General features: G+C 55.3%; 107 protein-coding genes, 1 tRNA gene and 1 pseudogene. 65 read left to right on the forward strand and 44 right to left on the reverse strand.

Annotated features, from left to right (window positions below; all coding sequences use genetic code 11):
• Positions 1-209 precede the first annotated feature (209 nt).
• A complete protein-coding gene (locus QMN93_RS17465) occupies positions 210-887 on the reverse strand; it encodes an isochorismatase family protein (protein ID WP_033145175.1) in 678 nt (225 codons plus the stop codon).
• Positions 888-907: 20 nt separating this feature from the next.
• Entirely contained in the window at positions 908-1768 is an 861-nt protein-coding gene (locus QMN93_RS17470) for a pirin family protein (protein ID WP_182383303.1), read from the reverse strand.
• A 109-nt stretch (positions 1769-1877) separates the two neighbouring features.
• On the opposite strand from QMN93_RS17470, the gene QMN93_RS17475 reads away from it, so the two are divergent.
• Positions 1878-2783: a LysR family transcriptional regulator gene (locus tag QMN93_RS17475; RefSeq protein WP_182383304.1), complete on the forward strand. Its 906-nt coding sequence runs from the start codon at positions 1878-1880 to the stop codon at positions 2781-2783.
• A 147-nt stretch (positions 2784-2930) separates the two neighbouring features.
• Here the strand turns inward: QMN93_RS17475 and QMN93_RS17480 are convergent.
• Positions 2931-3018 (reverse strand) — tRNA-Ser (locus tag QMN93_RS17480).
• Between the two features lie 232 nt (positions 3019-3250).
• On the opposite strand from QMN93_RS17480, the gene ghrA reads away from it, so the two are divergent.
• From ghrA to QMN93_RS17500, 4 genes are all read left to right on the forward strand, one after another.
• A complete protein-coding gene (ghrA, locus tag QMN93_RS17485; protein WP_182383305.1) occupies positions 3251-4189 on the forward strand; it encodes a glyoxylate/hydroxypyruvate reductase GhrA in 939 nt (312 codons plus the stop codon).
• Positions 4190-4273: 84 nt separating this feature from the next.
• A complete protein-coding gene (locus QMN93_RS17490) occupies positions 4274-5011 on the forward strand; it encodes a phosphatase (protein ID WP_182383306.1) in 738 nt (245 codons plus the stop codon).
• A 21-nt stretch (positions 5012-5032) separates the two neighbouring features.
• Complete coding sequence (locus QMN93_RS17495; RefSeq protein WP_182072970.1) at positions 5033-5587, forward strand: molecular chaperone; 555 nt, start codon at positions 5033-5035, stop codon at positions 5585-5587.
• Positions 5588-5683: 96 nt separating this feature from the next.
• Complete coding sequence (locus tag QMN93_RS17500; protein ID WP_072196684.1) at positions 5684-6166, forward strand: DUF1097 domain-containing protein; 483 nt, start codon at positions 5684-5686, stop codon at positions 6164-6166.
• Between the two features lie 43 nt (positions 6167-6209).
• Here QMN93_RS17500 and csgG read toward each other — a convergent pair whose 3' ends face one another.
• From csgG to csgD, 4 genes are read right to left on the reverse strand one after another with little or no spacing between them, the layout of a single operon-like run.
• Complete coding sequence (csgG, locus tag QMN93_RS17505) at positions 6210-7043, reverse strand: curli production assembly/transport protein CsgG (RefSeq protein ID WP_025755858.1); 834 nt, start codon at positions 7041-7043, stop codon at positions 6210-6212.
• A 26-nt stretch (positions 7044-7069) separates the two neighbouring features.
• Positions 7070-7483 (reverse strand): curli production assembly/transport protein CsgF, encoded by a 414-nt coding sequence (gene csgF / locus QMN93_RS17510; protein ID WP_008500846.1) that lies wholly within the window; start codon positions 7481-7483, stop codon positions 7070-7072.
• A 23-nt stretch (positions 7484-7506) separates the two neighbouring features.
• Positions 7507-7896, reverse strand: a complete 390-nt coding sequence (gene csgE, locus QMN93_RS17515) for a curli production assembly/transport protein CsgE (RefSeq protein WP_033145182.1) — start codon at positions 7894-7896, stop codon at positions 7507-7509.
• A 4-nt stretch (positions 7897-7900) separates the two neighbouring features.
• Positions 7901-8551 (reverse strand): biofilm master transcriptional regulator CsgD, encoded by a 651-nt coding sequence (gene csgD / locus QMN93_RS17520; RefSeq protein WP_021240790.1) that lies wholly within the window; start codon positions 8549-8551, stop codon positions 7901-7903.
• A gap of 764 nt (positions 8552-9315) precedes the next feature.
• On the opposite strand from csgD, the gene csgB reads away from it, so the two are divergent.
• From csgB to ymdB, 5 genes are all read left to right on the forward strand, one after another.
• Positions 9316-9771, forward strand: a complete 456-nt coding sequence (gene csgB / locus QMN93_RS17525) for a curli minor subunit CsgB (RefSeq protein WP_033145183.1) — start codon at positions 9316-9318, stop codon at positions 9769-9771.
• 41 nt (positions 9772-9812) lie between these two features.
• The gene (gene csgA / locus QMN93_RS17530) at positions 9813-10265 is read left to right on the forward strand and encodes a curli major subunit CsgA (protein WP_039261729.1); all 453 of its coding nucleotides are present in this window, start codon (positions 9813-9815) and stop codon (positions 10263-10265) included.
• A 61-nt stretch (positions 10266-10326) separates the two neighbouring features.
• Positions 10327-10659, forward strand: coding sequence for a curli assembly chaperone CsgC (gene csgC / locus QMN93_RS17535; RefSeq protein ID WP_064672267.1), 333 nt, complete (start codon positions 10327-10329; stop codon positions 10657-10659).
• 164 nt (positions 10660-10823) lie between these two features.
• On the forward strand, positions 10824-11144 hold the full coding sequence (locus tag QMN93_RS17540; RefSeq protein ID WP_033145186.1) for a type 1 fimbrial protein: 321 nt from the start codon (positions 10824-10826) through the stop codon (positions 11142-11144).
• Positions 11145-11250: 106 nt separating this feature from the next.
• Positions 11251-11793 carry an O-acetyl-ADP-ribose deacetylase gene (gene ymdB, locus QMN93_RS17545; protein WP_023311113.1) on the forward strand — a complete coding sequence of 181 codons (543 nt, stop codon included), beginning with the start codon at positions 11251-11253 and terminating at the stop codon, positions 11791-11793.
• Positions 11794-11826: 33 nt separating this feature from the next.
• On the opposite strand, the gene mdoC is transcribed toward ymdB, so the two are convergent.
• Entirely contained in the window at positions 11827-12966 is a 1140-nt protein-coding gene (gene mdoC / locus QMN93_RS17550) for a glucans biosynthesis protein MdoC (protein ID WP_064672268.1), read from the reverse strand.
• 254 nt (positions 12967-13220) lie between these two features.
• Here mdoC and mdoG point away from each other — a divergent pair, with 254 nt between their 5' ends.
• The 3 genes from mdoG (at position 13221) to QMN93_RS17565 (ending at position 17607) form a co-directional block, all read left to right on the forward strand.
• Positions 13221-14774, forward strand: coding sequence for a glucans biosynthesis protein MdoG (mdoG, locus tag QMN93_RS17555; protein ID WP_021240787.1), 1554 nt, complete (start codon positions 13221-13223; stop codon positions 14772-14774).
• Positions 14767-17295, forward strand: a complete 2529-nt coding sequence (gene mdoH, locus QMN93_RS17560; RefSeq protein ID WP_096151206.1) for a glucans biosynthesis glucosyltransferase MdoH — start codon at positions 14767-14769, stop codon at positions 17293-17295. The genes mdoG and mdoH overlap by 8 nt, the downstream gene beginning before the upstream one ends.
• An 84-nt stretch (positions 17296-17379) precedes the next feature.
• Positions 17380-17607, forward strand: a complete 228-nt coding sequence (locus QMN93_RS17565; protein WP_024908995.1) for a YceK/YidQ family lipoprotein — start codon at positions 17380-17382, stop codon at positions 17605-17607.
• A gap of 6 nt (positions 17608-17613) precedes the next feature.
• Here the strand turns inward: QMN93_RS17565 and QMN93_RS17570 are convergent, their stop codons facing one another.
• The 3 genes from QMN93_RS17570 to QMN93_RS17580 all read right to left on the reverse strand — a co-directional run bounded on the left by QMN93_RS17570 (position 17614) and on the right by QMN93_RS17580 (position 20370).
• Positions 17614-17988 carry a MysB family protein gene (locus tag QMN93_RS17570; RefSeq protein ID WP_023311118.1) on the reverse strand — a complete coding sequence of 125 codons (375 nt, stop codon included), beginning with the start codon at positions 17986-17988 and terminating at the stop codon, positions 17614-17616.
• 97 nt (positions 17989-18085) lie between these two features.
• On the reverse strand, positions 18086-19303 hold the full coding sequence (gene mdtG, locus QMN93_RS17575; protein ID WP_182383309.1) for a multidrug efflux MFS transporter MdtG: 1218 nt from the start codon (positions 19301-19303) through the stop codon (positions 18086-18088).
• A 140-nt stretch (positions 19304-19443) separates the two neighbouring features.
• Positions 19444-20370 carry a Kdo(2)-lipid IV(A) acyltransferase gene (locus QMN93_RS17580; protein ID WP_182383310.1) on the reverse strand — a complete coding sequence of 309 codons (927 nt, stop codon included), beginning with the start codon at positions 20368-20370 and terminating at the stop codon, positions 19444-19446.
• A 221-nt stretch (positions 20371-20591) separates the two neighbouring features.
• On the opposite strand from QMN93_RS17580, the gene QMN93_RS17585 reads away from it, so the two are divergent.
• A complete protein-coding gene (locus tag QMN93_RS17585; protein ID WP_033145192.1) occupies positions 20592-21641 on the forward strand; it encodes a rhodanese-related sulfurtransferase in 1050 nt (349 codons plus the stop codon).
• Positions 21642-21682: 41 nt separating this feature from the next.
• On the opposite strand, the gene QMN93_RS17590 is transcribed toward QMN93_RS17585, so the two are convergent.
• The 9 genes from QMN93_RS17590 to mdtH all read right to left on the reverse strand — a co-directional run bounded on the left by QMN93_RS17590 (position 21683) and on the right by mdtH (position 28359).
• Positions 21683-22261, reverse strand: a complete 579-nt coding sequence (locus tag QMN93_RS17590) for a YceI family protein (protein WP_033145193.1) — start codon at positions 22259-22261, stop codon at positions 21683-21685.
• Between the two features lies 1 nt (position 22262).
• The gene (locus QMN93_RS17595) at positions 22263-22829 is read right to left on the reverse strand and encodes a cytochrome b (RefSeq protein WP_033145194.1); all 567 of its coding nucleotides are present in this window, start codon (positions 22827-22829) and stop codon (positions 22263-22265) included.
• Positions 22830-23036: 207 nt separating this feature from the next.
• Positions 23037-23150 (reverse strand): YceO family protein, encoded by a 114-nt coding sequence (locus QMN93_RS17600; protein WP_064672270.1) that lies wholly within the window; start codon positions 23148-23150, stop codon positions 23037-23039.
• Between the two features lie 59 nt (positions 23151-23209).
• Positions 23210-24328 (reverse strand): N-methyl-L-tryptophan oxidase, encoded by a 1119-nt coding sequence (gene solA, locus QMN93_RS17605; RefSeq protein WP_193139020.1) that lies wholly within the window; start codon positions 24326-24328, stop codon positions 23210-23212.
• Positions 24329-24444: 116 nt separating this feature from the next.
• The gene (gene bssS / locus QMN93_RS17610; protein ID WP_008500827.1) at positions 24445-24699 is read right to left on the reverse strand and encodes a biofilm formation regulator BssS; all 255 of its coding nucleotides are present in this window, start codon (positions 24697-24699) and stop codon (positions 24445-24447) included.
• A 274-nt stretch (positions 24700-24973) separates the two neighbouring features.
• Positions 24974-25219, reverse strand: a complete 246-nt coding sequence (dinI, locus tag QMN93_RS17615; protein WP_008500826.1) for a DNA damage-inducible protein I — start codon at positions 25217-25219, stop codon at positions 24974-24976.
• 74 nt (positions 25220-25293) lie between these two features.
• A complete protein-coding gene (gene pyrC / locus QMN93_RS17620; RefSeq protein ID WP_193139022.1) occupies positions 25294-26340 on the reverse strand; it encodes a dihydroorotase in 1047 nt (348 codons plus the stop codon).
• A 126-nt stretch (positions 26341-26466) separates the two neighbouring features.
• On the reverse strand, positions 26467-27027 hold the full coding sequence (locus tag QMN93_RS17625) for a lipoprotein (RefSeq protein WP_193139024.1): 561 nt from the start codon (positions 27025-27027) through the stop codon (positions 26467-26469).
• Between the two features lie 123 nt (positions 27028-27150).
• A complete protein-coding gene (gene mdtH, locus QMN93_RS17630; RefSeq protein WP_064672272.1) occupies positions 27151-28359 on the reverse strand; it encodes a multidrug efflux MFS transporter MdtH in 1209 nt (402 codons plus the stop codon).
• Positions 28360-28595: 236 nt separating this feature from the next.
• Between mdtH and rimJ the strand changes: the two genes are divergently transcribed.
• The 4 genes from rimJ (at position 28596) to murJ (ending at position 32437) form a co-directional block, all read left to right on the forward strand.
• Positions 28596-29180, forward strand: coding sequence for a ribosomal protein S5-alanine N-acetyltransferase (rimJ, locus tag QMN93_RS17635; protein WP_008500822.1), 585 nt, complete (start codon positions 28596-28598; stop codon positions 29178-29180).
• A 9-nt stretch (positions 29181-29189) separates the two neighbouring features.
• Complete coding sequence (locus tag QMN93_RS17640; RefSeq protein WP_193139027.1) at positions 29190-29846, forward strand: YceH family protein; 657 nt, start codon at positions 29190-29192, stop codon at positions 29844-29846.
• A 2-nt stretch (positions 29847-29848) separates the two neighbouring features.
• Positions 29849-30772 carry a Gfo/Idh/MocA family protein gene (locus tag QMN93_RS17645; protein WP_064672273.1) on the forward strand — a complete coding sequence of 308 codons (924 nt, stop codon included), beginning with the start codon at positions 29849-29851 and terminating at the stop codon, positions 30770-30772.
• A 129-nt stretch (positions 30773-30901) separates the two neighbouring features.
• On the forward strand, positions 30902-32437 hold the full coding sequence (gene murJ, locus QMN93_RS17650) for a murein biosynthesis integral membrane protein MurJ (RefSeq protein ID WP_023311131.1): 1536 nt from the start codon (positions 30902-30904) through the stop codon (positions 32435-32437).
• 59 nt (positions 32438-32496) lie between these two features.
• On the opposite strand, the gene flgN is transcribed toward murJ, so the two are convergent.
• From flgN to flgA, 3 genes are all read right to left on the reverse strand, one after another.
• Positions 32497-32922, reverse strand: a complete 426-nt coding sequence (gene flgN / locus QMN93_RS17655) for a flagella biosynthesis chaperone FlgN (RefSeq protein ID WP_008500818.1) — start codon at positions 32920-32922, stop codon at positions 32497-32499.
• Positions 32923-32926: 4 nt separating this feature from the next.
• Positions 32927-33220: a flagellar biosynthesis anti-sigma factor FlgM gene (flgM, locus tag QMN93_RS17660; RefSeq protein WP_023311133.1), complete on the reverse strand. Its 294-nt coding sequence runs from the start codon at positions 33218-33220 to the stop codon at positions 32927-32929.
• Positions 33221-33313: 93 nt separating this feature from the next.
• Complete coding sequence (flgA, locus tag QMN93_RS17665) at positions 33314-33973, reverse strand: flagellar basal body P-ring formation chaperone FlgA (protein ID WP_023311134.1); 660 nt, start codon at positions 33971-33973, stop codon at positions 33314-33316.
• A 157-nt stretch (positions 33974-34130) separates the two neighbouring features.
• On the opposite strand from flgA, the gene flgB reads away from it, so the two are divergent.
• The 11 genes from flgB (at position 34131) to flgL (ending at position 44027) form a co-directional block, all read left to right on the forward strand.
• A complete protein-coding gene (flgB, locus tag QMN93_RS17670; RefSeq protein WP_023311135.1) occupies positions 34131-34547 on the forward strand; it encodes a flagellar basal body rod protein FlgB in 417 nt (138 codons plus the stop codon).
• 3 nt (positions 34548-34550) lie between these two features.
• The gene (gene flgC / locus QMN93_RS17675) at positions 34551-34955 is read left to right on the forward strand and encodes a flagellar basal body rod protein FlgC (RefSeq protein WP_008500814.1); all 405 of its coding nucleotides are present in this window, start codon (positions 34551-34553) and stop codon (positions 34953-34955) included.
• Between the two features lie 11 nt (positions 34956-34966).
• Complete coding sequence (gene flgD / locus QMN93_RS17680) at positions 34967-35677, forward strand: flagellar hook assembly protein FlgD (RefSeq protein ID WP_029740349.1); 711 nt, start codon at positions 34967-34969, stop codon at positions 35675-35677.
• Between the two features lie 26 nt (positions 35678-35703).
• A complete protein-coding gene (flgE, locus tag QMN93_RS17685; protein ID WP_064672275.1) occupies positions 35704-36954 on the forward strand; it encodes a flagellar hook protein FlgE in 1251 nt (416 codons plus the stop codon).
• Positions 36955-36974: 20 nt separating this feature from the next.
• Positions 36975-37730 (forward strand): flagellar basal body rod protein FlgF, encoded by a 756-nt coding sequence (locus tag QMN93_RS17690; protein ID WP_033145205.1) that lies wholly within the window; start codon positions 36975-36977, stop codon positions 37728-37730.
• A gap of 11 nt (positions 37731-37741) precedes the next feature.
• The gene (flgG, locus tag QMN93_RS17695) at positions 37742-38524 is read left to right on the forward strand and encodes a flagellar basal-body rod protein FlgG (RefSeq protein WP_008500810.1); all 783 of its coding nucleotides are present in this window, start codon (positions 37742-37744) and stop codon (positions 38522-38524) included.
• A gap of 57 nt (positions 38525-38581) precedes the next feature.
• A complete protein-coding gene (gene flgH / locus QMN93_RS17700; protein ID WP_024909015.1) occupies positions 38582-39280 on the forward strand; it encodes a flagellar basal body L-ring protein FlgH in 699 nt (232 codons plus the stop codon).
• 12 nt (positions 39281-39292) lie between these two features.
• The gene (locus QMN93_RS17705) at positions 39293-40390 is read left to right on the forward strand and encodes a flagellar basal body P-ring protein FlgI (RefSeq protein WP_029740346.1); all 1098 of its coding nucleotides are present in this window, start codon (positions 39293-39295) and stop codon (positions 40388-40390) included.
• Positions 40390-41343, forward strand: a complete 954-nt coding sequence (gene flgJ / locus QMN93_RS17710; protein WP_033145206.1) for a flagellar assembly peptidoglycan hydrolase FlgJ — start codon at positions 40390-40392, stop codon at positions 41341-41343. Before QMN93_RS17705 ends, flgJ begins: the two co-directional genes overlap by 1 nt.
• A 75-nt stretch (positions 41344-41418) precedes the next feature.
• Positions 41419-43059: a flagellar hook-associated protein FlgK gene (flgK, locus tag QMN93_RS17715; protein ID WP_182383313.1), complete on the forward strand. Its 1641-nt coding sequence runs from the start codon at positions 41419-41421 to the stop codon at positions 43057-43059.
• 14 nt (positions 43060-43073) lie between these two features.
• Complete coding sequence (gene flgL, locus QMN93_RS17720) at positions 43074-44027, forward strand: flagellar hook-associated protein FlgL (RefSeq protein ID WP_033145208.1); 954 nt, start codon at positions 43074-43076, stop codon at positions 44025-44027.
• Positions 44028-44102: 75 nt separating this feature from the next.
• Here the strand turns inward: flgL and QMN93_RS17725 are convergent, their stop codons facing one another.
• The gene (locus tag QMN93_RS17725) at positions 44103-45317 is read right to left on the reverse strand and encodes an MFS transporter (RefSeq protein WP_069302639.1); all 1215 of its coding nucleotides are present in this window, start codon (positions 45315-45317) and stop codon (positions 44103-44105) included.
• Positions 45318-45426: 109 nt separating this feature from the next.
• On the opposite strand from QMN93_RS17725, the gene QMN93_RS17730 reads away from it, so the two are divergent.
• Positions 45427-46365 (forward strand): LysR family transcriptional regulator, encoded by a 939-nt coding sequence (locus QMN93_RS17730; protein ID WP_193139029.1) that lies wholly within the window; start codon positions 45427-45429, stop codon positions 46363-46365.
• Positions 46366-46406: 41 nt separating this feature from the next.
• On the opposite strand, the gene rne is transcribed toward QMN93_RS17730, so the two are convergent.
• Positions 46407-49541: a ribonuclease E gene (gene rne / locus QMN93_RS17735; protein WP_193139031.1), complete on the reverse strand. Its 3135-nt coding sequence runs from the start codon at positions 49539-49541 to the stop codon at positions 46407-46409.
• Between the two features lie 572 nt (positions 49542-50113).
• On the opposite strand from rne, the gene rluC reads away from it, so the two are divergent.
• Positions 50114-51061: a 23S rRNA pseudouridine(955/2504/2580) synthase RluC gene (gene rluC / locus QMN93_RS17740; RefSeq protein WP_021240761.1), complete on the forward strand. Its 948-nt coding sequence runs from the start codon at positions 50114-50116 to the stop codon at positions 51059-51061.
• A 132-nt stretch (positions 51062-51193) separates the two neighbouring features.
• Here the strand turns inward: rluC and QMN93_RS17745 are convergent, their stop codons facing one another.
• The gene (locus QMN93_RS17745) at positions 51194-51778 is read right to left on the reverse strand and encodes a nucleoside triphosphate pyrophosphatase (protein WP_039261893.1); all 585 of its coding nucleotides are present in this window, start codon (positions 51776-51778) and stop codon (positions 51194-51196) included.
• 140 nt (positions 51779-51918) lie between these two features.
• Between QMN93_RS17745 and yceD the strand changes: the two genes are divergently transcribed.
• The 22 genes from yceD (at position 51919) to QMN93_RS17855 (ending at position 70703) form a co-directional block, all read left to right on the forward strand.
• The gene (yceD, locus tag QMN93_RS17750) at positions 51919-52440 is read left to right on the forward strand and encodes a 23S rRNA accumulation protein YceD (protein WP_193139033.1); all 522 of its coding nucleotides are present in this window, start codon (positions 51919-51921) and stop codon (positions 52438-52440) included.
• Positions 52441-52456: 16 nt separating this feature from the next.
• Complete coding sequence (gene rpmF / locus QMN93_RS17755) at positions 52457-52630, forward strand: 50S ribosomal protein L32 (RefSeq protein WP_003857964.1); 174 nt, start codon at positions 52457-52459, stop codon at positions 52628-52630.
• Positions 52631-52710: 80 nt separating this feature from the next.
• Positions 52711-53745 (forward strand): phosphate acyltransferase PlsX, encoded by a 1035-nt coding sequence (gene plsX, locus QMN93_RS17760; protein WP_060568787.1) that lies wholly within the window; start codon positions 52711-52713, stop codon positions 53743-53745.
• A gap of 6 nt (positions 53746-53751) precedes the next feature.
• On the forward strand, positions 53752-54705 hold the full coding sequence (locus tag QMN93_RS17765) for a beta-ketoacyl-ACP synthase III (protein WP_023311150.1): 954 nt from the start codon (positions 53752-53754) through the stop codon (positions 54703-54705).
• 15 nt (positions 54706-54720) lie between these two features.
• The gene (gene fabD, locus QMN93_RS17770; RefSeq protein ID WP_033145214.1) at positions 54721-55650 is read left to right on the forward strand and encodes an ACP S-malonyltransferase; all 930 of its coding nucleotides are present in this window, start codon (positions 54721-54723) and stop codon (positions 55648-55650) included.
• Positions 55651-55662: 12 nt separating this feature from the next.
• Positions 55663-56397 (forward strand): 3-oxoacyl-ACP reductase FabG, encoded by a 735-nt coding sequence (gene fabG, locus QMN93_RS17775; protein ID WP_008500795.1) that lies wholly within the window; start codon positions 55663-55665, stop codon positions 56395-56397.
• Between the two features lie 277 nt (positions 56398-56674).
• The gene (gene acpP / locus QMN93_RS17780) at positions 56675-56911 is read left to right on the forward strand and encodes an acyl carrier protein (RefSeq protein ID WP_003857954.1); all 237 of its coding nucleotides are present in this window, start codon (positions 56675-56677) and stop codon (positions 56909-56911) included.
• 91 nt (positions 56912-57002) lie between these two features.
• Positions 57003-58244 carry a beta-ketoacyl-ACP synthase II gene (fabF, locus tag QMN93_RS17785; RefSeq protein WP_024909028.1) on the forward strand — a complete coding sequence of 414 codons (1242 nt, stop codon included), beginning with the start codon at positions 57003-57005 and terminating at the stop codon, positions 58242-58244.
• A gap of 120 nt (positions 58245-58364) precedes the next feature.
• The gene (pabC, locus tag QMN93_RS17790; RefSeq protein WP_182383318.1) at positions 58365-59174 is read left to right on the forward strand and encodes an aminodeoxychorismate lyase; all 810 of its coding nucleotides are present in this window, start codon (positions 58365-58367) and stop codon (positions 59172-59174) included.
• Between the two features lie 2 nt (positions 59175-59176).
• A complete protein-coding gene (yceG, locus tag QMN93_RS17795) occupies positions 59177-60199 on the forward strand; it encodes a cell division protein YceG (protein ID WP_182383319.1) in 1023 nt (340 codons plus the stop codon).
• The gene (tmk, locus tag QMN93_RS17800; protein ID WP_023311155.1) at positions 60189-60830 is read left to right on the forward strand and encodes a dTMP kinase; all 642 of its coding nucleotides are present in this window, start codon (positions 60189-60191) and stop codon (positions 60828-60830) included. The genes yceG and tmk overlap by 11 nt, the downstream gene beginning before the upstream one ends.
• On the forward strand, positions 60827-61831 hold the full coding sequence (gene holB / locus QMN93_RS17805; RefSeq protein ID WP_193139035.1) for a DNA polymerase III subunit delta': 1005 nt from the start codon (positions 60827-60829) through the stop codon (positions 61829-61831). Before tmk ends, holB begins: the two co-directional genes overlap by 4 nt.
• Positions 61832-61841: 10 nt before the next feature.
• Positions 61842-62636: a metal-dependent hydrolase gene (locus QMN93_RS17810; RefSeq protein ID WP_064672284.1), complete on the forward strand. Its 795-nt coding sequence runs from the start codon at positions 61842-61844 to the stop codon at positions 62634-62636.
• A 297-nt stretch (positions 62637-62933) separates the two neighbouring features.
• Complete coding sequence (gene ptsG, locus QMN93_RS17815; RefSeq protein ID WP_023311158.1) at positions 62934-64367, forward strand: PTS glucose transporter subunit IIBC; 1434 nt, start codon at positions 62934-62936, stop codon at positions 64365-64367.
• A gap of 247 nt (positions 64368-64614) precedes the next feature.
• On the forward strand, positions 64615-64974 hold the full coding sequence (hinT, locus tag QMN93_RS17820; RefSeq protein ID WP_033145218.1) for a purine nucleoside phosphoramidase: 360 nt from the start codon (positions 64615-64617) through the stop codon (positions 64972-64974).
• A gap of 1 nt (position 64975) precedes the next feature.
• On the forward strand, positions 64976-65350 hold the full coding sequence (locus tag QMN93_RS17825; RefSeq protein ID WP_023311159.1) for a YcfL family protein: 375 nt from the start codon (positions 64976-64978) through the stop codon (positions 65348-65350).
• 10 nt (positions 65351-65360) lie between these two features.
• Complete coding sequence (lpoB, locus tag QMN93_RS17830; RefSeq protein ID WP_023311160.1) at positions 65361-66008, forward strand: penicillin-binding protein activator LpoB; 648 nt, start codon at positions 65361-65363, stop codon at positions 66006-66008.
• Positions 65989-66813: a thiamine kinase gene (gene thiK, locus QMN93_RS17835; protein WP_047061578.1), complete on the forward strand. Its 825-nt coding sequence runs from the start codon at positions 65989-65991 to the stop codon at positions 66811-66813. Before lpoB ends, thiK begins: the two co-directional genes overlap by 20 nt.
• Positions 66814-66824: 11 nt before the next feature.
• Positions 66825-67850, forward strand: coding sequence for a beta-N-acetylhexosaminidase (nagZ, locus tag QMN93_RS17840; protein ID WP_023311162.1), 1026 nt, complete (start codon positions 66825-66827; stop codon positions 67848-67850).
• 34 nt (positions 67851-67884) lie between these two features.
• On the forward strand, positions 67885-68427 hold the full coding sequence (gene ycfP, locus QMN93_RS17845; protein WP_008500781.1) for an alpha/beta hydrolase YcfP: 543 nt from the start codon (positions 67885-67887) through the stop codon (positions 68425-68427).
• 238 nt (positions 68428-68665) lie between these two features.
• Positions 68666-69970 (forward strand): NAD(P)/FAD-dependent oxidoreductase, encoded by a 1305-nt coding sequence (locus QMN93_RS17850; protein WP_023335290.1) that lies wholly within the window; start codon positions 68666-68668, stop codon positions 69968-69970.
• Positions 69971-70163: 193 nt separating this feature from the next.
• Entirely contained in the window at positions 70164-70703 is a 540-nt protein-coding gene (locus tag QMN93_RS17855) for a glycine zipper 2TM domain-containing protein (RefSeq protein ID WP_008500779.1), read from the forward strand.
• Positions 70704-70763: 60 nt separating this feature from the next.
• Here QMN93_RS17855 and QMN93_RS17860 read toward each other — a convergent pair whose 3' ends face one another.
• Entirely contained in the window at positions 70764-71399 is a 636-nt protein-coding gene (locus tag QMN93_RS17860; RefSeq protein WP_029739866.1) for a TetR/AcrR family transcriptional regulator, read from the reverse strand.
• A gap of 244 nt (positions 71400-71643) precedes the next feature.
• Between QMN93_RS17860 and bhsA the strand changes: the two genes are divergently transcribed.
• On the forward strand, positions 71644-71901 hold the full coding sequence (gene bhsA, locus QMN93_RS17865) for a multiple stress resistance protein BhsA (protein ID WP_023616599.1): 258 nt from the start codon (positions 71644-71646) through the stop codon (positions 71899-71901).
• 75 nt (positions 71902-71976) lie between these two features.
• On the opposite strand, the gene QMN93_RS17870 is transcribed toward bhsA, so the two are convergent.
• From QMN93_RS17870 to QMN93_RS17880, 3 genes are all read right to left on the reverse strand, one after another.
• Positions 71977-72942, reverse strand: coding sequence for a L,D-transpeptidase family protein (locus QMN93_RS17870; RefSeq protein WP_033145220.1), 966 nt, complete (start codon positions 72940-72942; stop codon positions 71977-71979).
• A gap of 659 nt (positions 72943-73601) precedes the next feature.
• Positions 73602-77048, reverse strand: coding sequence for a transcription-repair coupling factor (gene mfd, locus QMN93_RS17875; protein WP_193139037.1), 3447 nt, complete (start codon positions 77046-77048; stop codon positions 73602-73604).
• Between the two features lie 149 nt (positions 77049-77197).
• On the reverse strand, positions 77198-78271 hold the full coding sequence (locus QMN93_RS17880) for an acyltransferase family protein (RefSeq protein WP_193139038.1): 1074 nt from the start codon (positions 78269-78271) through the stop codon (positions 77198-77200).
• Positions 78272-78527: 256 nt separating this feature from the next.
• Between QMN93_RS17880 and lolC the strand changes: the two genes are divergently transcribed.
• Genes lolC through cobB form a run of 5 tightly spaced genes read left to right on the forward strand, consistent with a single transcriptional unit; the run spans position 78528 to position 83466 of the window.
• On the forward strand, positions 78528-79727 hold the full coding sequence (lolC, locus tag QMN93_RS17885; protein WP_032668182.1) for a lipoprotein-releasing ABC transporter permease subunit LolC: 1200 nt from the start codon (positions 78528-78530) through the stop codon (positions 79725-79727).
• The gene (gene lolD, locus QMN93_RS17890; protein ID WP_047061583.1) at positions 79720-80421 is read left to right on the forward strand and encodes a lipoprotein-releasing ABC transporter ATP-binding protein LolD; all 702 of its coding nucleotides are present in this window, start codon (positions 79720-79722) and stop codon (positions 80419-80421) included. The genes lolC and lolD overlap by 8 nt, the downstream gene beginning before the upstream one ends.
• Positions 80421-81665 (forward strand): lipoprotein-releasing ABC transporter permease subunit LolE, encoded by a 1245-nt coding sequence (gene lolE / locus QMN93_RS17895; protein WP_096151218.1) that lies wholly within the window; start codon positions 80421-80423, stop codon positions 81663-81665. Before lolD ends, lolE begins: the two co-directional genes overlap by 1 nt.
• A 53-nt stretch (positions 81666-81718) precedes the next feature.
• A complete protein-coding gene (nagK, locus tag QMN93_RS17900; RefSeq protein ID WP_193139040.1) occupies positions 81719-82630 on the forward strand; it encodes an N-acetylglucosamine kinase in 912 nt (303 codons plus the stop codon).
• 14 nt (positions 82631-82644) lie between these two features.
• On the forward strand, positions 82645-83466 hold the full coding sequence (gene cobB, locus QMN93_RS17905) for a Sir2 family NAD+-dependent deacetylase (protein WP_045888802.1): 822 nt from the start codon (positions 82645-82647) through the stop codon (positions 83464-83466).
• Positions 83467-83511: 45 nt separating this feature from the next.
• Here cobB and QMN93_RS17910 read toward each other — a convergent pair whose 3' ends face one another.
• Positions 83512-85443, reverse strand: coding sequence for a methyl-accepting chemotaxis protein (locus QMN93_RS17910; protein WP_264884888.1), 1932 nt, complete (start codon positions 85441-85443; stop codon positions 83512-83514).
• A 236-nt stretch (positions 85444-85679) separates the two neighbouring features.
• Here QMN93_RS17910 and QMN93_RS17915 point away from each other — a divergent pair, with 236 nt between their 5' ends.
• On the forward strand, positions 85680-86909 hold the full coding sequence (locus tag QMN93_RS17915; RefSeq protein WP_193139042.1) for an EAL and HDOD domain-containing protein: 1230 nt from the start codon (positions 85680-85682) through the stop codon (positions 86907-86909).
• A 46-nt stretch (positions 86910-86955) separates the two neighbouring features.
• Here the strand turns inward: QMN93_RS17915 and potD are convergent, their stop codons facing one another.
• The 4 genes from potD to potA are packed head-to-tail and all read right to left on the reverse strand — an operon-like array spanning position 86956 to position 90764.
• Entirely contained in the window at positions 86956-87990 is a 1035-nt protein-coding gene (potD, locus tag QMN93_RS17920) for a spermidine/putrescine ABC transporter substrate-binding protein PotD (protein ID WP_193139044.1), read from the reverse strand.
• Positions 87987-88778, reverse strand: coding sequence for a spermidine/putrescine ABC transporter permease PotC (gene potC / locus QMN93_RS17925; protein ID WP_047061589.1), 792 nt, complete (start codon positions 88776-88778; stop codon positions 87987-87989). The genes potD and potC overlap by 4 nt, the downstream gene beginning before the upstream one ends.
• On the reverse strand, positions 88775-89632 hold the full coding sequence (gene potB / locus QMN93_RS17930) for a spermidine/putrescine ABC transporter permease PotB (protein ID WP_096151223.1): 858 nt from the start codon (positions 89630-89632) through the stop codon (positions 88775-88777). Before potB ends, potC begins: the two co-directional genes overlap by 4 nt.
• A complete protein-coding gene (gene potA / locus QMN93_RS17935; protein WP_193139968.1) occupies positions 89616-90764 on the reverse strand; it encodes a spermidine/putrescine ABC transporter ATP-binding protein PotA in 1149 nt (382 codons plus the stop codon). The genes potB and potA overlap by 17 nt, the downstream gene beginning before the upstream one ends.
• Before the next feature lie 237 nt (positions 90765-91001).
• Between potA and pepT the strand changes: the two genes are divergently transcribed.
• Positions 91002-92225, forward strand: coding sequence for a peptidase T (gene pepT / locus QMN93_RS17940; RefSeq protein ID WP_032665021.1), 1224 nt, complete (start codon positions 91002-91004; stop codon positions 92223-92225).
• Between the two features lie 95 nt (positions 92226-92320).
• Positions 92321-92812, forward strand: coding sequence for a transposase (locus tag QMN93_RS17945; protein WP_193139046.1), 492 nt, complete (start codon positions 92321-92323; stop codon positions 92810-92812).
• 92 nt (positions 92813-92904) lie between these two features.
• On the opposite strand, the gene QMN93_RS17950 is transcribed toward QMN93_RS17945, so the two are convergent.
• The 8 genes from QMN93_RS17950 to rluE form a co-directional block, all read right to left on the reverse strand.
• Positions 92905-94026, reverse strand: coding sequence for a cupin domain-containing protein (locus QMN93_RS17950; RefSeq protein ID WP_023311180.1), 1122 nt, complete (start codon positions 94024-94026; stop codon positions 92905-92907).
• 92 nt (positions 94027-94118) lie between these two features.
• Complete coding sequence (phoQ, locus tag QMN93_RS17955) at positions 94119-95582, reverse strand: two-component system sensor histidine kinase PhoQ (protein WP_033145232.1); 1464 nt, start codon at positions 95580-95582, stop codon at positions 94119-94121.
• Positions 95583-96254 (reverse strand): two-component system response regulator PhoP, encoded by a 672-nt coding sequence (gene phoP, locus QMN93_RS17960; protein ID WP_033146521.1) that lies wholly within the window; start codon positions 96252-96254, stop codon positions 95583-95585.
• A gap of 123 nt (positions 96255-96377) precedes the next feature.
• A complete protein-coding gene (purB, locus tag QMN93_RS17965; RefSeq protein WP_008500757.1) occupies positions 96378-97748 on the reverse strand; it encodes an adenylosuccinate lyase in 1371 nt (456 codons plus the stop codon).
• Between the two features lie 19 nt (positions 97749-97767).
• Entirely contained in the window at positions 97768-98397 is a 630-nt protein-coding gene (hflD, locus tag QMN93_RS17970; protein WP_023311236.1) for a high frequency lysogenization protein HflD, read from the reverse strand.
• A 26-nt stretch (positions 98398-98423) separates the two neighbouring features.
• The gene (mnmA, locus tag QMN93_RS17975) at positions 98424-99536 is read right to left on the reverse strand and encodes a tRNA 2-thiouridine(34) synthase MnmA (protein WP_193139048.1); all 1113 of its coding nucleotides are present in this window, start codon (positions 99534-99536) and stop codon (positions 98424-98426) included.
• A gap of 40 nt (positions 99537-99576) precedes the next feature.
• Positions 99577-100050, reverse strand: coding sequence for an NUDIX hydrolase (locus QMN93_RS17980; protein WP_054829927.1), 474 nt, complete (start codon positions 100048-100050; stop codon positions 99577-99579).
• A gap of 9 nt (positions 100051-100059) precedes the next feature.
• Positions 100060-100713, reverse strand: coding sequence for a 23S rRNA pseudouridine(2457) synthase RluE (gene rluE / locus QMN93_RS17985; RefSeq protein WP_023311239.1), 654 nt, complete (start codon positions 100711-100713; stop codon positions 100060-100062).
• A 117-nt stretch (positions 100714-100830) separates the two neighbouring features.
• On the opposite strand from rluE, the gene icd reads away from it, so the two are divergent.
• The 3 genes from icd to QMN93_RS18000 all read left to right on the forward strand — a co-directional run bounded on the left by icd (position 100831) and on the right by QMN93_RS18000 (position 102826).
• Entirely contained in the window at positions 100831-102081 is a 1251-nt protein-coding gene (gene icd / locus QMN93_RS17990) for an NADP-dependent isocitrate dehydrogenase (RefSeq protein WP_032657958.1), read from the forward strand.
• 77 nt (positions 102082-102158) lie between these two features.
• Entirely contained in the window at positions 102159-102506 is a 348-nt protein-coding gene (locus tag QMN93_RS17995) for a DUF1304 domain-containing protein (protein WP_047061595.1), read from the forward strand.
• 74 nt (positions 102507-102580) lie between these two features.
• Positions 102581-102826, forward strand: a complete 246-nt coding sequence (locus QMN93_RS18000) for a YmjA family protein (protein WP_069302655.1) — start codon at positions 102581-102583, stop codon at positions 102824-102826.
• Positions 102827-103115: 289 nt separating this feature from the next.
• Here QMN93_RS18000 and QMN93_RS18005 read toward each other — a convergent pair.
• Positions 103116-103898, reverse strand: a pseudogene (locus QMN93_RS18005) (EAL domain-containing protein); the annotation flags it as partial.
• Between the last annotated feature and the right edge of the window lie 74 nt (positions 103899-103972).

Here is a 103972-nt window from a genome sequence, read left to right on the forward strand (position 1 = left end):
ATTCGAACCCCCGATACGTTGCCGTATACACACTTTCCAGGCGTGCTCCTTCAGCCACTCGGACACCTCACCATATTTTTTTGCTGCCTGACCGCTTGGGGGGCAACGGGGCGCTACTATAGGGAGTTGCGCTAACACGGTCAAGCAGATTTTCTGTATTCGTGCTCGTTCGGTTAAGCCTTAATCAGCTCTTGTCGCAGCACGGGTAATTAACGCTGTGAATCGAGCACTTCGCTGTTTTTAACTACTTCCTGTGCTTTGCCGTAGCTTTCGATCAGCAGCTGGTAAGCCGGGAAGATGTGGGTATACACCTCAGCCCACTCGGCTGCGTCCTCACGGTTCCAGGTTCTCTGGATCTCAGAGGCCACCGCCGCCGTATCCATCGGAACCACACCGGCCTGCACCACGCGCGCCAGGGTGATCTCCTGCGCCATTTTGCTGTAGGTGCCGGAGGCATCAATCACCGCAAACACCTTATAGCCGTCCGCCACCGCGCTGATTGACGGGAAGGCCATGCAGACGCTGGTGATAGTGCCCGCGATAATCAGCGTCTTGCGCCCGGTCGCTTTCACCGCAGCAACGAAATCCGGGTTATCCCAGGCGTTGATCTCGCCTTTACGGGCAACATACTGCGCATGCGGCGCGTTGGCGTGGATCTCCGGGATAAGCGGTCCGTTCGGTCCCTGCGGGACGGACGCGGTGGTGATCACAGGGATCTTCGCCAGAGTCGCGATTTTTGCCAGCGCAGCCGCACGGGCGCGCAGTTCCGGCATTGGCATATCCCCAACGGTCTGGAACAGACCGCTCTGGTGATCGATAAGCAACATCACCGCATCGTTCACATCAATAACCGGACGTGCGCCATTAAAATTCGCAGGTGTAGACATTATCTTCTCCTTTATTAATTTCAGATCTGGCCGAAGCGGCCGGAGTTAAAATCACGAATGGCTTCGTTGATTTCGCTTTTACTGTTCATCACAAACGGGCCATAGCCCACGATGGGTTCATTCAGCGGCTCGCCCGCCATCAGCAGCACTTTGGCATCGCTGTTCGCCTCCAGGTGCAGTTTGTCGCCTTCCTGACTCAAAACGACCAGCTGGGCTTCACCCGCCTGCGTTGTACCGTTCACCGTAATGTTGCCTTCAAGCACGACCAGCGCGGTGCTCCAGCCTTCGGGCTGATTGAGCGTCAGATGGCTTCCCAGGTTCAGCGCGATGTCCCAGACGTTGAGCGGTGAGAAGGTGTGCGCCGGGCCGGTTACAGCCTCGTAGCGACCGGCAATAACCCGCAGCGAACCGCTGTTATCCGGTAGCGTCACGACCGGGATCGCATCCTTCGTCATGCTCTGGTAGCCCGGTGCCGCCATCTTGTCTTTGGCCGGCAGGTTGACCCAAAGCTGCATCATTTTCAGTTCTCCGCCTTTCTGCGAGAACGCGCTGGAGTGGAATTCCTCGTGCAAAATGCCTGCACCTGCCGTCATCCACTGCACGTCGCCGGGGCCAATGACGCCGCCTTTGCCCGTGGAGTCGCGATGCTCCACTTCACCGGAATAGACGATGGTGACCGTTTCAAAACCCCGGTGAGGGTGTTGGCCTACGCCGCGTTTCGCCCCATCTGCCGGAAAGCTGTACGGGCCCGCGTAGTCCAGCAGCAGGAACGGGCTCAGCGGCTCGCCGCGGGTTTGGTAAGAAAACATCGAACGGACCGGGAAACCATCGCCAACCCAGTGCTGGCGGGGCGCGGTATAAACGCCTGTTACGTTTTTCATGATTAACTCCTGATGTTCTGTTGATGTAATTAGCTTATATTCAGAGTTAATACTCCGGTAGATAGTGAAATTGGCATTCACTGTTCTGAAAATGGAACGATGAGGATTTATGCAGGATCTCAATGACTTCGTCTGGTTTGTGAAGGTGGTGGACTACGGCGGCTTTGCGGCGGCGGGAAGGGCGCTTGATCTGCCAAAGTCCAGGCTAAGCCGCCGGATAGCGCAGCTGGAAGAACGCCTTGGCGTGCGGCTTATCCACCGAACAACCCGACAGTTTACGGTGACCGAGGTCGGGCAGACCTTCTACCAGCACTGTAAAGCGATGATGGTGGAGGCCGAGGCCGCGGAGGAAGCCGTTGCTGCACTGCAGGCTGAACCGCGCGGTGTTGTCAGGATTACGTGCCCGATAACTCTGTTGCATGTCCACGTGGGTCCGATGCTGGCCAGATTTATGGCGCGCTACCCCGGGATTAATCTTCAGCTTGAGGCGACCAACCGGCAGGTAGACCTGGTGGGAGAGGGGGTTGATATCGCGATCCGCGTTCGCCCGCGTCCCTTTGATGACAGCGATCTGGTATTAAGGGTGCTGGCTGACAGGGGACATTGTCTGGTCGCGGGTCCGGCGTTGATTCAACGCATGGGAGAACCCGTCGTGCCGTCTGAACTCAGTGCCTGGCCCGGGTTAAGCATGAACGAGGGGAAACATATTCATAAATGGGAGCTGTCCGGTCCCGGAGGTGCCAAAGCGGAGATCCATTACCATCCTCGATTGATCACCACCGACATGCTGGCGCTACGTGAAGCTGCCATGGCAGGCATCGGCGTGGTGCAGCTGCCGATTTTGATGGTTAAGGACCAGCTGGCGACGGGGGAACTGGTACGGGTGCTGGATGCGTGGGAACCCCGACGCGAAGTGATTCACACGGTTTATCCTTCGCGGCGCGGCCTGCTGCCGTCCGTCAGGACGCTGGTGGATTTTCTGACCGAAGAGTATGCGCGGATGGTGGAAGAGTAACACTTCCCTCCCCCCTGGGGAGAGGGGCAGGGTGAGGGGCTCAGGCCGCACCGAGCTGCATATAGCACCGGGGGTTCTCATCCCCCCCTTTACGGAGAATATAAAAGAAAAAAGCCCGTACTTTCGTACGAGCTCTCATCTTAAATATGGCGGTGAGGGGGGGATTCGAACCCCCGATACGTTGCCGTATACACACTTTCCAGGCGTGCTCCTTCAGCCACTCGGACACCTCACCATATTGTCATCCCGTTGTTGCCGGGACGGGCGCTAATGTAAGGAAAAGCCGAACTGCCGTCAACTCACTTTTTCAGTAATTTAGCGCGTTTAGACAAACTTCAGGCAACATGATTCTTAAATGTGCTGAAAGCGTCTTTTTTATCAGCAACACAGTCGCGCTATAAATTTGTTATGCTGACCGTCCAGTGAAAAAGCAAAATAAATCAGCGCAATAAAAGGCAGGAATGACTATGGATATACTTTTCTATCACCCAACGTTTGATACGGCATACTGGATCAAGGCGCTTTCGTCGGCGTTACCCGGCGCACGCGTTCGCGAGTGGAAGCGTGGCGATAATGAACATGCCGACTATGCGCTGGTCTGGCATCCTCCGGTTGAGATGCTCCAGGGCCGCAAGCTGAAGGCCGTTTTTGCCCTGGGAGCCGGCGTGGATTCCATTCTGAGCAAACTGAAGGCACACCCTGAAATGCTGCCGGAAGATATCCCCCTTTTCCGCCTGGAAGATACCGGAATGGGCCAGCAAATGCAGGAATATGCCGTGAGCCAGGTACTGCATTGGTTCCGCCGCTTTGATGATTATCAGGCCTTTAAACAGCGAGCCCACTGGGAGCCGCTGCCGGAGTACCATCGCGAAGACTTTACGATCGGCATACTCGGTGCGGGCGTGCTGGGCTCAAAAGTGGCCGAAGCGCTTGCCCCGTGGGGATTCCCGCTGCGCTGCTGGAGCCGCAGCCGCAAGGATTATCCGGGCGTTGAGAGTTTTGCCGGAACGGATGAGCTTCCTGCATTCCTGAAAGGGACACGCGTGCTTATTAACCTGCTGCCAAACACGGCGGAAACGGTAGGGATCATCAATGAAGCCCTACTCAATCAGCTCGTCGATCAGAGCTACCTGATGAACCTGGCGCGCGGGGTCCATGTCGTGGAAGGCGATCTGCTGAAGGCGCTGGACAGCGGAAAGCTAAAAGGCGCCATGCTGGATGTCTATAGCCGTGAGCCGCTGCCCGCGGAAAGCCCGCTGTGGGCGCACCCGCGCGTGGCGATGACCCCGCACGTGGCTGCCGTGACGCGTCCGGCAGAAGCGGTGGCGTATATCTCCCATACCATCAGCGAAATGGAAAAGGGTAACGCGGTCACCGGTCAGGTCGACAGACAGCGCGGCTACTGAGAGAAACCCGGCGTTCGCCGGGTTTTTGCTAATATTCGCCGCTGATAACTGCTATCCTTTGGAAAAACCGCAGAGGAGAGAGAGATGTATCCCGTTGACCTGCATATGCACACCGTCGCCAGCACCCACGCGTATAGCAACCTCCATGATTATATCGCCCAGGCGAAGCTTAAAGGCATCAAGCTGTTCGCGATCACCGATCATGGCCCGGACATGGCGGATGCGCCGCACTACTGGCATTTTGTGAATATGCGGATCTGGCCACGTCTGGTGGACGGCATTGGGATACTGCGCGGCATTGAGGCGAACATCAAAAATACCGACGGTGAGATCGACTGCACCGGCCCGATGCTGACGTCTCTTGACCTTATCCTCGCCGGTTTTCATGAGCCGGTTTTCCCGCCTCAGGATAAAGACACCAACACCGCGGCGATGATTGCCACCATTGCCAGCGGCAATGTGCACATTATCAGCCACCCCGGTAACCCGATGTATCCGATTGATATTCAGGCTGTCGCGCAGGCGGCAGCGAAGCACCGCGTGGCGCTGGAGATTAACAACTCCTCCTTTGTGCACTCGCGTAAGGGCAGTGAAGCCAACTGCCGCGAAGTGGCTGCCGCCGTGCGTGACGCAGGTGGCATGGTGGCGCTGGGCTCAGATTCTCATACCGCGTTTACGCTGGGCGATTTCAGCGAGTGCCTGAAAGTGCTGAATGATGTTAACTTCCCGGAAGCGCAAATCCTGAACGTGACCCCACGCCGCATGCTCGATTTCCTCGAGTCGCGCGGAATGGAACCGATAGCCGAATTTGCCGATCTTTAATTGTGTAATGGAATCATAAAAATGAACGAGTTTTCCATCCTCTGCCGCGTGCTGGGTACGCTCTATTATCGCCAGCCGCAAGACCCGCTGTTGGTTCCGCTCTTTACGTTAATTCGTGAAGGCAAACTGGCGCAGAACTGGCCGCTGGAACAGGATGATTTACTGGAACGTCTGCAAAAAAGCTGCGACATGCAGCAGATCGCGACGGACTACAATGCGCTGTTCGTTGGCGATGAGTGCCGCGTTTCGCCATACCGTTCAGCCTGGCAGGAAGGTGCAACGGAAGCGGAAGTCCGCGCGTTCCTCTCCACGCGCGGTATGCCGCTGAGCGATACGCCAGCCGATCATATCGGTACGCTGCTGCTGGCGGCGTCCTGGATCGAAGACAACGCCGGTGATGATGAGAATGAAGCCATCGAAACCTTGTTCGAAACGTACCTGCTGCCGTGGGTCGGGACATTCCTGGGTAAAGTCGAAGCGCATGCCACCTCGCCGTTCTGGAGAACGCTGGCCCCGCTGACCCGCGACGCTATTGCGGCAATGTGGGATGAGCTGGAAGAAGAGAACAAAGAGTGATTTAGATCACATAAATTCTGCAACTCAACATTTCAACTTGCACGTAATGTGCTTCTGATCTCATTTATATGGTGCGCATCTGCTAAGATGCGCGCCATGAATATATTACTTTGTATCGCACTAACGACAGGTATTCTCTCCGGACTCTGGGGATGGGTAGCCGTGTCTCTCGGATTGCTCAGCTGGGCCGGGTTCCTCGGCTGCACCGCCTATTTCGCCTGTCCGCAGGGGGGCGTCAAAGGGCTCTTTATCTCTGGCTGCACGCTGATGAGCGGTGTTATCTGGGCGCTGGTGATCATGAAGGGCAGCGCGCTGGCGCCGCATATGGAGATGCTGGGGTACGTCATGACGGGTGTCGTTGCCTTTTTAATGTGCATCCAGGCTAAGCATCTGCTGCTTTCATTTGTGCCGGGGACCTTTATGGGGGCGTGCGCGACCTTTGCAGGGCAGGGTGACTGGAAGCTGGTGGTTCCCTCCCTGGCGCTGGGGTTGCTGTTTGGCTATGCCATGAAAAACAGCGGTCTTTGGCTGGCGTCGCGACGGGGAAAAGCGCAAAACATCACTGCGGTGAGCGAATAAAAAAAGGCGAGATAATCATCTCGCCTTTTTTATGCGCTTCCTGTCAGGATTCCGGAGGGACTGACATATCGCGGTATTTCACCAATATCGGGTTCTGCACGTCTGCTTTGTTTTGCAGATCCCACAGCCCGCGGTCAATACCGTCGTTGATTAAGAAGATCACGCCGGTTTCAATGGCTGACATCAGGCACATCATGACCGGCTCGTTAGAGGTGTAGCCAATTTCACCTTCCAGCAAACGCTGGTAATCGATGAAGCGGAATACCCCAGCCTGCACTTCATAAGACAGAATGGTTTTGCTGGTGTTCACCGAAGAGAGCACTTCGCCTGTACTGACGTTAACCACACGCAGGTTCACGGCGATTTGGTCAAGCTGGTACTGGGTATCCGCACCGATACCGAAGTAACGAGCTCCTGCACCACCCGACTTAACGTTACTTTCGTAGCCAATAATCGATCCTTCGATCATCACGTTCGCTGCCGCCAAAGATTGCAGAGGCATGCGGTTATTGTCCGCGACGGTGCCATTTTCCTGAGCGGCACGAATGATTTTGCGTTCATTCAACAGGTTCTGGAGCCCCTGACGTTCCAGCGGAATAAACCAGTGCGAATCCTTGAGCGCGGTAACCAGCATGGCGGTGGCGCTTTGCGGCACAGCCGTGGAGAAGTTACTTGCCGGGTAAGGTTTAAATTGCCCGGTTTCATCCTGAATGTTGTATACGGAGACAAATATTTTCCCCGTAGGTGAAGGTAAATGCGTTAAATCGCGATAACTCTGGGCCCGAGGCATTAATGTCGGTTTTGCAGCTTCTTTAGGTGGAGCAGTTAAACAACCGCTCAATAAGCACACTGCAACAAATATCAGGAAGCGCTGCATGATCGTTGTCCTTATTTAGCTATTGTTTAAAAGTCAGTTGAATTACTTTGTAGACCGGAAACCTGAATGGTGGAGATTCTTCCGGTTTTACGATCGGTCACGTTCAACTGAAGCTGTCCGTCAGTATTGGCGATATCAACGATAAAGTCGTTGGTCACCATGCGGCCGGGTTTACCGGTATTAATGTTGGTCAGTAACCCCCCTAAAATCTGCGACTGAATAGCTTGAGTGAAGTTGTCCAGTGCGGACGGGGTATCAACGCTAAAATCCTTTAAGCTGGGATCCTTATAGGAGTTTTGCGCCTGGGCTTCGTTCAGCAGGAACGCGCCGTTATTAGGGTTACCGCCAAAGTTAGGGTTACGGAACTGAAACGTCATGTTTCCGGCCCAGCTTATGGGTGTTATCAGCATTATCGAAACAACTGCATATGCAATACGCATGACAGCCTCCGCATATCGGTTCGCTAGAACTCGTCTTTTGCTAAATCGCTGGTGCTTAATAGGGCTTTATCTATTTGCAGGCGATTAATAGCGTCTTCTGATTGTGCCAGTGCTAAGGCTACGTTTTTATCGAAGTCTATTTTGGTCGGGAATAAAAACGTTTGATAAATAACGTACTGATTAGCCGTTATTGTTATCCAACTTCCCCATCGTGCACTGGGCCGCTCGTTGATTGTTATATTTCCGGTGTAGGTACTGTCCCATTTGTCACTGAAGGCGCGGTAAAAACTGTGCCCGACCGATGAGACAGTGTGGTCTGTTAACAATCCGGGAACTTCGACCTCGACGGCCTTCAGATTCCCGGCAGCGAGCAGGAAACTCGCTGCGGCGATCCAACTCAACGTGCGCTTCATGTGATTAACGCCTGAGGTTATCGTTTGCCCACGAAACAGCCTGAGTTCGGTTTTTAACAGCTATCTTCTTGAAAAGATTATAAAGGTGCGTCTTTACCGTATTTTCGCTGATAAATAACGAACGGGCGATTTCAATATTTGAAGCACCAATGCGTAACTTGTTCAGGATCTCTTTCTCACGGTGCGTGAGCAGCGCGGACTCTGAACTGTTATAGCGATAATTTCCGGAGTGCGTGATGAGATAGCTGGCAAGCTTTTGCGAAAAATAACACTCTCCGCGCAATATCCCTTGCAGCCCCTCTACCACCCGGTCTTCTTCTTCCGTGACGTAGAACACGCCATTGATATGCGGCCAGCTTTCAATATCTCTGAAAGGATATTCATCAGGAGTATTCAACAATAGCACGCGGATATTATTGTTTTTCCTGCTTAAAATATCTTGCCAGTAATGGATAAGCTTTTTATCAGCTTCCATCATATCGAAAAGAATGATGCTGCCAGGTGCAATATCATCAAAAGAACGTTGAATATTATGCAATTTCCCGTTCAGTGATAAAGATTGCTTTAAATGTTGTAATAACGCTGTCGCTTGCAAAGAAGGTTTTGTGATCAACAGTAATGTATGACCATGTAAACTATGGACTTCATTATACATGATGAAACCCCACTTTTTTTTGGCACCTGGCAGCTGTCCTCCTGTTTATTAGAGGACACCAGAAGTACTGACAGATGTTGCACTGCTGTGTGTAGAATCAGACCATAACCTCCACAGGGAGGTAAATATAAAACCAATTTCGTACATCTAATTTCAATCTAGCTTTTACGAAGTTTAAAGCAAGTGTTAAACGTGTAACAGAATGTAAAAATCAATATTAATTTGTGAAAACTGCTTGTTGTTAATGGTAATAATTGATGAAAAAGTTGTACATATAAATAGATGTGCACAGATTTTAAAAATCATACAAATATATTTATGTGATTGATTTTTTAGATTATTTGTTATTTTTGCGCAACAGTAATTAAGTATGAGTTTCAGATTATTTCTAAGCCCATGAATGGGCTACTGCCTGGCTTAAGAAAACAGGCGTCGTGTCACGCACTGAGAAAAATGATCTCCAGCCGTTACGTTTAAACAACGCGGGATGACGCCTGGACAGCCTTCATCCCGTTGTACAACCCGATCGCAAGACCTGCTTAATAAAAAATATAAGCTGACCTGATTAAAGTGATTTTTGATGTAAATTACGACTTTGTGGTGAGCCGATAAATAAAAATAAGCCGCGCGGGTGAGATATTTAAAATGTTTCAGCGGACATACTCTTCACCGTAACGACGCGTTAACACAATACGAGTCGTTTTAACAAGTAGCATTGTTATAGGGTTATGGCGTGATTAAATAGCCAGGTCCAGGGTGACAACATGAAAAACACATCGTTAATTATGATGTTTACATTACTGGGTGCGCCTGGATTTGTAACCGCAGCGAATTCAGATTTGGCAAATGCTGAATATAACTTTGCGGTTAACGAATTAAGTCTTTCATCACTCAATCAGGCAGCCATTATTGGTCAACGGGGCGTTTTCAATAACGCTGAGGTTAGCCAGGACGGTTCAAGACTCTTATCCATTGTATCTCAGGATGGGGCGGGTAACAGAGCGAGAGTTGATCAATCAGGGAGTTACAATTTAGCCTGGATCGATCAGAGCGGTAACGGGAATGATGCAGGTATTACGCAAGATGGATACGGTAATAGCGCGAAAATTATCCAGAAAGGGTCGGGTAATAGAGCAAATATTACGCAGTACGGTACGCAGAAAACCGCAGTTGTAGTGCAGAAACAGTCGCAAATGGCGATTAACGTTATTCAACATTAGCGCGTTCGCGACGACTTTAATCAATCCGATGGGGGTTTACCATGAAATTTATCAAAGTGGCAGCACTTGCAGCAATCGTAGTTTCTGGTAGTGCTATGGCGGGTTCTATTAATCAGGGCGGATGGGGTCATGGACATGGTCATGGTGGATATAGTGGCCCAAATTCAACCCTGAATATTTATCAGAACGGTGGCGGTAACTCCGCGGTTGCCCTGCAGACAGACGCCAGAAATTCCGTCCTGAATATTAGCCAGACCGGCGGCTTTAACGGTGCTGACGTTGGTCAGGGCTCTGATGACAGTAAAATCAACCTGACCCAGAAAGGTTTTGGCAACAGTGCGACACTTGATCAGTGGAACAGTAAAAAATCCGTTATGAACGTTAGCCAGTCCGGCGGCTTTAACGGTGCACTCGTAGACCAGACTGCGTCCAACTCGACTGTTAACGTTACCCAGATCGGTTTTGGTAACCACGCGTCAGCTCATCAGTACTGATACTGAAATCTGTGCTACAAAAAAACAGGGCATCAGCCCTGTTTTTTTTCGGGAGTTCATCATGAATACCTTAATTCTACTCGCCGCGCTTTCCAGCCAGATAACCTTCAAAACGTCACAGCAGGAAAATATGACCACCATTGTTCCTCAGGTCACTCTGGCGCAGTCGTGTGATTGTCAGGTTCAGATTGTTTCTGTGCGAGAAGGGCAGGGGGGACAAAGTTCTTCCCGGCAGCAAAACACACTTTTTATACCCGCTAATCAGACGATTGATTTAATGCGCCTGAGTTTAAATATTAATACGGGAGACACGGTAAAAATCGTTGTCACCGTTTCAGACGGTAAATCGCTGCATTTATCACAACAGTGGTCGCCAGCGGAACGCTCGCTCTAAACGTTCATAAAATCAATAGGTTGAGAATGTGGCGGGTCTGTGCCGTTGAGCTATGCTGATATCAGGGACCAGGTCGTTATGTTCCGTAACGTGAAACTTCGTTTGCAATAATAAATGAAGCGCGTTTACCCCTCATGGACGATTTTCATTGAGGAGTACCTATAATGAACAACTATTTTGCTCGACTCATGGCAGGTCTGGGTCTGGTCGTTTCTGCTTTGAGTATCCCGGCTTATTCGGCCACGGTTGTTGACGGCGGTGTCATTCATTTTCGCGGTGCCATTGTCGCCGACCCCTGTGAAGTCACTCCCCAGAAGCAACAGTTTGCCATGTCATGTCCAGATAATAACCGTATGCAAACGCGTATGGTCAGCTATGAAGAGGCGCTTAACGGGAAAGTGAGCGACTCAAACGTGGCAACGCTCAATATGAAATACCTTAATCCTGAAAAAACGCTCGCGGTTGTCGAAATCCAGTATCGCTAATGCGTGCTCTCCCGCCCTGCGGTGGATGAGGATTTTTTCTGATAGTTTTTTCTCCCGGTCTCCTCTGCGATACACTTAAGAAAATGGCGGGTTGCAGAGGGGCTTTATGAAACCGCAAATTGAAATTATTCATGGCGATATTACGACAGTGCACGTCGACGTTATCGTCAATGCGGCCAATCCCTCCCTGATGGGGGGAGGCGGCGTGGACGGGGCTATCCACCGGGCTGCCGGACCGCAGCTGCTGGAAGCCTGTAAAACCGTGCGGCAACAGCAGGGCGAATGTCCTCCCGGTCACGCGGTGATTACGCTGGCGGGCAATCTGCCTGCGAGAGCGGTAATTCACGCGGTAGGGCCGGTCTGGCATGGCGGGGACCAGCACGAAGCGAGTATTCTGGAAGAGGCTTACCGGAACTGTCTGCGACTGGCCGCCGACAACGGTTATAAAACGATGGCGTTTCCGGCGATCAGCACCGGCGTGTATGGTTACCCTAAGGCCGCTGCCGCAACGATCGCCGTTGAAACGGTTTACCGCTATTTGTCGCTAAAACCGCTGCCAGAGAAGGTGATTTTTGTCTGTTTCGACGACGACACCACGCATCTTTATCAGCGGCTTCTGACTCAGCGCAGACAAGAGCTGGAGAGCTGATGCAAACGCGGCGCATCTGATGCGCCGCGTGATTTATGAGGCTTTTGCCTGCGGTTTTCCTGAAAAGAGGAAGCGCAGGAGCGGGATCCGCAGATGGATTTCGTAGAGTACGATTGCCACCCCTACAACAAACACCAGCCCGGTAAAGAAGCCCAGCGTGTTGGAGGCGATGTGCGGTGTGATGTAAGCCCCGAAGAAAAGCGTCAACGGGTGATGCACCAGATAGATAAACAGTGATGCATTAACGAAGTAGGTCACGCGGCTGGACTTAAAGTTCAGCAAGCGGTGGCCCAGCGCGAATACCACGTTCACCATCCACAGCCCCAGCAGCATAGTGATCACGCTTTCCGTTTCATACATCCAGGCGTCGCCGCTGCCGTAGCGCTGATTCAGCAGATAGGCCGCGAACGCGAGGGTTGCCCCCAGCGCGCACCACGGTGATGGGGTGACAAACAGCGATTTAAGCTTCGGATGAATAAAAGCCAGCGCGCCGATTAAAAAGAACGGAATGTAGAACAGGGACTGCATCACCACAAAATTAAATAACCCGTCGCTCAAAATCGGCGGATAGACGATGAGCAGCGTTCGGCGCACGGCAGCATACGCAATCCCCAACAGCAAGAAGAGCACTGACAGTTTGCCCATCGTAACGTTGGCGAAGAAGGTGTCGGCTTTTGTACTCAGACGGTGGCGCAGGCGGCTGAAAATCAACAGGCTCACCGTTGTGAGCACCACCAGCACCAGCAGGAACCACAGGTGAGACACCAGCTCCCAGACCAGCGTATTGTACTTTTCATACAGCGTAAGGTTCGGCCAGTTCTCCGCTTTGCCTTTGACGTATTGCAACATAATGAACTGAGGCAGCGTCAGCAGGGGAATTGCGGTCAGCATGGGGATCCCCACGCGCTCTACGCGCACTTTCCACCAGCGCTTAAGCGGGTATCGCAGAAACAGCATGTAAGAGAAATAGCCGGATATGACGAAGAACACCTGCATACGAAAGGCGTGAATAAAGTCATTAAACAGCGTCAGCCACCAGGAGGGCATCTGGCTATTCACATGCCAGGTGTGGCTTGAGTAAATCAGCGAAATGTGAAAGGGGATCCCCAGTAGCATCAGCCAGGCCCTGATCGAGTCGAGGAAATATTCACGTTCTGTTGGTGTTGTGCTCATATAACGTTGTGCATTCTCAGACTTTTCGTCTTATCCCTAAGACTCATAATGGTTACATTCGAAGCCAACCCTACACCAAGACCGACACCCTGTCTCCAGGATAAGCACGCAAAGTGAATAGCGGGTTCTTTCATTTGCTTATTCCATGAGCCAGCAGCTGAACAAAGCAGTGATAATGTTGTCGGATTGCCTGAGTTTCCATTAAAATGGATCGGATCGATATAAGCACACAAAGGGGGAAGTGCTTACTTATTATGAAACATAAACCACAGATGATGAAAATGCGTTGGTTGGGTGCTGCAGTGGTGTTATCACTGTATACCTCATCGGCACTGGCCTTTAACATCGACGATGTCGCAAAACAGGCAAAATCGATGGCAGGCAAGAGCTACGAAGCGCCGAAAAGTAACTTGCCCTCCGTTTTCCGCGACATGAAGTATGCGGACTATCAGCAGATCCAGTTCAATCACGACAAAGCGTACTGGAGCAATATTAAAACCCCGTTCAAGCTTGAATTTTATCATCAGGGTATGTACTTCGACACGCCTGTTGCCATCAATGAAGTGACGGCAACCGCGGTACGTAAGATCAAGTACAGCCCGGATTACTTCAATTTTGGCAATGTGCAACACGACAAAGATACGGTGAAAGACCTGGGCTTCGCAGGCTTTAAGGTGCTTTACCCGATCAACAGCAAAGATAAAAACGACGAAATCGTCAGCATGCTTGGCGCCAGCTATTTCCGCGTTATTGGCGCGGGGCAGGTGTACGGGCTTTCTGCGCGTGGGCTGGCCATTGATACCGCGCTGCCATCAGGTGAAGAGTTCCCGCGTTTCCGTGAGTTCTGGATTGAACGTCCAAAGCCAACGGATAAGCGTCTGACCATTTATGCGCTGCTGGATTCCCCGCGTGCAACCGGTGCCTATCGCTTTGTGATTATGCCGGGTCGTGACACGGTAGTTGACGTGCAGTCCAAGGTTTACCTGCGTGATAAAGTGGGCAAACTGGGCGTTGCGCCACTGACCAGTATGTTCCTGTTCGGGCCGAACCAGCCGTCACCGGCTACCAACTTCCGTCCGGAACTGCACGACTCCAACGGTCTGTCTATTCATGCCGGCAACGGTGAGTGGATCTGGCGTCCGCTGAATAACCCGAAACATCTGGCGGTTAGCAGCTTCGCAATGGAAAACCCGCAAGGTTTTGGCCTGCTGCAGCGTGGTCGTCAGTTCTCCCGCTTTGAAGATTTGGACGATCGCTATGACCAGCGTCCAAGCGCCTGGGTCACGCCAAACGGTGACTGGGGTAAAGGCAAGGTCGAGCTGGTAGAGATTCCAACCAACGACGAAACCAACGATAACATCGTCGCTTACTGGACGCCGGATCAACTGCCGGAAGCCGGTAAAGAGATGAACTTCAAGTACACCATTACCTTCAGCCGCGACGAAGATAAGCTGCATGCGCCGGATAACGCGTATGTGATGCAGACTCGCCGCTCAACGGGTGATGTGAAGCAGTCTAATCTTATCCGTCAGCCTGATGGTACCGTGGCGTTTGTCGTGGACTTCACAGGCCAGGATATGAAGAAACTGTCGCCGGACACCGCCGTTGCCGCTCAGGCCAGCATCGGTGATAACGGTGAAATCGTTGAGAATACCGTGCGTTACAACCCGGTAACCAAAGGCTGGCGTCTGACCCTGCGCGTGAAAGTGAAAGATCCGAAACAGACCACTGAAATGCGTGCTGCGCTGGTCAGTAACGATCAGCCGCTGAGTGAAACCTGGAGCTATCAGCTACCTGCCAATGAATAATACATCTGAATATATTGATGCCATGCCGCTGACGGATATCGAAAAAGCGGCACTGCCAAAGAGCGACATCCGCGCGGTTCACACCGCGCTGGATGGTGAACATCATACGTTTTCCCGTGATGATGATACGCCGCTCGGGTCAGTCAAGGCGCGTCTGGAGCAGGCCTGGCCGGACTCGCTGGCGGAAGGGCAGTTGATTAAAGACGACGAAGGACGCGCTCAGCTTCAGGCGATGCCGAAGGCCACGCGTTCCTCTATGTTCCCCGATCCATGGCGCACCAACCCGGTGGGTCGCTTCTGGGATCGCCTGCGCGGGCGTGATGTGACGCCGCGCTATCTGTCGCGTCTGACGAAAGAAGAGCAGGCGTCCGAACAGAAATGGCGTACCGTCGGGACAATCCGTCGCTATATCCTGCTGCTTCTGACGCTGGCGCAGACGGTCGTCGCGACCTGGTACATGAAAACTATCCTGCCTTACCAGGGCTGGGCGTTTATCAACCCGACGGACATGATGGGCCAGGATCTCTGGGTCTCCTTCATGCAGCTGCTGCCGTATATCCTGCAGAGCGGCATTCTCCTGCTGTTCGCGGTCCTCTTCTGCTGGGTCTCGGCCGGTTTCTGGACCGCGCTGATGGGCTTCCTGCAATTGCTCATGGGGCGTGACAAATACAGCATTTCGGCGTCAACGGTCGGGGATGAACCCCTTAATCCCGAGCACCGTACCGCGCTGATTATGCCTATCTGTAACGAGGACGTTGACCGCGTATTTGCGGGCCTGCGTGCGACCTGGGAGTCCGTGAAGGCGACCGGCAACGCGGAGCATTTCGACGTTTACATCCTGAGCGACAGCTACAACCCGGATATCTGCGTGGCGGAACAAAAAGCGTGGATGGAGCTGATTGCAGAAGTGCAGGGCGAAGGCCAGATCTTCTACCGTCGCCGCCGTCGTCGCGTGAAGCGTAAAAGCGGCAACATCGATGACTTCTGCCGTCGCTGGGGTAACCAGTACAGCTACATGGTGGTGCTGGATGCTGACTCCGTCATGAGCGGAGACTGCCTGAGCGGTCTGGTGCGTCTTATGGAAGCCAACCCTAACGCCGGTATCATTCAGTCCTCGCCAAAAGCGTCCGGAATGGACACCCTTTATGCGCGCTGCCAGCAGTTCGCCACCCGTGTTTACGGGCCGCTGTTTACGGCCGGTCTGCACTTCTGGCAGCTGGGTGAGTCGCACTACTGGGGCCACAACGCCATTATCCGCGTGAAGCCGTTCATTGAACACTGTGCGCTGGCGCCGCTGCCGGGTGAGGGTTCGTTTGCCGGCTCTATTCTGTCGCATGACTTCGTAGAAGCGGCGCTGATGCGTCGTGCTGGCTGGGGCGTCTGGATTGCCTACGACCTGCCGGGATCGTACGAAGAGCTGCCGCCGAACCTGCTGGACGAGCTTAAGCGTGACCGCCGCTGGTGTCATGGTAACCTGATGAACTTCCGCCTGTTCCTTGTAAAAGGGATGCACCCGGTTCACCGCGCGGTGTTCCTGACGGGCGTGATGTCCTATCTCTCCGCACCGCTGTGGTTTATGTTCCTGGCGCTGTCGACTGCCTTACAGGTGGTTCATGCCCTGACGGAGCCGCAATACTTCCTGCAACCGCGGCAGCTGTTCCCGGTGTGGCCGCAGTGGCGTCCGGAGCTGGCGATTGCGCTGTTTGCTTCCACCATGGTGCTGCTGTTCCTGCCAAAGCTGCTCAGCATCATCCTGATCTGGTGCAAAGGCTCGAAAGAGTACGGCGGTTTCTTCCGCGTGACCCTTTCACTGCTGCTGGAAGTGCTGTTCTCCGTGCTGCTGGCGCCGGTACGTATGCTGTTCCACACCGTGTTTGTGGTTAGTGCGTTCCTGGGCTGGGAAGTGGTCTGGAACTCACCGCAGCGTGACGACGACTCCACGCCGTGGGGTGAAGCCTTTATGCGCCACGGTTCTCAGCTGCTGCTGGGTCTGGTGTGGGCTGCCGGGATGGCGTGGCTTGATCTGCGCTTCCTGTTCTGGCTGGCGCCGATTGTCTTCTCGCTGATCCTGTCGCCGTTTGTGTCCGTGATTTCCAGCCGTTCAACGGTGGGGCTGCGGACCAAACGCTGGAAGCTGTTCCTGATCCCGGAAGAGTATTCCCCGCCGCAGGTGCTGGTGGATACCGATCGTTACCTGGAACAGAACCGCAGTCGCTCGCTGGATGACGGCTTCATGCACGCCGTGTTTAACCCGTCATTCAACGCCCTGGCGACGGCAATGGCTACCGCGCGTCACCGCGCCAGCCAGGTGCTGGAGATTGCCCGCGATCGTCACGTTGAGCAGGCGCTTAACGAGACCCCGGAAAAACTCAACCGCGACCGTCGTCTGGTGCTGTTGAGCGACCCGGTGACAATGGCGCGTCTTCACTACCGCGTGTGGTCCGCTCCGGAGAAATACTCTTCGTGGGTGAACTACTATAAGGACGTGAAGCTGAATCCGCTCGCCCTGAAGGCGAAGTAAGCAGTTAAGTAAGGCGGGTAAGCGAAGCGCCACCCGCCAGATAAAATACCGGCTTAATCGCCGGTATTTTTTTAGAGGTTAAAGATGAGAATAATCATCGTCGTTATGATGGCATGCCTGCTCAGCGGCTGCGGCAGTATCATCAGTCGCACCATTCCAGGGCAGGGCCACGGAAATCAGTATTACCCGGGCGTGAAATGGGATCTTCGTGATTCCGCATGGCGCTACCTGACCGTGCTCGATCTGCCGTTCTCGCTGATTTTCGACACGCTGTTGCTGCCGATCGACGCCAGCCACGGCCCTTACGAATAGCGTAAATTAACGCTCGTCCCACTCGTCGGCTGCGGTTTGACCTTCTTCCGTATCCAGCGGCGGCTCGAGCTGAAACTCACCCTCATCCCACTCGTGCAGGGTGTTCTCTTCCAGCCATTCCTGCCGAAGTTCGATTTCGTCATAGTCGCCATCAAAGACGGCCTGCGCACCTTCACCACTTAATATCGGCAAACATTCCCCTTCTTCACCTTCATCGGCAAAGAATTCGGCCTGCCACATAATATCCCCATCCTGCAGAACGTATTTTTGGATATTAAGCTGTTGCACGTCAGCATCTTCTTCTTCAACGCCGGGGTTGTCGGCGAGGAACTCTTCACGAGCGGCATCAATAGCTTCTTCCAGCGTGGCGTACATGGTCATTGGTGTCTCCCTGTTTTCCAGAAGGTTTCAGGGAAAGAATAGCTGAATATAAGATTCTGCAAGTATGAATACGAAAATAAGCCGTCAGGCGTTCGTCTTATTCCGTCACGGGCCGCAGCGCGCGGGATAAACTGAACCATGAATAAATGGCATTGAACAGCACGATGCCCGCCGTCACGATAAAGACGGCGCGAAAACCGAAGCTGGCGGAGATCCCGGCCCCGAGCAGCGGTCCGGTGACGTTACCGATATCGCGGAATGACTGGTTATAGCTGAAAATACGCCCGGCGATCTGGTTCGTGGAGTTGTAGATCAGCAGGGTCTGTACGGCGGGCAGCAACGCGCCATCAGCGGCACCCAGTAAAAAGCGCAGGACGCCCAGCTGCCATGGCGTTTGCACCATCGCCATCGGGATAAGCAGCAGGACGGAAATGACCAGTGCGCAGATCAGGATTTTCTCGGAACCAACGCGGTCTCCCAGTTTACCCAGCCTCGGGGCGCTCAGCAGCGCCGCCACGCCGGGTACGGAGGCAATCAGCCCGCTGACGAACGCAATATTGCTGACATTACCCGCCAGGTCGCGAACGTACAGCGTCAGAATAGGGGCAATCGACCCGGTAGCCACCTGGATAATCATTGTCGTCACGAACAGGCTCAGCACCAGTCTGGGATTTTTGAGCGAGGTCAGCACTTCTCTGGCGTGGAGCATCTCTTTTTTGGCGACAGGCGTGAAGTTTTCCCGGATACAGAGCAGGGTGACGATAAAGCACAGGAACAACACGCTGGCGGTGATAAAGAAGACCGGACGCAGGCCGTAGTTATCCGCCAGTAATCCACCGGCCAGCGGTCCCAGCAGAGCACCGCTCACGCCACCGGTTGAGAGCGTGCCCAGCGCCCAGCCGCTTTTATGGCGGGGAATTTGCGTGGCAATCAGAGCATTCGCGTTGGGAATAAATCCCCCCAGCAGGCCCAGCAGCGCGCGCAGGATCAGAAACTGCCAGACGTTCTGCGCCACGCCCATCAGCGCCATGATAATGGCCATCCCCAGCGCCGAACGCAGCAGCATGATTTTACGTCCCTTGCGGTCGGCAAGGCCGCCCCAGAAGGGCGAGGCCATCGCGGAAAAGAGAAACGTGATGCTGAATACCAGACCGGACCACATATTGAGCGCGCTGTGGCCCGTAACGCCTAGCTGTTCGACGTAGAGCGGCAGGAAGGGCATAACCAGGCTAAAGGCCGCGCCGGTAAGAAAACAGCCAAGCCACGCAACCGCGAGGTTACGCTTCCAGTTTATGGGGGCATCTGAGGGTGACATAACTATCCGCATAATGAGGTGCAGAGCACCTGAAGCATAAAGTAATAAGCCTGCTAATTATGCGCCTGGGTTATGATTGCCGCAATGACGAGGAGCTTTTAAAGCTAAAACGGCATGCGGCCCTGAGGACCGCATGAGGATTAATAGCGGGACGGCGTGCCTTGTGGACGCGTTTTAAAACGGCGGTGCAGCCACATATACTGCTCGGGCGCCAGCATGATGCACTTCTCCACAACGCTGTTCATCCAGCGCGCGGTGGTTTCCGCATCGTCGAGCGGCGGCGCGAGTTCCGGCTCCAGCATCATCAGCTCGTAACCTGAACCATCCGGCTTACGGCGGGGGACAAAAGGCACGATGGCGGCTTTGGACATGCGCGCCAGCATCCAGGTACCGGTCGTTGTGGCGGCCTCTTCAACGGCGAAGAAGGGGACAAATACGCTGGCCTGTGGGCCGTAATCGTGGTCGGGGGCATACCAGACCACTTCACCGGATTTCAGCGCGCGGATCATCCCCTTCAGATCCTTACGGTCGATCATGCTTTTGTTGGAGCGCATGCGTCCGTTGGTCTGGATTAAATCGATGACCGGGTTATCGTTAGGACGATAAACGCCAATGCCGGGCGCCTGCATCCCGAACATGCGCGCCCCGATTTCCAGCGTCAGGAAATGGACGCCGATCAGCAAAACGCCCGTCTGGTCGGCCTGAAGCGTATGCACAGGATCCATGCCGGTTCCCGTCACCTCGCTCCAGCGGGCCATGCGTTTGTCCGGCCAGAACCACGCCATGCCGGTTTCCATGAGCCCCATCCCGACGGATTCGAAATTCTTCGCGACCATATCGTGACGCTCTGGCTCGCTCATCTGCGGAAAACACAGCTCAAGATTGCGGTACGCGATTCTGGCGCGACGCTTCATAAACAGTTGCGCGAAGCGGCCCAGAAATTTACCCAACCGAAAAATAACAGGGTAGGGAAGCTGTACCAGAAGCCATAAAAAGCCGATGCCAAGCCAGGTCAACCAATAGCGGGGATGCAAAAGGGCGGCAGTAAATTTTGGTAACTGGGTCATGTCTTTCCTGTGTTCAAACGTCCTGTTTTGCTAGTGTCTCATTTTTTGAGACATAGCCAAAATATCTGCTTTCGAAGCGTGCACGAATACAGCAATTGTTAAGCCTGATTAATCAGGGTGTGTGAAATGTAGCGTAAATTGTGGGGATGTAAATTGGTTTTGTTTGCTATATGATGCCGACCGATTTTTCATTCTCTCTAACGATTCCAGGACTGTACACCATGCCAGTGTTACACAACCGCGTGTCGAATGAGATGTTGAAAGCGCGTATGTTGGCTGAAACCGAACCGCGCACAACCATCTCTTTCTATAAATACTTCACGATCGACGATCCGCAGGCGACCCGCGATGCGCTTTATCAGGCGTTCACGGCGCTGAACGTCTTCGGCCGCGTCTACCTTGCCCGTGAAGGCATCAACGCGCAAATTAGCGTACCGGAAAGCAAAGTCAGCGCCTTCCGCGAGTGTCTTTATCAGTTCGATCCGGCCCTCGACGGCTTACGCCTGAACATTGCCCTGGACGATGACGGGAAATCCTTCTGGGTGCTGCGCATGAAGGTGCGTGAACGCATCGTGGCGGACGGTATCGACGATCCTGCGTTTAACGCGGCGGATGTCGGTGAATATCTTAAGGCTGCGGAAGTGAATGCGATGCTTGACGATCCGGATGCCGTGTTCATTGATATGCGTAACCACTATGAATACGAAGTGGGGCATTTCGAGAACGCGATGGAAATCCCGGCCGATACCTTCCGCGAGCAACTGCCCAAAGCGGTTGAGATGATGCAGGAACATAAAGATAAAAAGATCGTTATGTACTGCACCGGCGGTATCCGCTGTGAGAAAGCCAGCGCGTGGATGAAGCACAACGGCTTTAATAAGGTCTGGCATATTGAAGGCGGCATTATCGAGTACGCCCGCCGCGCCCGCGAGCAGGGTTTACCGGTACGCTTTATCGGGAAAAACTTTGTCTTTGACGAGCGTATGGGTGAGCGTATTTCTGAAGACGTTATTGCCCAGTGCCATCAGTGCGGCGCACCGTGCGATACCCACACCAACTGCAAAAACGACGGGTGTCATCTGCTGTTCATTCAGTGCCCGGCCTGTGCCGAGAAGTTTAACGGCTGCTGTAGCGAACTGTGCAGCGAAGAGAGCATCCTGCCGGAAGAAGAGCAGCGTCGCCGTCGCGCAGGACGTGAAAACGGCAACAAGATTTTTAATAAATCACGCGGCCGTCTGAATACCAAACTGGGTATCCCTGACCCGGAATGATAATAACGCCCGGCACGGCGAAAGCCTGCCGGGCGAATCTATTATGATTTCTGCTGTACGCCTTCAACGGAAATAATCAGCTCAACGTCCTGAGACGCCGGGCCTAAATCCGTTGTGATATTAAAATCTTTCAGGTGAATTTTACCCGCTGCTTCAAATCCTGCGCGTTTACCGCCCCACGGATCGTCACCCTGACCCAGTAATTTAGCATCAAGCGTGACCGGTTTTGTTACGCCGTTAAGCGTCAGGTTGCCGGTAATATTCAGCTTATCACCCTCTTTTTTCACTTCCGTGGAGGTGAAGGTAGCCTGTGGATATTTCCCGACATTGAGGAATTCACCGCTGCGCAAATGTTTATCACGTTCAGCATGATTGGTGTCCACGCTGTTAGTATTAATGGTCACGTTGACCTTGTCGGCGGCAGGATTTTTCTCGTCAAAGGTGAATGTGCCGTCAAAATCCTTAAAGGTACCGTAAAGCCAGCTGTATCCCAGGTGCTGAATACGGAAATTGACGAAAGCGTGCTGGCCCTCTTTATCAATTTTATAATCAGCCGCCACGGCGGAACCGGCGGTGAATAACAGAGAACCCAGGGCGATACCCAGCAGGTGTTTTTTCATTTTATGCTCCAGAGTCAACTGACGAGCGGCCAAGCATGCGCTTTAGCGTATCGTCTTTATCAATAAAATGGTGTTTGAGGGCGGCAAGCCCGTGCAGCACGGACAGGATCACGACGCTCCACGCAAGCCAGAGGTGAACGACCCCGGCCGTGTCAGCCTGAGCGCCCGCATCACTGAGCGTTGCCGGGACGTCAAAAAGGCCAAAGACGCTAATCGGCTTACCGTCCGCCGTTGAGATAAGATAGCCGCTGATCAGAATGGCGAAGAGCAGCGCATAGAGCGCGATATGCGCGGCAACGGCACTCAGGCGGGTCATTTTTCCGTGAGTCTTCGGCGCCGCGGGCGGCGGGGAAATATGTCGCCAGATCACGCGAAAAACCAGACCCAGCATCAGGAGAACGCCAATGCTTTTATGTAACTCCGGTGCCTGGTGATACCAGCCGTCGTAATAGCTGAGCGTGACCATCCAGAGTCCAAGGCCAAACATACCGTAGACGGCAATAGCAAATATCCAGTGCAAACCTATGGATATTATTCCGTAGCGCCGGGAGGTGTTACGCAGTTGCATCAGAATGTCCATTTTCGTATTAACCGAAGGGTAAAAATGAACGGGAAGATGTGACATTGCAACTGAAATAATTGTCTATTGATTTTTATTTTATTTATTTCAGCAATTTTGAAAGGAAAGGATAAAGGTAATTCAATGCCTTCGTGCAAGAGGAATTGAGAGTTTCAATAAAGCTAAATTAATGTCAATTATTGTCAGCCAGGGTTTTCAATAAAATACAATGTAAACAAAATCAATAATAGCCAGCAGCGACCACAATAAGATATAGAGCATGAAATGCTCGCGAATATTATTCATCAGAAAGCTAACGATCCTGCGCATAATGCCCCGTAATGCAGTGTGAATAAAACGGGCCCCGGTACCTCCGGAGCCCGTGCGGATTATCCGTTAAAACGCGAGAGCGAGAAGGGCGTCAGATCAAACTGCGGCGTGATGCCCTGGGCAAACTGCGCGGCAAACTCGCCCAGCACGGAAGCGAACTTAAAGCCGTGACCGCTCAGCCCGGTGATTAGCAGGACGTTGTCATGCCCTGGCAGGGTATCAATGATGAAGTCTTCATCCGGCGTGTTGTCGTAGGTACAGGCCGCGCCATACAGCAAGCCACCGACGCCCGGAAGGATAGTTCGCAGGAACGAGAAGGCTTCCGAACCATCCTGTGGATAGGCGCCAAAAGGCTTACGCTCTTCAGGGGAGGCGATCGCCTGGCCACCGTTGTGTTTACCGATTTTCAGCGCGTCTTTCTCGGAAGGGAAACCGTAGAACTGATCGCCATTCGGCAATTCGCCGGTGAAGGCCGGGAATTTATTCTGCGCGCTGTAGCGACCATCCGACTGGAACCAGGAGAAGACCTTCCGCACCGGCTGGATTGGCAGTTCCGGCAGCAGGCGAGTGACCCAGGTTCCTGCGCTGACGAGCAGGCGGGACGCTGAATAGTCGCCGTCAAGAGTCGTTACCGTGACGCCATTCTCGTCATGGGTGATGGCCTCCACCGGACAGTTAAACAGCTGCGCACAGCCGGCCTTAGCGGCAAGATCGATCCAGGTTTTGATTGCCGTTTCACAATGCAGCACGCCGGAGTGGGCTTCAAAGAGGCCGATGTAATCGTCCGGGACGGTAATTTCAGGCCAGCGCGCGGTAATGCCCGTTGCGTCCAGCTTCTCAACATCCAGATTAAAGGCTTTTGCGCTGCGCTCGACGCCGGCGAGAAAATCAGAATGAGCAGGGCCAAGGTTGATGACGCCGGTACGCTCGAAAATACGCTCTTCGGTCTGTGTCGCCAGTTCATCCCACAGCGTCTGGGCGCGAAGCACCAGCGGCACATAGCGCTCGCCTTCTCCATACGCATGGCGCATGAGACGGGTATCGCCATGATGGCTGCCCTCAGAATGAGGAGGAAGGTGGGCATCGATCATCAGGACCTTCAGACCTGCCTGTGTTGCGTAATAACCGGCGGCGGAACCCACGGAGCCGCTACCAATAATGATTAAGTCGTATCTCATATGCATCTCGTAAACTGATGTTTTGTTAGCAGAGTAATTAACAACGTGGGGTTAGACAAGGGAGAAATAAATAAGGCACCGCGAGGGTGCCTGTTGAGAGAAAAGTGGGCATAAGCTTAGTGCCGTTTATACTCATTTTCCTGATAGTCGCCAGATTCTATTTTTGCAATACCTGCCTCTAAAATAGAAATAAACTGACGGGCGACGTCTGTTGTTAGCCACAGCGTCTGTCCAACTTCCGCTTCTTCACGGTTGAGTTGATTCGGGGTCTGGTAGTGCAAACGCAGCATCAGCGCATCGTAGCTATCTACGGTACTGATATCCCAGCCAACCAGTGGATGGGTCTGGATCACTTCACTATTCTTTTCCATTATAACCCCCTTAATGCGTGTTAGAAGACAACGGCTCTGAGGTTCAATGCATGTTTTTCTGAAAGCATCTTCAGTATACCAAGTAATAAGGGTTCCAACGGGAAAAATAAACAGGTGGCAACACATTTTTCTGCTTTTTAGGATTGTTCGAACAATAAAACACCATCTCGTTCACGATTTTTAAAGAAGATGCCGAATTAATTTGAACTTGCAGGATTTTTAGACAAAAAAAAGCCGGGGCGACCCGGCAAAAAAACACAATGAGGGAGCAGTGTTAATCTGTGATAAACCAGTCGTCTGCGCTTTCCCACGTTTCCTGCAGGATTTCGCTGATGCGATCTTTATCTTCTTTCGCAGCACCGATGACGGAGAGGTTGTTCGCCGCGGCGTAACGCACCGTTACGGCACCCGCGTTGTCGGGAAAGGTGTTGTTAATACGGCGGGATAATTCGCCTGCCAGTGCATCAAGCGCGCCGGCAGGCAGAACAGTTGTTTTGGCTATGGTGACTTCAATACGCATAAATGCCCCCTGTGTAATATACTGTTTATTTATACAGGTATATTATCGGTTTGACAACAAGGGGCATTGATTTTTTAACGTTTTACCGCCCAGTTAACGGTTTCGCCCGCCAGGAATGGGATCAGCGTGTCATCCGTCAGCGCAATGGACTCCTCAACGTGGCTCGCTTTACGCTCCAGTTCGATGAAGGTGTCGTTGACCGGCAGGCCGTAGAAGCGCGGGCCGTTAAGGGAGCAGAACGCTTCAAAATGTTCGAGCGCGTTCATCTCTTCAAAGACGGTCGCGTAGCTGGCCAGTGCCGTTGGGGCGTTGAAGCAGCCTGCACAGCCGCAGCTCGCCTCTTTGCGGTGGCGGGCGTGAGGTGCGGAATCGGTGCCGAGGAACGCGCGGGAGAACCCGCTGGCAACCAGCTCGCGCAGCGCCTGCTGGTGGATGTTGCGCTTGAGAATAGGCAGACAGTACAGGTGAGGACGCACCCCGCCCACCAGCATGTGGTTACGGTTAAACATCAGGTGCTGTGGCGTAATGGTCGCGGCGATAAGATCGTTGCCGTCGCGTACATACTCTGCCGCGTCTTTGGTGGTGATATGCTCAAAGACCACTTTAAGCGCGGGCAGGCGCTGGCGCAGAGGCTCCATCACGGTCTCGATAAAGCGGGCTTCACGGTCGAAGATGTCAATCTCGGCATGCGTGACTTCACCATGGACCAGCAGCGGCATGCCCAGTTTCTGCATGCGTTCCAGAACCGGCATGATGGCATCAATGCTGGTGACGCCGTGGCTGGAGTTGGTGGTGGCATTTGCCGGGTAGAGTTTCGCCGCCGTAAATACGCCTTCGTTAAACCCGCGCTCCACTTCGTTCGGATCCAGCGAGTCGGTAAGATAGCAGGTCATCAACGGGGTAAAATCGTGTCCCGCAGGAACGGCATCCAGGATGCGCTGGCGATAGGCCATCGCGGCATCGACGGTGGTGACTGGTGGAACCAGGTTAGGCATGACAATCGCGCGGCCATAAATTTCGCTGGTATAAGGCACGACGGTTTTCAGCATATCGCCATCACGCAGATGGATATGCCAGTCGTCAGGGCGGCGGATTTTAAGAACCTGGGGTTGTGCAGTCATGGAAGCTCCGGCTTGTCAGGAATCAGTCATAAGGATGGCTGTTTTTGCCGGACACAAATCATAAGCGGAAACGTTTTCGTTTGCACACTTTTCCGTAAAAAAAAGGGCGCCGCAGCGCCCTTCAGGTTAATCGGTGAAAGGAATGATAATTTCTCCCGGTTTCACCTCTATACCTTTTGCATATTTTTTCGCCAGAGCTTCACCCTTGCTTTTGTCTTCGCTTAAGACGTACGCGGGCTGCTGGTTAAAGTAATTACGCAGCGACTGGTTCAGATAGGGCATCAGGGTTTGCAGAACCGGTGCCATCTTGTCCGGCGTCACCTGCGCATCGACGACTTCCATCTCCTGCAGGAAAATCGCCCCTTTCTCTTTGTTGAAAACGGGCAGGGCCTTCAGCTTGAGCTTGATGTTGGCCTTCTGATTGCCAAAGAGGGATGACATATCGAGATCCGCATCACCGGCCAGGGTGACTTTGTTTGGCTCTTCACGTCCGATCTGGCTGGTCAGGTTCGTAAGGACGATATGCGCGTCCGCCAGACCCGGCACGCCAATGTCTTTAGAGAAATTGTTATGTTTTTCCAGCGCCTGATTAATTTCCTGTTCACTGACGGTATATTGCGTGAGCTGGTTACAGCCAACCAGCAGACCGCTGACAACTAATGCCGCGGCAAAGACAATTTTCTTCATAGTGTTCCTCAACGAAAAATCGGCGCTTCTGTCCTGTTGCGCCAGTATGTCAGTGTGAATTGGCAGAAACCAGCAGAAAAAACTGAGAAGTGGGGCGGGAGGGGCTCCCGCCCGAGGGAAAGGCTACGCGCCAGGCTCGAGCATACCGCTCGCGCTGCGTTTCGGGCTGAACTGCCACCACAGAGCAAGGAGCGTCATAAAACCCACCGCGCCGAGCATCATCCACGGGAGTTCGGGCTGGTTAAACGCTTTGCCGGCATCAAACAACCAGCCGCCACCCGCGTAACCTAATGCGCCGCCAAGCGCCAGCCCCAGCCGGCTGAACCCCATATAGCTGCCGCGCGCACGCGCATCCGCAAGCGAGGCGCTCAGCGTTTCACGGGCAGGTTCGGCGATGATCGAGCCAATATAGAACGTGCAAATCAGCGTAAACAGCTGCTGGAGAGAGTTCACCAGGCCGATCGGCATCATGCTCAGCGTCATCAGGAACAGACCGGCCATCAGGCGATGCTCCAGACGAAAACGCCGTTCGCTCCAGCGGGCAATCGGATAAAGCAGCGTTAACGACAGGCAGGCTTCGATGGCGTACATCCATTTAACGGCTGCAGGGGTCCCCGCGATGTCGTTAACCATGATCGGCAGCATCAGCATGACCTGCACAGCCAGCATGTAGTAGCCCGTCAGGGTCAACACATAGGTGACAAAACGCCTGTCGCGCAGGACGCGGTCAAGCCCTTCCCGGACCGGCGCTTTGACCGTCGACAGTTTCCAGGCGGGCAGGAACAGGCCATTGAACAGCGCGCACAGAATAAAGAGCACCGCCCCAGCGGCGCAGACCAGACGGAAGTCATACTGCAGCAGCCAGCTTCCCAGCAGGGCGCCGATAACCGCCCCTGCACTGTCCTGCATCATCAGAATCGAGAAGAAACGGCCGCGGTGCTGGGGGCGAATAAGCTTTACCACTAGCGCGGTGCGTGGCGGATCGAACAGCGTGCCGCCGATACCGGAGAGGAAACAGGAGAACCAGAGCAGCCAGGGCTCCTGGGCGACCGCCATCGTGGCAAAGCCTGCCGCGCGCAGCAGCATACCGGTAACGATCATCGGTTTAGCGCCGAAGCGGTCAGCGATGGCCCCGCCAAAGACGCCCAGGCCCTGCTGGACAAACTGGCGTAGCCCCAGGGCAATGCCAACCATTAATGCCGCCCAGCCCATCTGATCGACAAAGCGGATCGATATCAGCGGAAAAACGACAAAAAAGCCGAGCACGACCAGCATGTTATCGACGAGCAGGAAATATTTACCCAGGCTCCTGGCCTGTGATACGCGGGACATTTTCCCTCCAGGGAAAATAAGAAGGTGAGCACGCTAACATTCTGCGGTGTCGCCGCGTTTTTTCCCACCCCCGGGGGTGACAATATTTTTTTATCAAAAGGGTGCTTTGATAGAGAGTTCTCATCGAAAAATGTGAAAAGAGGTGAAAATGGTATGTCACTGTTTTCACAGACGGCACAGGCGCAGGTATAGTAAAGCTAATGGGTCAGCAGAAGTGACGGGAAGGAGTGGTATCGATGTTTGGCTATCGCAGCAATGTGCCAAAAGTGCGTCTGACAACGGACCGGCTGGTCGTTCGTCTGGTGCATGAGCGTGATGCCTGGCGTCTGGCGGATTATTACGCCGAGAATCGCCAGTTTTTAAAACCCTGGGAACCCGTTCGGGATGAGAGCCATTGTTACCCTTCCGGCTGGCAGGCGCGCCTCAGCATGATTACGGAATTTCACAAGCAGGGCAGCGCGTTTTATTTCGCGCTGCTGGATCCTGAAGAAAAAGAGATTATCGGGATCGCCAACTTTTCAAACGTGGTGCGCGGGTCGTTTCACGCCTGCTACCTTGGCTACTCCATCGGCCAGAAATGGCAGGGGCAGGGGCTGATGTACGAGGCGTTAACGGTGGCGATCCGCTATATGCAACGCACGCAGCATATCCATCGCATTATGGCGAACTATATGCCGCATAATCAGCGCAGCGGCAATTTGCTGGCCCGCTTAGGGTTCGAGAAAGAGGGTTACGCCAAAGACTATCTGCTGATAGACGGAGAGTGGCGCGACCACGTTCTGACGGCGTTAACCACCCGGGACTGGACCGCAGGTCGTTAAGGAGAAAAGATGAAGTATCAGCTAAACGGTACAGAAGCGCGCGTGATTGGGTGCTTACTCGAAAAACAGGTTACCACGCCGGAGCAGTATCCGCTCTCCGTCAACGCCGTGACCATGGCCTGCAACCAGAAGACCAACCGCGAGCCGGTGATGAACCTCAGCGAGCATGAGGTTCAGGACGTGCTGGATGCGCTGGTAAAACGCCACTACCTGCGCACCGTCAGCGGCTTCGGCAACCGCGTGACCAAATACGAACAGCGCTTCTGTAACTCCGAATTCGGCGACCTGAAGCTGAGCAGTGCGGAAGTGGCGGTCATCACCACGCTGTTGCTGCGCGGGGCGCAGACGCCGGGAGAGTTGCGCACGCGCGCTTCCCGTATGCATGAGTTCAGCGATATGCAGGAAGTTGAGCAGACCCTGGAAGGGCTGGCCTCACGTGAAGATAGCCCATACGTGGTGCGTCTGGCGCGCGAGCCGGGCAAACGTGAAAGCCGCTATATGCATCTGTTCAGCGGCGACGTCGATGTCGCTACCGCTACCGTGGAGAGCGACGCGGGATCCTCAGCAAGCAATGACACTCTTGCCGCGCGCGTAGAAGCGCTGGAAGACGAGGTCGCCGGGCTGAAACAGCGCCTGGATGCGTTGCTGGCACATCTGGGAGACTGACGGTGAAAAAATTACGCGTAGGCGTGGTGGGGCTCGGCGGCATCGCGCAAAAAGCCTGGCTGCCTGTTTTAGGTGCAGCAACGGACTGGACCCTGCAAGGGGCATGGTCACCCACCCGAGAAAAGGCAGAACGTATCTGCGAAACCTGGCGCATTCCGTATGCTGCCTCTCTGCAGGATCTGGCCCGCGAGTGTGATGCTGTTTTTGTGCATACCTCAACGGCAACCCACTATCAGGTGGTAAGCGAGCTGCTCAATGCGGGGGTTCACGTCTGCGTGGATAAGCCGCTGGCGGAAAATGTTCAGGATGCCGAACGGCTGATTGAGCTGGCCGCGCGCAAAAAACTGACGCTGATGGTGGGCTTCAACCGCCGCTTTGCGCCGCTTTACCAGCAGCTGAAGGCGCAGTCGGACACGCTCGCCTCGCTGCGGATGGATAAACACCGCACCGACAGCATTGGGCCAAACGATCTGCGCTTCACCCTTCTGGATGATTATCTGCACGTTGTGGATACGGCGCTGTGGCTGAGCAACGGCCATGCGCAGCTGAAGAGCGGTACCCTGTTAACGAATGACCAGGGGCAGATGGTCTACGCGGAACACCACTTCGCCGTTGAGCATCTTCAGATTACCACCAGCATGCACCGTCGGGCGGGAAGTCAGCGTGAATCCGTGCAGGCAGTGACCGAGGGCGCGCTGTACGACATTACGGACATGCGCGAGTGGCGGGAAGAGAAGGGCAACGGCGTGGTGACGCTCCCGGCGCCAGGCTGGCAGAGCACCCTCGAGCAGCGCGGTTTCGCAGGATGCGCCCGCCACTTTATCACCTGCGTGCAAAATCAGACGGTTCCTGAAACGTCCGGCGAGCAGGCCATTCTGGCGCAGCGCATTGTGGAAAGGCTCTGGCGCGATGCCATGAGCGAATAACTCGCTGTAACATCTGCGGATAGTAATTCGTTGAAATCCGGTTAGACTAAGCGCCGCTTGTTGGCTTTGCCGGGTGGCGCTTACGCTGACTCGGCCTACAAATCCGTATGGTTCTGGAAATTCACGTTAATGAACTTATTAAAATCGCTGGCGGCCGTCAGCTCGATGACCATGTTTTCCCGCGTGCTGGGTTTTGCGCGCGACGCCATTGTGGCAAGGGTATTTGGTGCAGGGATGGCCACGGACGCCTTTTTCGTCGCGTTCAAATTGCCGAACCTGCTGCGTCGTATTTTTGCTGAAGGGGCGTTTTCCCAGGCATTCGTGCCCATTCTGGCGGAATATAAAAGCAAGCAGGGTGAAGACGCGACGCGCGTCTTTGTTTCTTATGTCTCCGGGCTGCTGACGCTGGCTTTGGCGGTGGTGACCGTACTCGGGATGCTGGCCGCGCCCTGGGTGATTATGGTGACCGCGCCCGGTTTTGCCGATACGGCTGACAAATTTGCGCTGACCTCGCAGCTGCTGCGCATTACTTTCCCCTATATTCTGCTCATCTCGCTGGCCTCGCTGGTGGGGGCGATCCTGAACACCTGGAACCGCTTCTCTGTCCCGGCGTTTGCGCCAACGTTTCTCAACGTCAGCATGATCGGTTTTGCCCTGTTCGCCGCGCCGCACTTCAACCCGCCGGTGCTGGCGCTGGCCTGGGCGGTCACCGTCGGCGGCGTGCTGCAGCTGGCGTACCAGCTGCCGCATCTGAAAAAAATCGGCATGCTGGTGCTGCCGCGCATCAATCTCAAAGATGCCGGGGCGATGCGCGTGATCAAGCAGATGGGGCCCGCTATTCTCGGCGTCTCCGTCAGCCAGATCTCGCTTATCATCAACACCATCTTTGCCTCTTTCCTCGTGTCCGGCTCGGTTTCCTGGATGTACTACGCCGACCGTCTGATGGAGTTCCCGTCCGGGGTGCTGGGCGTGGCGCTGGGGACCATCCTGCTGCCGTCGCTGTCGAAAAGTTTCGCCAGCGGCAACCATGATGAATATTGCCGCCTGATGGACTGGGGGTTACGTCTCTGCTTCCTGCTGGCCCTGCCAAGCGCGGTGGCGCTGGGCATTCTGGCCAAACCGCTGACGGTGTCGCTCTTCCAGTACGGGAAATTCACCGCCTTCGATGCCGCTATGACCCAGCGCGCTCTGATTGCCTACTCGGTCGGCTTGATGGGGCTGATCGTCGTCAAGGTGCTGGCGCCCGGGTTCTACTCGCGTCAGGACATCAAAACGCCGGTGAAAATTGCCATCGTGACGCTGATTATGACCCAGCTGATGAACCTGGCGTTTATTGGTCCGCTGAAGCATGCCGGTCTGTCGCTGTCTATTGGTCTGGCGGCCTGTCTGAATGCCGGGCTGTTGTACTGGCAGCTGCGCAAGCAGGATATTTTCACGCCGCAGCCGGGGTGGGGAAGTTTCCTGGTACGTCTGATCGTTGCGGTACTGGTGATGTCAGCCGCGCTGCTCGGCATGATGTACGTGATGCCGGAGTGGTCCCTGGGCACCATGCCTTATCGCCTGATGCGGCTGATGGCCGTGGTAGGCGTCGGGGTGGTGGCTTACTTTGCCACGCTCGCGGTGCTGGGGTTCAAAGTGAAAGAGTTTGCCCGCCGTACGGCATAAACGCCAAAAGGGGAGTTCACCTTATGGTGCTCCCCGCTGCATGATTTGTCGCACAGGCGTCAAATCGAAATCTTTTTAACTCCCGCAATACGTGCAGTCGCTGTTTGACCATCCGCACCGTACAGTCCGGTTTCTTTATGCGGTTTCAATACCTCAAGCGCCTGCTGATTACGCTCAATCTGACCTTCCAGTAGCCAGCCGTTGTGCTGGTTAAGGTCGCGCAGGTGCTGGGTTTTTTCGGTAATGGTTTGCCAGCGCTCAATAATATCGTCATTGGCGCTACGCTTAGGATCCTGCTCAGCGCGGCGCTGCTGCTCCAGATAATCCAGCGTCGCCAGTAGCGAACTCTTATCTTCAGTAATACGCTGCAGCGCGCTGCCGTTGATGTGACCGGAAGAGAGATGCTGCTGTTCAGCGTCCATTACCGTTTTCAGGTCGTTAAGAACAACCGTCATTTGATCCAGTATTTCTGACAGTCGACTCATACGGTTAGTTACTCTGTAAGAAACTCTGTGCTTCCTGAATCAGGGCGTCAGCGATTTTGCTGGTGTCCATTTTCAGCTCACCGTTACGAATAGCCGTTTTCAGCGCTTCAACACGTTCCATATTGATATCGTTGCTGCCTGGCTGCATCAGTTTTGCCTGTGCGTCGCTCAGGGTCACGCTGGTGCTGTTGGACGTTGACGGTTTTTCCAGACGCGTTTTCTGCGCAGGAGCGTCATTCGTTTCGCGAGGTTGTACAGCGCTTACCGGCTTCAGGGCTGATGTACGATCAATGCTCATAGTGTTGTCCTCATCGAGGGTTCGCGGCGTTTGCGCCTGACATCATCATTAGTGGAATATTTATCGGCACGCGCCGCGAAATCTTTAAAAAGATTATAGGTTAATCAGAATATTCCCATCAGAATCGACGGTTCCGCTCACCACCTGGCCTGAGGACATTCTGACGCGGGCGTTTTGCGCCACCGCGGCATTGTTTAACGCTTTCCCTTCACTGTTGATGCTAAAGCCATCTCCGTTGGCCACCACCATCACCTGTTGACCCGCTTTTACCCGCCATGACTGACGCAGCATTGAGAGCTGTATCGGCTGGCCGGGTGCGACATCGCGCAGGCTGACGGCGTCCTGTGCCTGGTTCATTTCCAGCATGGTGCGTGGAGGCAGCTGGTCCAGACGGCCGCGTTTTAACGTCACGCTGTTCGTCTGCAGCACGCTGCCGCGCGCAATGGGCACGGCGGCGACAACATAATTGCCCGTCGCCTGAACTGCAACCTGTAAATAGCGTTTTTCGTTCGCGCAGCGTGCCAGCACGTTCACATTTCCCCACAGCCGGGTGGTTCCCGTCACGCTGAATGACGGTTGGTCACAGGTCGGGTACAGATTCGGTGGGGTGCGCACGGTAACGTTAACCTCATCGCTAAAGCCCGCCAGCTTTTCAGCAAAAAAAGCCGTCAGCCGATCCTGTAAGCCTTCAGCCTGCACCAGAGGGCTAAAGAGCAAGAAAGTTGCCACCAGGCCACGTTTTAACGTTTGCATCGCAAGTTCCACCGTTTCCAGAGTTGAATGAATTCTACCTGCAGTGGTTTTGCATCAACGCAATAAATAGCGACGCATTTTGCGCTTATTCCGTCGATAGGGGAGACCGGGTGAGATTTAAGCTGTGAACTGAAATTTTGCCATCAGCGGAGGAGACATGCTCGATAAACTCGACGCCGCGTTACGTTTTCAGCAGGAAGCGCTCAATTTACGCGCCCAGCGGCAGGAGATTTTAGCCGCCAACATCGCTAACGCCGATACCCCAGGGTTTCAGGCGCGCGATATTGATTTTTCCAGTGAACTCAAAAAGGTGATGGAGCGTGGACGTGCCGAAGGAACGGGTGTTGCACTTGCCATGACATCCTCTCGCCATATTCCTGCTCAGGCGATGACCGCGCCAGCGACCGATTTACTTTACCGCATTCCCGATCAGCCCTCACTCGACGGTAACACCGTGGATATGGACCGGGAGCGTACCCAGTTTGCCGATAACAGTCTGAAATACCAGACGGGCCTGACCGTACTCGGCGGACAAATCAAAGGCATGATGAACGTCCTGCAGGGGGGGAACTGATAGATGGCCTTGTTGAATATTTTTGATATTGCCGGTTCGGCGTTAACCGCGCAGTCCAAACGCCTGAACGTGGCTGCCAGTAACCTGGCGAACGCCGACAGCGTAACCGGACCAGACGGCCAGCCTTATCGCGCCAAACAGGTTGTCTTTCAGGTCGATGCTGCGCCGGGCGCGGCGACGGGCGGCGTGAAGGTGTCTGATGTGGTAGAGAGCCAGGCGCCGGACAGGCTGGTGTATGAGCCGGGTAACCCGCTCGCGGATGCCAGCGGATACGTGAAAATGCCAAACGTGGATGTGGTGGGTGAGATGGTGAACTCCATGTCGGCTTCCCGCAGCTACCAGGCCAACGTTGAAGTGCTGAATACCGTGAAGAGCATGATGCTCAAAACGCTCACTCTCGGCCAGTAAAGGAGACATGCATGTCCATCGCCGTAAATGTGAATGATCCTACGAACTCGGGTGTTAATAACACCAAGAGTACGACGGGTTCTAACTCCCTCACCGGGAGCAATGCCTCCGATCTTCAGGGCAGCTTTCTGACGCTGCTGGTGGCGCAGCTTAAGAACCAGGATCCCACCAACCCAATGCAGAACAACGAACTGACCACGCAGCTTGCGCAGATCAGCACCGTGAGCGGCATTGAGAAACTCAACACCACCCTCGGCTCCGTCTCCGGGCAGATCAACAGTGCCCAGTCTCTGCAGGCGGCAAGCCTGATTGGCCACGGGGTGATGATCCCGGGAACCACGATTCTGGCGGGCACCAGCACCACTGAAGGCAACACCACAACGACCACCACGCCGTTTGGCGTTGAGCTCCAGCAGGCGGCTGAGAAGGTCACTGCAACGATCATGGATGCCAATAACGTGGTAGTTCGCACCATTGATATCGGTGAGCTGAAGGCGGGCGTTCACACCTTTACGTGGGATGGCAGCCTGACCGACGGCACTAAAGCACCAAACGGTTCTTACAAAGTAGCGATCAGCGCCAGCAACGGGACGACCCAGCTGGTGGCGCAGCCGCTGCAGTTCGCGCTGGTCCAGGGCGTGATTAAAGGAAGCGACGGCAACAAACTGGATTTGGGAACCTCTGGTTCCACCACACTCGACGAAGTTCGGCAGATTATCTAAGCCTTAACACTTATCAGGAGTAAGTCATGGCCTTTTCTCAAGCGGTCAGCGGCCTGAATGCTGCGGCCACCAACCTGGACGTCATTGGCAACAACATCGCCAACTCCGCGACCTATGGTTTTAAATCCGGTTCTGCTTCATTTGCGGACATGTTTGCCGGTTCCAAAGTCGGCCTGGGCGTGAAAGTTGCGGGCATCACTCAGGACTTTACCGACGGTACCACCACCAACACTGGTCGTGGTCTGGACGTTGCTATCAGCCAGAACGGTTTCTTCCGTATGGTCGATTCCAACGGTTCTGTGTTCTACAGCCGTAACGGCCAGTTCAAGCTGGACGAAAACCGTACGCTGGTTAACATGCAGGGCATGCAGCTGACGGGCTACCCGGTAGCTGGAACGCCTCCAACCGTTCAGACCGGTGCAAACCCTCAGGCGATTACTATCCCGAATACCCTGATGGCGGCGAAATCAACCACCACCGCGACGCAGCAGATCAACCTGAACTCAACCGATCCCGTTCAAACTGCCCCGTTCGATGCGACCAACCCGGATACCTATAACAAAAAAGGGACCGTGACCGTATTTGACAGCCAGGGTAACGCCCACAACATGTACGTCTACTACGTGAAGACGGCCAACAATAAATGGGATCTTTACACTCAGGACGGCAGCGTTGCGGGTTCTACAGCAGCAAAAGCGGCGCAGATGAACTTTGATGCGAACGGTAACCTGGCGGGTGTCTACAACTACGACGCTGCGGGTGTACTGAGCGCAACGCCAAACGCCACGCCGGCCATTAACATCACCACGGGTTCTGTCAGCGGTGCGACGGCGGCGACCTTCTCCCTGAGCTTCCTGAACTCCATGCAGCAGAACACCGGTGCAAACAGCGTTGTGGCAACCAATCAGAACGGCTACAAGCCTGGCGACCTGGTGAGCTACCAGATCAACGACGATGGCACCGTGGTGGGCAGCTACTCTAACGAACAGTCTCAGGTTCTGGGCCAGATCGTGCTGGCAAACTTCGCGAACAACGAAGGCCTGAAATCGGAAGGCGACAACGTCTGGTCTGCCACTCAGTCCTCCGGCGTGGCGCTGCTGGGTACCGCAGGCACCGGTAACTTCGGCAAGCTGACCAACGGCGCGCTGGAAGCCTCCAACGTGGATATGAGTAAAGAACTGGTGAACATGATCGTCGCGCAGCGTAACTATCAGTCGAACGCGCAGACCATCAAAACCCAGGACCAGATCCTCAACACGCTGGTTAACCTGCGTTAAGCGGCTAACAGGAAAGCGCAATGGATCACGCAATATATACCGCGATGGGCGCGGCAAGTCAGACGCTCAATCAGCAGGCCGTTACCGCCAGCAACCTGGCAAACGCCTCTACGCCGGGCTTTCGCGCGCAGCTTAACGCGCTGCGCGCGGTGCCGGTTGAAGGGCTGTCCCTGCCGACCCGTACGCTGGTGACGGCATCAACCCCTGGCGCAGATATGACGCCAGGGCAGATGGACTACACCTCGCGCCCGCTGGACGTTGCCCTGCAGCAGGACGGCTGGCTGGCGGTGCAAACTGCGGACGGCAGCGAAGGCTATACCCGTAACGGCAATATCCAGGTGAGCGCGACGGGCCAGCTGACGATTCAGGGTCATCCGGTAATGGGGGAAGCGGGTCCGCTGACCGTGCCGGAAGGCTCTGAGCTGACTATCGCCGCGGACGGTACCATTTCGGCGCTGAACCCGGGCGACCCGGCCAATACCGTTGCGCCCGTCGGACGTCTGAAGCTGGTGAAAGCGGAAGCCAAAGACGTGCAGCGCGGCGACGACGGCATGTTCCGTCTGACCCAGGCGGCGCAGGCGACGCGTGGCGCCACGTTACAGGCCGATCCGAGCATCCGCGTGATGTCCGGCGTTCTGGAAGGCAGCAACGTAAAGCCGGTCGAAGCCATGACCGACATGATTGCCAGCGCCCGTCGTTTTGAAATGCAGATGAAGATCATCAGCAGCGTGGATGAAAACGCGGGCAAGGCTAACCAACTTCTGGCTATGAGTTAACAGGACTCCTTATGATCAGTTCTTTATGGATCGCGAAAACTGGCCTGGACGCCCAGCAAACCAATATGGACGTGATTGCCAACAACCTGGCAAACGTGAGCACCAATGGTTTCAAGCGTCAGCGTGCCGTTTTCGAAGATTTGCTTTATCAAACTATCCGCCAGCCGGGCGCGCAGTCTTCTGAACAGACGACGCTGCCGTCGGGTCTGCAGATCGGTACCGGTGTTCGTCCGGTGGCCACCGAGCGTCTGCACAGCCAGGGCAACCTGTCTCAGACCAACAACAGTAAAGACGTGGCAATCAAAGGCCAGGGGTTCTTCCAGGTGCAGCTGCCTGACGGGACCTCTGCCTATACCCGCGACGGTTCGTTCCAGGTCGATCAGAACGGCCAGCTGGTGACGGCGGGCGGTTTCCAGGTTCAGCCTGCGATTACTATCCCGGCGAATGCCCTGAGCATCACCATCGGACGCGACGGTGTGGTCAGCGTGACCCAGCAGGGACAGGCCGCGCCGGTTCAGGTCGGGCAGCTCAACCTGACCACCTTCATGAACGATACCGGTCTGGAAAGCATTGGTGAGAACCTCTACACCGAAACGCAATCCTCCGGTACGCCGAATGAGAGCACCCCGGGCCTGAACGGCGCGGGCCTGCTGTACCAGGGTTATGTTGAAACGTCCAACGTGAACGTGGCGGAAGAGCTGGTGAATATGATCCAGGTCCAGCGCGCGTATGAAATTAACAGTAAAGCAGTGTCGACGACCGACCAGATGCTGCAGAAACTGACGCAACTCTAAGGTGTAGCCCGGTGCGGTAAACGCCGCACCGGCTCCCTGTTTTCGAAGATGAAGGCAATGCAAAAAAACGCGGCGTTTCGTTATCCGATACTGACTGTTCTGGCTGTCACCCTCAGCGGGTGTGCTTTGATCCCGTCTAAACCATTGGTCCAGGGTGCGACGACTGCCCAACCCGTTCCTGGCCCCGCGCCAGTGGTAAATGGCTCCATTTTCCAGACCGCGCAGCCGATTAATTACGGCTATCAGCCGCTGTTTGAAGATCGCCGCCCGCGTAACGTCGGCGATACATTGACCATTGTGCTGCAGGAAAACGTCAGCGCGAGCAAGAGCTCGTCGGCGAACGCCAGCCGCGATGGCAAAACCAATTTTGGCTTCGATACCGTGCCACGCTATCTCGAAGGGCTGTTCGGCAACGCGCGTGCTGATGTGAACGCGTCCGGCGGTAATACCTTTAACGGCAAAGGCGGCGCGAACGCCAGCAACACCTTCAGCGGTACGCTGACGGTCACGGTTGACCAGGTACTGGTTAACGGCAACTTGCACGTTGTGGGTGAAAAACAGATCGCCATCAACCAGGGCACTGAATTCATTCGCTTCTCGGGCGTGGTTAACCCTCGCACCATCAGCGGCACCAACACCGTTCCGTCCACCCAGGTGGCGGATGCGCGCATTGAGTACGTCGGTAACGGCTATATCAATGAAGCGCAAAATATGGGTTGGCTGCAGCGCTTCTTCCTTAATTTATCGCCGATGTAAGCGAGGTGACCCATGTTTAAATCGATCTTCGCCGTGGCGCTCGCGCTGGTGGCAACATTTGCCCAGGCTGACCGTATTCGCGACCTCACCAGCGTTCAGGGCGTTCGTGAAAACTCCCTGATTGGCTACGGCCTGGTGGTTGGTCTGGATGGTACCGGTGACCAGACGACCCAGACGCCGTTCACCACCCAAAGCCTGAACAACATGCTTTCCCAGCTCGGCATTACCGTGCCGGCGGGAACCAACATGCAGCTGAAAAACGTGGCCGCGGTAATGGTCACCGCATCCTACCCGGCGTTTGCGCGTCAGGGGCAGACCATTGATGTAGTGGTCTCCTCAATGGGTAACGCCAAAAGCCTGCGTGGCGGTACGCTGCTGATGACCCCGCTGAAAGGCGTTGACAGCCAGGTCTATGCGCTGGCGCAGGGGAACATTCTGGTTGGCGGTGCGGGGGCATCCGCAGGCGGAAGCAGCGTGCAGGTGAACCAGCTGAACGGTGGACGTATCACCAACGGTGCGATCATTGAGCGTGAACTACCGACCCAGTTTGGCGCGGGCAACACCATCAACCTGCAGCTTAATAATGAAGACTTCACCATGGCGCAGCAAATTGCCGATACCATCAACCGCAGCCGCGGCTACGGTAATGCAACGGCACTCGACGCGCGCACCGTGCAGATCCGCACCTCCACCGGCAGCAGCAACCAGGTGCGCATGCTGGCGGATATCCAGAATATGGAAGTGAACGTTCCGGTTCAGGATGCGAAAGTGATCATCAACTCCCGTACCGGCTCGGTGGTGATGAACCGGGAAGTGTCGCTGGACAGCTGTGCCGTGGCGCAGGGTAACCTCTCCGTGACGGTAAACCGCTCCGCGAACGTGAGCCAGCCGAATACGCCATTTGGTGGCGGTCAGACGGTGGTGACGCCGCAAACGCAGATTGATATGCGTCAGAGCGGCGGGTCGCTGCAGAGCGTTCGCTCCAGCGCCAACCTGAACAGCGTGGTGCGTGCCCTGAACGCCCTGGGCGCAACGCCGATGGATCTGATGTCCATCCTGCAATCCATGCAAAGCGCGGGCTGCCTGCGCGCCAAACTGGAAATCATCTAATGCTGACCGATAGCAAACTGTTGACCAGTGCAGCCTGGGACGCCCAGTCGCTCAACGAACTGAAAACCAAAGCAGGCAAAGACCCGGCGGCGAATATCCGCCCGGTCGCCCGCCAGGTGGAAGGGATGTTTGTACAGATGATGCTGAAAAGCATGCGTGAAACCCTGCCGAAAGACGGGATGTTCAGCAGTGATTCAACGCGTCTCTACACCAGCATGTATGACCAGCAGATTGCGCAGCAGATGACCGCCGGTAAAGGCCTCGGTCTGGCTGACATGATTGTGAAACAGACCGAAGCCGCGCAGGGCATTCAGCCTCAGGATCAGACGCAGCAGGTGCCGATGAAGTTCGACCTGGAAACGGTGACCAGTTATCAGAACCAGGCTCTGACGCAAATGGTGCGTAAAGCAATGCCAAAAGCCACGGGCAGCGGCGATGAGCCGCTCTCCGGTGACAGCAAAGACTTCCTGGCGCAGCTTTCTCTGCCCGCGCGCCTTGCCAGCGAACAGAGCGGCGTGCCGCATCACCTGATTCTGGCGCAGGCCGCGCTGGAGTCGGGCTGGGGCCAGCGTCAGATCCGCAAGGAAAACGGCGATCCGAGCTTCAACATCTTCGGCGTGAAGGCCACCTCCAGCTGGAAGGGGCCAACAACGGAGATCACGACCACCGAATACGAGAACGGTGCGGCGGTGAAGGTCAAAGCAAAATTCCGCGTCTACAGCTCCTATCTGGAAGCATTGTCCGATTACGTTGGCCTGCTGAGCCGCAATCCGCGTTATACCGCCGTTACGCAGGCGGCGACGGCGGAGCAGGGCGCTCAGGCCTTACAAAACGCGGGCTACGCGACCGACCCGAACTATGCGCGCAAGCTCACCAGCATGATCCAGCAGCTGAAATCCATGGGCGAGAAGGTCAGCAAAGCCTATAGCACAGATATTGAAAATCTGTTCTGAAAGTTCTCAAGTCCCGGTGGAGGTTGCCGATAACCTTCATCAGGACTCGTGTCTGAACGTATAAAAGGAACCCCCATGTCCAGTTTGATTAACAGCGCCATGAGTGGCCTCAGTGCCGCGCAGTCGGCACTCAATACCGTCAGTAATAATATTTCAAGCTATAACGTGGCAGGTTACACCCGCCAGACCACGGTGCTGGGTGCATCTAACAGCACGCTGACCGGCGGTGGCTGGGTGGGTAACGGGGTTTATGTCTCCGGTGTCCAGCGTGAGTATGACGCCTTCATCACCAACCAGCTGCGCGCCGCGCAGACGCAGAGCAGCGGTCTGACGACGCGCTATCAGCAGATGTCAAAAATTGACGATGTGCTCTCCGATACCACCAATTCGCTCTCCACCACCCTACAGGACTTCTTCAAAAGCCTGCAAACCCTGGTGAGCAACGCGGAAGACCCGGCAGCACGTCAGACGGTGCTGGGTAAAGCGGGCGGTCTGGTCAATCAGTTCAAAACCAACGATCAGTATCTGCGTGACCAGGATACGCAGGTCAATACCGCGATTGGGACCAGCGTGTCTCAGATCAACAACTATGCCAAACAGATTGCGAACCTGAACGATCAGATCTCCCGTCTGACCGGCGTCGGTGCGGGCGCATCGCCTAACGATCTGCTCGACCAGCGCGATCAGCTCGTGACTGAACTGAACAAAATCGTGGGCGTGGAAGTCTCCGTGCAGGATAGCGGCACGTTTAATATCTCTCTCGGCAACGGTTACAGCCTGGTGCAGGGCAGCAAAGCCAGCCAGCTGGCGGCCGTGAAGTCCAGCGCCGATCCGGCTCGTACGACTATCGCCTACGTCGATGACGTGGCGGGTAATATTGAGATCCCCGAGAAATTTATCACCACCGGTTCTTTAGGCGGTTTACTGACCTTCCGCACGGAAGATCTGGATAAAGCGCGTAACACCCTGAACCAGATGGCGCTGGCCTTTGCCGATGCGATGAACACGCAGCATGAAGCCGGTTTTGATGCGAACGGTGATGCGGGCGGTAAGCTGTTCAACTTTGGTTCTCCGGCGGTTCTGTCCAACAGCAAGAACGGCGGTTCAGCCGTTGTTACGGCGTCTGTGGCGGACAGCAAACAGGTCCAGGCGACAGACTATAAGCTGCAGTTTAACGGCACTGACTGGACGGTCACCCGCACGTCAGACAAAACCAGCTTTACAATGAGCCCGGATGCCAGCGGCAATCTGTCGTTTGATGGCCTTAACGTCAACGTGAGCGGCACGGCAAATACCAAAGACAGCTTTACCGTGAAGCCTGTTTCCAACGTCATCATGAACATGGATCTCGCGATCAGCGACGAGTCCAAACTGGCGATGGCATCTGTGCAGAACGGCGGCGAAAGTGACAACCGTAACGGCCAGAAACTGCTCGATCTGCAAAACGGCAAAGTGGTGGGGGGGAACAAAACCTTCAACGATGCGTATGCCTCTCTCGTCAGTACCGTCGGTAGCTCAACGGCGTCACTGAAGGTGAGTAGCCAGACGAAAGCCAACGTGGAAACGCAGTTAATCAAGCAGCAGCAGACCATCTCTGGGGTAAACCTCGACGAAGAGTATGGCAATTTGCAGCGTTATCAGCAGTATTACCTGGCCAATGCCCAGGTGCTACAAACTGCCAGTACGCTCTTCGATGCAATTATCAACATTCGTTAAGGTTGAGGTGAACAATGCGTATTAGCACCCAGATGATGTATGAGCAGAACATGCGTGGGATCACCGATTCCCAGAGCAGATGGCTGAGCTACGGTGAGCAGATGTCCACCGGCAAGCGCGTCAATCGTCCTTCGGACGATCCTATCGCCGCGTCGCAGGCCATCGTTCTGTCACAGTCTCAGTCGCAAAACAGCCAGTTCGCACTCGCGCGTACCTTTGCAACGCAGAAGGTCTCGCTGGAAGATAACGTGTTAACCCAGGTCAACACCGCGATCTCAAGCGTGCGCGAGAAGCTCGTTTATGCGTCAAACGGCACATTAAGCGATGACGACCGTCTTTCTCTGGCGACCGATATTCAGGGGATCCGCGATCAGCTGATGAACCTGGCTAACACGACGGATGGTAATGGTCGCTTTATCTTTGCGGGATACAAAACCGAGAGCGCACCGTTTGATGCCGCGACCGGGGATTATAACGGCGGCGCTGAGGCCATCACGCAGCAGGTTGATACGGCGCGAAATATGACCATCAGCCATACCGGACAGCAAATTTTCGAAAGCATTACCAGTAATGCGGAACAGCTGCCGGGCGGTGGATATGGCCAGACCAACATGTTCAAAATCCTGGATTCTGCTATTGCCTCGCTGAAGACACCGATTGAGAACGATCCGGCTGCCGCAACGGCGCAAAGCCAGGTGATTGCCAATGCGCAAATCGGCATCAAAAACTCCCAGAACAATGTCCTGACGGTCGTTGCGGATGTGGGAACCAAGATGAACGAGCTGGAAAAACTCGACACGCTGGGTGATGACCGCGCGCTGGGTCAGACCAAGCAGATGAGTGACCTGGTGGATGTTGACTGGAACGAAGCGATTTCCTCTTACACCATGCAGCAGGCGGCCTTGCAGGCGTCTTATAAAGCGTTTAGCGATATGCAGGGCATGTCTCTGTTCCAGCTGAACAAATAACATCTTGACCTCTTGGAACATGTCTTGAAACTGGGCATGTTTTACTGCCCAATCCGTCTGGATTGGGCATTTTTTTTATGCAACTTCTGCTGATGCGGAGGTAACTCGTGCGCTTTCTATCAGACGGATTGCCAGCGCAATGACGCCACAGACCGTCGCCAGCGCGACCACGCCCGTCCAGCCGGCCAGCGAGTAGATATTGCTGCCTAACGCGGAACCCAGCGCCATCCCGATAAAGACCACCGTAAAGAGCAGGGCGTTGAGACGACCGCGCGCCTGAGGTTCAAGGCTGTATACCAGGTTCTGGTGAGCGACCAGGCTGGACTGCAGACCCAGGTCGAACCCGACGGCGGAGATGGCGATCAGAATCAGCTGTCCATGAACGCCCAGCGTGGGCATCAGGAACATCAGGGCGAATGAGACGGTCACAAGAGCGGCACCAATCTGCGTGACTTTTCCTGCGCCCAGTTTGTCCGCCAGACCCCCTGCCAGCGGGGCAGCTAACGCACCGGCGGCACCTGCAATACCAAAACCACCCGCTACGGCACTACCCAGGTGATAGCGTTCCAGCAGCATGACCGCAAGCGTAGACCAGAAGGCGCTGAAGGCAATCGACAGGAAGCCCTGAGCCAGCGCCGCACGGCGCAGCGCCGGATAGCGACGCCACAGATGCTCCATTGAGCGCATCAGCGCGGGGTAGCTCAGCGTGGAGTGAATGGCAAAACGGGGAAGCACAAACCACATCATCACCCCGACGAACGCAATGCTCGCCGCCGCCAGCTGGTACATGACGCGCCAGCCAAACGCTTCGCCCACCACGCCGCTCACGGTTCTTGATAATAAGATACCCATCAGCAGCCCGGTCATTACCGTACCCACGGTTTTCCCCTGTTTACCTTCCGGCGCAAGGATGGCTGCGGCAGGGACAATATCCTGTGCCATGGTGGCGGCCATGCCGATGAGCAGGCTGGCCAGTAGCAGAGAGTGGATCTGCCCGGTCAGGCTACAGCCGAGAAGAAACAGCGCCAGCGCCGCACTTTTTATCAGGATTAACGTCCTGCGGTCGTGGCGATCGCCGAGCGGGAGCAGGAACAGGATCCCCAGGGCATATCCCGCCTGGGTGAGCGTTGGGACCAGGCCCATTCCTTCGATACTCAGATGAAGATCTGCGCCCATCAGCGGCAGCAGAGGCTGGGCATAATAGATAGATGCCACGCTGAAACCTGCACCGATCGCCAGCATTAAGATTACCCAGCGGCTCACGGCATGGGCGGCGGTTGTTGTGTTCATAAGATGTTCCTCATTCGTCGTGTGAGGTTATTTTTTATCAGTACGCCTTGCGACGGTAGCGGGCCCGGTGGTAAAACGCTTATACGTTGAACGTATAAGTGAAAATGCGATGAAAAGAGCTGAGCGTATAGACAGGGTGGAGCTAATGCGGACGTTTGTTCGTATTGTGGAGGCGGGATCCCTCTCTGCGGCGGCACGGCAGCTGGCTACTACCCAGGCCACGGTAAGCAGACGGTTACAGTCGCTGGAGACCATGCTGGGCGTGCGCCTGATATTGCGCACCACCCACACGACGCGGCTGACGGATGACGGCGAGCGCTGTTATCAGCACGCCCGTCGGGTGATTGACAGCTGGCTGGCGCTGGAAGATGAGGTGGGGCAGACGGAAGATGAGCCGGTAGGCGTGCTGCGGGTGCGCGCTCCTCACGCGTTTGGTCAGGACCAGCTTCTGAAACCCGTAACCGAGTTTCTGCAACGCTATCCGCAGCTTTCGATTGAGTGGATGCTCAACGATCGGTCGGCGGACTTCCTCGGCGACAACCTTGACTGTGCGATTCGGGTGGGCGTGGAAGTCGATCCGGCGACCGTGTCCGTGCTGCTGGCCGAAGTGCCGCGCTCGGTAGTGGCTTCACCGGCACTGCTGGCCCGTTTCCCGACGGTTACCACGCCGGAGGATTTGCAGCAGTTTCCCTGGATAGCGATCAGCTCATTCTACCAGCGCCATGTGGAGCTTTTTCACGATGCATCACCCGCCACCGCGCGGATTGCTATTACGCCACGGCTGAGCACCGATAGCCTGTATGTCGCACGCAATACGGCGCTCACCGGGCTTGGCGTGGCGGTGGTATCCAGCTGGACGGTACAGGATGATATTCGGGAAGGGCGGCTGGTGCATTTGCTGCCAGAGTGGCAGCCAGCGGCGTTACCGGTGCATCTGGTTTACCCCTGGTCCCGTTATTATCCGGCACGCTTGCGGCGTTTTCTGGAGTTGATGCGGCAGTTCATGCCTGAGGTGACCGGAATGAGAAAGCCCGTGCAGCAGCCATAAAAAAAGCCGACCCGAAGGTCGGCTTTTTACTTTCAGCGTCGTTATTCGACAGACTGCGGACGCGTCGCCGGTGCAGTCGCCTGATGCGTTGCACTGTGGCCGCCTGCAGCGCCTTTACCGTCGAAGCTGAAGGTCGGGCGTACCCAGTCACTGTGACGCGGGGCTTCAGGCACGTAATCCGGCGCCGGGGCGCGCGTCATTGGTGCTGTCGCCACGTGGGCTGCGGCTGGTGCAGAAACAACCGGCTCAGGTTTCACCTCAGGCGCTTTCGCTTCTTCGACAACCGGTTCAACCTGAATCTCAACGTCCTGAACGACTTCTTCAGTGGTGGTTTCAACGAGGGTTTCTGCGGTGTCTTCCACTGCGGCTACAGGTTCAGCCTCTTCAGCGACTTCCTCAGCCACCACGGCATCTTCTTCGGCGATAAGCTGCGGTGCGGCATCAACCGGCGCGGCAATCACTTCTGGATGGGTGGTTTCAACTTCCACTGCGTGAGGTGCTTCAGCTTCAACAACCTCAGGTTCAACAACCTCAGGTTCAACCACGGTTGCCGCTTCAGTCACGACAGCTTCTACCGCGGCTGCTGGTGCAATCACCTCTTCGGTTACAGGCTGTTCTTCAACAACCTGCTCCGGGCGAGCAACCGGGTAGCGGATCCAGACTTTGCCGGAGGCCATTTCTGGTGAAGCACAGGCAATGGTCAGCGGCATTGGCGACTGAGTCGGGTAACGCTCGTCACGATAGCGACGACGGCGCTGGCCGCTGACGCGCAGATGACGTGGAGAACGACGTGAACGGCGCGGCATACCGGCGTTATCACGGTTTTCGCCGTTATCATCCTGCTCAACGTTGTTTTCAACGACCGCTGGCAGGTCAACTTTCGCCAGCTGCGTGCCGGTTGTGCTCTCGCTGGTTTCAACCGCGATAGCGCCTGACTCTTCGGTTGCTTCAGAGGCGAAGCGAACTTTCTGAGAAAGCTGGCGCTGCTTACGACGCGGCATTACCTGAGTGCGTTCTTCCTGCTCGCCGTCCTGCTGTTCAACAGGCTCTTCGCGGTTCAGGTTTTTGACTTCCTGCTGTGCCTGACGCTTCTCGTCGTTACGGCGACGGCTGCGTTCACGGCGCGGCTGCTGGTCGTCACGTTGTTTGCTCTTCTCAGACTCATCGCCCGCCTGCTGGCGAATTTCACGGTCTTCAACATTCGGCTGTTGTTTCTCGCGACGGTTGCGACGGTTGTCTTCGCGTTGCTCACGGCCTTCGCCATTCTCAGAGCGGTTGTCACGGTTGTCACGACGCTCGCTGCGGTCATTGCGATCGCTGCGGTCGTTACGATCGCGGCGGTTGTTCTGACGCTTACGGCGGTCCTGCTGACGCTCTGGCTTGGCTGCTTTTGGCTCTTCTTTCGGCTGCTCTGGCTGAACGTCTTCTTCAGCAAACATCTTCTTCAGCGCGCCAAAGAAGCGGCTCAGCAGACCCGGCTGTGCCGGCTGGGCTTTTGCTACCGCGGCTTCTGGTTTCTGCGCTGCAGGTTTGGCCGCAGGTTTTTCCAGAGCTGCTTCCGGTGGTGCTTCAGGCATGATGAAGGTCGCTAACGCAGGCTGCTCTGGCAGTTTGCGCTCGGCTGGCTCTTCATCGGAAGGCAGGGACATCTCTTCTTCATGCAGCTTCGGCAGCAGGTAGCTGAGGGTGGTCGTCTCTTCGCCCTTACGCACGCGCAGCACGTGATAGTGTGGGGTCTGCATCTGGTCGTTTGGCACGATGATGCAGCGAACGCCACCCTGACGCGCTTCAATCGCACTTACCGCTGCACGTTTTTCGTTAAGCAGGTAAGAGGCAACGGGCACCGGCACAATGGCGTGAACCTCTTTGGTGTTCTCTTTCAGCGCTTCTTCTTCAATCAGACGCAGAATGGAGAGGGACAGCGATTCGTTATCACGCACGGTACCGGTGCCGGAGCAGCGCGGACAAACGTGATGGCTGGACTCGCCGAGAGACGGGCTCAGACGCTGACGGGACATCTCCAGCAGGCCAAAGCGTGAGATATGGCTAATCTGGATACGCGCCCTGTCCTGACGCACCGCTTCGCGCAGACGGTTTTCAACCGCACGCTGGTGGCGTACCGGGGTCATGTCGATGAAGTCGATAACAATCAGACCACCCAGGTCGCGCAGGCGGAGCTGGCGGGCGATTTCATCAGCGGCTTCGAGGTTAGTGTTGTAGGCGGTCTCTTCGATATCGCCACCGCGCGTTGCACGCGCGGAGTTGATGTCGATAGCGGTCAGCGCTTCAGTGGTATCGATAACGATAGAACCGCCGGATGGCAGACGCACTTCACGCTGGAAGGCGGACTCAATCTGGGATTCGATCTGATAGTGGCTGAACAGCGGGATTTCACCGGTGTACAGTTTAATTTTGCTTGTGAAATCCGGACGACCCAGCGCGGCGATGTGCTGGCGCGCCAGCTCAAGCACTTTCGGATTATCTATCAGAATCTCACCGATGTCCTGACGCAGGTAATCACGGAAGGCACGCACAATAACGTTGCTTTCCTGGTGGATCAGGAACGGAGCAGGGCGGCTTTCGGCTGCTTTCTGAATGGCTTCCCAGTGCTTCAGACGGAAGCTCAGGTCCCACTGCAGCGCTTCGGCTGATTTGCCAACGCCTGCGGTACGCACGATAAGCCCCATGCCATCAGGCAGTTCGAGGCTTGCCAGCGCTTCTTTCAGCTCGGTACGGTCATCACCTTCGATACGGCGAGAGATGCCACCCGCACGCGGGTTGTTAGGCATCAGAACCAGATAGCTCCCTGCCAGGCTGATAAAGGTGGTCAGTGCGGCACCTTTGTTGCCACGCTCTTCTTTATCAATCTGAACGATAACTTCCTGACCTTCACGCAGAACATCTTTGATGTTTGGGCGGCCATGGGCGTTGTAGTTTGCGGGGAAATATTCGCGGGCGATTTCTTTCAGAGGGAGGAAACCATGACGCTCAGCACCGTAATCGACAAATGCAGCTTCAAGGCTTGGTTCAATGCGGGTGATTTTACCTTTGTAAATGTTCGCTTTTTTCTGTTCGTGTCCAGGACTTTCGATATCCAGATCGTACAGGCGCTGCCCATCCACAAGGGCGACACGCAACTCTTCTTGCTGAGTTGCGTTGATTAACATTCTTTTCATCGTAACTTACTCGTTATTCTTACATTGACGACAAAGCTGCGGGCAAGGTGACGCTTTCCGGGGTATGAACCGATGGCCTCGTGTCTGTTCACGTCGCCAACCTCACGGTTGTCGCTCGCTTAAGAGGCGCAGAGTGTCGGTTGCCTGTGTTTCATACGGAAACACAGCGCAATTATCAGGGGAATTGCCTGGGTAGAACTCTCCAGAGAACAATCCTTATACCGGGAAGTACTGCAACCCGCAGCCCGCTAACTGCCTGAAAGATCAATACGTCTTACGCCATTGCTGCGTGGATGATCGGTCAGACAAAATTGGTCATTCCGTCAACATCCTTACTTAACCAGGATTTAACACGGAAAACAGCCTCATTATTCCACTGCTCGCCGGGTTATAGCAAGATGACTTTTACCAATTATCACCCGGTTACTCACAGTTTCTTCACTTCAGAATGGCGATTGGTTTAATAACCACCAAATCGGTTGCGCGAAACGGGGAGCTGGCCGGATAAAAGTAAATATAAGCATAGAAAAATGAGTGGCGCTAATGGCTGACGATATTTAGAATCGCCAACCATGAAAACAGAGACTCCAGCCGTAAAAATGGTTGCCATCGCCGAAGATGAAGCGGGGCAACGTATCGATAACTTTTTGCGCACCCAGTTGAAAGGTGTACCAAAGAGCATGATTTACCGCATCCTGCGCAAGGGCGAGGTGCGGGTGAACAAAAAACGCGTGAAGCCCGAGTACAAACTCGAGGCGGGCGATGAAGTGCGTATACCGCCGGTGCGCGTTGCGGAACGTGAAGAAGAGACCGTTTCACCGAAGCTACAGAAAGTGGCGGCCCTGAGCGATGTGATCCTTTACGAAGATGACCATATTCTGGTGCTCAATAAACCGTCAGGAACGGCTGTTCATGGCGGTAGCGGTCTGAGCTTCGGCGTGATTGAAGGGCTGCGTGCCCTGCGCCCGGAAGCGCGTTTCCTTGAACTGGTGCACCGTCTTGACCGTGACACCTCTGGCGTACTGCTGGTGGCGAAAAAGCGTTCTGCCCTGCGTTCTCTGCATGAACAGCTGCGTGAAAAAGGGATGCAGAAAGACTACCTGGCGCTGGTGCGCGGTCAGTGGCAGTCCCATGTAAAAGTGGTGCAGGCACCGCTGCTGAAGAACATTCTGCAAAGTGGCGAACGTATTGTCCGCGTGAGCCAGGAAGGAAAACCGTCTGAGACGCGCTTTAAGGTTGAAGAGCGCTATGAGTTTGCCACGCTGGTGCGCTGCAGTCCGGTGACCGGTCGTACTCACCAGATCCGCGTGCATACGCAGTTCGCAGGGCATCCAATTGCCTTTGATGACCGCTATGGCGACCGCGAGTTTGATAAGCAGCTGGCGGGGACGGGGCTGTCGCGTCTGTTCCTGCATGCGGCAGCGCTGAAGTTTACCCATCCTAATACGGGGGAAGTCATCCGTATTGAAGCGCCGCTGGATGAGCAGTTGAAACGCTGTCTTAAGGTTCTGCGCGGCTAAGGTAAACGTAAAACGGCAACGAATGTTGTCGTTTTTAATGTTTGCTCCCTCTCCCTGTGGGAGAGGGCCGGGGTGAGGGCATCAGGCCGCAGTTTAGTAGGCCCATGCAAGCGAAGCGCCGCTGGGCAAAAGTCACATGGTCAACGGATTACACTCTTCTCGCCTTAACATCTGACACAGGGCAATCAGCGGTAACCCCACCAGCGTGTTGGGATCGCGACCGTCCAGCTTGTCGAACAGCGCAATCCCCAGTCCTTCGCTTTTAAAGCTCCCCGCACAGTTCAGCGGACGTTCCCGGCGCACATAATCCACGATCTCTTGCTCGCTGAGATGGCGAAAGTGTACGTCGAACGGCTCGCATTCGGTTTGCAGATGACCGGTGGCAGAGTTATAAAGCGCCAGGCCGGTATAAAAGGTCACGATAGTGCCTCGCGCGCGCAGAAGCTGCTGGCAGGCGTTCTCCTCCGTATGGGGCTTGCCGGTGATTTCGCCGTCCAGCACGCAAACCTGGTCTGAGCCTATAATCAAATGTGTGGGGTAACGTGCGGCCAGCGACTGCGCTTTCTCTTTAGCAAGACGCATCACCAGATGACGCGGTGATTCGCCCGGCTGTGGCGTCTCATCAACCTCTGGCGCGGCGCATTCAAACGGGATCCCGAGCTTTTCCAGCAGCATTCGGCGGTAGGGAGACGTGGAAGCAAGGACGAGATTTGGCATATTTTTATCACCAGATATAGCGTATCGATGCCAGCCATTTTAAACTACAGGCCGCAATGTGTGCGAATAATTGGCAAAAGGCAGCTCTGGTTGCCTTTTTCTTTGACTCTATGACGTTACAAAGTTAATATGCGCGCCCTATGCAAAAGGTAAAATTACCCCTGACTCTTGATCCGGTTCGTACGGCTCAAAAACGCCTCGATTACGAAGGTATCTATACTTCCGATCAGGCTGAGCGTATTGCCGAATCCGTAGTCAGTGTGGACAGTGATGTAGAATGCTCCATGTCGTTCGCTATCGACAACCAGCGTCTCGCCGTTTTAACCGGTGATGCAAAGGTGACGGTAACGCTCGAGTGTCAGCGTTGCGGGAAACCGTTTGTACAGTATGTTCACACAACGTATTGTTTCAGTCCCGTTCGTTCTGACGAACAGGCTGAAGCACTCCCGGAAGCGTATGAGCCGATTGAGGTTAACGAATTCGGTGAAATCGATCTTCTGGCTCTGGTTGAAGATGAAATCATCCTCACCTTGCCAGTGGTTCCGGTGCATGATTCTGAACACTGTGAAGTGTCCGAGGCGGACATGGTCTTTGGGGAACTGCCTGATGAAGCGCAAAAACCAAACCCATTTGCCGTATTAGCCAGCTTAAAGCGTAAGTAATTGAGGAGTAAGGTCCATGGCCGTACAACAGAATAAACCAACCCGTTCCAAACGTGGCATGCGTCGTTCCCATGACGCGCTGACCGCAGTTACCAGCCTGTCTGTAGACAAGACTTCTGGTGAGAAACACCTGCGTCACCACATCACCGCTGACGGTTTCTACCGCGGCCGCAAGGTTATCACTAAGTAATCACGCGCAAGCGTGATTAGGCTTAGTGAGGATTTCCCCGTGCAAACGGGGAATTTACCGAACCAGGCTGCGACGATACCTTGACACGTCTAACCCTGGCGTTAGATGTCATGGGGGGAGATTTTGGCCCTTCCGTGACAGTGCCTGCAGCATTGCAGGCACTGAATTCTAATTCGCAACTCACACTTCTTTTAGTCGGCAATCCCGACGCAATCACGCCATTACTCGCAAAAGCTGACTTTGAACAACGTTCGCGTCTGCAGATTATTCCTGCGCAGTCAGTTATTGCCAGTGATGCCCGACCCTCGCAGGCGATTCGCAATAGTCGTGGCAGCTCTATGCGGATAGCGCTGGAGCTGGTGAAAGAAGGGCGAGCTCAGGCTTGCGTCAGCGCGGGGAATACCGGCGCGCTGATGGGCCTCTCGAAATTGCTGCTCAAACCTATTGAAGGTATTGAGCGTCCGGCGCTGGTAACGGTGTTACCGCATCAGCAGAAGGGCAAGACGGTGGTGCTCGATTTGGGCGCTAACGTCGACTGTGATAGTACTATGCTGGCGCAGTTTGCCGTGATGGGATCGGTGCTGGCAGAAGAAGTCGTCGGGATCAACACTCCCCGTGTTGCGTTACTGAACATTGGTGAAGAAGAGACCAAAGGCCTGGACAGCATTCGCGAAGCGGCTGAATTGCTCAAACAGGTTCCCTCCATCAACTATATTGGTTATCTCGAAGCCAATGAGTTGTTGACGGGTAAAACGGATGTTCTGGTGTGCGATGGCTTCACCGGAAACGTCACGTTGAAGACCATGGAAGGGGTCGTGCGCATGTTTCTTTCTCTGCTGAAATCTCAGGGAGAAGGTAAAAAAAGCGCCTGGTGGCTAATTTTATTGAAGCGTTGGTTACAAAAGAGCCTGACGCGGCGATTCAGTCACCTCAACCCCGACCAGTATAATGGCGCCTGTCTGTTAGGATTGCGCGGCATCGTGATTAAGAGTCATGGCGCCGCCAATCAGCGAGCATTTGCTGTCGCGATTGAACAGGCAGTGCAGGCGGTGCAGCGACAAGTCCCTCAGCGGATTGCCGCTCGCCTGGAATCTGTATTAGCTAAAAGTGACTGAGCGTACATGTATACGAAGATTTTAGGTACCGGCAGCTACCTGCCAAAACAAGTGCGTACCAACGCCGATCTGGAAAAAATGGTAGATACGTCTGACGAGTGGATTGTCACGCGCACAGGTATCCGTGAACGTCGTATTGCCGCGCCAGACGAAACCGTGTCGACCATGGGTTACGAAGCCGCACAGCGTGCTATCGAAATGGCGGGCATTGATAAAGAACAGATTGGTTTGATCGTGGTCGCCACGACGTCTGCCACGCATGCTTTCCCAAGCGCAGCGTGCCAGGTGCAAAACATGCTCGGCATTAAAGGCTGTCCGGCGTTTGACGTCGCTGCCGCGTGCGCAGGCTTCACCTATGCGCTGAGCGTCGCCGATCAGTACGTGAAATCCGGTGCCGTTAAATACGCGCTGGTGATCGGTGCTGACGTGCTGGCGCGTACCTGCGATCCAACCGATCGTGGAACGATCATTATTTTTGGTGATGGTGCGGGTGCGGTGCTGCTGGGGCAGTCCGAAGAGCCGGGTATCATCTCCACGCATCTGCATGCTGATGGCAGCTATGGCGAACTGTTGACCCTGCCTAACGCCGATCGCGTTAATCCGGACAACTCGATTTACCTGACTATGGCAGGGAACGAGGTGTTCAAGGTGGCGGTAACCGAGCTTGCACACATCGTTGATGAAACGCTGGAAGCGAATAACCTTGAGCGTACCGCACTCGACTGGCTGGTGCCGCATCAGGCGAACCTGCGTATCATCAGCGCGACCGCGAAAAAGCTGGGCATGTCGATGGATAACGTTGTGGTGACGCTGGATCGTCACGGCAACACCTCTGCGGCGTCGGTACCGTGCGCATTTGATGAAGCGGTACGCGATGGACGAATCAAACGGGGCCAGCTGGTCTTGCTTGAAGCCTTCGGTGGCGGGTTCACCTGGGGTTCCGCGCTGGTTCGTTTCTAGTATAAGGAATAAAAAATGACGCAATTTGCTTTTGTGTTCCCGGGCCAGGGCTCTCAAACCGTTGGGATGTTGTCTGAAATGGCAGCACGCTATCCGGTAATTGAAGAGACTTTCCGTGAAGCTTCTGATGCACTGGGTTATGATTTATGGGCGCTGACCCAGCAGGGGCCGGCCGAAGAACTGAACAAAACCTGGCAGACACAGCCGGCACTGCTGACCGCGTCTGTTGCGCTGTGGCGTGTCTGGCAGCAGCAGGGCGGTAAAGCGCCAGCGCTGCTCGCGGGTCACAGCCTGGGTGAATACTCTGCGCTGGTGTGTGCCGGCGTGATCGCGTTTGCTGACGCGGTACGTCTGGTTGAACTGCGCGGTAAATTCATGCAGGAAGCGGTGCCGGAAGGCACGGGCGGCATGTCTGCCATCATCGGTCTGGATGATGCTGCAATTGCAAAAGCGTGTGAAGAATCTGCTGAAGGCCAGGTTGTCTCTCCGGTAAACTTCAACTCGCCGGGCCAGGTGGTTATTGCCGGTCATAAAGAAGCGGTTGAACGTGCGGGTGCGGCCTGTAAAGCAGCGGGTGCTAAGCGTGCGCTGCCGCTGCCGGTCAGCGTGCCGTCTCACTGTGCGCTGATGAAGCCTGCTGCCGAAAAACTGGCGGTTGAGCTGGAAAAAATTACGTTTAACGCACCGACGATTTCCGTTGTGAACAACGTCGATGTGAAATGCGAAACCACGCCGGAAGCGATACGTGACGCGCTGGTTCGCCAGCTCTACAGCCCGGTACAGTGGACTAAAACCGTTGAGTTTATGGCCGCTCAGGGCGTTGAACACCTGTATGAAGTCGGCCCAGGTAAAGTCCTCACCGGTCTGACAAAACGTATTGTTGACACCCTGACAGCCTCGGCGATTAACGAGCCGGAAGCGATGTCAGCGGCACTCTCGCAATAAAAGAGGAATACCATGAGTTTTGAAGGAAAAATCGCCCTGGTCACTGGCGCAAGCCGCGGTATCGGGCGTGCAATTGCTGAAACACTGGTTGCGCGCGGCGCGAAGGTGATTGGTACAGCAACCAGCGAGAATGGCGCTCAGGCCATCAGCGAGTATCTGGGTGCAAATGGTAAAGGTCTGGTACTGAATGTGACCGAACCTGCATCTATCGAATCTGTTCTGGAAAATATTCGCGCAGAGTTTGGTGAAGTGGATATTCTGGTAAACAATGCCGGGATCACTCGCGATAACCTGTTAATGCGAATGAAAGACGACGAGTGGAACGATATCATCGAAACCAACCTGTCATCTGTATTCCGTCTGTCAAAAGCGGTAATGCGCGCTATGATGAAAAAGCGTCATGGACGTATTATCACTGTCGGTTCTGTGGTTGGTACCATGGGAAATGCTGGTCAGGCTAACTACGCTGCGGCGAAAGCAGGTCTGATTGGTTTCAGTAAGTCGCTGGCGCGTGAAGTCGCGTCCCGCGGTATTACTGTAAACGTTGTTGCTCCGGGCTTTATTGAAACGGACATGACGCGTGCGCTGACTGATGAGCAGCGTGCGGGTACGCTGGCGGCAGTTCCGGCGGGTCGTCTTGGCGACCCTAAAGAAATCGCCAGTGCGGTTGCATTTTTAGCCTCTGACGAAGCGGGTTACATCACTGGTGAGACCCTCCACGTCAACGGCGGGATGTATATGGTTTAACCACGAGATACACTAAATCATTCTGGTTGGATCAAGGCGGCAAGACCGAGAAGCCTGGGAGCATAGATTACTATGTGACCGGGATTAGAGGGCGCAGCCAACGCAGAGGCAGCCTGGATGATGACGTGTAGAAAAATATTTGCGTTATTAGGGCAAATGGCCTCAAAATAACGTAAAATCGTGGTACGAACTGCCGGGATTTAGTTGCAAATTTTTCAACATTTTATACACTACGAAAACCATCGCGAAAGCGAGTTTTGATAGGAAATTTAAGAGTATGAGCACTATCGAAGAACGCGTTAAGAAAATTATCGGCGAACAGCTGGGCGTTAAGCAGGAAGAAGTTGTGAACTCCGCTTCCTTCGTTGAAGACCTGGGCGCAGATTCTCTTGACACCGTTGAGCTGGTAATGGCTCTGGAAGAAGAGTTTGATACTGAGATTCCGGACGAAGAAGCTGAGAAGATCACCACCGTTCAGGCTGCCATTGATTACATCAACGGTCACCAGGCGTAAGTGAACATCTCCAGGCGGTCATTCGACCGCCTGAGTTTTATCTTTTTTAGTCCCACGAATCTCTTTTTTTATCCCTCCCTGGAGGACAAACGTGTCTAAGCGTCGTGTAGTTGTGACCGGACTTGGCATGTTGTCTCCTGTCGGCAATACCGTAGAGTCCACCTGGAAAGCTCTCCTTGCCGGTCAGAGCGGCATCAGCCTAATCGACCATTTCGATACTAGCGCCTATGCAACGAAATTTGCTGGCTTAGTAAAGGATTTTAACTGTGAAGAGATCATCTCGCGCAAAGAACAGCGCAAGATGGATGCCTTCATTCAATATGGAATTGTCGCTGGCGTTCAGGCCATGCAGGATTCTGGCCTTGTGATTACGGAAGAGAACGCAACCCGTATTGGCGCCGCTATCGGCTCCGGGATTGGCGGTCTTGGCCTGATCGAGGAAAACCATACATCTCTGATGAATGGCGGCCCGCGTAAGATCAGCCCGTTCTTCGTTCCGTCCACGATTGTTAACATGGTGGCGGGTCACCTGACCATCATGTTCGGCCTGCGTGGGCCAAGCATTTCTATCGCGACTGCCTGTACGTCTGGCGTACATAACATCGGCCAGGCCGCGCGCATTATTGCGTACGGCGATGCAGATGCTATGGTTGCGGGCGGTGCTGAAAAAGCCAGTACCCCACTGGGTGTGGGCGGTTTTGGTGCGGCGCGTGCGCTGTCTACCCGCAATGATAACCCGCAGGCGGCGAGCCGTCCGTGGGATAAAGACCGTGACGGCTTCGTGCTGGGCGACGGGGCGGGCATGATCGTACTGGAAGAGTACGAGCACGCGAAAAAACGCGGCGCGAAAATTTATGCTGAAATCGTTGGTTTCGGCATGAGCAGCGATGCTTACCACATGACGTCTCCTCCTGAGAACGGCGCGGGTGCTGCGCTGGCGATGGAAAACGCGATTCGTGATGCGGGTATTACTCCAGCACAAATTGGCTACGTGAACGCGCACGGTACTTCTACACCTGCAGGTGATAAAGCTGAAGCTCAGGCGGTTAAGTCTATCTTCGGCGAATCTGCCAGCCGCGTAATGGTGAGCTCCACCAAGTCCATGACCGGTCACCTGTTGGGTGCGGCGGGTGCAGTAGAGTCAATCTACTCCATCCTTGCGCTGCGCGATCAGGCTGTTCCGCCAACCATCAACCTGGATAACCCGGATGAAGGTTGCGATCTGGACTTCGTTCCTCACGAAGCGCGTCAGGTTAGCGGTATGGAGTACACCCTGTGTAACTCCTTCGGCTTCGGCGGCACCAACGGCTCTCTGATCTTCAAAAAGATCTGATCCTGACGTCCCGATAGCATTTAAAAAGGTCCGCTTGCCGGGCCTTTTTTATTAAGCCTAATCTTCTTGTCGGCTGCATGACATCCTGCCAGACTAAATGCCCACGCATAAGGAGCCACCATGTTTTTAATCAATGGCCTTGAGCAGGACACGCTGCCTGCCAGCGACAGGGCGATACAGTTCGGTGATGGTTGCTTTACGACGGCGCGCATTCTGGAAGGTGATGTCTGCCTGCTGGAGGCGCACATTCGACGCCTGCAGCATGGCTGTGAAAAGCTCATGATCCCCTTTACGCACTGGGACACGTTGCGACAGGAAATGTGCCAGCTGGCAACCGGGAAGGACTGCGGCGTACTCAAAGTCATCATCAGCCGCGGCAGTGGTGGCCGGGGTTACAGCGCTGCATCGTGCCTCAACCCAACGCGTATCCTCTCCGTTTCTGCTTATCCTGCGCATTATTCTCGCTGGCGAGAAGACGGCGTCACGCTGACGCTGAGCCCAGTACGACTGGGACGAAACCCGATGCTGGCCGGGCTTAAGCATCTCAACCGCCTCGAGCAGGTGCTCATTCGTACTCATCTTGAACAGACGGACGCCGATGAGGCGCTGGTTCTTGACAGCGAAGGGTTCATTACGGAATGCTGTGCGGCTAATTTACTCTGGCGGCAGGGGGAAGAGGTGTTCACTCCGTCGCTGGAACACGCTGGCGTAAATGGGTTAATGCGTCAGTTTTGTCTGCAACAGCTGGCACGCTCTGACTTTCGCGTTGTCGAAGTTAGCGCAGGAGAAGCGGCGCTACAGACCGCCGATGAAGTCATCATCTGCAATGCGCTGATGCCTGTTGTCCCCGTCCGTGCGTATGGCCAACAACGCTGGTCTTCGCGCGAGCTGTTTCAGTTTTTAGCCCCGATATGTGAGCAAACAAGATAGTCATGAAAAAAATGTTGCGCTTTGTCCTTATCCTCATCGTCGCGCTGGGCGTCGCCGGCGGAGCAGGCGTATGGAAAGTTCGCCACCTGGCGAACAGCAAGATCCTGGTTAAAGACGAAACGATCTTTACCCTGAAAGCGGGAACCGGCCGTCAGGCGCTTGGGGAACAGCTCTATGGCGACAAGATTATCAATCGTCCACGCGTATTCCAGTGGCTATTGCGCGTGGAACCTGAGCTGTCACATTTCAAAGCCGGTACCTATCGCTTTACGCCGGGAATGACCGTCAGAGAGATGCTGCAGCTGCTGGAAAGCGGTAAAGAAGCCCAGTTCCCACTGCGGTTTGTGGAAGGGATGCGCCTGAGTGATTACCTCAAACAGCTGCGTGACGCGCCGTATATCAAACATACGTTAAAAGACGATAGCTATCAGACGGTGGCAGAAGCGCTGAAGTTTGAACATCCGGAATGGGTGGAAGGCTGGTTCTGGCCAGACACCTGGATGTACACGGCAGGCACGACCGATGTGGCTATCCTGAAGCGGGCGCACAAAAAAATGGTTGCCGCCGTAGATGCCGCCTGGGAAGGGCGGATGGAAGGATTGCCTTACAGCGATCCGAACCAGTTCGTGACTATGGCCTCGATCATCGAGAAAGAGACGGCCGTCGCTGCTGAGCGCGATCGGGTAGCGTCAGTATTTATTAACCGTCTGCGCATCGGCATGCGTCTGCAAACCGACCCTACCGTTATCTACGGTATGGGCGAGAGCTACACGGGCAAAATCTCAAGAAAAGATCTGGAGACGCCAACGGCGTATAATACCTACGTGATTAGCGGTTTACCGCCGGGCCCGATCGCCACGCCGAGCGAGGCGTCGCTCAAAGCCGCCGCGCATCCGGCTAAAACACCGTATCTCTATTTTGTGGCTGATGGAAAAGGGGGGCATACCTTTAACACCAACCTTGCCAGCCACAATCGCTCTGTTCAGGACTATCTGAAGGCACTTAAGGAAAAAAATGCGCAGTAAATACATTGTCATTGAGGGACTCGAAGGGGCGGGTAAAACCACTGCCCGCAACGTGGTGGTGGATACGCTCAAAGCGCTTGGCGTGGCGGACATGGTATTTACCCGCGAGCCGGGCGGCACGCAGCTGGCTGAAAAGCTGCGCAGTCTGGTGCTGGATATCAAATCCGTCGGCGACGAAGTTATCACTGACAAAGCCGAAGTGCTGATGTTCTACGCGGCGCGCGTTCAGCTGGTTGAGACGGTGATCAAACCCGCGCTGGCCGAGGGCAAGTGGGTGATCGGCGACCGTCACGATCTGTCGACTCAGGCGTATCAGGGCGGAGGACGCGGCATCGACCAGACAATGCTTGCCACGCTGCGTAATGCCGTACTGGGTGATTTTCGCCCCGACCTGACGCTCTATCTGGATGTGACCCCGGAAGTGGGTCTCAAACGTGCCCGCGCGCGCGGCGAGCTGGACCGCATTGAACAAGAGTCGTTTGATTTCTTTAACCGCACCCGTGCGCGCTATCTTGAACTGGCCGCACAGGACAGCTCAATTTGTACCATCGATGCGACGCAGTCTCTGGACGACGTTACGCGCGACATTCAGCACACCATTACGCAGTGGGTGCAGGAGCAGCAGGCATGAAATGGTATCCATGGTTGCGCCCACACTTTGAACAGCTGATCGGCAGCTATCAGGCGGGTCGGGGGCATCATGCGTTACTGATTCAGGCGTTGCCAGGAATGGGTGATGATGCGTTGATTTATGCCATCACCCGTTTTCTGATGTGTCAGCAGCCGGAAGGGCACAAGAGCTGTGGTAAATGCCGTGGCTGTCAGCTGATGCAGGCGGGCACGCATCCTGACTACTACACCTTTGAGCCTGAGAAGGGTAAAAGCGCGCTCGGTATCGATGCCGTGCGTGAAGTCAGTGAAAAATTGTATGAACACGCGCGACTGGGCGGCGCTAAAGTGGTCTGGCTTAAAGACGCCACCTTGCTTACCGAGGCGGCAGCTAACGCCCTGCTTAAAACCCTGGAAGAGCCGCCGGTTAAAACGTGGTTTTTCCTCTCATGCCGTGACCCGGGACGATTGCTGGCGACGTTGCGCAGCCGTTGTCGACTTCATCACCTTGCGGTACCTCAGGAATCGTGGGCGCTGAGCTGGCTTGAACGAGAGGTGACAACGTCACCTGAGAGTGCGCTGTCCGCCTTGCGCCTGAGCAGCGGCGCGCCCGCTGCGGCGCTGGCACTACTGCAGCCTGATGTCTGGTCAGAGCGAGAAACGCTCTGCCGGGCCGTGGATGCGTCGCTGAACAGTCACGACTGGCTAAGTTTACTGCCTGCGCTTAACAGCGATCGGGCCGTTGAGCGTCTGCACTGGCTGGCCTCCTTGCTGCTGGATGCGCTCAAAATCCAGCAAGGGGCAACGCTGCTGACTAACACGGATGCGTGGCCACTGGTGAATACGCTGGCGAACCGGCTCTCAGGGACGGTTCTTCACGCGATGCTCCATGAAATTTGCCAGAGCCGTGAACAGCTTTTAACCGTGACGGGTCTTAATCGCGAGCTTTTACTGACCGACCAGTTACTGCGTATCGAACATTACCTGCAACCCGGCGTCACACCGCCAGTTTCCCATCTCTGAGAGAGACATTATGTTTTTAGTCGACTCACACTGCCATCTTGATGGCCTGGATTATCAATCCCTGCATAAAAACGTGGATGACGTGCTGGCAAAAGCCGCTGCCCGCGATGTGAAATTCTGTCTTGCGGTGGCGACCACGCTGCCGGGCTATCGCTCCATGCGTGAGCTGGTGGGCGTTCGCGATAACGTGGTTTTCTCCTGCGGCGTACATCCGCTGAATCAGGACGAGGCCTACGCCGTTGAGGATCTGCGCCGACTGGCAGCAGAAGAGGGCGTGGTGGCGATGGGCGAGACCGGGCTGGACTATTTTTACACGCCGGAAACCAAACCGCGCCAGCAGGAGTCCTTCCGCAATCATATTCGCATTGGCCGGGAACTGAACAAGCCGGTTATCGTCCACACCCGCGATGCGCGCGCGGATACCCTGGCAATCCTCCGGGAAGAAAACGTGACGGATTGCGGTGGCGTACTACACTGTTTCACAGAAGACAGAGAAACGGCGGGGAAGCTGCTTGATTTGGGGTTTTATATCTCGTTTTCGGGGATCGTGACGTTCCGTAACGCTGAGCAGCTGCGTGATGCTGCACGTTATGTTCCGCTCGATCGTATTCTGGTGGAGACGGATTCTCCGTACCTGGCACCGGTACCGCATCGCGGTAAAGAGAACCAGCCCGCTATGACGAGAGACGTGGCTGAGTACATGGCCGTACTGAAGGGCGTCAGCATCGATGAGCTGGCCCGCGTGACGACGGAAAACTTCTCCACGCTGTTCCATATCGACCCCGCCCGCCTGCAATCTGTCTGATACACCTGTTTTTTTTAGGCTCGTAATTAATAAGTAAAGCGAGTAAAGTTCACCGCCTCATTTGGGGCGGTGAGTGTGTATTTAGACACATCCGGACATGCTTTTTGTAAATAACTGAAAGTTTTTCGACCGCCTTAAGCTGAAACGTGATAGCCGTCAAACAAACTCAGAGGGAATTATTTTACTCTGTGTAATAAATAAAGGGCGCTTAGATGTCCTGTCCACGGCACGGTACTCCCCCCGGGCCAATGCGTGAAAGCGTAAAAAAAGCACAAATACTCAGGAGCACTCTCAATTATGTTTAAGAATGCATTTGCTAACCTGCAAAAGGTCGGTAAATCGCTGATGCTGCCAGTATCCGTACTGCCTATCGCAGGTATCCTGCTGGGTGTCGGTTCTGCTAACTTCAGCTGGCTGCCAGCCGTAGTGTCCCACGTGATGGCCGAAGCAGGCGGTTCTGTCTTTGCTAACATGCCACTGATCTTCGCGATCGGTGTGGCTCTGGGCTTCACCAATAACGACGGCGTTTCTGCGCTGGCTGCAGTGGTTGCCTACGGCATTATGGTGAAAACCATGGCTGTGGTTGCGCCGCTGGTTCTGCATTTACCGGCAGAAGAGATCGCCGCGAAACACCTGGCGGACACCGGTGTTCTGGGCGGTATCATCTCCGGTGCGATTGCAGCGTATATGTTTAACCGCTTCTATCGCATCAAGCTGCCTGAGTATCTGGGCTTCTTCGCGGGCAAGCGTTTCGTTCCGATCATCTCTGGTCTGGCAGCGATTTTCACTGGCGTGATCCTGTCCTTCATCTGGCCACCAATCGGCTCTGCTATCCAGACCTTCTCTCAGTGGGCTGCTTACCAGAACCCGGTTGTGGCGTTTGGTATCTACGGCTTCATCGAGCGTTGCCTGGTTCCATTCGGTCTGCACCACATCTGGAACGTTCCATTCCAGATGCAGATTGGTGAATTCACCAACGCAGCAGGTCAGGTATTCCACGGCGATATCCCACGTTACATGGCGGGCGACCCAACTGCAGGTAAACTGTCTGGTGGCTTCCTGTTCAAAATGTACGGTCTGCCGGCAGCTGCGATTGCTATCTGGCACTCTGCTAAGCCAGAGAACCGTGCAAAAGTGGGCGGTATCATGATCTCCGCAGCGCTGACCTCGTTCCTGACCGGTATCACCGAGCCGATCGAGTTCTCCTTCATGTTCGTTGCGCCGATCCTGTACGTTATCCACGCGATTCTGGCGGGCCTGGCGTTCCCAATCTGTATCCTGCTGGGTATGCGTGACGGTACGTCCTTCTCTCACGGTCTGATCGACTTCATCGTTCTGTCCGGTAACAGCAGCAAACTGTGGCTGTTCCCAATCGTGGGTGCGTGCTATGCCGTTGTTTACTACACCATCTTCCGCGTGCTGATTAAAGCACTGGACCTGAAAACTCCGGGTCGTGAAGATGCGACAGAAGACAGCAAAGCTGGCGCTACCAGCGAAATGGCTCCGGCACTGGTCGCAGCGTTCGGCGGTAAAGAGAACATCACTAACCTGGACGCGTGCATCACTCGTCTGCGTGTGAGCGTTGCCGACGTGGCGAAAGTAGACCAGCCGGGTCTGAAAAAACTGGGCGCAGCGGGCGTAGTTGTTGCAGGTTCTGGTGTACAGGCAATCTTCGGTACCAAATCCGATAACCTGAAAACCGAAATGGATGAGTACATCCGCAGCAACTAAGTTGTGACCTGGGGAGACTAAGGCAGCCGAATGGCTGCCTTTTTTATTTGTGTCTTAAAAAACGCCACTGAGACGCGAGAGCGGTCACTCTTCAGTCAGCTGATGAACATTCAGGAAAGAAATCGAGGGAGGAGGTTGAAAGGACAGGAGAAACTCGCTCATACTCTTGGATTGTGTCACACACCGATCCCGGGAGTGTGTTTACAGCGGACGCATTGCGCCAGATTAAACAAAAAAGGAAAAGGTCATGGCTGAAGAAACGATTTTCAGTAAAATTATCCGCCGCGAAATCCCGTCGGATATCGTCTATCAGGATGAACTGGTGACGGCTTTCCGGGACATTTCCCCTCAGGCCCCGACGCACATCCTTATCATTCCCAATATTCTGATTCCGACTGTAAACGACGTAAAAACCGAGCATGAAGTGGCGTTAGGTCGTATGCTGACGGTGGCTGCCAGAATCGCTGAACAGGAAGGGATTGCAGAAGACGGTTACCGTCTGATCATGAACTGCAACCGCCATGGTGGCCAGGAAGTTTATCATATTCACATGCATCTGCTGGGTGGACGTCCTCTGGGTCCGATGCTGGCACATAAAGGTCTTTGACATGCTGAAAGGGCGTATTGCAGCGCTGGTAATGGCGATGATGATTGTGGGGTGCAGCTCGCGTCCGGCGATCCCCGTGAATGATGAACAGACGCTGGTCATGGAGTCCTCCGTGCTTGCCGCGGGCATCACGGCGCAACAGCCCGCGTTGACCATCAGTGAAATCAACTCATCTGCCTCCTCTACGCTCTTTAATGAAAGACATGAACCGGTGACGGTCCACTACCGTTTTTTCTGGTATGACGTAAGAGGTCTTGAAATGCATCCGCTGGAGGCGCCGCGCAGCGTCACCATTCCGGCCAGGTCGTCGGTAACGCTCTATGGCAGTGCCAACTATCTGGGTGCGCATAAGGTGAGACTTTATCTTTATCTCTGAGGGGTGAACCTTGATTAAAAATTTGAGCCGCTATGCGCTCGTGACAGCTTTCGCTCTGTTTCTTGCAGGGTGTGTGACCCGAACTGAACAGCCTGCGCCTGTGGAAGAGGCTAAACCGGGTACTGAACAGCCGACACCGCCAACGCAGCAGCAGCCAACCGTGCCGTCTGTACCGTCTATTCCGGCGCAGCCAGGCCCGATTGAACATCCGGACCAGACGTCACAGCCCACGCCGCGCGTGCGCCATTACGACTGGAACGGGGCGATGCAGCCGATGGTAGGCAAAATGCTGCAGGCGCAGGGCGTGACGGCGGGCAGCGTATTGCTGGTCGACAGCGTGAACAACCGTACCAACGGTTCGCTGAACGCGGGTGAAGCCACGGAAACCCTGCGTAATGCTCTGGCTAACAACGGCAAGTTTACGCTGGTCTCGGCTCAGCAGCTCGCCGTCGCCAAACAGCAGCTGGGCCTGTCGCCGCAGGATAGCCTCGGTACCCGCAGCAAGGCGATCGGCATTGCCCGTAACGTTGGCGCACAGTATGTGCTGTACTCTAACGCCACCGGTAACGTGAATACCCCAGCCCTGCAGATGCAGCTGATGCTGGTTCAGACAGGCGAAATTATCTGGTCAGGTAAAGGTGCGGTTACGCAACAATGACGGCACGCGTGAAGAGATTCTGACGCGCTATTTTCCTCAGTACCGCCTTATCGCGCCGCAGGCCCATTCCGGGCTTGGCGGCGCGAGTTGCATTATAGAACAGGGCGAACGACGTCTGGTCTTGCGGCAAAATCACGACCCCGACGCGCCTGCCTCCCATTTCCGTCGTCAGTTTCGTGCCCTGAGACGTCTTCCGGCGGATCTCGTACCTGCCCCTCGTTTTTTCAGACAGGGCTGGATGGCCGTCGACTATCTGGAAGGTGAAGTTAAAAGCGCGCTGCCGGACACGCCGGAGCTTGCGGCGGTGCTGTATCATCTGCACCGGCAGCCACGTCTGGGATGGCGAATTACGTTATTCCCACTGCTGGAACATTACTGGCAGCAAGCCCTGCCTGACAGGCGTACTCCAGTGTGGCTGGCACTTCTCAGGCGGTTGCGTAAAACGGGCGAGCCGCAGCCGATTCGGCTCACGCCGCTGCATATGGATGTTCATGCCGGGAATATTGTTCATACGCCAGCGGGGATCAGGCTTATCGACTGGGAGTATGCCGGAGATGGCGATGTGGCGCTGGAGCTGGCGGCCGTCTGGACGGAAAGTGAAGCCGCGCGGCAGATGCTCATCAGGGAATACGCCCGGGTAGCGCATATTGACCCCGACGCGCTGAGGCGTCAGGTCAGGCGCTGGCGACCCTGGGTCGTCATGTTAATGGCTGGCTGGTTTGAAATGCGCTATCGACAGTCCAGAGACAAACAATTTATTGCGCTGGCAGACGATGCCTGGCGTCAGTTACAAACGAAAGGATAAGAGAGGTGGATGTGGGTCCAGTCATGTTGGATGTTGAAGGGTTTGAGCTGGATGCGGAGGAGCGTGAAATTCTGGCGCATCCGCTGGTGGGTGGCCTGATCCTGTTTACCCGCAACTATCACGATCCGGCGCAGCTGCGCGAGCTGGTGCGTCAGATCCGCGCCGCGTCGCGTAACCATCTGGTGGTGGCCGTCGATCAGGAAGGCGGGCGCGTGCAGCGTTTTCGCGACGGTTTTACCCGTCTCCCGGCAGCCCAGTCATTCGCTGCGCTGCTCGGCACGGAAGAGGGTGGAAAACTGGCGCAGGAGGCCGGCTGGCTGATGGCCAGCGAAATGATTGCTATGGATATCGACATCAGCTTTGCCCCGGTGCTGGATGTAGGGCATATCAGCGCTGCCATTGGCGAGCGCTCATACCATGAAGACCCGCGTATTGCGCTGGCAATGGCCACCCGGTTCATCGACGGCATGCACGACGCAGGCATGAAAACCACCGGGAAACACTTCCCGGGGCACGGGGCGGTGACGGCGGATTCTCACAAAGAGACGCCGCGCGATCCGCGTCCGGAAGCGGAGATTCGCGCCAAAGATATGTCGGTTTTCCAGTCGCTTATCACCGATAACAAGCTGGATGCCATTATGCCGGCGCACGTGATTTACAGCGACGTCGACCCGCGTCCTGCCAGCGGCTCTCCGCACTGGCTGAAAACCGTTCTGCGCCAGGAGCTGGGCTTCAACGGCGTGATTTTCTCTGACGATTTGTCGATGGAAGGGGCCGCGATCATGGGCAGCTACGCTGAACGCGGTCAGGCATCGCTGGATGCGGGTTGCGATATGATCCTGGTCTGCAATAATCGTAAAGGTGCCGTTAGCGTGCTGGATAACCTGTCGCCGATCAATGCAGAGCGTGTTACACAATTGTATCATAAAGGTTCATTTAGCCGTCAGGAGCTGATGGATTCGGCGCGCTGGAAGACGGTCAACGCCCGGCTTGAAGACCTGAATGAGCGCTGGCAGGCACATAAAGCCAGCCTGTAAACCCTCCCGGAAGGCGTAGCGTGGTGAGAAGACGATGATCATCTATTTACACGGTTTTGACTCAAACAGCCCTGGTAATCATGAGAAGGTGCTGCAGCTGCAGTTTATCGATCCGGATGTACGGTTGATCAGCTACAGCACGCGTCATCCGAAGCATGATATGCAGCATCTGCTCAAAGAGGTGGACAAGATGTTGCAGCTCAACGTCGACGATCGCCCGTTGATTTGCGGCGTGGGGCTGGGCGGCTACTGGGCGGAGCGGATTGGCTTCCTGTGCGACATTCGCCAGGTGGTGTTCAATCCTAACCTGTTCCCGAACGAGAACATGGAAGGCAAAATTGACCGTCCGGAAGAGTATGTCGATATTGCGACCAAGTGCGTGAGCAACTTCCGTGAGAAAAACCGCGACCGCTGTCTGGTGATACTTTCTCGTAATGATGAAGCGCTCAACAGCCATCGGGCAGCAGAGCTCCTGCATCATTACTATGAGATCGTCTGGGACGAAGAACAGACCCACAAGTTCAAAAACATCTCTCCGCATCTGCAGCGTATCAAAGCGTTTAAAACGCTGGGTTAATCAATTACCCGCATGCATCAAAGCCCGGCCGCGAAAGCGTACCGGGCTTTCTTTTTGACCAGAATTGTCTACTTTTAAGCCATCAAAACTTGATGCATATCAATTTTGGTATGACCAATGCGCCTGACGTGGTATTCTCAATGCACCTGAATGGTTTCAGTGCTGTAACCTGTTGTTAATTAAGGGTTATTTTTATAACTTTTAATTAACAATTGGTTAATAATTTGAGGGGGTCACGTTGACTACGCCATTGAAAAAGATAGTGATTGTAGGCGGTGGTGCTGGCGGGCTGGAGCTGGCTACACAGCTGGGCAAGAAGCTGGGTCGCGGTAAAAAAGCCAAAATTACGCTGGTGGATCGTAACCACAGCCACCTGTGGAAACCGCTGCTGCACGAAGTGGCAACCGGTTCTCTGGATGAGGGCGTGGACGCGCTCAGCTATCTGGCGCACGCCCGTAACCATCATTTCCAGTTCCAGCTGGGCTCGGTGGTCGACATCAACCGTGAAAGCAAAACCATCACCCTGGCAGAGCTGCGCGATGAAAAAGGGGAGCTACTGGTTCCCGAGCGTAAACTGGCGTACGACACGCTGGTCATGGCGCTGGGCAGTACCTCCAACGACTTCAACACGCCGGGCGTGAAAGAGCACTGTATCTTCCTCGATAACCCGCACCAGGCGCGTCGTTTCCATCAGGAAATGCTGAACCTGTTCCTGAAGTACACCAGCAATATGGGTGCGAACGGTAAGGTGAATATCGCCATTGTCGGCGGCGGCGCGACGGGAGTTGAGCTGTCAGCGGAGCTGCACAATGCGGTGAAGCAGCTGCACAGCTACGGTTACAAAGGGTTAACTAACGAAGCGCTGAACGTCACGCTGGTTGAAGCCGGTGAACGTATCCTGCCTGCGCTGCCTCCGCGTATTTCCGGTGCGGCGCACAATGAGCTCACCAAGCTGGGCGTGCGGGTGCTGACGCAGACCATGGTGACCAGCGCCGACGAAGGCGGCCTGCACACCAAAGACGGCGAGTATATCAAAGCGGATCTGATGGTCTGGGCGGCTGGTATCAAAGCGCCTGACTTTATGAAAGAGATCGGCGGTCTGGAAACCAACCGCATTAACCAGCTGGTTACGGAGCCAACGCTACAAACCACGCGCGATCCTGAAATCTTTGCCATCGGTGACTGTGCCTCCTGCGCGCGTCCTGAAGGTGGATTCGTGCCGCCGCGCGCGCAGGCCGCTCACCAGATGGCAAGCCTGGTGCTGCACAACATTCTGGCGCAGTACAAAGGCAAGCCAATGAAAGCCTATGTCTACAAAGACCACGGTTCACTGGTGTCGCTGTCAAACTTCTCTACTGTCGGCAGCCTGATGGGCAACCTGATGCGCGGCTCAATGATGGTAGAAGGGCGCATTGCCCGCTTCGTGTATATCTCCCTGTACCGCATGCACCAGATTGCGCTGCACGGCTACTTCAAAACCGGGCTGATGATGCTGGTGGGCAGAATCAACCGCGTGATCCGTCCGCGTCTGAAGTTGCACTAATTTTTCACTCCCTCCGGGCCCTCCGGAGGGAGTTTTTAGCATTTCATGCTGCAGATCACAGTTTGACTGCTTAAGAGTTCTCCTAAATACAATATATCTCCTCTCAACGCCCCTTTTTTGATCCTTTATCTTATTGGCGAAGCCGTGCCTCCATTGCAAAATTGTTACCAATAGCAACAAAGGAGGAAGTCCCGTGAATAAATCAATGTTGGCGGGTATAGGGATTGGCGTCGCGGCTGCGTTAGGTGTGGCTGCCGTTGCCAGTCTCAACGTATTAGATCGCGGCCCGCAGTATGCGCAGGTGGTTTCTGCTACACCGATTAAAGAAACCGTAAAAACGCCTCGTCAGGAGTGCCGTAACGTCTCCGTGACGCACCGTCGTCCGGTGCAGGATGAAAACCGCATTGCCGGTTCTGTTCTGGGTGCAGTAGCGGGTGGCGTTATTGGTCACCAGTTTGGCGGCGGCCGGGGTAAAGACGTGGCGACCGTGGTCGGCGCGCTGGGTGGCGGCTATGCCGGTAACCAGGTGCAGGGCGCGATGCAGGATAATGATACCTACACCACGACTCAGCAACGCTGCAAAACCGTCTATGACAAGTCGGAAAAAATGCTGGGCTATGACGTGACGTACAAAATTGGCGATCAGCAGGGCAAAATCCGCATGGATAAAGACCCGGGCACGCAAATTCCACTGGATGGAAACGGCCAGCTGGTTCTGAATAACAAAGTGTAAAAAAGATGTTCTCTGAATTTAGCTCCTCATGCGCTCAGGCTGAGGAGCTTTTTTTTTGTTTCAGATTTTCAGTAGCTCAGGCCACAGCCGCAGCGTGGTTTCGCTAATATGCTGCAGTTTTTCCAGCGTGGCCCCTTCACGGGCGCTGATCGACATCCCCTGCAAAATACAGCTCAGGTATTGCGCCAGCAGCTGAGGGTTGCATTGCGCGGGGATTTCACCGCGCTGCTGGCGCTGAGCCAGAAATGCGCTGAGGGTCTCTTCCTGCATGGCATGCCGTGATTTCACCGTATTGGCAATCTCTTTAGAGGACGCCGCAAGGGTGGCAGAGGTGTTAATCATAAAGCAGCCCGCAGGCGTCTCTTTACTGGTGAAACAGGTCGCGACGGCGGTGAAATAGTCCCGAAGCGCCTGTTCAACGCTTTTCTCTTCGCAGAACAGCTGGGCTTCGTGTTTCGCCGCAAAGCGCGAAATGTACCTGTCCAGCACCGCCCTGAACAGCCCCTCTTTATTGGTAAATTCGGCATACAGCGTCGGCGCTTTGGCTCCGGTAGCTTCTACCAGATCGGAAAGCGAGGTTGCTTCATACCCATGTTGCCAGAAGAGAGTCATGGCCTTATCAAGCGCTGCATCCCTGTCAAACACTTTTGGTCGGCCACGGCTTTTCTTCGCACAACTCGTGACATCGGTTGTCATTTGCCGTTGGTCCTCTGTTGGTTTGGTGAATGACCATTATAAAAATAAACGCAACCCACCACCAGTGCAGAATGCTTAAAAATAAATTAATCATATATGTATGAAAAATAACAATTTTAAAATTAAGTTAACGCTCGTTATAAAATTATGTTGACGCGTGACATGGATCACATTTATGATTTACCTATCGATCGTTAACTAAATGATTAACGACCTCCAAATTCATCTGCTAAAGGTAAACATCATGAAAAACGTAAAAACTCTCATCGCTGCCGCTGTCCTGAGTTCACTCTCTTTCGCAAGCTTTGCTGCTGTACAGGTGCAATCCACCCCTGCCGACCAGCATAAAGTCGGGACAATCTCTGCGTCTGCAGGTACTAACCTGGGTTCCCTGGAAGATCAGCTGGCGCAAAAAGCGCAAGAGATGGGTGCAAAATCTTACCGCATCACCTCAGTGACCGGTCCTAACACCCTGCACGGCACGGCGGTCATCTACAAATAAGCCGGGCATAAACCCTCATTTATGCCACTGCAATAAAAAACGCCCTGCTCAGCAGGGCGTTTTTTTATTTCTGATTTACATCGACTGCGGGACGACATCGTGATGCCGGGTGACATCGGTCGGCATGCCTGACCGGGCTTCCATCGCACGCTCCATCACCACGCTGTTGGTATTCGCATTCGTTTTGAAACTTACCATCGCGGCATTCAGGTTAATGGGCAGCGTCTGTGGATCGTCACCAATGTTTTTCGATAACGGCTGATGGATCTCAACCAGCCGCACGCCGCCGGGCTCCTCTGAAACTTTAATCGGCGTATTGATAATATTCACTTTGGTTCCCGGCGTAACGACGTTAAACAGCGTTTTGATATCGTCATCGCGCAGACGAATACAGCCGGAGCTGACGCGCATGCCGATGCCAAAGTCCGCATTCGTTCCGTGCAGCAGGTAGACGCCGCCGTATGCCGCGAGGCGTATCGCGTGGTGCCCCATCGGGTTATCCGGACCAGCCGGCACCACGGCAGGAAGATCGATCCCCTGGGCCTTATAGCGGGCACGAATGTTGGCCGTCGGGGTCCAGGTTGGATTCGCGCGTTTATCCGAGACGGTGGTGACCATCGTCGGCGTCAGCGTGTCGCCGCCCAGCTGACCAATACCGATAGGGTAGACGGTGACTTCATTTTTACCCGGTGGGTAATAGTACAGGCGCAGTTCGGCCAGGTTTATCACCATCCCCTCGCGCGGGGCGTCCGGCAGGATAGTCTGTAACGGGATGGTCAGTACGCTGCCCGCGCGCGGGACATACGGGTCGACGCCGGGGTTCGCCTGCAGCAGGGCCAGAAAACCGACGTTATATTTTTTGGCAATCGCTTCCAGTGAACCACCATTATTTTCAACCACATGAAAGCGGTTTTCACCCACCACCTTGCTGCCGGGAGGGGGAAGGGGCCAGGTGTTTGCCCGGGCGGGAAGCGCCACCGCGACGGTGGCTGCCAGCGCCAACAGGGTCATCCAGCGAGTAAAACGCGAAGAGGTCATCATCACCATAATCCATGCAAATGATAAGGTTATTGTTTTATAAGACGTTAAACATAATTATGGCGAATGGGTATGTCGGGAAGATCGGGTGAAGTGCAAAGAGTTTGTAAATTGTCCCCCCGTAGCGCCGGGCTAACAGGGGGAAGGGATCCCCATAAAATAATGCCTGAACGGACGACCCCCTCACCCTTGAGGGAGAGGGTTGGGGTGAGGGGGAACATACGGCTCTGGTGGTCATTCCGTTCACTTCATGTTCCTTGCTACTCTTTAACGACATAACCGGTGAACGTGCCAGGGGGGCTCAATCGCCACCACCCTGGCGACCCGGGCTCCCGGCGGTAAATCGCCGCTTCGCGGATTGTTCGCCCCATCCCTGGGGCTCACCCCTTCGGGGCCAGCGCAAGCGCTGTCCAAAATTGCTCCCGGCAATTTTGTCTTCGGCTTATTCCTTCCGGCTTATCGGGGACGGGCGGAGGCAACGACCATGTAAAGCCCGCCCTCTCGGCGCATCCCTGCGCTTCGCCCCGGCCTGCAAGGAAACGCCTAAGCGATTTACAGCCGGACCAGGGGGGCGCTGTAAGCTGTTCATTCCCGGAAGCAACTTTCATCGCTTCCGGTTAATAAACTACATGAAACTCCTCAGCTAACAGGGGAAAGGGAAGTTATGCGATCGCGTTCTCTTCCAGCTGACGCATAAAGTTACGCACCCAGTCCATACGGGTTTTGCGCTCCGTCAGCTCCTGGGTAAATTTCAGACGGGTTGGACCATCCAGACGGAAATGCTGCGGCTGTTTTTGCAGCAGGCCGATTAGCCACATCGGGTTGACGTGATTCTTCTCGGCGAATTCAATCACGCCGCCTTTTTCATTGCCTTCAAGCTTGCGGATCCCCAACTTTTGCGCCTGCTGGCGCAGCCTCGCGATATCCAGCAAATTTCTCGCCGGATCGGGCAGCAGACCAAAGCGGTCAATCAGCTCCACCTTGATCTCTTCCAGCTCGTTCTCCTTCTTCGCGCTGGCGATGCGCTTGTAGAACGACAGTCTGGTATTCACGTCCGGAATGAAATCGTCCGGCAGCAGGGAAGGCATACGTAGCTCGACCTCGGTCTGCTGGCTGGTAAGATCTTCCAGCGACGGCTCGCGTCCGGCCTTCAGGGCATCAACCGCGTTTTCCAGCAGCTCCATATAGAGCGAGAAGCCGATGGTTTCCATGGAGCCGCTCTGGTCTTCACCCAGCAGCTCGCCGGCACCGCGGATCTCGAGATCGTGCGTCGCCAGCGCAAAGCCTGCGCCGAGGTCTTCCAGCGAGGCGATGGCTTCCAGACGCTTTTGCGCGTCGGTGGTCATCGCTTTCGGATGCGGCGTCAGCAGCCAGGCGTAGGCCTGATGGTGCGAACGCCCGACGCGGCCGCGCAGCTGGTGAAGCTGCGCCAGGCCAAAGTGGTCCGCACGCTCAATGATGATGGTGTTTGCCGTCGGAATGTCGATCCCGGTCTCAATGATGGTGGTGCACACCAGCACGTTAAAGCGCTGGTGGTGGAAGTCGTTCATTACCCGCTCCAGCTCGCGCTCGCGCATCTGCCCGTGACCGATAGCTATGCGCGCTTCCGGCACCAGCTCCGCCAGCCTGTCCGCGGCTTTCTGGATGTTTTCCACGTCGTTGTAGAGATAGTAGACCTGACCTCCGCGCAGCACCTCACGCAGAATGGCCTCACGCACCACCAGATTATCGTACTCGCGAACAAAGGTTTTCACCGCCAGACGGCGCGCCGGCGGCGTGGCGATAATTGACAGATCGCGCATGCCGCTCATCGCCATGTTCAGGGTTCGCGGGATTGGCGTTGCGGTCAGGGTGAGGATATCGACGTCGGCGCGCATCGCTTTGATTCGCTCTTTATGACGCACCCCGAAGCGGTGCTCTTCGTCGACGATCAGCAGCCCCAGATCTTTCCACTTCACGTCGCTTTGCAGCAGCTTGTGGGTGCCGATCAGAATATCGATTTTACCTTCGCTGGCCTGTTCGAGGATCTGCGTCTGCTCTTTAGTGCTGCGAAAACGCGAGAGCATCTCGATACGTACCGGCCAGTTGGCGAAACGGTCGCGGAAGTTATCGAAGTGCTGCTGAGCGAGCAGGGTGGTCGGCACCAGCACCGCCACCTGCTTGTTGTTTTCCACCGCAAGGAAGGCGGCGCGCATCGCCACTTCGGTTTTGCCGAAGCCGACGTCGCCGCAGACTAAGCGGTCCATGGCCAGCGGCTGGCACATGTCGCTCAGCACGGCGTTGATGGCCTGGGCCTGATCCGGCGTGGTTTCAAACGGGAAGCTGTCGCAGAACAGTTGGTATTGTTCTTTATCGTGCTTAAAGGCGAAGCCCTGTTTGGCCGCGCGCTGGGCGTAAATATCCAGCAGCTCGGCCGCCACGTCGCGCACTTTTTCCGCCGCCTTCTGGCGCGCGCGCGCCCAGGCATCGCCGCCCAGCTTGTGCAGCGGCGCATTCTCTTCGGCGCCGCCCGCGTAGCGGCTGATCAGATGCAGGGAGGAGACCGGGACATACAGTTTGGCGTCGTTGGCGTAGGTGAGCATCAGGTATTCACCTTTGATGCCGCCCGCTTCCAGCGTGGTCATCCCCTGATAGCGCCCAACGCCGTGCTCCAGGTGAACAATCGGCTGGCCCGGATGCAGCTCGGCCAGGTTACGGATCAGCGTGTCCGGGTTGATGGTCCGACGGCTGTCCTGACGGCGACGCGCGACGCGCTCGCCCAGCAGGTCGCTTTCGCAAATCAGCGCCAGGTTGTTGAGCGTGTCGATGAATCCGTGCTCGGCGGCGCCAATCATCAGATAACGACCGTTTCCGGTCGCTTCGCTCAAACGCAGGATGCGCTTCGGCGCCACCTTGATGCGTCCCAGCAGTTCACCTAAAGCTTCGCGGCGGCCTTCACTCTCAACGGAGAACACCACCGGGCCGGTGAAGGACTCCAGGAACTTGCGCAGATTATCCAGCGGGGATTTCTGCTGCGCCTGAACGGCCAGGTCCGGCAGCGTCCGGAAGGCGAGGTTGGTATTGGCGGCCTTGTCGGCAAGCGAATCGGTTTTCAGCTGCATGCGCGGCCAGCGCTTCAGCTCGGCGTTGAGCTCGTCGGTGCGCAGCCACAGCGCTTCCGGCGGCAGCAGCGGACGCATTGGGTCAACGACACGGTTTTCAAAACGGGCGCGGGTTTCGCTTTCAAAGCGGCTGGCGCTGGCGTCGATATCCCCGGTGTTGACAATCAGCGTGTTCGCCGGGAAGTAGCTGAACAGGGCAGGCAGCGGCTCGTTGAAGAACAGCGGCTGCCAGTATTCGATCCCGGCTGGAAGCGTGCCTTTACTGACCTGCTGATAAATATGTTCCGCGTCGCGCTTCACCTCGAACTTATCTCGCCACTGGCTGCGGAACAGCTCGATAGCGGTTTTGTCCGTGGGGAACTCATGCGCGGGCAGTAAATTGATCGACTCGACTTCCTCCAGCGTGCGCTGCGTGTCGGCGTCGAATACGCGCAGGCTGTCGATTTCATCATCAAAGAAATCCAGACGATACGGCTGGTCGCTGCCCATCGGGTAAAGGTCAAGCAGCGCGCCGCGGGTCGCGTATTCCCCGTGCTCCATCACCTGGTCGACGTGGCGATAGCCGGCACCGTCAAGCTGCGCGCGCAGGGCATCACGGGAGAGGCGCTGGCCTTTTTTCATCACCAGCGCGTGACCGTGCAGATAGCTGTGCGGACAGACGCGCTGCATCAGGGTGTTCACCGGCACAATCAGCACGCCGCGCTGCATGGTCGGCAGCTGATAGAGCGTCGACAGGCGCGAGGAGATGATCTCCTGATGCGGAGAGAAGCTGTCATACGGCAGCGTCTCCCAGTCGGCCAGGCTGAATACCAGGCTATCGGTGAACTGGCGAATTTCGTCGTGCAGGCGCAGGGCGTTTTGCATATCCGGGGCAACCAGAATCACCGGGCCTGGATGACGCTCGGCGATTTCCGCCACCAGCGTGGCGCACGCCGCGCCCGTGAGTTCACCCAGCTGGCGCTGGTCGCCCGCTTTGACAGGCAAGGAATAACGATAGTGTTCAGGCATAGCTATGTCAGAGTCTCTTATGGATATACCAACAGTATTGGGGCATATCACTGATACGCAATGTCTTTATTATCCTCGATCGTTTTACATAAGCAAATCGTAACCGCACGGCGGGGCTAAACGCCCCCGAAACGGGGGCGGAGAGGGCATTAACGCGTTGAAGGTGACAGGGTTAGCGTAGACGGAGGAGAGAAGAAAACGTCCCCAAACAGCGCGGTGGAGATTTTACGCACTCCGAGCCCGGCAAGGGTACAGATAAGCAGGCTGGCAAACGGGTAGACCAGCACCAGGGTGAGCTCTGCCCAGACCGGCCACGAGGCGGCATTCATTTCGCCAATCAGGAACAGGCTAAAGGCCTCAATCAGGATGCGGTGGGTGGTATAAATCGCAATGGTATTGGAGCCAATCACGTTCAGCAGATTGTTCGGGTTAACGGCGTAGCGCTGCTCAAGGCTGTAGAACAGCTTCATGATCAACACAATCGACAGCAATGAGAGCAGCAGCGGAACGTTAGCAAACCACAGCACCACGGAGACGGCGGCGAAAGCCCCGGTTGCCAGCCAGATGCGGCGCAGGTTGACGCTTTTCATCCACGCCATCAGCGCTGCGCCATACCACGCCCCGAGGCTGTAGTAGATCATGTTGCGGACCACGCTGTTCATCCCCCACCACGGCAGCGGCACGAAGTTAATCGCGATGCTCGCCAGCGCCAGCAGTCCCAGAACCGGCAGCTTCCAGCTGCTCAGCAGTTTACACAGCGTGAAGTAGACCACCAGGGCATACAGATACCACAGGCTGGTGCTGGCGGTCAGCATACCCCGTACAAATCCTGAGAGCGAGTCGGCGTAGGCCGCGTTCGACGCGGTGGCAAGCTCACGCTCGGGCGCCAGCCAGGCGTTCAGGTGGGTCAACGCCTGCCATTGCAGAACGCCCCACAGCGCCAGGACCCAGACAATGCTCCAGATCCGTTTATCGAGACTGGTTCGCCAGTCCACTTCGTCAATATAACGACGGATCAGATAGCCGGAGATAAAGAAGAAGACCGGCATACGAAACGGTGCGAGATAGAGGTTAAAATAGACCCAGCATTTGGCGAGAAGGCCGGAGAGCGGGTGTTGTAGCCCGATCAGATGCGGATAAAACGTGATAACCGAATGATAGATAACCACCAGGCAGATACACAGCCCTTTTATCTGGTTAATCCATAATGCTTTTTGCTTCATTATTCGCCACTACCTTATTGCCATAAACGAACGAACAATTGTTGTAAAACGAAGCCGGCATGTAATGGGTAACAGTCTGTATCCGGCGGTTTTTCGGAAAAGGTGGAGGTTGCGAGGTGAGTATTCAGACAATAGCACCCTGATTTATCTGAATTTTTCGGAAGAATGATTACCAAAGCTTACTGTTTCAGTCATTTACGCTTAACGGATTCGCTTATATACTCGTGGGTCTGCTATCAGCAAACAGACGGATTTCATGTATCAACCTGTCGCACTCTTCATAGGCTTACGTTACATGCGTGGGCGCGCCGCGGACCGCTTCGGTCGCTTTGTCTCCTGGCTTTCGACTATTGGCATTACGCTTGGCGTGATGGCACTGGTGACGGTGCTTTCCGTCATGAATGGCTTCGAACGCGAGCTGCAAAACAACATCCTGGGGCTGATGCCGCAGGCCGTTCTCTCATCATCCAACGGTTCGGTTAACCCGCAACAGCTGCCGGAAAGCGCGGCGAAGTTACAGGGCGTCACGCGCGTCGCGCCGTTGACGACCGGCGACGTGGTGCTGCAAAGCGCCCGCAGCGTGGCGGTCGGCGTGATGCTGGGTATCGACCCGGCGCAAAACGATCCGCTGACGCCGTATCTGGTTAACGTGAAGCAGACCGATCTGGAAGCCGGAAAATACAACGTGATTCTGGGTGAACAGCTTGCCGGACAGCTTGGCGTCAACCGTGGCGATCAGCTGCGCGTGATGGTGCCCTCTGCCAGCCAGTTTACGCCGATGGGACGCCTGCCAAGCCAGCGCCTGTTCAACGTGATTGGTACCTTTGCCGCCAACAGTGAAGTCGATGGTTACCAGATGCTGGTTAACATCCAGGACGCTTCGCGCCTGATGCGCTACCCGGCAGGGAATATCACCGGCTGGCGGCTGTGGCTCGACGCGCCGCTGAAGGTCGATACCCTCAGCCAGCAAAAACTGCCGGACGGCACCAAATGGCAAGACTGGCGCGAGCGTAAAGGCGAACTGTTCCAGGCCGTGCGGATGGAAAAAAATATGATGGGGCTGCTGCTGAGCCTGATCGTGGCCGTGGCCGCATTTAACATCATTACCTCGCTGGGCCTGATGGTGATGGAGAAGCAGGGCGAAGTCGCCATTCTGCAAACCCAGGGGCTCACGCCGCGCCAGATTATGGCGGTGTTTATGGTGCAGGGGGCCAGCGCAGGCATCATTGGCGCGCTGCTCGGCGCCGTGCTGGGGGCCTTGCTTGCCAGCCAGCTTAATAACTTAATGCCGATCATCGGCGCCCTGCTCGACGGCGCGGCGCTGCCGGTGGCTATCGAGCCGCTGCAGGTGGTCGGTATTGCGCTGGCCGCGATGGCCATTGCGCTGCTTTCTACGCTTTATCCTTCCTGGCGCGCTGCCGCCACTCAACCCGCTGAGGCTTTACGTTATGAATAAGATCCTGTTGCAATGCGACAACCTGTCCAAACGCTATCAGGAAGGCTCTGTGCAGACTGACGTACTGCACAATGTGAGCTTCAGCGTGGGCGAAGGCGAGATGATGGCGATTGTCGGCAGCTCCGGCTCGGGTAAAAGTACGCTGCTGCACCTGCTGGGCGGGCTGGATACGCCAACTAACGGCGACGTGATTTTCTCCGGCCAGCCGATGAGCAAAATGTCCTCCGCGGCGAAGGCCGAGCTGCGCAACCGCGAGCTGGGCTTTATCTACCAGTTCCACCACCTGCTGCCGGATTTCACGGCGCTGGAAAACGTGGCGATGCCGCTGCTGATTGGCAAAAAGAAACCGGCAGAAATTAACGCTCGCGCCAGCGACATGCTGAAAGCGGTAGGGCTGGGCCATCGCGGTAACCATCGTCCCTCTGAGCTTTCCGGCGGCGAGCGCCAGCGCGTGGCGATTGCCCGTGCGCTGGTCAACAACCCGCGTCTGGTGCTGGCGGATGAGCCTACCGGTAACCTGGATGCCCGCAATGCGGACAGTATTTTCCAGCTTCTGGGCGAGCTGAACGCCTCGCAGGGCACCGCGTTTCTGGTCGTAACCCACGATCTGCAGCTGGCAAAACGCATGGGGCGTCAGCTTGAGATGCGCGACGGCCATCTGAACGCGGAACTGACCCTGATGGGAGCAGAGTAATGGCGTCACCGTTATCGTTACTCATCGGTTTACGTTTTAGCCGCGGCCGCCGTCGCGGCGGCATGGTGTCGCTGATCTCCGTCATCTCGACCATCGGTATTGCGCTCGGTGTGGCGGTGCTGATTGTCGGCTTGAGCGCCATGAACGGCTTTGAGCGCGAGCTGAATAACCGCATTCTGGCGGTAGTGCCGCACGGGGAGATCGAGCCGGTTAACCAGCCGTGGACGAACTGGGGCGATGCGCTCGCCAAAGTCGAAAAGGTGCCGGGCATTGCCGCGGCCGCGCCCTACATTAACTTTACAGGGCTGGTGGAGAGCGGGGTAAACCTGCGCGCCATTCAGGTGAAAGGGGTCAACCCCGCCCAGGAAGCGCGTCTCAGCGCGTTGCCAAACTATGTGCAGAACGGCGCGTGGGCCAACTTTAAGGCCGGCGAGCAGCAGATCATCATGGGTAAAGGCGTGGCCGATGCCCTGAAGGTGAAGCAGGGCGACTGGGTGTCGATTATGATCCCGAACGCCAGCGCCGACCACAAGCTGCAGCAGCCTAAGCGCGTGCGCCTGCACGTCACCGGTATTCTTCAGCTGAGCGGTCAGCTTGACCATAGCTTTGCGATGGTGCCGATGGAGGATGCGCGCCAGTATCTCGACATGGCTGACAGCGTGACGGGCATTGCCATTAAGGTGAACGACGTCTTTAACGCCAACAAACTGGTTCGCGACGCGGGCAGCGTGACCAATAACTATGTCTACATCAAAAGCTGGATCGGCACTTACGGCTATATGTACCGTGATATCCAGATGATCCGCGCCATTATGTATCTGGCGATGGTGCTGGTGATTGGTGTCGCGTGCTTTAATATCGTCTCGACGCTGGTTATGGCGGTCAAGGACAAGAGCGGCGACATCGCCGTGCTGCGTACGCTGGGGGCGAAAGATGGTCTTATTCGCGCCATCTTCGTCTGGTACGGTTTGCTGGCGGGGCTGTTCGGTAGCCTGTGCGGCGTGGTGATTGGCGTGGTGGTTTCCCTGCAGCTGACGCCGATTATCAACGGGATCGAAAAGCTTATTGGTCACCAGTTCCTGTCGGGTGATATCTACTTTATTGACTTCCTGCCGTCGGAACTGCACTGGCTGGACGTTTTTTATGTGCTGGTTACAGCACTTTTACTGAGTCTGCTGGCAAGCTGGTATCCGGCGCGTCGCGCAAGCCGAATTGATCCGGCGAGGGTATTAAGTGGCCAGTAATTACGTCATGATCTAGCGGCTTTCGGGCCGCCAGGTTAAAAGAGGAATGCGTTATGTATTACGGATTTGATATTGGCGGCACCAAGATTGCGCTCGGCGTGTTTGATAAAGACCTCAGGCTGCAGTGGGAAACCCGCGTTCCCACGCCGCGCGAAAGCTACGACGAATTTTTAACCGCGATTGCCGCGCTGGTGGCTCAGTCCGATGAACGCTTTGGCGTGAAAGGCAGCGTCGGCATCGGCATTCCGGGTATGCCCGAAACCGACGACGGCACGCTGTATGCCGCCAACGTGCCTGCCGCCAGCGGTAAACCGCTCCGCGCCGATCTCTCTGCCCTGCTTGAACGCGACGTGCGTTTAGACAATGATGCTAACTGCTTTGCGCTCTCCGAAGCCTGGGACGATGAGTTCCGTCAGTATCCGCTGGTGATGGGTCTGATCCTCGGCACCGGCGTCGGCGGGGGAATTGTGATCAACGGGAAGCCAATCACCGGGCGCAGCTACATCACCGGCGAGTTTGGTCATATCCGTCTCCCGGTGGATGCCCTGGAGGTAGTGGGGCGCGATTTCCCGCTGACCCGCTGCGGCTGCGGCCAGCACGGCTGTATTGAGAACTACCTCTCCGGCCGCGGGTTTGCATGGCTTTACGAACACTTCTATCATCAGAAACTTGAGGCCCCTCAAATCATTACCCTGTGGGAGCAAGGGGATGCGCAGGCGCGTGAGCACGTCGAGCGTTATCTGGATCTGCTGGCGGTGTGTCTGGGAAATATTCTCACCATCGTCGACCCGGATCTGCTGGTGATCGGGGGAGGGCTTTCAAACTTTACCGCGATTACGGAACGGTTGTCCGGGCGTTTGCCCCGACATTTATTGCCGGTTGCCCGCGTGCCGCGTATTGAACGCGCGCGACACGGGGACGCAGGAGGCATGCGCGGAGCCGCATTCCTTCATCTCACCGATTAGTTTACGAGGTTTCTATGCTGTCGCGTCGCCAGGGTCGACTCAGCCGTTTTCGCAAAAACAAACGCCGCTTGCGTGAGCGCTTGCGCCAGCGGATTTTTTTCAGAGACAGAATAATGCCAGAAGCGATGGATAAACCCAGAGTGGTGGTGCTGACCGGGGCGGGGATCTCCGCCGAGTCAGGAATTCGAACCTTCCGCGCGGCGGACGGGCTATGGGAAGAGCACCGCGTGGAGGATGTGGCCACGCCGGAAGGCTTTGCCCGCGATCCGGATCTCGTCCAGGCGTTTTACAACGCCCGCCGCCGTCAGCTTCAGCAGCCTGACGTCGCGCCGAATGCGGCACATCTGGCGCTGGCGAAGCTCGAAGAAGCGCTGGGCGATCGTTTTCTGCTGGTAACGCAGAATATCGACAACCTGCACGAGCGGGCCGGTAACAAGAACATCATCCACATGCACGGCGAGCTGCTCAAGGTTCGCTGCGCCTGGAGCGGTCAGGTGCTGGACTGGCAAGAGGACGTGCTGCCAGAGGATAAGTGCCACTGCTGCCAGTTCCCGTCGCGCCTGCGTCCGCACGTGGTCTGGTTCGGCGAAATGCCGCTGGGAATGGATGATATCTACAGCGCGCTGGCGATGGCCGACGTGTTTATCGCCATCGGCACATCCGGTCATGTTTATCCGGCGGCGGGGTTTGTCCACGAAGCGCGCCTGCACGGTGCGCATACGGTAGAACTCAACCTTGAGCCAAGCCAGGTGGGCAGCGAGTTTGAAGAGAAACACTACGGTCTGGCAAGCACGGTCGTCCCGGAGTTTGTCGACAAGCTGCTGAAAGGGCTATAACGGCAATCGCGTGAAAAGGCACCCGTCCTGCGGGTGCCTTTTTATTTATGAATGGAAAAACGCCAGCGTCTTCTCAAGCGATTTAGCCTGCTCATCCAGCGAGAGCGCCGCCGCAGAGATCTGCTGAACCAGAGAGGCGTTCTGCTGGGTCGTGCTGTCCATCTGGTTAACGGCTGTGCTGACCTGGCTAATCCCGCGATTCTGCTCGTCCAGCGCCTGAACGATATCGTTGATGACCAGATGCACATGCGATACCGCTTCAATCACCTGTTTCATCATCACCCCGGTTTCATTGACCAGCTCAACGCCTTTGCTCACGCGCCCTGAGGACTCGGCAATCAGCTGAGAGATCTCTTTTGCCGCGTTAGCGCTTCGCTGGGCAAGATTGCGCACTTCCCCTGCGACGACCGCGAAGCCGCGCCCCTGTTCGCCTGCCCGTGCCGCTTCAACGGCAGCATTCAGCGCCAGGATATTGGTCTGGAAGGCGATGCCATCGACAATGCTGTTAATCTCGCCGATCTTACGCGCGCTCTCGTCAATCTTCCCGATCACCACGACCACGTCGTTCACCAGCGTTTCGCCATGCCCGGCGAGGCTCGCGGCGCGATCGGTCAGCGTGGTCGCCTTGTGGGCGTTGTCGGCGTTATTCTTCACCGTGACCGAAATCTCTTCCATGCTGGCTGCCGTTTCAACAATCGCAGCCGCCTGTTCCTCGGTTCGCGAGGCGAGGTCCAGGTTGCCCGCCGAAATTTCGCTGGTGCCGCCGTGTACGGAGTGGCTGGCTTCGCTGATATTGTCGACGATGCGCTTGAGCTGCATCTGCATGGTGTGCAGGGCATAAAAAATGCTGTGGGTATCTCCGGAACGCACCGGGATGGTGTTGTTCAGGTCTCCCCGGGCAACGGCCAGGGCGATCCCGGCCGCCTCCGAAGGTTCTCCCCCAACAGGACGGTCAACTTTGCGGGTGAAGATCTGTGCCATGACCAGGCTAACCGCCACGATGCTTAACACCATCATGATGATGGCTTTCAGTAAAAATGCACGCGCTTCGGCCATCACTTCGCTGACCGGCGTGATAATGGCGAGTTTCCACGGCGTCTGGCTGTTACCGACGGCGATGTCCTGCCAGGTGATGAACACGTCCTCCTTCAGCAGCGGATCGTTGATGCGGGTGACGTCATGACCGGCAATCTGACCGGCGTAAGGCTTGCCCGCCGCGCGCTGGTCCGGGCTGGACACCACGTTATTACCCGCTGAGAGGAGCAGGGCATAGCCCGTGCCGTTCCACGGTTTAATCGCGCCGATCGTCGACTGCAGCGTGGCGAGGGAGAAGTCAGAGGTGACCGAGCCCAGAAACTGACCGTCACGCATGATGGGGGCGGCAATCGAGGTGAGCATCACGTCGACGCCGTTGTAGGGATAGATATAGGGCTCGATGATCACATCTTTATGGCGTTGTTTCGGCAGCAGATAATAATCGCCGCTGCCGGGCGTTTCGATGTCCGTCAGCAGGTGTAATGCCGATTTGCCGGTGGCGTCCCGGTCAACGTAGCGGGCGTAGCGCCCGGCAGGATCTTCACCGCTTTGACCGGCCCAGACGGCATCTTTATCGTCGAACGCGTTGGGCTCAAAGGCCATCGACATGGAGAGAAACTGTGGGTGAGCCGAAAGGTAGTGGATGAGCAGCTGGTTCAGGCTCTGGCGATCGGTCACGCCCGCCTCGCGCAGCGCCAGGGCGCTGTTGCCCATATCCCGGGCGGCAGTCAGGGCAGAATCCAGCTGTTTACTGACCTGCAACGCTTGCACCTCGGCAATCTGGCGGATATGCTTTTTGGCCAGAACCTCCTGCTGTGCCATCCACTGCCACATCATAAACCCGATCGTTGCCGTAAAGCCCACCGTTACGGTGAGGAAAATGGACAATAGCATCAACGTCTTGACTCTTATTTTTTTTCTTTGGACCACGGCGTCTTTCATTCTCATCTCCCGTAATATCGTGCATGTCGGGCAGGCACATATTCCTTATCGGATATTTTCTCCTCTTTCTGTAGAGCGCCAGGGATATTTAATTTAAATTTTGATTTGTAAATCCAGTTAATTAGTGTGGATGCTTTTATTTTGTGCATTCAATCAAAATAGTGCTCGATAAAGCTCGTTATCGTCGTGTAGAAAGAGGATGCTAATAAATATAAAGTTGTAGAGGAGGATGGGATATGTACGGATTTATTGCGCGACAACCCATTTTTAACCCTGAGATGAAGACGGTGGCCTATGAACTGCTCTTCAGAGATGGGATGACAAACCGTTTTCCGGACGTGTCGGCGGAATATGCCACCTCCAGGATGATATCAGATCAGTTTTTATGCGTGCCGTCCCAGCGCATCGCCGGGGCACATACGTCGTTTATTAATTTCCCTTCGCGGATGGTCATAGACCGCAGCGGAGAAGCGCTGGATAAAGAGAGCGTGGTCATTGAGATCCTGGAAGATGCTGTGCCGGGAGCGGAGCTGTTGCAGGCCGTCAGGGAGATGAGTGCGGATGGTTATCAGTTTGCGCTTGATGATTTCACGCTTGCGCCAGAATGGGATGTTTTTTTACCCTATATTTCAATACTGAAATTTGACGTCAGAAATTATACCTTAGCGCAAATTAAACAGTATCTGAAAGAGCGTAAACATTTAACCGGGCATATTAAATATCTCGCTGAAAAAATTGAGACTAAAGAGGAATTCAGCCAATACAGGGAAGAGGGATTCTCGCTGTTTCAGGGCTATTTTTTCTGCCGTCCGGAGGTAATTAAATATAAACGGCTATCGCAAAATCAGCTGGCAATTTTTCGGCTGCAAATGGAGGTTGGGCGCAATAAGCCTGATTTTCGGATCGTCGAGTCGTTGATTAAAACCGATCTCACGCTGTCCTGGAAAATCATGCGCTACATGAAGCACACCGCATTTAAACATATCGGTGCCTGTAATTTCAGCAAGTTAACCCTGAGCGAAGTCCTCAGATACCTTGGAGAAAATCAGCTGAGACGGTTTGTTGCCGTCGTGGTCCTGGCGAGCGCGGGCAATGACACCGTAAGCGAGCTTTACCCGTTGAGCATGATGCGCGGCAAGTTCTGCGAGCTGATAGCCGGGACGATGAACGAACCGGCGCTGGCTGAAAATGCCTTCATGTGCGGCCTGTTTTCTCTGCTGGATACCCTCCTCGAACAGCCGATGGCCGAGTTGATGAAGCAAATTGCGGTCCCGCAGAGCGTGAGCAATGCCCTGTGCCATCAGGAGGGACGGTTAGCCGATATGGTGAGCCTGTGCCGATACTATGAACAGCAGCAGTGGGACGAGGCGACCCGGGTTCGTCAGGCGCTGGGTTTGTCGGATGAGGATGTGGTTGAGGCGATGAGAAAGGCGACGATCTGGGCTGGGGAGAATGCGGTCAGTTAATTCTCCTCACGCCGCACGTACGGCGTGAGGAAGAACGCGATACCGTTTATCGGCCCGCTTTTAATTTCTGGTAATACTCTTCGTAGAGGCGGCTGGCGTCACCGACATCGTTCTGCCATTCACCTTTGCTGATGGTTTCGGCATCCGGATAGAGCGATTTATCATTAGCCACTTCAGGCTTCAGCAGCCTGCGTGCGGCGAGGTTTGGTGTCGGGTAGCCAATCGTCTCGGCAACCTGTTTCGCCACGTCCGGGCGCAGCAGGAAGTTAATCAGCTTGTGCGCCCCTTCAACATTTTTCGCGTTGGCGGGGATCGCAAGGCTGTCCATCCAGAAGATCCCGCCTTCTTTCGGCCAGACCACCTCAAGCGGCGTACCGGCCTGGCGGGCGACATACGCGGAGCCGTTCCACACCATCCCCAGGTTCACTTCGCCTTCCATATACGGGTTTGCCGGGTTATCAGAGTTGAACGCCGCCACGTTAGGCATCAGCTTTTTCAGCTCGTTATACGCCGCTTCAATCTCTTTGGGATCCGTCGTGTTGCCCGAGTAGCCCAGCTTGCGCAGCGCGACCTGGAACACCTCACGCGCGTCGTCGGTTAACAGCAGGCTACCCTTGTATTCCGGTTTCCACAGGTCGGCCCAGCTTGTCACCGTTTTCGGATCGACGGCATCGCTATTCACGCCAATCGCGGTTGCTCCCCAGATGTACGGAATGGAGTAGTCGTTATTGGGGTCGAACGGCTTGTTAAGCATCTCAGGATCGAGGTTTGAAAAATGGGTTAGCTTCGTTTTGTCGATCTTCTGGATCATGCCCTCTTTGCGCATTTTGTCGACAAAGTAGGTGGAAGGCACGACCAGATCGTACGCGCCGTCTTTGTAGGTTTTCAGCTTGGCGTACATGGTTTCATTCGACTCGTAGGTCGAGTAGATAACCTTGATGCCCGTCTCCTTCGTGAACTGTTCCAGCAGGCCCGGCGGCACGTACTCGGTCCAGTTGTAGAAGTAGAGCGTTTTGCTGTCATCAGCGTGCGCGGCACCCATGCCAAGCACCAGCGCCGCAGCGGCGAGCATTTTTTTCATTTCATTGTCCCCTGAGATTTTGTTTTATCACGAGCAATAACCTGGCTGGCGATCACCAGAACCAGCGAAAACACCAGCAGAATGGTCGCCAGCGCGTTCACCTCCGGTGAGACGCCGACTTTCACCATTGAATAGATCTTCAACGGCAGAATTTCATAGCTCGGACCGGTGACGAAGGAGGACACGACCACGTCATCCATCGACAGGGTGAAGCTAAGTAGCCATCCGGCCGCCACGGCGGGCATCGCCAGCGGCAGGATGATTTTGCGCAGGATGGTCATCTCGCTGGCGCCCAGATCCTTCGCCGCCTCCAGCATGCGCACGTCGAACCCTTTCAGGCGCGCGAAAACGGTCACCACCACAAACGGCAGGCAGAAGGTGATATGCGAGAACAGCAGCGACCAGAAGCCAAGCTGTACGCCCAGCAGCATAAACAGCACCAGCAGCGAAATGGCCATCACGATGTCAGGCGACATCATCACCACAAACAGCATACCGCTGACGAACGGTTTGCCGCGAAAGCGATAGCGGTACAGCGCCACGGCGGTGAGCGAGCCAATCAGCGTCGCGAAGGTGGCGGAGAAGATCGCCATCGTCAGCGAGTGCTGCGCGGCCTGCAGCAGGCTGTCGTTGTTCATCAGCAGGCTGTACCAGCTGGTGGTAAAGCCCTGCCAGTTGATCCCGAAGCGTGAGCTGTTAAACGAGTTCACGATCAAAATAACGATCGGGATATAGAGCCAGGCATAAATGGCGGTCATAAAACCGCCGCGAAGCAGTCGACCGATCATTCGAGTTCCACCTTTTTATTCAGCAAGCGTGAGGCGCGCCAGTAGACCAGCAGCATCAGGCCCATGATCACCGTCAGCGTAATGCTGGTCGCGGAGCCGAACGGCCAGTCGCGGATGTTCAGGAACTGGCTCTTGATCACGTTACCGATCAGCAGGTTTTTCGCGCCGCCCATCAGATCCGACACGTAGAACAAACCCATCGCCGGAAGCATTACCAGCAGACAGCCCGCAATAATGCCCGGCATGGTCAGCGGGATAATAATGCGGATGAAGGTCTGCAGCTTGTTAGCGCCCAGGTCTTTTGCCGCCTCCAGCAGCGGTTTATCCAGCTTCTCGATGCTGGAGTAGAGCGGCATCACCATAAACGGCAGCAGGATATAGACCAGGCCGACGATCACCGCGCTCGGGGTAAACATGATGCGGATCGGCGTATCAATCACCCCCAGCCACAGCAGAAACTCGTTGAGATAGCCTTTAGTGCTAAGGAAGATTTTCAGCCCGTAGATGCGGATTAACGAGTTGGTCCAGAAGGGAACAATCAGTAAAAACAGCAGCAGAGGCCGCACCTTTTGCGGCAGGCCTGCGAGGAACCATGCGAAAGGATACCCCAGCACCAGACAGGCAAGGGTGGCAATCAGCGCCATATTGAGCGAGTGCAGCAGCACGTCTAAATAGAGCGGATCGAGCAGGCGCGCGTAGTTGTCCAGCGTAAAGACCAGCGAAACGAAGCTAGCGTCGTCGCGGGTCAGAAAGCTGGTGGCAACGATCATCAGGTTGGGCAAAAAGACAAACAGCACAAGCCAACCGACGATCGTGGCGATCACCACATTCTGGAATTTACTTGTGTTCTTCATCAGCCAGCACAACCTCCCAGCTTTCTACCCAGTTGATAACCATTTTCTGGTCGAGAGAGTGGTCGAAGTCAGGGTCGTCTTCGTTAAAGAACTCGCTGACCATCACCATCTTGCCGTTCTCCAGCTCGACAACGGACTCCAGCGTCATCCCTTTGTAGTTGCGCTCGCGGATATAGCCGATTAACCCTTCGGCCTCGGTATTGCCGTGAATTTCATCGACGCGCAGATCTTCCGGGCGCAGCAGAACGTTGAGTTTTTGTCCCTTTTCGACGGGGAAAGTCACCGTGATATTACACTCGCGTCCTTCGACGCTGGCGCGCACGCGCTGGTCGTCCAGACGCTCGATCACCGTGGCGTCGAAGATATTGATATCGCCAATGAAGCTGGCGACAAACAGATTCTTCGGCTCTTCGTAGATTTCGCGCGGCGTGCCGTCCTGCTCGATTTTGCCGTCGCGCATTACCACGATGCGGTCGGACATGGTCAGGGCCTCTTCCTGATCGTGGGTGACGAAGACAAAGGTAATGCCGAGCTTGCGCTGCAGGGCTTTAAGCTCGTTCTGCATCTGCTTGCGCAGCTTGTAATCCAGCGCGGAGAGGGATTCATCCAGCAGGAGCAGGCGCGGCTTGTTGACCACGGCGCGGGCGATGGCCACGCGCTGCTGCTGGCCGCCGGAAAGCTGATGGGGTTTACGCTGGGCAAACGTCTCAAGCTGCACCATGCGCAGGGCGTCGGTGACGCGCGGTTCGATCTCATTCGCCGGCGTTTTTTGCATCCGCAGGCCAAACGCCACGTTTTCAAACACGGTCATGTGCGGGAACAGGGCGTAGCTCTGAAAGACGGTATTGACGTGGCGGTCTTCGGCAGGAACTTGGGTGATGTCCTGGTTTTCAAGATGGATATGGCCGTTATCGACGCTTTCCAGCCCGGCGATAAGGCGCAGTACGGTTGTTTTGCCGCAGCCCGAGGGGCCAAGCAGCGTCAGAAACTCACCGTCATTGATGGTCAGAGTGAGGTCGGAAATAACGTCTTTACCATCAAAACTTTTACGAATTCGTTCCAGTTGCACCAGCGGTGAACGTGAACGGGATTGTGTATTCAATTTTTGCGCTGTCCCATATAGACGCCTCAGGCAGCAGACTGAAGCGGGGTTTGTGTGTAACCACCTTGGTGACTCGTAATGAGGGCGGACATTCTACGGCAATCCCCTGCGAACGCCAAACCTTGTCACTGATTCATAAGCTACATTTACTAACGCATAACCATATAAACGGAAAATATTCTCGTTTGCGGGATAAAAGTGACCTGACGCAATATTTGCGTTTTGATGCTTACTGATAATGTTGTCACGAAAAGTGAGGGTGACTGCATGGATAAATTACTTGAGCGTTTTTTACAGTACGTTTCGCTGGATACCCAATCTAAACCGGGTGTTCGCCAGGTGCCGAGCACCGAAGGCCAGTGGAAGTTATTAAACCTGCTAAAAGAGCAGCTTGACGCCATGGGGCTGGTCAACGTCACGTTAAGCGAAAAAGGCACTGTGATGGCAACGCTGCCGGCGAATGTCCAGGGTGATATTCCGGCGATTGGCTTTATCTCCCATGTCGACACCTCTCCGGATTTTAGCGGTAAACATGTGAACCCGCAGATTGTGGAAAACTACCGCGGCGGCGATATTGCGCTGGGCATTGGCGACGAGGTGCTCTCACCGGTGATGTTCCCCGTGCTGCACCAGCTGCTCGGTCAGACGCTGATCACCACCGACGGTAAAACGCTGCTGGGGGCGGATGACAAGGCGGGCATTGCGGAGATCATGACCGCGCTGGCGGTGCTGAAGGGCAAAAATATCCCGCACGGCGATATCCGCGTGGCCTTTACGCCGGACGAAGAGGTCGGCAAGGGCGCGAAGCACTTCGACGTGGAAGCCTTTAACGCGCAGTGGGCCTATACCGTTGACGGCGGCGGCGTCGGTGAACTGGAGTATGAAAACTTCAATGCCGCGTCCGTCACGATCAAAATTGTCGGCAACAACGTTCATCCCGGTTCGGCGAAAGGCGTTATGGTGAACGCGCTGTCGCTGGCGTCCAGAATTCATGCAGAAGTCCCGGCGGAAGAGAGCCCTGAACAGACCGAAGGGTATGAAGGTTTCTATCACCTGACCAGCATTAAAGGCACTGTGGACAGCGCGCAGATGCACTACATCATCCGCGATTTCGACCGCAAAGCCTTTGAGGCGCGCAAGCGCAAGATGATGGAGATCGCCAAGAAGGTCGGTAAAGGGTTACACCCTGATTGCTATATTGAGCTGATCATTGAAGACAGCTATTACAACATGCGCGAGAAGGTGATGGCGCATCCGCATATTCTCGATATCGCCCAGCAGGCGATGCGCGACTGCGATATTGAACCGCAGCTGAAGCCGATTCGCGGCGGCACCGACGGTTCTCAGCTGTCGTTTATGGGGCTGCCGTGCCCGAACCTGTTTACCGGTGGCTACAACTACCATGGTAAGCATGAGTTCGTGACGCTGGAGGGGATGGAAAAAGCGGTGAAGGTGATAGTGCGGATAGCGGAGTTGACCGCGAAGCGGTAAGAAAAAGCCCGGTGGCGCTACGCTTACCGGGCCTACGATCGTAATGTAGGCCGGGTAAGGCGCAGCCGCCACCCGGCATTCAGGCAAGGAGCGCCATGTCAAACTATCGTCGCCACTACGTCCCTGGTGGAACCTGGTTCTTCACCGTCAACTTGCAAAACCGCCAAAGCGATTTGCTTACCCGTCATATCGACAGCCTGCGTGCTGCCACCTCAACGGTTAAACATGCAAAGCCATTTACTATCAACTCATGGGTAATCCTTCCTGAACATATGCACTGTATCTGGACCTTACCGGAAGGCGACAGTGACTTTTCGGCCCGCTGGCGCGACATTAAAAAGACATTCAGCCGCTACATCGGCATGCGCCATATCTGGCAGCCACGCTTCTGGGAGCACACAGTCCGTAACGAAAAAGACTACCGTCGGCATGTGGATTACGTCTACATCAATCCGGTGAAACATGGCTATGTCAGTAAGGTCAGCGACTGGCCGTATTCAACGTTTCATCGCGATGTACGGGAAGGCTTGTATCCGGTGGATTGGGCGGGAGAGATCGAGGATTTTGCGGCGGGTGAGCGGAGATAAAAACGCCCGGTGGCGCTACGCTTACCGGGCCTACGGGATCGTGCTTTTGTAGGCCGGGTAAGGCGAAGCCGCCACCCGGCAAATATCACGACTTAGTCCTCAAAGAACCAGTACCCGCTGTTGACCAGCGCGGCGAGCATCGCGAGGAAGGAAGGATCTTCCAGCGCATCGCCAAAGGTGTCGGCAGTCAGCACCAGATGGCTGGCAATGGCTTCCAGCGCCGGACGGTGCGGAGAGTCCAGCTTCTCGCCGTTGACGAACACCTCTTCGCCAATGCGCAGCACGCGCAACCCGCCCAGACGCGTCAGCTTGTCGCCCTGCTGAAGCGCATCATAAATCTCGTCAGCCTGATACGGCGGCTCCGGCGGCGCAACGTCCAGCTCATGACGAGACTGGCTGATAAACTCACCAAACCACTGTTTGAAGTGCTCCGGCTCGTTGATCAGATCCAGCATCATGCCGCGCAGCTTATCGAGTTCTTCTGGCAGAATATCCGCCGGATGCTCGCGTGCAGGCACATCAGGGTCGCTGTAACGATAGCTGCCCAGCTCGCGTTGCAGAACGTAGTCGGCAAATCCGCTGATCATCTCGCGGCCGCTTGGCGCGCGGAACCCCACGGAGTAGTTGAGTGAGTTTTCCAGGGAGTAGCCTTCGTGAGGGAATCCCGGCGGAATGTAGAGAATATCACCCGGCTCCAGCTCTTCATCGATAATCCCTTCAAACGGGTCAACCTGAAGCAGGTCAGGATGCGGGCAGTGCTGCTTCATCGGGACTTTTTCGCCCACGCGCCAGCGGCGGCGGCCCGTACCCTGAATGATGAACACGTCGTACTGGTCAAGATGTGGACCTACGCCGCCGCCCGGCACGGAGAAGGAGATCATCAGATCGTCCATGCGCCAGTCGGGCAGGGCGCGGAACGGGCGCATTAAGGCGGCAGTCGGCTCGTGCCAGTGGTTGACCGCCTGCACCAGCAGCGACCAGTTGTTTTCACCGAGGTGATCGTAGCTTTCGAAAGGACCGTGGCTAACCTGCCATTTCCCGTCCTGGTGGCTGACCAGACGGCTGTCGACTTCGTTTTCCATGGCCAGACCTGCCAGCTCGTCAGGCGAGATAGGGTCGACAAAATTGCTGAATCCGCGTTTCAGAACCACCGGGCGTTTTTGCCAGTAACGTTCAATAAACTCGGGCCAGTTAAGCGTTAAGTGATAATCCATAATTTTTTTATTCCGCAGGCTCTTACTGACTCGGATTATAACGGAAGCTCAGCCCCCCGGCTGCGAGATCCTCGCATTTTTCACATAACGGGTTAACTATCGTTCAATGTGGGCTGCTGGCGGCCAAAAATAACCTCCATTCTGGCGCCGCCCAGCAGACTTTCGCTGGTTTCGATTTTCCCGTCGTACTGGTCGACAATCTCACGAGCGACGGCTAACCCGACGCCCTGGCCAGGACGTAGCGTATCGGCGCGCTGACCGCGATCGAACACCACGTCGCGTTTATTTCGAGGGATCCCTGGGCCATCATCCTCAACGATAATATGCAGTTCGGTTTCCGTCTGACGCGCTGACACTTCCACGAACTCCAGACAGTATTTGCAGGCGTTATCCAGCAGGTTACCCATCACTTCCATGAAGTCATTTTTTTCACCCACAAAGCTTATCTCTGGCGAGATATCGAGGCTGATGTTAACCCCTTTACGCTGATACACCTTGTTGAGGGCGGACGTGAGGTTATCCAGAAGCGGGGCTACCGGGTGCAGCTCGCGGCTGAGAAGCGCGCTTCCTGAACGCATGCTGGCGCGGTGCAGGTAATAGCCAATTTGCTGTGAAATACGGCTGATCTGTTCCAGCATCACCGGCTCGGCATCATCGACGCTCAGCTTCGAACTGCGCATTGAACGCAGGGTACTTTGCATGACGGCCAGCGGAGTTTTCAGGCTGTGGGTCAGGTCGGTAAGGGTGGTACGGTATTTATCGTAGCGTTCGCGTTCACTTTTCAGCAGGCGGTTGAGGTTACGCACCAGGCTGGTGAGCTCACGGGTGGTTTCCGGGTTCAGCTTCTCGCGATGATGTTCTTCCAGCTCACGAACCTCTTTCGCCAGTGACTCAATGGGGCGCAAGCTCCACCACGCCGCCACCCACAGCAGCGGGATCACCAGCAGGAGATTCGCAGCCAGAACGTAGATGAACCAGCTCCAGACCATATAAGAACGCTTCAGCTCGACCGGAATGGTGTCGATCACCACAATGGTCAGCTGCGGCATGTTCAGCGTCGCCGGATAGAGGTTAATCGCGACGGAGTGCGTCATCTCCGTTTCGGCGTTGTCGGCGCGGATCTCGTTCAGCTTTTGCTGCAGGGAGCGATCTTCACGGATCAGCGAGCTGGTGGTGTTGAGATCGGCTTCAATTTCATGAAACCCGTTGGTTTTGAGCCAGTCCGGACGAATGCTTTTAACCAGCCAGGGGATATCACGCTGTGCCCACAGTAATTTCCCTTTTTCGTTATAAATCAGGGCCAGCGTTGGGCTCTGCTGGTTGAGGTTTTCCGGCATTTCGACGGTGATTCGGTTGTTTTCCCACTTCGCCAGGGTATAAAACAGATTGCTTTCGCCGCGCAACAGCCGAAAGGTTGTTTTATCAAAGCTGACGCTGTAGCCCACCAGGGCGACCATGCCGTAGGAGAGCGACAGCACCAGCACGACGGCGGCTGTTGCCAGTAAGAAACGAACCCGCAGCGAGAGGGGCAGAATGTGGCGTAAAATCCCTCTCATTTAGCGTAATTCGAACAGGTAGCCCTGGCCACGGACGGTGGTAATCACATCCTGCGGATACTGCGCCTGAATTTTCTTACGTAAACGGCCCATCAGCACGTCAATGGTATGGCTCTCGCGCAGTTCAGCATCAGGATAAAGCTGGAGCATTAAGGAATCTTTGCTCACCACTTTGCCATTGTTACGGATCAGCGTTTCCATGATGGTGTATTCGAAGGCGGTGAGCTTAATCACTTCCTCATTGATCGCTAATTCCCGGCGGGAGAGATCGACCTGGAATGGCGGGATGGAAATAACCTGTGAAGCCAGCCCGCTGTTGCGGCGTAACAGCGCCTGCATGCGCGCCGCCACCTCTTCAATATGAAACGGCTTGGTGACGTAATCGTCTGCACCCGCGCTGAGCACTTCGACCTTATCCTGCCAGCCTTCACGGGCGGTCAGAACCAGAACCGGCAGGGAGACATCGTGGCTGCGCCAACGGCGAATTAACGACAGGCCGTCTTCGTCAGGCAACCCTAAATCGACAATGGCGATATCCGGCAGGTGTTCATTGAGATAATAATCGGCTTCTTTTGCATCTTCAGCATCGTCCACCTGATGTCCCATCTCCTGAAGCTGAACCTTCAGGTGATGGCGTAGCAATGCGTTATCCTCAACAACCAGTACGCGCATCATCTCTTCTCCCTAAATAATTGGTATGAATAGTTTAACGCTGATTATGTTGTTGTGGGGATAAACATTGAGTAAACCGGGGAAAAGCATCCCCCTTTTCGGGCGAAAAGGGGGAGAGGGGCGTTACTTCAGCTCGTCGACCATGGTGATGGCGCGGCCAATGTAGTTCGCCGGGGTCATCGCCTTCAGGCGCGTTTTCTCTTCTTCCGGCAGCGCCAGACCGTCGATAAACTGCTTCATGCCTTCGGCGTCAACGCGTTTGCCGCGGGTCAGCTCTTTCAGCTTCTCGTACGGTTTTTCGATACCGTAACGGCGCATCACGGTCTGGATTGGCTCCGCCAGCACTTCCCAGTTGTGATCCAGCTCGTCCAGCAGACGGTCGCGGTTCACTTCCAGTTTGCTCACGCCTTTCAGGGTGGACTGGTACGCGATCAGCGCGTAGCCAATGCCCACGCCCAGGTTACGCAGTACGGTGGAGTCGGTCAGGTCGCGCTGCCAGCGGGATACCGGCAGTTTGCTCGCCATATGCTGCAGCACGGCGTTCGCCAGGCCCAGGTTGCCTTCGGAGTTTTCGAAGTCGATTGGGTTCACTTTGTGCGGCATGGTGGAAGAGCCGATTTCACCGGCGATGGTTTTCTGCTTGAAGTGGTTCAGGGCGATGTAGCCCCACACGTCACGATCGAAGTCGATCAGGATGGTGTTGAAGCGCGCGATGCAGTCAAACAGTTCGGCGATATAGTCGTGCGGCTCAATCTGCGTGGTGTACGGGTTCCACTGAATGCCCAGAGAGGTCACGAACTCTTCGCTGAACTGGTGCCAGTCCACTTCCGGGTAAGCGGCGATGTGGGCGTTATAGTTACCGACCGCGCCGTTGATTTTGCCGAGGATCTCAACCTGCTCCAGCTGACGGTACTGGCGCTCCATACGGTACGCGACGTTCGCCATCTCTTTACCCATCGTGGATGGGGTGGCTGGCTGGCCGTGGGTACGGGAGAGCAGCGGAATGTCGCGGTATTCCACGGACAGCGCTTTTACCGCGTCGATGATTTTACGCCAGTAAGGCAGCACCACCTCTTTACGCGCGGTGGAGAGCATCAGCGCGTGAGAGAGGTTGTTGATGTCTTCAGAGGTACAGGCGAAGTGAATGAACTCAGACACGGCATGCAGCGCAGGGACGCTTTCCACTTTCTCTTTCAGGAAGTACTCAACCGCTTTCACGTCGTGGTTGGTGGTGCGTTCGATGGTTTTAATGCGCGCGGCGTCTTGTTCGCTAAACTCGGCAACGATTTTATCAAGGTAATCGTTTGCCTTTTCGTCAAAAGCAGGAACTTCCTTGATTGCTGCCTGGGCGGCCAGCTTTTGCAGCCAGCGTACTTCAACCTGAACACGGAACTTCAGCAAACCATATTCGCTGAAGATCCCGCGCAGCGCGCTGACTTTATCGCCGTAGCGTCCATCGACAGGGGATACGGCGGTCAGTGAGGATAATTCCATAATTCGCAACTCCGGGAGGTTAACAATGAGCAAGAATTTGTTTTGCCTGAGTGGTCAGGCGATTACGAGAAAACATTAACTGCAGGCGGCCACCGCCCACCTGGTGCCACAGCACGGCGGCGCGGATACCTGCCAGCAGGGACGCGCGCACTTTTGCCTGTACCTGCGGACTTTGCAGCACGGCAGGGGAGCCAGTGACCTGAATACGCGGGCCCAGCGGGCTGATGACGTCAACATAAATGCCGGCCATAGCGCTCAGCAGCGTTTCCGACTGCAGGTCAAAATGATCGAGCTGACGCTGCAGCCCGGCAATGCGATCGCCCAGCGTATTCATTGCGCCTTTTGCGGCGTTCAGCTTACGCTCCAGCACCATCAGGCTTAACGTGTAGCGGGTCAGCTCCGCGTTTAATCCCTGACGGCTGCTGGCGTTAAGCACGCCGAGCAGGGTTTCAAGACCGAGACGAAGATTAGTTTCACTGCCGCCGAACACGCCCAGGGTCGAGCCGGGGTTGAGATCGATAACGCTGTTCAGTGAAACGTGCAGGGCATCTGCGTCGCAATGACCCTGATGCGCCAGCTGTTGCACCAGACGGGCTGACTGGCAAATTCCCGCCAGCGCCAGGGTGATGTCATAGTAGTTCTTCGCCACACGCTCTCCTTTATGTGTGAATCGTATTAAACAGCAGGCAGCGGCAGGCGCTGTTCAATGATCCCGCCGCCCAGACAGATTTCGCCGCTGTAGAAGACAGCAGACTGACCCGGGGTGACGGCCGCGACCGGCTCGTCGAAACGCACGTCAATGCGATCGTCATCAAGCGCGGTAATGGTGCAAGGAATATCGTTCTGGCGGTAGCGTGTTTTCACCGTGCAGCGCAGGGTGCCTTTCAGCGGCTCACGATCGACCCAGTGAAGCTGCTGCGCGATAAGGCCAACGGACATCAAACGCGGATGATCGTGACCCTGGGCAACAACCAGAATATTGTTTTCGACGTCTTTGTCGACAACATACCATGGATCTTCGCTACCTTCTTTGGTCCCGCCAATACCCAAGCCTTTACGCTGACCGAGCGTGTGGTACATCAGCCCCTGATGCTGGCCAATCTCTTCCCCGTCGACGGTGACAATTTTACCCGGCTGAGCAGGCAGGTAACGTCCCAGGAAATCGCGGAATTTGCGCTCGCCGATGAAGCAAATGCCGGTAGAGTCTTTTTTCTTCGCGGTGATGAGGTCCAGCTCTTCGGCGATTTTACGCACCTGCGGCTTTTCCAGCTCGCCGACCGGGAACAGGCTCTGGGCGATTTGCTCGTGGCTCAGCGTATAGAGGAAGTAGCTTTGATCTTTGTTGCCGTCCAGACCGCGCAGCAGCTGGCTTTTGCCATTGACGTCTGCGCGACGCACGTAGTGACCGGTCGCGATGTAGTCAGCGCCCAGATCTTCCGCGGCGAATTCCAGGAAGGCCTTAAATTTGATCTCTTTGTTGCACAGAATATCCGGGTTCGGCGTGCGGCCCGCTTTGTACTCTTCCAGGAACAGTTCAAAAACGTTGTCCCAGTATTCTGCGGCAAAGTTAACGGTGTGCAGTTCAATACCGAGCTTATCGCATACGGCCTGCGCGTCGGCGAGATCCGCAGCGGCGGTGCAGTATTCCTCGCCATCATCTTCCTCCCAGTTCTTCATGAACAGGCCCTCCACCTTATAGCCCTGTTGCTGTAACAGGTAGGCGGAAACGGAGGAATCGACACCGCCGGACATGCCGACGATCACTTTTTTCTGGCTGTTATCTGACATGGAATACTCACGACATTGAACTTCAAGGCGGCGTATTCTATCACGCCCCCCCACCATTGACACCCTCTGTAAACGGCCAGTTAAATGCGCCGATGACATCCAGCGGCAGGCGTGCGCCTGACTGCCAGCAGCGAATGCTTTCCGCAACCAGCGGCGAGCGCAGGTTTGGCGCGTTCAGGATCTCGTCGGCGGTGACCCAAAGACAGCGATCGATATCGTCATCCTGCGGCTCTGTGGCGCACGTTTCGCTAAGCTCAACGGCGAATAAAAAGCGCAGAAACGGGGTGTGATCCGGCGCGATCCACTGGTGCATACGGATGAAGTGCTGGGGTTCAGCGTGAATGCCGGTCTCTTCCCACAGCTCGCGTTTTGCTGCCTGCAGCAGGGTTTCATTGGCTTCAAGGTGTCCGGCAGGCTGGTTCCACAGCGCTTTGCCGTTAATGCTCTCTTCAACAACAAGGAATTTACCCCTGGCGTGGACCACGCAGGCAACCGTGACATGAGGTTTAAACATAGTGACTCCTTAAGGGGTGACGTCGCGCCATTCGCCGTTTGCCAGCGTTTCCAGGGTGTAGCTGCCCATGGCGTAGCGAATCAGACGCAGGGTAGGGAAGCCGACGTGTGCGGTCATGCGGCGAACCTGGCGGTTGCGGCCTTCATAAAGGGTGATTTTGAGCCAGCTTGTCGGGATGGATTTGCGTTCGCGAATCGGCGGGTTGCGCGGCCACAGCCACTCCGGCTCATTCACGCGTTCAATACCTGCGGGCAGGGTTGGGCCGTCGTTCAACGTCACGCCGCTGCGTAGCGCTGCCAGCGTCGCGTCATCCGGCTCGCCTTCCACCTGGACGAAGTAAATTTTGCCGGTGCGTTTGCCCGGCTGCGTGAGCTTCGCCTGCAACGCGCCGTCGTTGGTTAAGACCAGAAGGCCTTCGCTGTCGCGGTCCAGGCGCCCGGCCGCGTAGACGCCCTGAACAGGAATGTAGTCCTTCAGCGTGCTGCGCCCGGCTTCATCGGTAAACTGCGGCAAAACATCGTAGGGTTTATTGAACAAAATAACCCGCTTCGGCTGGGTTTCCTGCGGTCTTCTGGCGGCTTGTCGCGAGCTGAATCGCTCAACCCGGTGTTTTGTAAAAGAAGTTTTCTTCATGGTATTTTCAGGCGTTATCAATTGCCGCATTATAGCCTAATAACGAAGACCTTTCATGGCGCAGGACAATCAGGTACTATCGAAGGGCTCATTACAATTTATTAACATAAGATCAGTAACAACCAGAAGCGCTCGAAGGAGAGGTTAATGGAAAGCAAAGTAGTTGTTCCGGCGGAAGGTAAAAAGATCACCCTGCAAAACGGCAAGATTAACGTTCCTCACAATCCGATTATCCCGTTCATCGAAGGTGACGGTATCGGTGTAGACGTTACCCCGGCGATGCTGAAAGTGGTTGATGCCGCTGTTGAGAAAGCCTACAAAGGCGAGCGTAAAATTTCCTGGATGGAAATTTACACCGGTGAGAAATCTACTCAAGTTTATGGCCAGGACGTCTGGCTGCCAGCAGAAACGCTGGACCTGATACGCGACTACCGCGTTGCTATTAAAGGCCCACTGACGACGCCAGTTGGCGGCGGTATCCGTTCCCTGAACGTGGCACTGCGTCAGGAGCTGGACCTGTACGTGTGTCTGCGTCCGGTTCGTTACTATCAGGGCACCCCAAGCCCGGTTAAGCACCCTGAACTGACCGATATGGTTATCTTCCGCGAAAACTCAGAAGACATCTACGCGGGTATCGAATGGAAAGCGGACTCTGCTGACGCAGAAAAAGTGATTAAATTCCTGCGCGAAGAGATGGGCGTGAAGAAAATTCGCTTCCCTGAGCATTGCGGTATCGGCATCAAGCCATGCTCTGAAGACGGTACTAAACGTCTGGTGCGTGCGGCCATCGAATACGCGATCACCAACGACCGTGACTCTGTGACTCTGGTTCACAAAGGCAACATCATGAAGTTCACCGAAGGCGCGTTCAAAGACTGGGGCTACCAGTTGGCGAAAGAAGAGTTCGGCGGTGAGCTGATCGACGGTGGCCCATGGCAGAAGATTAAGAACCCGAACACCGGCAAAGAGATCATCATTAAAGATGTGATCGCCGATGCGTTCCTGCAGCAGATCCTGCTGCGTCCTGCAGAATACGACGTAATTGCCTGTATGAACCTGAACGGTGACTACATCTCTGACGCCCTGGCAGCACAGGTTGGCGGTATCGGTATCGCCCCTGGCGCGAACATCGGTGACGAGTGCGCCCTGTTCGAAGCGACCCACGGTACTGCACCTAAATACGCGGGCCAGGACAAAGTGAACCCAGGCTCTATCATCCTGTCCGCAGAGATGATGTTGCGTCATATGGAATGGTTCGAAGCCGCAGACCTGATCGTTAAAGGTATGGAAGGCGCGATCAACGCGAAAACCGTAACTTACGATTTCGAACGTCTGATGGAAGGCGCTAAGCTGCTGAAATGCTCAGAGTTTGGCGACGCGATTATCGCGAACATGTAATCCAGATTCTGGGTTAAACAAGAGCGGGGGCCTGAGGGTTCCCGTTTTTTTTGCCTCTGCCTGCGGGAGACAACACGATGTTAGCCACCGTCCTTATCGCTGTCGTTGCTTTCATTCATCTCTACATTCTTGTGCTGGAAATGTTCCTGTGGAATACCAAAACAGGACACAAGGCCTTTAATCTGCGTCCTGATTTTGCGCGCGAGACCCGCGTGCTGGCCGCGAATCAGGGGCTGTATAACGGTTTTCTGGCAGCCGGTCTGCTCTGGAGCCTCTGGCTCGGGGAAAAGGGGATTCAGGTGGCCATCTTCTTCCTGGCCTGCGTGCTGATCGCCGGACTCTTTGGCGCAGCCACCGCCAGCCGAAAAATTTTGTATGTACAGGCCGCGCCCGCTCTCGCAGCGCTGCTTGCGTTACTCATCTGAAGCAATGCTTTGGTTGAGATAAGGCGTCCGATATACTGATGGCTTTACCCTTACAGGTTAGCGACGAGACTGTTATGAACAACGATATCCCACTGAAATATTATGACATTGCCGATGAGTACGCGACGGAAGCCGCAGAGCCGGTCGCTGAGTCAGAGCGCGACACGCTGGCACATTATTTCCAGCTGCTGCTCACCCGTTTATCGAATAATGAGGAGATTAGCGAGGAAGCCCAGCAGGAGATGGCCACTGAGGCCGGGATCCGTGCGGGTCGCGTTGATGATATTGCGAACTTCCTCAATCAGTGGGGAAATGAATAGTCTGCTTCAAAAGCCGTTATGCTGATGCTTTGCGATACAGCTCAGCATCACGCTATCGGACCACATGCATTTTTTCCGCAGAATATGCGACGCGGGGGCGTCGATAAACAGCGCGAAAATAACGGTCAGACAAAAGAGTACCACTGGGAATAGTAAGGATAATTTCACGTTTTTAACCAAAATATGAGTGTGCTTCAGGGTAATCTACCGTCTGAATGTGACGACTATATGTTTTTGCGTAAAAAATAGAAATGCCCGACTGGAAAAAACGGACGCGCAAGGCTTCGGATTACGTTGCGACCCCGGTGAGTCGCTTCGCCAGCTCGCTCCGGGTGAGTGCTTTTGAAAAATACCATCCCTGAATCAGCGCATCGGGATATCTGCTTGCAATAAAGCGATATTGAATTTCATTTTCCACACCCTCGAAAACAAGCGTTTTATTCAATCTTGCCAGGGCATCGCAGAAGATTGCAAAGATGTTTTGCTTATAATGCTCGCTGATGCCGTCCACCAGCGACTTATCAATTTTGATTTCATCATATTCAAGCAGCGACAGGCGGGCGAGATTGGAGTTTTGCACGCCAAAATCATCTATTGATATTTTAACGCCGAGCGATTTCAGCTCCTGACAGAATCCCTCGAGGATATCTGCCGTGGAAACGGCTTTCTCAGAAAGTTCGACCTTCATCAGGGAAAGGGGAAGGTGATTGGCAAAACACGCACGACGCAAAATGGTAATGAACTGTCCATCTTCAATTTCCTTGTGCCCAACGTTTATTGAGACTATCAGCTGGTGTTTTATCGCCAGAGGGGCAATTTCGGAAAGGGATTTTTCGATAATGTTACTGTAATATTTTTTATACAGACCGATCTTCTTAATTAATGGGATAAACAGCTCCGGAGAGACGTCCCCGTGCTTTTGGTCACGCCATCTCGACAGAACTTCTACACCCACGATTTTTTGATCGTGAATGCGAATAATAGGCTGATAGTTAACGCTGATGGTATTCGTGAGGACGGCTTTTATCAGCGTACGTTCCAGAGAAAAACGGTCTTCATAGATACGGAAGGTAATGGTGCCAACTTACTGATTTAGTGTATGATGGTGTTTTTGAGGTGCTCCCGTGGCTTCCATCTCCATCAGTT

Source organism: Enterobacter sp. R-1.6.2 (assembly GCF_035064085.1).
Classification (GTDB): Bacteria; Pseudomonadota; Gammaproteobacteria; order Enterobacterales; family Enterobacteriaceae; genus Enterobacter; species Enterobacter asburiae_B.

Coding starts and splice junctions, on each gene's coding strand:
- potC (WP_047061589.1), bottom strand. CDS start 88,778: ATGATCGGTCGACTGCTTCGCGGCGGTTTTATGACCGCCATTTATGCC.
- mdoC (WP_064672268.1), bottom strand. CDS start 12,966: ATGAGCACAACACCAACAGAACGTGAATATTTCCTCGACTCGATCAGG.
- flgH (WP_024909015.1), top strand. CDS start 38,582: ATGCAAAAAAACGCGGCGTTTCGTTATCCGATACTGACTGTTCTGGCT.
- ghrA (WP_182383305.1), top strand. CDS start 3,251: ATGGATATACTTTTCTATCACCCAACGTTTGATACGGCATACTGGATC.
- flgA (WP_023311134.1), bottom strand. CDS start 33,973: ATGCAAACGTTAAAACGTGGCCTGGTGGCAACTTTCTTGCTCTTTAGC.
- lolE (WP_096151218.1), top strand. CDS start 80,421: ATGGCGTCACCGTTATCGTTACTCATCGGTTTACGTTTTAGCCGCGGC.
- hinT (WP_033145218.1), top strand. CDS start 64,615: ATGGCTGAAGAAACGATTTTCAGTAAAATTATCCGCCGCGAAATCCCG.
- QMN93_RS17910 (WP_264884888.1), bottom strand. CDS start 85,443: ATGAAAGACGCCGTGGTCCAAAGAAAAAAAATAAGAGTCAAGACGTTG.
- flgG (WP_008500810.1), top strand. CDS start 37,742: ATGATCAGTTCTTTATGGATCGCGAAAACTGGCCTGGACGCCCAGCAA.
- murJ (WP_023311131.1), top strand. CDS start 30,902: ATGAACTTATTAAAATCGCTGGCGGCCGTCAGCTCGATGACCATGTTT.
- QMN93_RS17880 (WP_193139038.1), bottom strand. CDS start 78,271: ATGAAGCAAAAAGCATTATGGATTAACCAGATAAAAGGGCTGTGTATC.
- QMN93_RS17765 (WP_023311150.1), top strand. CDS start 53,752: ATGTATACGAAGATTTTAGGTACCGGCAGCTACCTGCCAAAACAAGTG.
- QMN93_RS17600 (WP_064672270.1), bottom strand. CDS start 23,150: ATGCGCAGGATCGTTAGCTTTCTGATGAATAATATTCGCGAGCATTTC.
- lolC (WP_032668182.1), top strand. CDS start 78,528: ATGTATCAACCTGTCGCACTCTTCATAGGCTTACGTTACATGCGTGGG.
- csgB (WP_033145183.1), top strand. CDS start 9,316: ATGAAAAACACATCGTTAATTATGATGTTTACATTACTGGGTGCGCCT.
- csgF (WP_008500846.1), bottom strand. CDS start 7,483: ATGCGTATTGCATATGCAGTTGTTTCGATAATGCTGATAACACCCATA.
- icd (WP_032657958.1), top strand. CDS start 100,831: ATGGAAAGCAAAGTAGTTGTTCCGGCGGAAGGTAAAAAGATCACCCTG.
- QMN93_RS17725 (WP_069302639.1), bottom strand. CDS start 45,317: ATGAACACAACAACCGCCGCCCATGCCGTGAGCCGCTGGGTAATCTTA.
- QMN93_RS17570 (WP_023311118.1), bottom strand. CDS start 17,988: ATGACCATGTACGCCACGCTGGAAGAAGCTATTGATGCCGCTCGTGAA.
- flgJ (WP_033145206.1), top strand. CDS start 40,390: ATGCTGACCGATAGCAAACTGTTGACCAGTGCAGCCTGGGACGCCCAG.
- QMN93_RS17540 (WP_033145186.1), top strand. CDS start 10,824: ATGAACAACTATTTTGCTCGACTCATGGCAGGTCTGGGTCTGGTCGTT.
- QMN93_RS17950 (WP_023311180.1), bottom strand. CDS start 94,026: ATGGATTATCACTTAACGCTTAACTGGCCCGAGTTTATTGAACGTTAC.
- QMN93_RS17825 (WP_023311159.1), top strand. CDS start 64,976: ATGCTGAAAGGGCGTATTGCAGCGCTGGTAATGGCGATGATGATTGTG.
- csgC (WP_064672267.1), top strand. CDS start 10,327: ATGAATACCTTAATTCTACTCGCCGCGCTTTCCAGCCAGATAACCTTC.
- tmk (WP_023311155.1), top strand. CDS start 60,189: ATGCGCAGTAAATACATTGTCATTGAGGGACTCGAAGGGGCGGGTAAA.
- fabG (WP_008500795.1), top strand. CDS start 55,663: ATGAGTTTTGAAGGAAAAATCGCCCTGGTCACTGGCGCAAGCCGCGGT.
- solA (WP_193139020.1), bottom strand. CDS start 24,328: ATGAGATACGACTTAATCATTATTGGTAGCGGCTCCGTGGGTTCCGCC.
- flgM (WP_023311133.1), bottom strand. CDS start 33,220: ATGAGCATTGATCGTACATCAGCCCTGAAGCCGGTAAGCGCTGTACAA.
- pyrC (WP_193139022.1), bottom strand. CDS start 26,340: ATGACTGCACAACCCCAGGTTCTTAAAATCCGCCGCCCTGACGACTGG.
- QMN93_RS18000 (WP_069302655.1), top strand. CDS start 102,581: ATGAACAACGATATCCCACTGAAATATTATGACATTGCCGATGAGTAC.
- QMN93_RS17495 (WP_182072970.1), top strand. CDS start 5,033: ATGAACGAGTTTTCCATCCTCTGCCGCGTGCTGGGTACGCTCTATTAT.
- QMN93_RS17595 (WP_033145194.1), bottom strand. CDS start 22,829: ATGCAACTGCGTAACACCTCCCGGCGCTACGGAATAATATCCATAGGT.
- rimJ (WP_008500822.1), top strand. CDS start 28,596: ATGTTTGGCTATCGCAGCAATGTGCCAAAAGTGCGTCTGACAACGGAC.
- potB (WP_096151223.1), bottom strand. CDS start 89,632: ATGAAGAACACAAGTAAATTCCAGAATGTGGTGATCGCCACGATCGTC.
- bhsA (WP_023616599.1), top strand. CDS start 71,644: ATGAAAAACGTAAAAACTCTCATCGCTGCCGCTGTCCTGAGTTCACTC.
- QMN93_RS17640 (WP_193139027.1), top strand. CDS start 29,190: ATGAAGTATCAGCTAAACGGTACAGAAGCGCGCGTGATTGGGTGCTTA.
- flgE (WP_064672275.1), top strand. CDS start 35,704: ATGGCCTTTTCTCAAGCGGTCAGCGGCCTGAATGCTGCGGCCACCAAC.
- QMN93_RS17490 (WP_182383306.1), top strand. CDS start 4,274: ATGTATCCCGTTGACCTGCATATGCACACCGTCGCCAGCACCCACGCG.
- flgB (WP_023311135.1), top strand. CDS start 34,131: ATGCTCGATAAACTCGACGCCGCGTTACGTTTTCAGCAGGAAGCGCTC.
- potD (WP_193139044.1), bottom strand. CDS start 87,990: ATGAAAAAAATGCTCGCCGCTGCGGCGCTGGTGCTTGGCATGGGTGCC.
- QMN93_RS17945 (WP_193139046.1), top strand. CDS start 92,321: ATGTCAAACTATCGTCGCCACTACGTCCCTGGTGGAACCTGGTTCTTC.
- rluC (WP_021240761.1), top strand. CDS start 50,114: ATGAAAACAGAGACTCCAGCCGTAAAAATGGTTGCCATCGCCGAAGAT.
- bssS (WP_008500827.1), bottom strand. CDS start 24,699: ATGGAAAAGAATAGTGAAGTGATCCAGACCCATCCACTGGTTGGCTGG.
- ptsG (WP_023311158.1), top strand. CDS start 62,934: ATGTTTAAGAATGCATTTGCTAACCTGCAAAAGGTCGGTAAATCGCTG.
- phoP (WP_033146521.1), bottom strand. CDS start 96,254: ATGCGCGTACTGGTTGTTGAGGATAACGCATTGCTACGCCATCACCTG.
- pabC (WP_182383318.1), top strand. CDS start 58,365: ATGTTTTTAATCAATGGCCTTGAGCAGGACACGCTGCCTGCCAGCGAC.
- QMN93_RS17475 (WP_182383304.1), top strand. CDS start 1,878: ATGCAGGATCTCAATGACTTCGTCTGGTTTGTGAAGGTGGTGGACTAC.
- QMN93_RS17705 (WP_029740346.1), top strand. CDS start 39,293: ATGTTTAAATCGATCTTCGCCGTGGCGCTCGCGCTGGTGGCAACATTT.
- cobB (WP_045888802.1), top strand. CDS start 82,645: ATGCTGTCGCGTCGCCAGGGTCGACTCAGCCGTTTTCGCAAAAACAAA.
- QMN93_RS17590 (WP_033145193.1), bottom strand. CDS start 22,261: ATGAAAAAACACCTGCTGGGTATCGCCCTGGGTTCTCTGTTATTCACC.
- nagK (WP_193139040.1), top strand. CDS start 81,719: ATGTATTACGGATTTGATATTGGCGGCACCAAGATTGCGCTCGGCGTG.
- ymdB (WP_023311113.1), top strand. CDS start 11,251: ATGAAACCGCAAATTGAAATTATTCATGGCGATATTACGACAGTGCAC.
- purB (WP_008500757.1), bottom strand. CDS start 97,748: ATGGAATTATCCTCACTGACCGCCGTATCCCCTGTCGATGGACGCTAC.
- QMN93_RS17870 (WP_033145220.1), bottom strand. CDS start 72,942: ATGATGACCTCTTCGCGTTTTACTCGCTGGATGACCCTGTTGGCGCTG.
- acpP (WP_003857954.1), top strand. CDS start 56,675: ATGAGCACTATCGAAGAACGCGTTAAGAAAATTATCGGCGAACAGCTG.
- QMN93_RS17730 (WP_193139029.1), top strand. CDS start 45,427: ATGAAAAGAGCTGAGCGTATAGACAGGGTGGAGCTAATGCGGACGTTT.
- QMN93_RS17500 (WP_072196684.1), top strand. CDS start 5,684: ATGAATATATTACTTTGTATCGCACTAACGACAGGTATTCTCTCCGGA.
- mdoG (WP_021240787.1), top strand. CDS start 13,221: ATGAAACATAAACCACAGATGATGAAAATGCGTTGGTTGGGTGCTGCA.
- QMN93_RS17625 (WP_193139024.1), bottom strand. CDS start 27,027: ATGAAGAAAATTGTCTTTGCCGCGGCATTAGTTGTCAGCGGTCTGCTG.
- QMN93_RS17860 (WP_029739866.1), bottom strand. CDS start 71,399: ATGACAACCGATGTCACGAGTTGTGCGAAGAAAAGCCGTGGCCGACCA.
- phoQ (WP_033145232.1), bottom strand. CDS start 95,582: ATGAGAGGGATTTTACGCCACATTCTGCCCCTCTCGCTGCGGGTTCGT.
- lolD (WP_047061583.1), top strand. CDS start 79,720: ATGAATAAGATCCTGTTGCAATGCGACAACCTGTCCAAACGCTATCAG.
- csgA (WP_039261729.1), top strand. CDS start 9,813: ATGAAATTTATCAAAGTGGCAGCACTTGCAGCAATCGTAGTTTCTGGT.
- dinI (WP_008500826.1), bottom strand. CDS start 25,219: ATGCGTATTGAAGTCACCATAGCCAAAACAACTGTTCTGCCTGCCGGC.
- ycfP (WP_008500781.1), top strand. CDS start 67,885: ATGATCATCTATTTACACGGTTTTGACTCAAACAGCCCTGGTAATCAT.
- flgN (WP_008500818.1), bottom strand. CDS start 32,922: ATGAGTCGACTGTCAGAAATACTGGATCAAATGACGGTTGTTCTTAAC.
- fabD (WP_033145214.1), top strand. CDS start 54,721: ATGACGCAATTTGCTTTTGTGTTCCCGGGCCAGGGCTCTCAAACCGTT.
- flgK (WP_182383313.1), top strand. CDS start 41,419: ATGTCCAGTTTGATTAACAGCGCCATGAGTGGCCTCAGTGCCGCGCAG.
- rluE (WP_023311239.1), bottom strand. CDS start 100,713: ATGCGGCAATTGATAACGCCTGAAAATACCATGAAGAAAACTTCTTTT.
- holB (WP_193139035.1), top strand. CDS start 60,827: ATGAAATGGTATCCATGGTTGCGCCCACACTTTGAACAGCTGATCGGC.
- mnmA (WP_193139048.1), bottom strand. CDS start 99,536: ATGTCAGATAACAGCCAGAAAAAAGTGATCGTCGGCATGTCCGGCGGT.
- flgL (WP_033145208.1), top strand. CDS start 43,074: ATGCGTATTAGCACCCAGATGATGTATGAGCAGAACATGCGTGGGATC.
- mdtH (WP_064672272.1), bottom strand. CDS start 28,359: ATGTCCCGCGTATCACAGGCCAGGAGCCTGGGTAAATATTTCCTGCTC.
- QMN93_RS17980 (WP_054829927.1), bottom strand. CDS start 100,050: ATGTTTAAACCTCATGTCACGGTTGCCTGCGTGGTCCACGCCAGGGGT.
- csgG (WP_025755858.1), bottom strand. CDS start 7,043: ATGCAGCGCTTCCTGATATTTGTTGCAGTGTGCTTATTGAGCGGTTGT.
- QMN93_RS17470 (WP_182383303.1), bottom strand. CDS start 1,768: ATGAAAAACGTAACAGGCGTTTATACCGCGCCCCGCCAGCACTGGGTT.
- mdtG (WP_182383309.1), bottom strand. CDS start 19,303: ATGTCACCCTCAGATGCCCCCATAAACTGGAAGCGTAACCTCGCGGTT.
- mfd (WP_193139037.1), bottom strand. CDS start 77,048: ATGCCTGAACACTATCGTTATTCCTTGCCTGTCAAAGCGGGCGACCAG.
- QMN93_RS17465 (WP_033145175.1), bottom strand. CDS start 887: ATGTCTACACCTGCGAATTTTAATGGCGCACGTCCGGTTATTGATGTG.
- yceD (WP_193139033.1), top strand. CDS start 51,919: ATGCAAAAGGTAAAATTACCCCTGACTCTTGATCCGGTTCGTACGGCT.
- QMN93_RS17745 (WP_039261893.1), bottom strand. CDS start 51,778: ATGCCAAATCTCGTCCTTGCTTCCACGTCTCCCTACCGCCGAATGCTG.
- csgD (WP_021240790.1), bottom strand. CDS start 8,551: ATGTATAATGAAGTCCATAGTTTACATGGTCATACATTACTGTTGATC.
- mdoH (WP_096151206.1), top strand. CDS start 14,767: ATGAATAATACATCTGAATATATTGATGCCATGCCGCTGACGGATATC.
- yceG (WP_182383319.1), top strand. CDS start 59,177: ATGAAAAAAATGTTGCGCTTTGTCCTTATCCTCATCGTCGCGCTGGGC.
- csgE (WP_033145182.1), bottom strand. CDS start 7,896: ATGAAGCGCACGTTGAGTTGGATCGCCGCAGCGAGTTTCCTGCTCGCT.
- flgD (WP_029740349.1), top strand. CDS start 34,967: ATGTCCATCGCCGTAAATGTGAATGATCCTACGAACTCGGGTGTTAAT.
- rne (WP_193139031.1), bottom strand. CDS start 49,541: ATGAAAAGAATGTTAATCAACGCAACTCAGCAAGAAGAGTTGCGTGTC.
- QMN93_RS17565 (WP_024908995.1), top strand. CDS start 17,380: ATGAGAATAATCATCGTCGTTATGATGGCATGCCTGCTCAGCGGCTGC.
- QMN93_RS17810 (WP_064672284.1), top strand. CDS start 61,842: ATGTTTTTAGTCGACTCACACTGCCATCTTGATGGCCTGGATTATCAA.
- QMN93_RS17995 (WP_047061595.1), top strand. CDS start 102,159: ATGTTAGCCACCGTCCTTATCGCTGTCGTTGCTTTCATTCATCTCTAC.
- rpmF (WP_003857964.1), top strand. CDS start 52,457: ATGGCCGTACAACAGAATAAACCAACCCGTTCCAAACGTGGCATGCGT.
- flgC (WP_008500814.1), top strand. CDS start 34,551: ATGGCCTTGTTGAATATTTTTGATATTGCCGGTTCGGCGTTAACCGCG.
- QMN93_RS17580 (WP_182383310.1), bottom strand. CDS start 20,370: ATGACCCAGTTACCAAAATTTACTGCCGCCCTTTTGCATCCCCGCTAT.
- pepT (WP_032665021.1), top strand. CDS start 91,002: ATGGATAAATTACTTGAGCGTTTTTTACAGTACGTTTCGCTGGATACC.
- QMN93_RS17915 (WP_193139042.1), top strand. CDS start 85,680: ATGTACGGATTTATTGCGCGACAACCCATTTTTAACCCTGAGATGAAG.
- QMN93_RS17690 (WP_033145205.1), top strand. CDS start 36,975: ATGGATCACGCAATATATACCGCGATGGGCGCGGCAAGTCAGACGCTC.
- QMN93_RS17585 (WP_033145192.1), top strand. CDS start 20,592: ATGCCAGTGTTACACAACCGCGTGTCGAATGAGATGTTGAAAGCGCGT.